This is a genomic window from Streptomyces sp. NPDC051738 (assembly GCF_044453205.1).
Lineage (GTDB): Bacteria > Actinomycetota > Actinomycetes > Streptomycetales > Streptomycetaceae > Streptomyces.
Map to the genome: position 1 here is coordinate 1 of NZ_JBITCM010000013.1, position 113115 is coordinate 113115.

The window sequence follows — 113115 nt, forward strand, 5'->3', positions numbered from 1 at the left end:
CTTTGTACTCACCCTCTCGGGCTTTCCTCCGGGCGCTTCCCTTCGGTCTTGCGTTTCCGACTCTATCAGATCCTTTTCCGATCCGATTTCCTCGGTGCTTTCCAGGTTCCCGCTCTCGCGTTTCCCTTTCCGGCGGTTCCGACTTTATCAGAAGTTCCGGGCCGAATTTACCGGCCACTCATTTCCGAATCATCGGGAGAGGCTTCTTGGGAATCGATAGTTCCACTGAAGCAGCTAGATACTCACTCGGCCCGACTGGACTGTGTCCACTTCCAGGCAACTGTTCGAATCTACCTCCCCACGCGCTCCGTGTCAACGGCTCTTGTGGGGCGAAGAGGAGACTAGCAGTTCAACAGGTGTGTCCGCACATCAGGCCGCCGTGGGAACGGCAGCACTGCGCTCGGCCGCCCCGACGTCGCCCGTCTCTCCGGCTCGCGCGGCACGACCGCCGAGGACATAGACGTATGCGAGGAAGGCCAGCTCAGCGACAACGCCGATGCTGATGCGCGCCCAAGTGGGCAGGCCCGACGGGGTGACGAAGCCTTCGATCGCGCCGGAGATGAAGAGGACCAGGGCGAGGCCTATCGCCATGCCTATGGCGGCTCGGCCTTCCTCGGCGAGAGCTGAGCGGCGGGTGCGACGGCCGGGGTCGATGAGAGTCCACCCGAGGCGCAGGCCTGTGCCGGCGGCGACGAAGACCGCGGTCAGTTCGAGGAGACCGTGCGGCAGGACAAGGCCGAGAAAGGTGTCCAGGCGTCCTGCCGAGGACATCAGACCGATGCCGACACCGAGGTTGAGCATGTTCTGGAAGAGGATCCAGAGCACCGGGAGGCCGAGGAAGACACCCAAGATCAGACAGAGGGCCGCGGCCCAGGCGTTGTTCGTCCAGACCTGGGCTGCGAAGGAGGCCGCGGGGTGGCTGGAGTAGTACGTCTCGTACTGGCCTCCGGGGCGGGTGAGCTCGCGCAGTTCGCTGGGGGCCGCGATCGTTGCCTGTACTTCTGGGTGGGTGCCGATCCACCAGCCCAGGAGGGCCGCGACGAGGGTGGACAGGAGCGCCGTGGGCACCCACCAGTGGCGTGATCGGTAGACCGCGGCTGGGAACCCGTGCGCGAGGAAGCGGGTGACATCGCGCCAGGAGGCGCGTCGAGTGCCTGTCACCGCACTACGCGCGCGTGCCACCAGCTGGCTGAGCCGGCCCGTCAACTGGGGGTCGGGAGCGCTGGACTGGATCAGGGAGAGGTGGGTGGCGGTGCGCTGGTAGAGAGCGACGAGTTCGTCTGCCTCGGCGCCGTTGAGGCGACGCTGGCGGCCGAGCAGGGCTTCGAGGCGGTCCCACTCGGCTCGGTGGGCGGTGACGAAGACGTCGAGGTCCATCTGCTTTCCTGCTCCCCGGCTGTTCTCGGCGACTCGTCGTTGGTGTCAGCTTGTCGTACTGCGGCACGATGCGCCCTCAGCTTGGCAGACTGGCCATTCAAGGGGCAGGTCAGGGGAAGGGCGGATGGCGTGAGTGAGCTGGTGACGGGCGAGGCGGTGGCGCTGGAGTTGCGCCCCGCGAAGCTGCCCAGCAGGGCGTTGGCCGTCCTCGTCGATCTGGCCGTGGCTGTGATCGCCTATGTCGTCGTGACCATTGGCGTAGTGGCTGCCACGGCTTCTCTGGATGAGGCGGCGCAGACCGCGCTGTCGATCGCGACGTTCGTTCTGTTGCTGGTCGGCGGTCCGATCGCGGTGGAGACGCTCAGTCATGGGCGATCGCTCGGGAAGTTGGCGTGCGGGCTGCGCGTGGTGCGTGATGACGGTGGACCGATCCGGTTCCGGCACGCGCTGGTGCGGGGTCTCATCGGTGTGATCGAGATTCTGATGACGCTCGGCGTCGTCGCCGTCATCGCTTCGCTGGTGTCCGCGCGCGGGCGGCGGCTCGGTGACGTGTTCGCCGGGACTCTTGTCGTACGGGAGCGGGTGCCCCTCGCGCGGACGGGCTTCGTACCGCCGCCGCCACCGTGGTTGGCCGGGCGGTTCTCGGGTCTCGACCTCTCGGCCGTTCCTGATGGCCTGTGGCTCGCCATCCGCCAGTACCTGACGCGGATGCAACAACTCGACCCCAAGGTCGGGTGGCACATGGCGGAACAGCTCGCGACAGACCTCGCGGCGCGCACGGGTACCCCTGCACCGCAGGGCGTGCCGCCGGCCGCGTATCTGGCGGCTGTTCTACAGGAACGACAGGCGCGAGAGGCGCGGCGCGCATTCGGGCACGGGCCGGTGGCGAGCGGGGCGGGGCCTGCGGCTGGTGCACCGGGCCCGTACGGCCCGCCGGGCGGGTACGGCGTGGAGGTGACTGCGGTCGGCGGGCGGCCCGGAGTGGGAACGGAAGCGGATCGTTCCCCCGTACCGCAGGACGCAGTGCGGCAGACATCGGCGCCGCAGGGCGCGTCATCGGCCGACCGGCCCGCCACCGGCTTCGTACCACCGGCGTAGCCCTTCCCTCTCCCTGTCCTCGCTCAAGCGAACGTGGACGGCGGCATGTCCAGGTCCTCCAGTTCGATGCCGGGGGCCGCGAGGACCACGTCGCCCGCGATGTGTACGGCGTGCTGCTCGCCCGTGTCCAGGGCTGTGACCTGGTATTCGTCCACGGTCAGGGGGGCGTTGTCAGTGGCGTGTGTTTCTCTGTTCACCAAGGCCCAGGACTGGTCCACGGTGCGCGGGGCGAGGACCGGGTCCGTGAAGGCCACGAGGCGTACGCGAGTTGCTGAGGCGGAAGGGGTGAGGCTCAGGAGGCGAGTGGTGGCGATGAGGAACGCGGGGGATGTTCCGGTGAAGGCATGGGCGCGCACATTGCCTTCTGTGGCGTGAGCCCCGGTGGGGTCGGTACGGACCCAGGTGACGCCGTCGAGGGCGGCGCCGCGTACCTGCCAGCCGCCGGCATGGAGTTCCAGACGGATGGGGCGGCCGAGTTCGTCCAGGGCGAGGTCGACGGAGCCGCTGTGATCGCCTGCGGGGGTGGTCAGTTGGGATACGTAGCGCCAGCCGGAAGGGCCGGGGGCGCAGTGGAAGTGTTCTTCTGCGAGGGGGGTGTGATCGTGCGGATCGTGGAGCGAATAACGGCCGCGGGGCATCGGGGTCCTGGGTCTTGACGGGCTGGTCCGGCAACACGGGCTAAACGGCCACATGAGCCAAAGGGGCAGGCCCCCGGCACGGGGGTGCGGGGGCCTGCCTCTGAGGAACTGCTGCTGAGGGGCGCGTCAGTGCACGGGCGCGCTCACCGGGGGCGGCGGCAGTTCGGCTCAGTAGCGGTAGTGGTCGGGCTTGTACGGGCCCTCGACCTCGACGCCGATGTAGGCGGCCTGCTCGGGGCGGAGCTGGGTCAGCTTCACGCCGAGCGCGTCCAGGTGGAGACGGGCGACCTTCTCGTCGAGGTGCTTGGGCAGCGTGTACACGCCAATCGGGTACTCGGACTGCTTGGTGAACAGCTCGATCTGGGCCAGCGTCTGGTCCGCGAACGAGTTGGACATCACGAACGACGGGTGACCGGTGGCGTTGCCCAGGTTCAGCAGGCGGCCCTCGGAGAGGACGATGAGGACCTTGCCGTCGGGGAACTTCCAGGTGTGGACCTGCGGCTTGACCTCGTCCTTGACGATGCCGGGGATCTTGGCGAGGCCGGCCATGTCGATCTCGTTGTCGAAGTGGCCGATGTTGCCGACGATCGCCTGGTGCTTCATCTTGGCCATGTCCGAGGCCATGATGATGTCCTTGTTGCCGGTCGTGGTGATGAAGATGTCGGCCTTGTCGATGACCTCGTCGAGGGTCGTGACCTGGTAGCCGTCCATCGCCGCCTGGAGCGCGCAGATCGGGTCGATCTCGGTGACGATCACGCGGGCGCCCTGTCCGCGCAGGGACTCCGCGCAGCCCTTGCCCACGTCGCCGTAGCCACAGACCACCGCGGTCTTGCCACCGATCAGGACGTCGGTGGCGCGGTTGATGCCGTCGATCAGGGAGTGGCGGCAGCCGTACTTGTTGTCGAACTTCGACTTCGTCACGGCGTCGTTCACGTTGATCGCCGGGAACAGGAGGTCGCCGTCGCGCTGCATCTCGTACAGGCGGTGAACGCCGGTCGTGGTCTCCTCGGTCACGCCGCGGATCTCGGAGGCCAGCTGGGTCCACTTCTGCGAGCCGTCCGTGATGGTGCGGTGCAGGAGCTCGAGGATGACGCGGTGCTCGTCGGACTCGGCGGTGTCGACCGAGGGGACCTTGCCGTCCTTCTCGTACTCGACGCCCTTGTGGACGAGGAGGGTGGCGTCACCGCCGTCGTCCAGGATCATGTTCGGGCCGCCGGTGGGGGTGTTCGGCCAGGTCAGCGCCTGCTCCGTGCACCACCAGTACTCCTCCAGGGTCTCGCCCTTCCAGGCGAAGACCGGGACGCCCTGCGGGTTGTCCACCGTGCCGTTCGGGCCGACGGCGATGGCGGCGGCCGCGTGGTCCTGGGTGGAGAAGATGTTGCAGGACGCCCAGCGGACCTCGGCGCCCAGGGCGACCAGGGTCTCGATGAGGACGGCGGTCTGCACGGTCATGTGCAGGGAGCCGGTGACGCGGGCGCCGGCCAGCGGCTGCGTCTCGGCGTATTCCTTGCGGATCGCCATCAGGCCGGGCATCTCGTGCTCGGCGAGGGTGATCTCCTTGCGGCCGAACTCGGCCAGGGAGAGGTCGGCGACCTTGAAGTCCTGTCGGTTCTCGACAGTCGTCATTGCGAGCTGCTCCTCGGGGTTGGGTCGAGGGTGGGTACGGCTGGTCTGCGCGGCGGCGGACACCGGGGTGCCCGAAGAGGACACAGGCATGCCCGCGTACGCGCAGCGCAGTCCGTCGGAGGCCCTCTCTCCCTCGGTCGGTCCGTGTCGGGACCGCCCGACCGCCATCAGCAGCGACGTCTGGCTCTGTCCCAAGCTACACCGGGAGGTCCGGCCGCCCCCAGTCCGCCTGCGAACAGATCGCGCCATCGATGCGCCATCAACGCGCCACCTAGGGGCTCGGGGCGGGTGGGGCGAGGGTCGGAGGGTCGGCCATAGGCGCGTGGCGGGTGGCGGGTGGCGGGTGAGGGGACGGGGGGGAGGACGGAGAGGGAGGACAGGTGGGAGGACGGGGGTGTGGGGGCGATGGGCAGGAGCGATAACAGGACACCAACGAAGGACCGACAGGAGGCAGTGAACCGGGATGATTGGGGATCTTTGCGCCTTTGAGTCTGCGGCGAGGTGGTGCAGGATGCCCGGGAGATCTGAACAACTGATCGATCTTGCGGGGCGTCCGGGACGGCGATTCCGCATGACAAAGGCGTTAGGAGATCGATGTGACCAGTCCGGCCGGCCCTCCCCCCACGGGCGGCGACAGTGGCGAGCAGAAGCGGTTGAAGCTGCTCGCGGTGACCGCGTGCCCGACCGGCATCGCGCACACGTACATGGCGGCGGAGAAGCTCGCGCAGGCCGCCGAGAGCCGCGGTGTCGACATGAAGGTGGAGACCCAGGGATCCATCGGGGCTGAAAACGTCCTCGATGACAACGATGTCAGCACCGCGGACGGCGTCATCATCGCCGCGGACAAGGACGTGGACCTGAGCCGTTTCGCGGGCAAGCGGGTCCTCACGGTGGGGGTGGCCGAGGGCATTCGGCACCCCGAGCAGCTGATCGAGCGGGTGCTGTCGGCGCCCGTGCACACGGCAGGGGGCACACCCACGGCTCCGTCGGCGGGTGGCAAGGAGCGGAGCGTCGGGTACAAGGCGCTGATGAACGGGGTCAGTTACATGATCCCGTTCGTCGTGGTCGGCGGGCTGCTGATCGCGATCTCGCTCTCGCTCGGCGGGCACACGGACCCGTCGGGCGGTCTGGTCATTCCGAAGGACTCCTTCTGGATGGACGTGAACAACATCGGCGTCATCGGCTTCACGCTGATGGTGCCGATTCTGTCCGGTTACATCGCGTATGCGATCGGGGATCGGCCCGCGCTCGTGCCGGGCATGATCGGTGGCTGGATCGCCAACACCGGTGAGCTGTACGACTCCAAGGCCGGGGCGGGCTTCATCGGGGCGATCGTGACCGGGTTCCTCGCCGGGTATCTGGTGTTGTGGATCAAGAAGGTCAAGGTCCCGAAGTTCGTGCAGCCGATCATGCCGATCATCGTGATCCCGATCGTGGCGACCACGGCGCTCGGGCTGTTCTTCGTCTACGTCATCGGCAAGCCGATCTCCTGGGTGTTCGAGCACCTGACCAGCTGGCTCAGCGGGATGACCGGCACGAGCGCGATCCTGCTCGGGGCGATTCTCGGGCTGATGATCGCGTTCGACATGGGCGGGCCGGTCAACAAGACGGCGTTCCTGTTCGGCGCCGGGCTCATCGCGACCGGCAACCAGACGGTCATGGGCATGTGCGCGGCCGCGATTCCGGTCATGCCGTTGGGGCAGGGTGTCGCCACGCTGATACGGAAGCGGCTGTACACCGAGCAGGAACGGGAGACCGGGCTCGCCTCGCTGTTCATGGGCTGCTTCGGCATCTCCGAGGGCGCGATCCCGTTCGCGGCGGCGCGGCCCGCGCAGGTCATCCCGGCCAACATGCTGGGTGGCGCGGTCGCCGGTGCGATCGCCGGAGTCGCCGGCGTCGAAGACGCGGTGCCGCACGGCGGGCCGATCGTGGCCGTGCTGGGTGCGGTGAGCGGCGTGCCGATGTTCTTCGTGGCCGTGGTGATCGGCTCGGTCGTCACCGCGCTGACCACGGTTGCCCTGGTCGACCTGAGTGAGCGCAGACGGCGCGGGGAGGCGGTCGCCGGTGCGGGTACGGCCGGGCTCGCGCCCACGCCCACGCCCGCGCCCGCGTTGGTCGGGGCGGGTGTCGGAGCGTCGGGGGCGGGTGTCGGAGCGTCGGGGGCGGGTGTCGGAGCGTCGGCGGCTGATGCCGTCGGCACTGTGGCGCCTGCTGGTGCTGTCGGCGAAACGCCGGCTGCTGGTGCCGTTGGCGAAACGCCTGGCGCCGGATCCGTCGGTGAGAGGCGTGGTGCCGGGGCCGTCGGTGAAACGCCGGATGCCGGGGCCGTCGTAGCGCAGCGGGGTGTGCCTGAGGTGGAGGCGGTCGAGGCGGGAGATGCCGGTGAGGGCGCGGACGAGGTGCTCTCCGGCTATCTCACCGAGCAGACCGTGAAGGTCGAACTCGGCGCCGCCGACAAGGAGTCCGCGATCCGGGAGATGGCCGGGCTGCTGGCGCGTACCGGCAAGGTCGCGGACGTGGACGAGCTCGTGGCGACCGCGCTTCGGCGGGAGGCGCAGGGGACGACCGGGCTCGGTGAGGAGATCGCGATTCCGCATGCCAAGACGGATGCGGTGACCGCGCCGGTCGTCGGTTTCGCGCGGTCCACGGAGGGCGTCGAGTGGGGCTCGCTGGACGGTACGAAGGCGAGGCTGGTGTTCATGATCGCCGTACCCGAGGCCGCCGCCGGTGACGAGCATCTGCGCATTCTGGCGCTGCTGTCGCGGAAGTTGATGGACGCGGGGTTCCGGGAACGGCTGCTGGCGGCCGGGGACGAGTCCGCGGTGCTCGGTGTGTTGGGCGAGATCCGGTAGCCGGGGTGAGGAGCGTCGAGGAGCGGTAGCCGAGTGCGGGTCCGCGGCCATCGGGCCGTGGGCCCGCACCGTCGGTTCACTGATCGCCGCTAACCTCTGCCGCCGCGGACGTTCCGCCTGGGAGTCCGCCTGGGAATCCGACTGGGGAGGGACTGCTGATGGAGAAGGCGCGAAGATTCGCGGTCACGGCGTGGGTGATGGGCGCGTTGGGGTTGGCGCTCGTGATCGCGTCCGTGCTGTGGCTGCGGACGGGGTATGTGTTGTCCAGCGTGTCAGGCGAGAGCATGCGGCCCACGTACGACATCGGCGACCGGATCGTCGCCCAGCGCGTCGGCGGGGATGAGGTGGAGCGGGGCGACTTGGTGCTGTTCACGGCGCCGGAGCGCTACGGCGAGCCGGCCGTCATGCAGCGCGTCATCGGCGTCGGCGGTGATCGTGTCGTCTGCTGCGAGGGTACGGACACCGCGCGGGAGCGGATCACCGTCAACGGGAAGCCGCTCAGCGAGCCGTACGTGAAGGACGGCATCGTCGACGGGATGGACCGCCCGTACGACGTGACGGTGCCGGAAGGGCGGCTGTTTCTGCTCGGCGACTACCGGCAGAACTCGCGCGACTCCCGTTTCTTCGAGGAGGACCACGCCGGGACGGTGCCCGTCGGTGCGGTCATGGGCCGGGTGACCGACAGCTATGTGATGCCGCGGCTGCTTGGCGTGGCCGCGCTGCTCGGGCTCCTTCTCGCGCTCGTCGGGCTCGTGTTCGGGATCACGGCACGGAGCATTCGGCGGCGGTCGGTGGCACAGATTGCCCCGTGGGCCCAGCACTCGTGACGGACCCGCTGCGGATGGATACGACGACGGGGCCCGCCGATCGACTCGGCGGGCCCCGTCGTCGTACGGACAACTGCCCTACGGATAGCTGTCGTACGGGGAGTTGTCGTACGCGAAGTTGTCGTGCTGAGAGCTGTCGTACAGGACTCTGTCGTACGGCAATCCGTCGTACGGGATGTCAGTGCTCGGCGTCATGTGACGCCGGTCCCCCAGGCGTCGCCTCGCGGTCGGCGCCCTTGGCTGCCTCGGCCTCGCTGTAGATGTCGGGCTCGAGGTAGATGGCGCGGGCGATCGGGACGGCCTCGCGGATGCGGGACTCGGCGGCGTCGATGGCGGAGGCGACCTCGGCGGCCGTGGCGTCGCGCCGGACTGCGATCTTGGCGGCGACCAGGAGTTCCTCGGGGCCGAGGTGCAGCGTGCGCATGTGGATGATGCGGGTGACCGCGTCGCCGTCGACGACGGCGGCCTCGATCTTCTGGACCTCCTCGACGCCCGCGGACTCGCCGAGCAGCAGCGACTTGGTCTCGATGGCCAGGACGACCGCGATCAGGACGAGCAGGACGCCGATGCAGATGGTGCCGATGCCGTCCCAGACGCCGTCGCCGGTGAGCAGGGCCAGGCCGACGCCGCCCAGGGCGAGGATCAGACCCACCAGCGCGCCGAGGTCCTCCAGGAGGACGACGGGCAGCTCGGGGGCCTTGGCGTGGCGGACGAACTCCTTCCACGACTTCTTGCCCCGCAGGACGTTGGACTCCTTGATGGCCGTGCGGAAGGAGAAGGTCTCCGCGATGATCGCGAAGACGAGGACGCCCACCGGCCAGTACCAGTGCTCGATCTCGTGCGGGTGCTTGATCTTCTCGTAGCCCTCGTAGAGGGCGAACATGCCGCCGACGGAGAACAGGATGATCGAGACGAGGAAGGCGTAGATGTAGCGCTCGCGGCCGTAGCCGAAGGGGTGTTGCGGGGTCGCCTCGCGCTTGGCCTTCTTGCCGCCGACCAGCAGCAGGGCCTGGTTGCCGGAGTCGGCGAGCGAGTGCACGCCTTCGGCGAGCATCGACGACGAGCCGCTGAACGCGAACGCGACGAACTTCGCTGCCGCGATCGCGAGGTTGGCGGCGAGTGCCGCCACGATCGCCTTGGTACCGCCTGACGCGCTCATGTGTCGCGTTGTCCCTTCACCTTCGGAGCCTTCTTGGTCTTCGTGGTCTTCGTGGCCCTCGGAGCCTTCATGGCCTCCGTGACCTTCGTGACCTCGTGACCTTCGTACGTACGCCGTCCCGGGCGTCGCTGAGGGGGCGTGCGGCCCCCGTTCGGCTTTGCCCGTCCTTTGCCGGTGGGCCATTGTTGCAGCCCGGTCCGACAACGGCGTGCCGGGTCGTCGAATGCCCTCGGTCAGGCGACGACCGTGGCCCGGAAGACCGTACCGGCCCCGGACACTTCGGCCTTTTCGCCCGCCGGTACGAAGACGGACCGACCCGGCGTCAGCTCGTGCTCCCCGGCGCGGACGGAGCCCGCCGTGCAGAGCAGGATCTGCGGGGTGGCGCGGGTGAGGTCGTGGGCTGTGGCGCCCTCCGGGAGGACGTACCGGGACAACCGGAACTCGTCGATCGGGGTCTCGTAGACCTCCTCGCCGTCCGGGGCTGCTTCGGGGCGCAGCACGCCCGCGTCTCCCGCCTCGAAGCGGACGACGCGCAGGAGTTCGGGGACGTCGACGTGCTTGGGGGTCAGTCCGCAGCGCAGGACGTTGTCGGAGTTGGCCATGATCTCGACGCCGAGACCGCTGAGGTAGGCGTGCGGGATGCCGGCGCCGAGGAACAGGGCCTCGCCGGGCTGGAGGCGGACGTGGTTGAGGAGCATGGCGGCGATGACGCCGGGGTCGCCGGGGTAGTGGTGGGCGAGGTCGGCGTACGGGGCGTAGTCGCCGCCGAGGCGGGCGCAGGCGGCCGTGGTGTCGGCGACCGTGCGGGCCATCTCGTCCGGGTCGGCGGTGAGGATCGCGGTGAGCACCTCGCGCAGGGCCGCGCCCTCGGGGTGGGCGTGCAGCAGGTCGACGTACGGCTTGAGGGAGTCGACGCCGAGGCCGTCCAGCGCGTCGGCCGCCTCGATGGGGTCGCGGAAGCCGCACAGGCCGTCGAACTCGGTGAGCGCGCAGATCAGTTCGGGCTTGTGGTTGGCGTCCTTGTAGTTGCGGTGGCCGGCGTCCACGGGGATGGCGCGGCGCTCCTCGTCCTCGTAACCCTCCTTCGCCTGCGCCAGGTTGGGGTGCACCTGGAGGGAGAGCGGGGCGCCTGCGGCGAGGATCTTGAGCAGGAAGGGCAGGCGGGGGCCGAACTTCGCCACGGCCGCGGCGCCCAGCTCGCGCTCCGGGTCCGCCTCGATGACCTCGACGAGCGTGCCGCGTTCGGTGCGCGAGGGTGCGCCCGGGTGCGCGCCCATCCACATCTCCGCCTGCGGTTCGCCGGTCGGTTCGGCTCCGAGGAGCTTCGGGATGGCGGTGGTGGAACCCCAGGCGTAGGGGCGGACGGTGTTGTCGAGGCGGTCCATGCGGGTGTCTGCCTGTTCTCTGTGCGTGGGGTGGGTGGGTGCGCTCTGCCGGGTCTGCTGTGCGGGAGGCGGGTGGGTGCTCTGCCGGTTCTGCCGTGTGGGACGCGGGTTGGTCCTGCGTACGACTGCCGTTCGTACGACGGTTTCTCGTGCGTACGGCTGTCAGGGCGCCCTCGGATAGATCAGGCGCCCGAGGCGAGCGCCAGGTAAACGGCGGCGAAATCCGTGATGGCGATCAGTTCCGCGAGGGTCTCCAGTTCGCCGCCGGCCTCCGGCTCCAGTTCGCTGATCGGCGTGTCATGGCTCAGGGCCAGGTCGCGGGCGGCGGGCGCGGCCGTGATGCCACCGATCGGACGGTCCCGCAGCAACACCATGCGCGCGTGCAGGGCGGGGGTCTCCTCCACGCGGTCGCGGAAGAAGTCGTCCGGGTTGGCGCCCTCCGCGAGCCGGCCGGCGAGCAGGGCGTTGTGCGCGGCGAGCGCCTCGGGCAGTTCGGCGACCAGGGAGGGGTGGCCGGAGAGCTCGGCGAGCGCGGCGGCGAAACGACGGCCGGCCGGGCCGGCGGAGACGCCCTCGGTCCAGATCAGCGGGAGCGTGTCGGCGAGTTCGGCGGCCAGGGTCTTGGCGGGGTTGCTGTAGGTCGCGATGGCGGGGCCGCAGCGTTCGGCGATGTGGTCGAGGCGGTCGGCGATCTTCTCGATGGCCTCGGGCGGGGCGGTGAGCATGCCGGTGCGGTCGAGGAGCGCCAGGAGCGGGGTGAGCAGCGCCCACAGGACACTGGGGGCGGAGGCGGCGAGGGGGGCGTCCTGTTCGTACGGGGCCGTCGCCATCGGCACGAACAGGCCGTGGTTGTTGTGCACCGCTTCGGTGAGGGGGGTGCGGGCGGGGGCCACGGCGACGACCGTGCAGCCGCGGCGGTAGGCCTGCTCGGCGAGCAGGGACAGGCCCGGCTCGGTGCCATCGGGCGTGGCGATGAGCAGCAGGTCCACGGAGCCGGCCCAGCCGGGCAGTTCCCAGCGCAGGGCGCCCGCGGCGGGGGCGACGCCGGAGGGGGCCAGTCGGGTGACGGGGCTGGTGGCGCCGGCGAGCGTGCCGAGGAGGTCGGCGACACAGATGGCGGCGGCGCCGGGGCCCGCGATGAGGATGGCGCGGGGGCGGCCGTCGGGTTTGAGGTCGTGGACGCCTGCCTCGACGGCGTGCCGGGCGGCGGTGCGGACACGGGCGCCTGCTTCGGCCGCGCCGCGGAGCAGGGCGCGGTGGTCCGCCTCGGCGAGTGCCTCCGGCGTGTCGAGGAGCGATTCGTCGAGCATGGGCGACAGCCTCCGATCGCCGGGGTGGGTGGGGGCGGGGCGCGTGTCTTGATGGGGTGTTCTGTGGCGGGTCAGTGGCGCTTTTACGGTGGTGACCGTGGCGTTGGGCACCGTGGCTTGGGGCATGGCCAGGGGCGTGTTCACGCCGACGGCCGGGGCGCCTCTACGAGGGGCCTTGGCGTCCTTACGCCGGTGGCCGTGGCGTCGCTACGCCGGTGGCCGTGGCGCCTCGCCTCGATGGCCGTGGTCTCGCGTCACGCGGGGCGGCGGGCCTCGTCGACGAGCAGGACCGGGATGCCGTCGCGGACGGGGTACGCCAGGCCGCAGTCCTGGCCGGTGCAGATCAGCTCGGCGTCCTGCTCCTTGAGAGGGGCGTGGCAGGCCGGGCAGGCGAGGATCTCCAGGAGGCCGGCTTCCAGCGGCATGAGGGGTCCCTTCTGGGGCGGGTGGGTGCGGGATGTGCGGGTGGGCGGATGTGCCTGGTCAGCGTACCGCCGGTGGGGGCGGGGTGCCGGGGTTGGGCGGGAGGAGGTGGGGTGAGGGGCGGGTGGGGGTGCGCGTCGAGCGGGATTCGCCCCCGCCGCCCCTACCCGTCCCATCCACCAGGGGCGCTGCCCCTTCGACCCCGGCCCGCTTCTGGGGGCTGCCGCCCCCAGACCCCCGCTTCGGCCCCGAAAGGGCCTCGTCCTCAAACGCCGGACGGGCTGGAAGTGCTGGCCCGCGTCGAGAGCTCGCCGTCAGTCGTCTCAGCCCTTGATGATCCCCAGCACCTCGTCCCGTACCTTCGCCATCGTCGCCTCGTCCCTTGCCTCCGCGTTCAGGCGCAGCAGGGGCTCCGTGTTGGACGGGCGGACGTTGAACCACCAGTCGGCGGCCGTGACGGTCAGGCCGTCGAGTTCGTCCAGTCCTACGCCCTCCCGGCCCTCGTACGTGGCCTTGATGGCTGCCAGGCGGCCTGCCTGGTCGGCGACTGTGGAGTTGATCTCGCCGGAGCCGGTGTAGCGGTCGTACTGGGCGACCAGGGCGGAGAGGGGGCCGTCCTGGCCGCCCAGCGCCGCCAGGACGTGGAGGGCGGCCAGCATGCCCGTGTCGGCGTTCCAGAAGTCCTTGAAGTAGTAGTGGGCGGAGTGCTCGCCGCCGAAGATGGCGCCGTTCTTGGCCATCTCGGCCTTGATGAAGGAGTGGCCTACGCGGGTGCGGACCGGGGTTCCGCCGTTCTCCTTGACGACCTCCGGGACCGACCAGGACGTGATCAGGTTGTGGATGATCGTGCCCTTGCCGCCGTGCTTGGCAAGTTCGCGGGAGGCGACCAGGGCGGTGATGGCGGAGGGGGAGACCGGGTCGCCGTGCTCGTCGACGACGAAGCAGCGGTCGGCGTCGCCGTCGAAGGCGATGCCGAGGTCGGCGGACTCCTCACGGACCCGCTTCTGGAGGTCGACGATGTTCGCCGGGTCCAGCGGGTTCGCCTCGTGGTTCGGGAAGGTGCCGTCCAGTTCGAAGTACATCGGGACGACGGTGAGGGGCAGGCCGGCGAGGACCGTCGGGACCGTGTGGCCGCCCATGCCGTTGCCCGCGTCGACGACGACCTTCAGGGGGCGGATGGAGGTCAGGTCGACCAGGGAGCGGAGGTGGGCCGCGTAGTCCTCCAACGTGTCCCGCTGGGTGATGGTTCCCTGCGTTGCCGCCGGCTCCGGGGCGCCCGAGTCCGTCCAGCCCTCGGCCAGTTCGCGGATCTGCGCGAGGCCGGTGTCCTGTCCGACGGGGGCGGCGCCCGCGCGGCACATCTTGATGCCGTTGTACTGGGCCGGGTTGTGCGAGGCCGTGAACATCGCGCCCGGGAGGTGCAGCGCACCCGAGGCGTAGTACAGCTGGTCGGTGGAGCACAGGCCGATCTCGGTGACGTCGACGCCCTGGGCTACGGCTCCGCGTGCGAAGGCGCGGGACAGGCCGGGGGACGAGGGGCGCATGTCGTGCCCGATCACGATCGCGCTCGCGCCGGTCACCTGCACGAAGGCAGCCCCGAAGAGTTCGGCCAGCGGCTCGTCCCACTGGTCGGGGACCACTCCGCGCACGTCGTACGCCTTCACGAGCTGTGACAGATCAGCGGTCACGGCCAACCCTCCTGAAAGTCCTGTCGGTCACCCCAAACTACCCGCCCGTGCTGACAGTGCGCTGTGTGCCCGCTGAGTGGACCCCCAGCCGTAACCTCAAGGTCAGCGCGGACGTCAGGGCAGCATCCAGCCCAGCACCGGTGAACTCTGTCCGACCACGATCAGGCACATCACCAGCAGCAGGCCCAGACTCCACGGCAGCACCCGCCGCAGCAGGTCCCCCTCCCGCCCCGCGAGCCCGACGGCCGCGCACGCGATCGTGAGGTTCTGCGGCGAGATCATCTTGCCGAGCACACCACCTGAACTGTTGGCGGCGGCCAGGAGTTCCGGCGACAGCCCCGATTCCCGCGCCGCCGTCACCTGCAATGCCCCGAACAGGGCGTTGGCGGACGTGTCCGAGCCGGAGACGGCCACCCCGAACCAGCCCAGCACCGGCGACAGGAAGGCCAGCCCGGCGCCGGCTGCCGCCACGAAGTAGCCGATGGTGGCGGCCTGCCCGGAGAGGTTCATGACGTACGCGAGCGCCAGCACGGACGTCACGGTGAGGATGGCGAACCTCAACTCGTGTACGGTCGCGGCCCATTCCTTGACGGCCACGCGCGCGTGCACCCCGAGGACGACCGCCGTGCACACCCCGGCGAGCAGCACGAGCGTGCCGCCGGTGGACACGATCGGCCAGGTGAAGACATTGCCGCTGACCGGCTCCCCGTCGGGGTTCGCGACGTTCAGGAAGGGCCAGTCGTACGTCTGGGTCGCCTTGGCCAGCCAGTCCTTGACCACCGGAATCTGCGCCACGGAGAAGATCAACACAATCAGTGCGTACGGTGCGTAAGCGCGCACAACCTCCCGCGGCGGATCGACCTCGTCCAAGTCCTCGCTGCGTGCTCCGGTCAGCACGGACGCGCGTACGGCCTCGTTGGCGGGCACGCGCGCGTGCGGTACGGCGACCAGGGCGCCCGCACCGGCCAAGGCGGCGCCGATGTCGGCGAGTTGCGCGGAGACGTAGTTGGAGGCGGCGAACTGGGCGACGGCGAAGGCGACTCCGCAGACCACGGCGGGCACCCAGGTCTCCCGCAGCCCGCGCCGCCCGTCCACGAGCCCGACGAGCACGAGCGGCACCACAAGGGCGAGCAAGGGCGTCTGACGCCCCACCACGGAGGCCACGTCGTCCAGCGGCAGCCCGGTGACCTGAGCCAGCGTCACCACCGGCGTGCCCATCGCCCCGAAGGCCACGGGCGCGGTGTTGGCGACCAGCGCGACGACCGCCGCCCGCACCGGCTCGAACCCGAGCGCCACCAGCATGACCGAACAGATCGCGACGGGCGCCCCGAACCCGGCGAGGGCCTCCAGCAGGGCCCCGAAGCAGAAGGCGACGACGAGCGCCTGGATGCGCGGATCGTCGGACAGCCGCCCGAACGACCGCCGCAGGATGTCGAAATGGCGCGTCCGGACGGTCATCCGGTACACCCACAGGGCGTTGACGACGATCCAGAGGATGGGGAAGAGCCCGAAGAGGGCCCCTTGGGCGGCGCTGGAGAGCGTCTGGTCCAGCGGCATGCCGTACGCGAGCCAGGCGACCGAAACGGCCGCCAGAAGCCCTGTGAGCCCCGCCAAGTGCGCCTTCATCCGGACCCCGCCCAGCAGGACGAGGACGATCACCAGCGGCAGCGCGGCCACGAGTGCGGACAGGCCGAGCGAATCGGCGACGGGTTCCAGTTCCTGGACGTACACGGGCGCCTCCCCGGATTCCGCCATGCGGAAAGCGATTTCTCGTTCCGGCATACGGAATGGTCGTGTCCGCGCCAACTACGCGTCAATGCCTGTGCATCACTCAGCGAAACGCACACAGAAGAAACGCCCGCACAAGCGGAGGAAACCGACCGTCAGTTGTCGGGCGACCGCAGGACGCGCAGGTGCCCCCGCCGCGCGACCTCCATCGGATCGGCGCCACGCCCCCCGCCTCCGCCGGCCTGGGCCGCGCGCTCCTGCGGACGGGCCGCCTCGCGCACGGCGTTGGCAAGCGCTTCCAGATCGTCGCCGCTGGGGCGGGCCGGAGCCGAACCGTCCAGCAGCCGCACGACCTCCCACCCCCGAGGGGCGGTGAGGCGCTCGGAGTGCTCGGCGCACAGGTCGTAGCAGTGGGGTTCGGCGTAGGTGGCGAGCGGACCGAGGACCGCGGTCGAGTCGGCGTAGACGTACGTCAGCGTCGCTACGGCCGGACGGCCGCAAGCGGTGCGCGAACAGCGACGTACAGGGCTCACGACGTTGGACGGTACCGCACTCTTGAGCGGGCCGCGACGACTCTCCCCCAGGTCACTCCACCGTGTCGTGCTGTGAAACACCCCACACGTCCCTTCCGCCCCAATCCGCTGACCTGCACGGAAGCCTGCAGCCGAGATCCCGAACGCATCCGAAATCGGTCATCACCCGTTACAAACCACACCAATTACCTCGATCTCGTCGGTCTCGGAGAGATACGGAATCGAGCCCAACCTTGGCTGGAATGGTCATCTGCCGACATGCCGTACCGACGGACGGCAACCGCTCCCACGGCCACACGCCGCACGGACAGGGACCCGTCGCGAGGACTACCCTTCACCAGTGATGGACACCCCCGTACCGCCCCGTGCCGTTGGCCCCGGGCCCCGCCGCCGTGATCGCCACGGGCGGGGCATGCGCGGCCCGATCGCACCACCCCAGGTTCCCCTCGCCGCAAGCCGCGCGGACGCCTTCGCCGACCTGGTGCAGGACTCCGTGGAACGCCTCGAACGCCGCTGGCCCCAGCTCGCCGACATCGATTTCCTGGTCCTCGAAGTACCTCGCCTGGACGGCCCCGGCCGCACCTGGAACGACGAGGCGGTCCCCCTCGGCGGCACGATCCCCGCGCGCGAGGGCCGTCCGGCGCGGGTGGTCATCTATCGCCGCCCGGTGGAGATCCGCACGAAGGGGCGGGAGGAGCGGGCAGCCCTGGTCCACGAGGTGGTCGTGGAGCAGGTGGCCGAGCTGCTGGGTCTTACGCCGGAGACGGTGGATCCACGCTACGGCGAGGACTGACGCCGCCGCCCGGCTGCGCGCCGCGACTGGGGTACGGGCACTGCTGGGGGCCTGCGGCCCCCAGACCCCCGCATCGGCCCTGAAGGGGCCTCGTCCTCAAACGCCGGACGGGCTGAGATACGCGGGCCGACGCCGAGAAGTGGCTGTACCAGGTGCTACCTGCAGCCAAACCACGGCCTACTTCTGCAGCACCGACAGATCCTCGTCCGCCTCCGGCACAGCCACCATCCCCCGATCATCCGGCAGCGTCTGCACCGTGAAGCCCGGCACGCCCTCCGCCGTCACCGCCAGCGTCCGCCCGCCGTACACCGGCCCACCCGACACCGTCTCCACGGTCAGCGCGTACGTGCCCTTCAACCCGCTCGGCACCGGCACCTCCACGTCCTGTGTCGTCCCGGACTTGATCGTGTACGTCTTCGACACCGCCGTACCGCCGTCGCTCCCCGCGGACGCCGTGACCTTGACCTCGGCGGAGCGGAACGGCGCCGTGAGGGACAGCGTCGTGCCCTTCGCCTTGTTGTCCGCCACCGTCGCGCGCGTGCCGACCGGTCGGCTCGCCGGGATGAACGCCGTCTCCTGCTTGGCGCCCTCCCCACGAACCACCCGCACCGCGGCGACCACCGGCACGGCCCGATCCGTAGGCGTCAGCACCAGCGACCCCGCCTCGCCCCGCATGACGTCCCCGAGATCCACCGCACTCGTCATACCGGCCTTGACATGCAACGTCTCGTTCCCGGCAGGCGTGATCTCCCCGGACGGCGAGGCGAGCCGCACCTTCAGATCCGCATCCGCGTCCCCCGGCGTGAAGGCGACCAGCCGCACGGCCTTGGCGTCCTTCGGAATGCCGGGCACAACCAGGCTCCCCGCGGGATCCGCGGACGCCGCCAGCCAGTCCCCACCGAGCTTGTCGTCCAGGGCCTGCACCGAGGCGCCCACCCGGCCACTGCGCACATTCACGTGCACAGTCACGTTCTCCTGCTTCTCACTGGTGAGCGTCGACAGCAGGATCGGCTCCCCGGAGTGCGGCTGAACCGTGATCCCCTCCCCCACCGCGGTCTCCAGGGCACCGTCCTTGCCGTACAGCTCGATGTCGACGACGGCGGCGGAGTCGTCGGGGTTGGTCAGATGGACGTAGTCCGTGCGGTCGACCGCCGTACTGGCGCCCGGGAACCAGAACTCGGTGTCCGGCGCGGTGCAGTTGACGCCCTGCAGCCCACGCCCCGTGCCCGCCACGACCTCGGTGGTCTCCTGCACGGTCCAGCCGGGCGCGAACTTCCCGTCGGCGGTCCCGATGAGCGCCGGCGAGTCCGACCCGGACACGTCCTCGGTGACCGGCGTACCGGGCTCCTTGCCCGTCAGGACGGCCTTCTCGGCCTTGTCGGTCTTGTTCGCGGCATCGGCCTTCTTGCCCTTGGCGTCCGCCTCGCCGGCCGACTCCTGTGCCCCCGACCTCAGTTCCGCCTTCCCGTCGCTCCCCGTCCCCTTCGTGACGGGCGTGAACGACGTGTACGTCGTCTCCGCGAGGTCCGAGGTGCTCGGCGCCGGGCACACCAGGCTCGAACGCTCCACAGGCAGTTCGGCGGCCGCCTTGGCGGTGTTCGTCCCGGACGCGTCCGGCGTCGTGAGCGCCGCGACCCCGGTTATGGCCGCGAGGGCCGTGACACCGGCGATCAGGGACAGGGTCGTGCGGTTCACTGCTGGCTCCCGTCGGAACGCTCACTGCCGTGCGGATGCGGCTGCGCCGGGTCGTACGTGGCGTCGTAACCCTGCTGGTACGTCTGGTCGTACGAGGCGTCGTACGACGTGTCGTACGCCCCTGCCTGGTTCTGCCCGCCGTACGCGTACGGGTCGTACTGGCCGCCCTGATACGGATCCGCCTGATACGCCTGGTCGTAGGCGCCGCCCGCCGGGTACTGCTGGCCACCCGGGTACTGCTCGCCGCCGTAGCCGCCGTACTCGGCGCCCGCGTAGCTGGGCGTGTCCCACTCTCCGGAGGACTGCTGCTGCGGAATCGCCGCGGAGGTCTCCTCCTTCGGAGGAGACGGGAACTCCCCTCCCTGACCGGCCTCCTCGGCCTCGGCCTGGGCACGGAGCCGACGGGCCCGCCGCCCCTCGCCGGCCACTGCCTCGGCCGGGACGACCTCCTCCTCGGGCAGGTCGTCGTCGACATCACGGCGACGCCCCGGAAGGGCCATCACGACGAGGACGAGGGCCAGGAAGCCCTGGGTCCACAACCAGGCGGTGTGGCCGATCGGGTCGTCGTAGGTGACGTCCAGCCTGCCGCCGCTGGAAGGGAGTTCGAAGCCCTGGGCCCAGCCGTCGACCGTGGTCGCGGTGAGGGGCCTGCCGTCCAGGGTGGCCGTCCAGCCGTCGCCGGCACTGTCGGCGAGGCGCAGGACACGCCCTTCGGCGCCACTCGGAATCGTGGTGTGGATCTCGACGGGCCCGGCGGCGACGGGCTGGGTCTCAATCGAGCCGGACGCCGCCCCGGAGCCAGAATCAGAACCAGAAGCTGAACCCGAGCCGGAGTCGGAGTCGGAATCTGATCCCGGGACGATGGCCGCACGCGACACCTGCCGGTCGACCCGCCACAGCGCGCTGCCGTTCTGCTCACTCAGCCGCTGCAGTCCCGGCGTGGCGTCCAGCACGCGCGTGACGTCGCGGGGCGCGCCCTTGTGGACGAGGACGTAACGCACCGCGAACGCGCCCAGCTGGTCGGCCTGGTCGGCGCCGGAGCCGGCGACGAGGTTGGCGACGATCTTGTCGAGCTTGGCGTTCTCCCCGTCGGCGGCGGCGAGTTCGGCGTCGCCGAGGCGGGCGCCGGAGCCGCGGACGAGCATGTAGCCGACCTGGGTCGTGGACTCGCTGTCGAGGACGAGGGTGCGGGCCTGGTCGCGGTTGTTGCTGTCCTCGGCGACGAACGCGGGCACCTGCACGGGGTCGCGCCGCTCCAGCGGTCCGTCGGCGCCACGGATCATCCAGCCGGCGGCGACGAGCAGCGGGCCCGCGGCCGCGGCGAAGGCGATCAGCGCGGCGACCGGCTGGCGCCAGCCGAAGCTCTGCTCGGCCACACGCGAGCGTGCCCCGTCGGCGCCGAGCAGCGCGGCGGCCAGGAGGGCGATGCCGTAGACGAGGGTCGCGGGGCCGGCCCAGGTGAAGCTGTTGGAGAGGGCCGCGAAGACGAGGCCCACGAGGGCGATCGCCCAGGCCGTCCAGATGCCGAACTGGCGCTCGGAGCGCATCAGGGCGGCCAGCGCGGCCAGCACCACGCCGATGAGCATGAGTCCGCTGACGGTGCCGGGCCCGCCGGGGCTGGCGCCGAGCAGATCCAGGGCGGACGCGGACGAGGAGCCGTACCCCAGACCGGCCTCGCGGAAGAAGCCGAACGGGAGCAGCGACAGCGACCAGGGCGCGAGAACCAGCAGGGGCACGCCGAGCTGGGCCAGGAAGCGCAGGCCGTACGCGGTGATGTCGGTGCGGCGCACGGCCAGCAGCCCGAGCCCGAGGACCAGCGCGATCGGCCAGATGATCGGCGTGAAGGCCGTGGTGATCGTCAGCAGCAGGGCGTACGCCCAGGTCGCGCGCCAACTGCCACGCGCACCGGAGCTGTTCGCCAGGCCGCTCGCCGCGATGCCCGCGCGCGCGATGAGCGGCAGCATGACGGCGAGTACGGCGGTGCCGATACGGCCGCCGGCGAGGGCGCCGGTCGCGGCGGGCAGGAAGGCGTAGGCGATGGCCGCCCACGCGCGCAGGAGGCGGGACTCGACGAGCGGGCGGGAGGCGAAGTAGGCCGTGAACCCGGCCAGCGGCACCGAGCAGACGAGGAGGATCGTGACCGCGAGCCCGGTCGAGCCCAGCAGGGTGGAGGCGAGCATCGCCACGATCGCGAGGTACGGCGGCGCGGACGGGGTGCCACCGGCGCCAACGGGCTGCCAGGCGTCCAGGTAACGGGACCACAGCTCGCCGGAGTCGGCCGGGGCGGGCAGCAACGCGCCACCCGCGAGGGCGCCGCCGCCGAGGAGCTCACGGCAGGCGAGCAGCGAGAAGAACAGCAGCGCCAGGAAGAGCACCGGGCCGGGCTTGCGGGCGATGCGCTTCAGGCGGGCGAACTGCTCTATCTCCAGGAAGTCCGCGTCGTCGCCGCCGGGTCCGGACTCGACCGCGCTGCCGTGCCGGCCCGCACCGGCGGCCGCCTCCGGGTCGGAGCGGCCCACGAGGTTGCTCGCGACCTGCTCGACGGTGGCCCGCACGGTCGCGCCGGGCGGCGGGAACAGCGCCCGCAGCTCGCCCTTGTCGATGGCGGGGCTCCCACGCCTGCGCCGCCCGGCGATGATCCGCTCGGGGCGCAGCAGCGTGCCCATGAGGCCACGGATCTCGTCGAGGGCCTGTCCTGGGACCTTGCCCACGAGGTAGGCCAGGGTCCGAAGGACCGTGCCGAGCAGGAGGCGCAGCAGCACCCAGGGCAGCACGGCCGTGCGCGTGTTGACCAGGAGGGTGTAGACGGCTCCCGCCTTGTCGACCTTGTGCGGAGAGGCGGCGGTGCGGCCCACGCAGTCGACGGCGCGGCGCTCGCGGGAGGCCGCTTCGGCGTGTCGTACGACTGCCTCGGGGGCGATGAGGACGCGGTGGCCGGCGGCGGTCGCGCGCCAGCACAGGTCGACGTCGTCGCGCATCAGGGGCAGCCGACGGTCGAAGCCGCCGAGTTGTTCGAAGATGTCGCGCCGGACCAGCATGCCGGCGGTGGACACGGACAGCACGGACCGGACGTGGTCGTGCTGGCCCTGGTCCTGTTCGCGGCGGTCGAGGCCGGTCCAGCGGCGGCCGGAGTTGGCGATGGTGACGCCGACCTCCAGGAGCTGCCGGCGGTCGTACCAGCCGCGCAGCTTGGGGCCCACTACGGCGACGTCGTCGCGGCCCAGCTCGTACTCGTTCTCCACGACGCGCAGCAGCTGGGCCAGGGCGTCGGGTTCGGGGGCGCAGTCGTCGTGCAGGAGCCACAGCCACTGCACCGGCTCCCCGTGGGGGAGTTCGGGCATGTCGTAGGCGTCGTCGCGCCACGTGCGCGTGACGGGGTCCCAGCCGCTCGGCCGCTTCAGATAGGTCAGCTCGTCCGGGGTGAGGACGGGGGCGGTGCGGTTGGCCTCCTCGACGGCCTGGCCGAAGCCGGTGCGCCGGGCGAGGTGCAGTACGCGGTCGGCGCCGAGGGCGTCGGTGACGAGCTGCGCGGAGTGGTCCGCGCTGCCGGTGTCGGCGGCCACGGCGAACTGGACGGGGCGCTCCTGGCCGAACAGCCCGGCGAGCGCCTCGGGCAGCCAGCGGGCGCCGTCGTGGGCGACCAGCACGGCGGTCACCACATGACGCGGAAACTCGGGCGCGCGGGCCGGGTCAAACGCTGCTGCGGCAGCTGAGTCGTGATGGGCTGCCGGGTGGCTGTGCACGGACATCGAGGTACGGGCCCCGGTTCGATGGACTGCGGTGGACGCTTGTGCCCCGAGGGGACAGCGGTGCGTCTCGGACGAGCGACCACACTATCGGCTGGGCATGAGAGTGGCCCGCCGCCTGTGGATAACCCACCTGCGACGGGCCGTACGTGACGTATGTACGTGCGGTTGTGGAGCCGTTCGGTCAGACAGCGGACCGCTTCAGACACCGGCTTCAGACAGCGGCCTTCTTCAGTCGGCGGCGCTCCCGCTCGGACAGGCCGCCCCAGATTCCGAACCGCTCGTCGTTGGCGAGGGCGTACTCGAGGCACTCGGAGCGGACCTCACAGGCCAGGCAGACCTTCTTGGCCTCGCGGGTGGAGCCGCCCTTCTCGGGGAAGAAGGACTCGGGGTCGGTCTGGGCGCACAGCGCGCGCTCCTGCCAGCCGAGTTCCTCGTCCGCGTCGTCGACCAGCAGTTGCTGCACCAGCTCGGTCATGTGCGCCCCTCGTCTGTCTTTCGCGTCCCCGTGATGTTGCCGTTACCGATTTCGGCTGAACGACACGAGTGAAATTACAAGTGTGCTGCTCCGGGCGAGTCAAGCCGAGATCTGCTATTGAGCCCCTTATTCACTCTGCGGAACCAAGGCCTAGCGGAAAGTGTTCAAATCGGCATAAACCTTGACAAGCAGACGGGACCCAGGAGGGCCCCCGGCCCTCCGCAGAGCCTGTACGGAAAAGGACGCCCAGAAGTTCGATCTCGTTGCACGCGTGCGTAGAAGCGAACCGGATCACAGTCGGATCACAGGATCACAACGACGCCCGTGCGCCCGGTTGTGCGCCATGTGTCCCGGCTGCTCCAAGAACAAACCTTTCATCACCCAGATGGACCGGATGAGGTGAAACATGTGCCACATTCGTGGGCGTCGAGTTGACACTGGTGGCATGAACCGATGTCCTTGTGGGCATGCTCGCGCACTCGGCACTCACCTCGACCCGCACCACCGGGTCCCACGGTGCTGCCCGCGCTCGCTGTAGCTGTTGCTGTCCCAGCTGTTGAGCCACACCCTGCTCCAGCTGTAGGCCCGGGTCACCCGCGACTCGGCTCTCGTTCCCTCTGACCTTCTTTCACTGAGGAACCACGACACCCCCATGAACAGCGACAGCGACCTCCAGATCGCCGGCGACATCCTCGAAGTCCCGCACCTCCTCCAGGCACCGCGCGAGCACCCGGCCACCGTCGCCGACTTCGTCGGCCTGGCCCGCTCCATCGCCGCCGACCGGTCCCAGTGGGAGCACCTCGTCCAGTACGACGCGACCACGCGCTGGTACCACCGCCTGCGCACGGGCCCCGGCTACGAGGTCTGGCTGCTGTCCTGGGTCCCCGGACAGGGCAGCGGACTGCACGACCACGGCCGGTCCTCCGGCGTTCTGACGGTCCTGGACGGCACGCTGACCGAGCACACGGAGCGCGGCACGCGCGTGCTGGAGGCGGGGGCGCAGCGGGTGTTCGCGCCGGGTTACATGCACGAGGTGGCGAACGACGCGCTGGAGCCGGCGGTCAGCCTGCACGTCTACTACCCCGGCCTGACCGAGATGCCGATGCACACGACCCGGGCCTGCGAGGCCGCCGCCGAGCCGCGTCCGGTGACCGCCTGACGGGTTGCACGGTCCAGTGACGGCCTGACGCGTTGCATCGTCCTGTGACTGCCCTGACGGCGTCGTCCCGTCCGATGACTGCCTGCTGACGCGTTGTCGTACCCGCCTGCAAGACTGGCTCCCATGCGCATTGTGGTTCTGGCAGGCGGCATCGGTGGTGCCCGGTTCCTGCGTGGTCTGAAGCGGGCCGCGCCGGACGCGGACATCACGGTCATCGGCAACACCGGAGACGACATCCACCTCTTCGGCCTGAAGGTCTGCCCGGACCTCGACACGGTGATGTACACGCTGGGCGGCGGCATCAACGAGGAGCAGGGCTGGGGCAGGGCCGACGAGACCTTCCATCTCAAGGAGGAGCTCGCGGCGTACGGCGTCGGCCCGGAGTGGTTCGGGCTCGGCGACCGGGACTTCGCCACGCACATCGTGCGGACGCAGATGATCGGCGCCGGATACCCGCTGAGCGCGGTGACGGAGGCGCTGTGCGACCGCTGGAAGCCGGGCGTCCGTCTGATCCCCATGACCGACGACCGCGTCGAGACCCATGTCGCGGTCGAGGTGGACGGCGAACGCAGGGCCGTCCACTTCCAGGAGTACTGGGTACGGCTGCGGGCCCAGGTGCCGGCCGAGGCGATCGTGCCGGTCGGGGCCGAGCAGGCCAAGCCGGCGCCGGGCGTCCTGGAGGCCATCGCCGAGGCGGACGTCATCCTCTTCCCGCCGTCCAACCCGGTCGTCTCGGTCGGCACGATCCTCGCCGTGCCCGGTATCCGTGAGGCGATCGCCGACGCCGGGGTGCCGGTGGTGGGCCTGTCCCCCATCGTCGGGGACGCGCCCGTGCGCGGGATGGCCGACAAGGTGCTCGCGGCGGTGGGAGTGGAGTCGACGGCCACGGCGGTCGCCGAGCACTACGGTTCGGGGCTCCTCGACGGCTGGCTGGTCGACACCGTGGACGCGGGCTCCGTGGAGCGGGTCGAGACGGCCGGGATCCGCTGCCGGGCCGTTCCGCTGATGATGACCGACCTCGACGCCACCGCGCAGATGGCCCGCGAGGCGCTGACGCTGGCGGAGGAGGTGCGAGGGGCTTGAGCGAGGTCTCTGCCGACGGCTACCGCGTCTGGGCCGTCTCCGGAATCCCCGAGGTCCAGCAGGGCGACGACCTCGCGAAACTGATCGCCACCGCCGAACCCGGGCTGGTCGACGGGGACGTGCTGCTCGTCACGTCGAAGATCGTGTCCAAGGCGGAGGGGCGGATCGTCGAGGCGGCCGACCGGGAGTCCGCGATCGACGCGGAGACCGTACGGGTCGTGGCGCGGCGCGGGGCGCTGCGGATCGTCGAGAACCGGCAGGGGCTCGTGATGGCCGCCGCCGGGGTCGACGCCTCCAACACCCCCGCCGGGACCGTGCTGTTGCTGCCCGAGGACCCGGACGCGTCCGCGCGGGCGATCCGGGACGGCCTGCGCGACGTCCTGGGCGTCGACGTCGGCGTCGTCGTCACCGACACCTTCGGGCGTCCCTGGCGCGCCGGGCTCACCGACGTCGCGATCGGCGCCGCCGGCATCCACGTACTCGATGATCTGCGCGGGGGCAGGGACTCGTACGGCAATCCGCTCAGCGCGACCGTCGTGGCGACGGGCGACGAACTCGCCGCCGCCGGTGACCTGGTCAAGGGCAAGGCCGCCGGCCTGCCCGTCGCCGTCGTGCGCGGGCTGGCGCACACGGTGGCCGAGGGGCACGGGGAGGGGGCGCGGGCCCTGGTGCGCGGGGCGCGTGACGACATGTTCCGGCTGGGGACGTCGGAGGCGGTACGGGAGGCGGTGACCCAGCGGCGTACGGTACGGGCCTTCACGGACGAGCCCGTGGACCCCGGGGCCGTGCGACGGGCCGTCGAGGCGGCGGTCACGGCGCCGGCGCCGCATCACACGACGCCGTGGCGCTTCGTGCTGCTGGAGTCGGAGGAGTCGCGGACGCGGCTGCTCGACGCGATGCGTGACGCGTGGGTCGCGGATCTGCGGCGGGACGGCAAGAGCGAGGAGTCCATCGCCAAGCGGGTCCGGCGGGGGGATGTGCTGCGGAATGCGCCGTATCTCGTCGTGCCGTGTCTGGTGATGGACGGTTCGCACACCTACGGCGACGCGCGGCGGGACGGGGCCGAGCGGGAGATGTTCGTCGTCGCCGTCGGTGCCGGGGTGCAGAACTTCCTGGTCGCGCTGGCCGGGGAGCGGCTGGGGTCGGCGTGGGTGTCGTCGACGATGTTCTGCCGGGACGTGGTGCGGGGGGTGCTGGGGCTGCCGGAGGAGTGGGATCCGATGGGGGCGGTGGCGGTCGGGCATCCGGCGGAGGAGCCGAGGGCTCGGGCGGAGCGGGATGTGGGGGCCTTCATCGAGGTGCGCTGACACGGGACGGTCAGCGCCTACGCTCGTAGGACCCCGACAGCGACGTAGGGAATGTAGGGGATGTAGAGGGCGTAAGGGATTTAAGCCCCTTCGAAACCGACATCCGTAGGACACCGGTACCTCGAGGACCTCGCCTGTGGCAGGACGTTTCGCTCCGCGACCCACGCGTACGACCGTGCGCGGTGGGCATGTCGCCGTGCCCTCGGGGATACCGCGGCAGGCTTCGGCACCCGCGCGGGTACGTGTCTGGGTGCCCGACGGGCCGCTCGATCTCGGGCTGGTGCTGGGGCCCCTGCGGCGTGGGCCGGGGGATCCGACGTTCCGGGCGCTGCCGGACGGGTCCGTGTGGCGGGCCTGTCGTACGCCGGTCGGGCCCGGGACGTTGCGGGTCGGCGTGCGGGGTGCCGAGGTGCGGGGGGAGGCGTGGGGGCCGGGTGCCGAGTGGCTGCTGGAGCAGATGCCGGAGTTGCTCGGGGGCGCCGATGATCCGTCCGCCTTCGTGCCGCGGCATCGGGTGGTGGCGGTTGCCCGGCATCGGCGGCCGGGGTTGCGGCTGACGCGGACCGGGCTGGTGATGGAGTCGTTGATTCCGTCGGTTCTGGAGCAGAAGGTCACGACCGATGAGGCGTATCGGGCGTGGCGGTTGCTGGTGCGGAAGTACGGGGAGCCGGCGCCGGGGCCCGTGCCCGGGCGGATGTGTGTGATGCCGGATGCGGGGACCTGGAGGTTGATTCCGTCCTGGGAGTGGCATCGGGCCGGGGTCGACAACAAGCGGGCGTCCACGATTCTGCGGGCCGTGCGGGTTGCTGCGCGGCTGGAGGAGGCGGTGGGTATGGCTCCGGCTCAGGCGCAGGCTCGGTTGGAGGTCGTGCCGGGGATCGGGCCGTGGACGTCGGCGGAGGTTGTGCAGCGCAGTCATGGGGCGGCGGATGCGGTGACCGTGGGGGATCTGCATCTGCCGGGGATTGTGGGGTGGGCGCTTGCGGGGGATCGGGACGCGGATGACTCCGTGATGCTGGAGTTGCTGGAGCCTTATGCGGGGCAGCGGCATCGGGCGGCTCGGTTGATTCTGCTGAGTGGGCGGGTGCCGGCGCGGCGGGCTCCGCGGATGCCGCGGGGGGATATTGGGCGGTTGTGACGGGGGTGGGCTGCGTTGTGGTTGCCGCCGACGGGTTTCGCCCCCGCCGCCCCTACCCGTCCCGTCCTCCAGGGGCTCCGCCCCTTCGACCCCTGGTCCCTTCTGGGGGCTCCGCCCCCAGACCCCCGTATCGGCCCCGAAAGGGCCTCGTCCTCAAACGCCGGACGGGCTGAAAGTGCCTGGGCCGGCGCCGAGACATCGCCCCTCGCTTCACCACGACGCCCCCTGCGGGTGGGTGGGGGATCGGGACCGTACGACACCCGCACCCAACCCCCCGAACCCGGCTACAAATCCGGCGAGAACCGCACCGCCCCCGCCGGGATGCGAGCGTCGCACCACACCCGTACGCCCTCCCTCAGCTCGTTGTCGGCGCCGATCACCGCGCCGTCGCCGATGACCGTGCCGGTGAGGACGGAGCGTTCGCCTACGCGGGCGCGGGTGCCGATGAGGGAGTCGGTGATGATCGCGCCGGGTTCGATGACGGCGCCCGGGAGGATGGTGCTGCCGAAGACTCGGGCGCCCTCGGCCACGAAGGCGCCCTCGCCCACCACCGTGCCGCCGGTCAGCTTGGCGTCGGGGGCCACCGTGGCCGTGGGGAGGATCAGGCGGTCGCCGCAGCGGCCGGGGACGGCGGGGGAAGGGGCGCGGCCGAGGACCAGGTCCGCCGAGCCGCGGACGAAGGCCGCGGGGGTGCCGAGGTCCAGCCAGTAGGTCGAGTCGACCATGCCCTGGAGGTGGGCTCCGGCCGACAGGAGGTTCGGGAACGTCTCGCGTTCCACCGACACCGGGCGGCCCGCCGGGATCGTGTCGATGACCGAGCGGCGGAAGACGTACGCACCCGCGTTGATCTGGTCGGTGACGATCTCCTCGGGGGTCTGCGGCTTCTCCAGGAACGCCGTCACCCGGCCCGTGTCGTCCGTGGGGACCAGGCCGTACGCCCTCGGGTCGGTCACCTTGGTGAGGTGGAGCGAGACGTCCGCGCCCGTCGTCTCGTGCGTGTGGACCAGGGCCCTGATGTCCAGGCCCGTCAGGATGTCCCCGTTGAAGATCAGGACCGGGTCGTCGGGCGCGGAGTGGAGCCGGGAGGCCACGTTCCGGATGGCGCCGCCCGTGCCGAGGGGCTCCTCCTCCGTCACGTACTCCAGGTGGAGACCGAGGGCCGAGCCGTCGCCGAAGTACGGCTCGAAGACCTCGGCCAGGTAGGAGGTCGCCAGGACTATGTGGTCCACGCCCGCCGCTCTCGCTCTCGCCAACTGGTGCGTGAGGAACGGGACCCCTGCTGCCGGGACCATGGGTTTCGGCGTGTGCACGGTGAGCGGACGCAGCCGAGTGCCCTTGCCGCCGACCAGGAGGATCGCTTCTGTCACCTGTCGTCTCTGCTTCCTGCCGGGACCGGCCGAACTGTCTTTCGGCCGGCCAGTGTATGCAGACCGGTGTGCGGCACCCTCGACGGCAGGGCGGCAGTGCGGCAGGCCGTGCGGCCGGCAGGCCGTCCACCTCTCGTCCTCCGACGGCGGTGCATGCGACCTTCGCACTCCATACCTCGTACCCCGTACCCCCGTACGCCCCCCACATGGCCCCCAATTGCCCCCGTACGCCCACCAGCATGCCTTCCGCAGGGCCCGGCATGTCAGTGGATTCCTGTATTCATCCCTACATTGATCCCCACCTCGATCCGTGCATTGATCCGTGCATTGATCCGTGCATCGCTGTTTGCGTTGCTCCCTGCTTTCCTGTGAGCCGCGCCCCCGCTCAGCGTCCCTGGTAGCGGGCCGCCGCTGTGCGGGCCGTGCCGAGTTTGCGGTAGAGCTGCAAGCCGGGGCACTCCGTGGAGTAGCCGTCCCGATGCCCGGAGATCGTGTTCAGGCGCACGTTCTTGCCCTTTTTGTAGAGGTTGCCGCCGCCGGACTTCAGGTACGTCTTGCTGCGCGGATTGACGCCGAACAGGCCCAGCTTCCAGGCCGTGAGCCGGGCGATGGCCCGCACCGCGGCAGCGGTCGGCTTGGCAGAGCCGTAGCTGCCGAGGACGGCGATCCCCATGCTGTTGCTGTTGAAACCGCGCGTGTGGGCACCCAGGACCGACTTCGCCACTCCCCCGGCGCGCCCCTCGTAGATGTTTCCGCACTTGTCGATGAGGAAGTTGTAGCCGACGTCGCGCCAGCCCATGCTCTTGACGTGGTAGCGGTAGATACCGCGAACGAGCGAGGGAACCTGCTTGCACGTGTACTTGGCACCGGTCGCGGTGTGGTGCACGAAGGCCGCCTTCACCTTCTTCGTGTAGACGAACTTCTTCTCCCGCCAGCTCTCGTTCGCACCCCAGCCGCGCCGGGTGACGATGCGCGGCCTCGGACCGATGTACGGCTTCGCCCGCTGCTCCTGCGTCAACTCGCTGCCACGCAGGGCCAACAGTTCCTTCTCGGTCTCGGCCTTGCCGAGCTCGGGGATCTCGGTGGCGTTCAGCGGCGCGAGTTCGGCGTTGACGGCGGAGGCGGCGGTGTCGGCGGAGGCGGAGCCGAGGGCCTCGGCGGTCTCGCCGGTCTCGGTCGTGAGGGATCCGGGGCGGATGGCGCCGTCGGGGTCGTCCGGCGCGGGGGCGGGATCGCCGGGGTCGACGAGTTCGAGGCGGAGGCCGGCGGGAAGCGCGGAGACGACTTCTGTTTCGGTGCCGGCTGTCGGGGTCGGGTCACCGGCTCCCGGGACCGTGTGCTCGGACCGCTCCCCGACCACCTCCGGCGTGACCCGCACCTCCACCCCGTCCGACTCCCCGACCCACAACGGCGCCGTGGAGCCGCGCACCCGGGACGAGGTGCCTTCGGCGGTGTCGGGGTCGGCGCCGTGATCGGCGTTGTGCGTCTCGATGTCCTGCCAGTCGGACCAGGTGCCGGTGCCGACCGCGCGGGTGCGGACCTGGACGCGGCCGTGCAGTTCGACGTCCGGGTCGTCCCAGATGACGCCGACGAGGGAGAAGTGCCGTACGTCCCGTCGGGGCAGGCCCTGTTCGGTGGGCGGGTCGGCGACGCGGTCATGGTCGAGGGGGACGAGGGGCAGCGACTGGGTGCTACCGGGGACGGACGGTTCGGCGTCCGTACGGCGCACCGCAGACCCGCCCACCGTGGCCACCACCTGCGCGCTCGTGGCCACTTCCGTGCCGAGCGCCGGTCTCGCGGTCGCCGCGACGGCGGGTGGGGTGAGTGGGAGGGCGAGAGCCGCCGCACACGTGACACCGATCGAGGAAGCAAGGAATCCACGCATACTCCCGATGGTGGACATAGGCATACAAACCTGTCCATCTGAGGATTGACGGAGCGTCTGTCAACGGTTCGCCCGAACCGGTGGCGGCGGGGTGCCGCCAACCGGCGGTGCGCGGGGGCGGGTCCGCGTACCCTTGCGCGGATGAACGCCACCGATCGCACCCCTGCCGACCTGCTGCGTTCCGCGCTCGCCGCGGATCCCGGACGACCCCTGGTGACCTTCTACGACGACGCCACCGGGGAGCGCGTCGAATTGTCCGTGGCCACCCTCGGCAATTGGGTGGCAAAGACAGCGAATCTTCTCCAGGGCGATCTCGGGGCCGGGCCGGGCGACCGGGTCACGCTGCTGCTGCCCGCGCACTGGCAGACGGCGGTGTGGCTGCTGGCGTGTTCGTCGGTGGGCACGATCGCGGACGTCGGCGGGGATCCGGCGGCGGCGGACGTGGTCGTGAGCGGGCCGGACTCCCTTGAGGCCGCGCGGGCGTGCCGGGGTGAGCGGGTCGCGTTGGCGCTACGGCCGTTGGGGGGACGTTTCCCGCAGGCGCCGGCCGGGTTCGCCGACTATGCGGTGGAGGTGCCGAGTCAGGGGGACCGTTTCACGTCGTATGCCCCGGTCGATCCCGAGGATCCCGCGCTGATCGTCGCCGGGCGGGAGTTCAGCGGGGCCGAGGTCGTCGAGCGTGCTCGGGACGAGGCGACGGGGCTGGGACTTACGGGGCCGGGCTCACGGATCCTGTCCGCCTTGCCGTACGACACCTGGGAGGGACTCAACGCCGGGCTGTACGCGGCGCTGGCGACCGGCGGGTCGGTGGTGCTGTGCCGGCATGTGGAGTCGCTGGGCGAGGAGGCGCTGGCGAAGCGGATCGAGAGTGAGCGGGTGACGGCTACGGCGCGGTGACGCTGGGCGCCTGCGTTTCGCGGAGTGGCTTGCGTGACATCGGGGCGGACGGGCGTGCCGCCCTGGCCCTTGTTTTCCTCGCCCCCGCCGCCCCTACCCGTCCCATCCTCCAGGGGCTCCGCCCCTTCGACCCCGGGGCCCTTCTGGGGGCTCCGCCCCCAGACCCCCGGTTCGGCCCTTAAGGGGCCTCGTCCTCAAACGTCGGACGGGCTGAAATGCCTGCGCCGAGACGTCGCCCCTCGCATCACCAAGACGCCCCTGCGGGTGGGTGGGGGAAAGCACGGCCCCGTCACCCATTCAGCCCACCACCACCCACCCCTCACCCCCCACCCAAGCCATGGTCGTAACAACAGCCCACACCAGACGCAGCACGCAGCACGCGACACGCAGCACGCCCTGAGGAGTGGAGCCAGACGTGACCGGCATATCGCGCTCACGCCCCGGACTTTCCGGCGTTGTCGGGGGCGGACCGTCCGGCGGTAGGCGAGGGCGGCGGCGGGGGTGGCGGTGGGTGCGGCGAGGGGCGCTGGGGGTGGGGCTGGTGCTCGTGGGCGCCGGTGGGGCCGGGTGGGCCGTCTACGCCAAGCTCGACTCCAACATCACCACCGACGAGGCCGCCGCCGCGGAGCTGGAACGGTACGAGAACGAGCGCCCCACCTCGCTGGTGCGCGACGCGCGGAACATCCTGCTCATCGGGTCCGATTCCAGGGCGGGCAGCGGAAACCGCCGCTACGGACGCGACTCCGGCACCGAACGCTCCGACACCACCATCCTCCTGCACCTGTCCGCCGGCCGCGGCAGCGCCACCGCCGTCTCGATACCCCGCGACCTGATGGTGGACGTCCCCGGGTGCCGAAGTGACGACGGCAGCCGCAGCGACCCCATGTTCGCGATGTTCAACCACGCCTTCCAGGTGGGCGGTTCGGCCTGCACCATCCGCACCGTCGAGCGGCTCACCGACATCCGTATCGACCACCACATGGTCATCGACTTCCACGGCTTCAAGGAGATGATCGACGCCCTCGACGGCGTGGAGATCTGCCTCACCAAGCCCATCGACGACAAGGCCGCCAAGCTGCGCCTCCCAGCCGGCAAGGTGACCCTCAACGGCGAACAGGCCCTCGGCTACGTCCGCGCCCGCAAGACCCTCGGCGACGGCAGCGACACCGACCGCATGGACCGCCAGCAGCGATTCCTCGCCGCGCTCGTGCACAAGGTGCAGAGCAACGACGTCCTGCTGAACCCGGTGCGGCTCTACCCCGTCCTCGACGCCGCCACGTCCTCCCTCACCACCGACCCCGCCCTGGCCGGCTTGCGAGGTTTGTACGAACTCGTCCGCGGCGTGCGCGACATCCCCACTGAACGCGTGCAATTCCTCACCGTTCCCCGGGAGTCGTACATCCACAACTCCAATCGCGACCAACTCATGGAGCCCGCCGCCGAGCGGCTCTTCGAGCGGCTGCGCACCGACACCCCGGTGGAAGTCGTGGATTCGTCCGGAATGCACCAGGGGCCGTCACGGGATTCCTCGCACAGGAGTTCCCATGGGCGGGGTGGGAAGTCGGACGCCAAGCCGTACGACGACTCCACAGAACCCACTCCCCCGCCCCCCACCTTCCGCGGCAACACAGCCGCCGAGAACCCTTGCGGGTAAAGCGCTCACCAAGTCCGCGAACCCCAATTCAAAGAAATGGGGCGGATTGCCCAGTTGTAGGGACGTGGAATTTGTCACCGTCGTCGCTTGACGCTGAACTGGGCGGATAGTGTGAGCGATCCGGTGCTCCCAGCCGTAGTTAGGCTTGCGCACTGTTTGACCGAGACCCGAGCGCCTTGGAGGGGTAGGCGCCGCGTGGCCCCGACGGAGGATTCAGGCAACCGTGGACGCGCAAGGCCGTGGGCGGGCGGACGACATCGACCCCGCAGACCAGTGGGTACTCAATCCGAACACCGGTGAATACGAACTGCGACTGAGCCCTTCCGCTCCGCAGTCGTCGGTTCCCGGACCTCGCAGATCCGCTTCCCGTGCCGGCGCCGCCGCACGGGCCACCGGCACGAGCGCCCAGGGCGCGGGCGGCCAGGGCGCGGGCGGCCCGGCCGGTGGCGCGGTACGCAACCGGAGCGCGGCGCCGGGGCGCGACACGCGGACGGCGCCGGGCCGTGAGGTACCGCCGCAGCGTCGGCGCCGGGGCGCGCCCGAGGATCCGTTGCCGGGGCGGCGTGGTCGCCGGCCGGTGAAGAAAAAGAGCAAGGCGAAGAAGGCCGTGCTCTGGACCGGCGGAATAATGGCGTTCGTGGTCGTCGCCGCCGCTGCCGGTGCGTATCTCTACATCGAGCACCTCAACGACAACATCCAGTCCGTCTCCGACGACGGCGCGAGCACCGGTGGCTTCGAGAAGGACAAGGCCATCAACATCCTGCTCATCGGCACGGACAAGCGCACGGGCGCGGGCAACGACAAGTACGGCGACTCGGGCAGCGCCGGGCACGCCGACACCACGATCCTGCTGCACGTCTCCAAGGACCGTTCGAACGCGACCGCGCTCAGCATCCCGCGCGACCTGATCGTCGACATCCCGGACTGCCCGACGACGCAGGAGGACGGCTCGCAGGAGGTCATCAGGGGCGAGACCGGCGTCCGCTTCAACACCAGCCTCGGCCAGGAGGGCCGTACGCCCAGCTGCACCATGCGCACGGTCACCGAGCTGACCGGGATCAAGCCGGACAACTTCATGGTGGCCGACTTCAACGCGGTGAAGACACTGACGACGGCGGTCGGCGGTGTCGAGGTGTGTCTGGCCAAGGACATCAACGACCCGGACTCCAAGCTCAACCTCCCCAAGGGCGAGCATGTGATCGAGGGCGAGCAGGCGCTGGCCTTCGTCCGCACCCGGCATGCCGTCGGCTTCGGCGGTGACCTGAGCCGGATCGGGCTGCAGCAGCAGTTCCTCAGCGCGCTGATGCGGAAGCTGAAGTCGAACGACACGCTCACCAGCCCCACGAAGATGATCAAGCTGGCCGAGGCGGGCACGAAGGCGCTGACCGTCGACTCCCAGCTGGACACCATCGACAAGCTGAAGGACCTGGGTCTGGAGCTGGGCAAGCTCAACACCAAGAACCTGACCTTCACCACCATTCCGGTGATAGACAACCCGGCCGAGAAGGTGAAGGCGACCGTCGTGCTCAACGAGACGACGGCGCCCCAGGTCTTCGAAGCGATCCAGAACGACGTCTCCTTCACCGAGGTCAAGCAGCAGAAGAAGAAGGAAGCCGCCGCGGTGGCCGCCCGGCTGAAGGGCACCAAGTCCGACGCCTCCGAGGTGCGGGTGCGGATCCTCAACGGCGGTGCTGTCGCCGGCAGCGCTTCGTCGATGCTCACGTACCTGCAGACCGAGGAGGGCGTGACCAAGTCCGAGAACGCGGGCAACGCCTCGGCGACGCTGGCGAAGACGACGCTCGAATACGCCCCGGACCAGGCGGACCAGGCACGTCGGCTCGCCGAAATCATGGGGCTCTCCGGGTCCGCGATGAAACCCGGCAAGAGCGTGACCAACTCCCAGGGCCTGCCCACGATGACGCTGACGCTGGGCAAGGACTTCAAGGGTGCGGGCACGTCCCTCACCGCTCCGACCAAGGCGCCCGACGTGGAGAAGTCCACCGCCGACAAGGTCGAGTGCGCGAAGTAGAACAGGCCCAACGGGCCCGCCCCTCGGCCGAGTTGAGCCGGAGGACGGGCCCGTTGGCGGTAGTCGGTGGTCGGCAGTCGGTACGGAAGTTCCCGCGGCGAAACTCCGGCCGGGAACGCAACTGTGCCGCGGGCTCGTTGGTCTGACACAGGACGTGCGTGGATTTTGCCGACACGTGGCCAACCCGGTTCGGGCCCACAGTGGTCTGACAGGTAGCGAACCGGTGTCGGACAGGGTGGTCTGACAGGGTGCGCTGCGCACCGGACAGGGAGGTCCGGCGGGCAGCGGTGCCGTGTCGGGCCAAGGGTGGGGAAGGGCAGACAGTTGGCGCAGAGCAGTGTGCGAGGGGAGGCCCCCGCGGTGGACGACACCATGTCGCTCACCCCGCAGGCCGACCAGGACACGCCGGCCGACCAGGGCGGCCGGCACAGCGGCGGGGGACGCAGGGGCGGACGGGGCGCCGACAGCAGGCGCCGCAGACGGCGTGCGCTGCGCTGGTCGGCGACGGTTCTGGCGGTGGTGATACTGGGCACCGCGGGTGCCGGATATCTCTACTACCAGCACCTCAACGGCAATCTGAAGAAGGACGACCTCTACCTCGGCGACGACAAGGACCGCGCCGCCCGGACCGAGGCGAACGCGGCCGGTCAGACGCCGCTGAACATCCTGCTGATCGGCTCGGACGCCCGGGACAGCAAGGAGAACCAGAAGCTCGGCGGCGCCAAGGAGACGTTCGGCGCCACCCCGCTCGCCGACGTCCAGATGCTGCTGCACGTCTCCGCCGACCGCACCAACATGTCGGTCGTGAGCATGCCGCGCGACACGCTGGTCGACATGCCCAAGTGCACGGACCCGGACAGTGGCGACGTGTACGAAGCCCGCGAGCGTCTGATGACGAACCGCTCGCTCGGCCGCGGCGGCCCGGGGTGCACGGTGGCGACGTGGGAGAAGCTGACCGACATCCACATCGACCACTTCATGATGATCGACTTCTCGGGTGTGGTGTCGATGGCGGACGCGATCGGCGGCGTCCCGGTCTGCGTGAACGCCAACATCCGTTCCAAGGACAGCCAGGGCCACGGCTCCGGGCTGGAGTTGGAGAAGGGCGAGACGTACGTCAAGGGCGAGCAGGCGCTTCAGTGGCTGCGCACCCGGTACGGCTTCGAGGACGGCAGCGACCTGGCCCGCGCCAAGGCGCAGCACATGTACATGAACTCGATGGTCCGCGAGCTGCGCAAGAACGCGAAGTTGAGCAACCCGGGCAAGCTGCGCTCGCTCGCCGAGGCGGCCACCAAGGCGCTCACCGTCGACCCGGGCCTGGGCACGGTCGCGAAGCTCTACGACCTGGCGGGCGAGCTCAAGCAGGTGCCGACCTCGCGCATCACCATGACGACGATGCCGAACGAGTACGACACGATCCAGACCGGCCGGGTGGTGCCGACCGACGACGCGACCAAGCTGTTCCGGCTGGTGCGTGAGGACATCGCGCTCGACGGCAAGGACAAGAAGAAGTCCACCACGGAGAAGGCCTCCACCGACCCTGCCGCGGCGGACGGCGAGATCGCCGTCCAGGTGCAGAACGGCACCCGTACCGAGGTCCTCGCCCCGGCCCAGGGCCGCGCGAGAACGGTCGCCGGGCTGCTCGTCGGCAAGGGCTTCACCCAGGCTCTGGCGGACGCATCGACCACGCCGACCGCGGACACGACGCTCGTCCGCTACCCGTCCACCGACCTGGAGGGCGACGCCCAGCGGGTCGCCAAGGCGCTCGGTATCCCGACCAGTGCCGTGGAGAAGTCCACGGACGTCTCCGGCGTCACGCTCGTCGTCGGCGCCGACTGGCGGGAGGGTACGGCGTACAAGGCCCCGAAGAAGGACGACAAGACGCCGGACACGGCCGAGGCGCTGAACGCCTCCGACACGAAGGCCTGCATGAAGGTGGACCCGGACTTCACCTGGTGACGGCACCCCGCCCCGGCGGGCTCAGTCGACGCTGAGCACCGCCGGGCGGCGGGAGGCGATGACCTTCCGCGCCAGGGACCGCGGGCTGGTGAGGAAGCCGTAGCCCCAGGACATGTGCATGGTCGCGAGGGCGACGGGGATCTGCAGGCGTGCCTTCAGCGGCAGGCCCTTGCCGGCCGGGACCGAGCCCGCGACGATCGCCGCGAGATAGCCGCCGGGGATCACCAGGGCCCACGGGGTGACCAGGGCGCCCAGCACGAGGCCCGCCGCGATCGCGCACACCGCCGTCGGCGGGGCGAGGTAGCGCAGGTTGATGGAGCCGGCGTGGTAGCGGGCGACGACATGGCGCCAGCGGCCGTAGTCCTTGTACTGCTTGGCCAGGGCCTTCACCGACGGCCTCGGGCGGTACGACACCTTCAGCTCGGGCGAGAACCAGATCAGCCCGCCCGCTTCCCTGATCCGGAAGTTCAGCTCCCAGTCCTGGGCCCGGATGAACTCCTCGTTGTAGCCGCCCTGTTGCTCCAGCGCCTCGCGCCGGAAGACGCCGAGGTAGACGGTCTCGGCCTGCTGGGCCGCGCCGCCCGTGTGGAAGGCGGCGTTGCCGACGCCGATCTTCGAGGTCATCGCGGCGGCGACGGCGTGCTCCCAGTCGTTCTCGCCCTCGGCGTGCATGATGCCGCCGACGTTCTGTGCGCCGGTCTCCTCCAAGAGCCGTACGGCGGTGGCGATGTAGTTGGGCGAGAGGATGCCGTGGCCGTCGACGCGGACGACGATCGGGTGGCGGGAGGCCTTGATCGCGGCGTTGAGGGCGGCGGGCGTACGGCCGGTGGGGTTCGGGACGGTGTGAACGCGCGGGTCGTCGGCCACGAGCTCGGCGGCGATCTCGTCCGTGCGGTCCGTGGAGGGACCGAGGGCGATCACGACCTCCATCTCGCCGGCGTACTCCTGCGCGAGGATCGCTTGGACGGCTCCGCGCAGATGCCGCTCCTCGTTCAGGACGGGCATGATGACGGACACGGCGGGGAGCTGCACGTGGGGATTGGCGTTCATAGGAGGCTCACGTTACCGCGAACGGGGGACAGCCTTGCGCGCCGCCGGGGTCGCTGCACCGGGCAGCAGATCGTATGGGCCTACGGTGCTCACGGATCCCACGTACGGCCCCCAGGGCAAGCGACAGCGGAGGTATCTCCCCCATGCCCACGCCGCCCCGCCAGTCCCCCTCCCCCGCGCAGCGCCGTCCGCAGCCGTCCCGCCGCGGCGCGCGGCCGGTCGCGCCGGTACGGCGGAAGCGGCCGCGGTGGGCCATGCGGGCGGTGACCACCCTGTCCGTCGTGGTCCTCGCCTCGGCGGGGATCGGGCACGCGGTGGTCACCAGCCTGGACGCGAAGATCGAGCGCGTGGACCCGTTCAAGGACATGAAGAACCGGCCGCAGGCCGGGACCGGGATGAACGTCCTGCTGGTCGGCACAGACGGCCGCGACCGCATCAGCGAGGAGGAGCGGCGCAAGTACCGGCTCGGCGGGGCGCCCTGTCACTGCACCGACACGATCATGATCGTGCACATCTCGGGGGACCGGGAGCGGGCGAGCGTGGTGAGCCTGCCACGCGACTCGTACGCCGAGGTGCCTGCCGGTGAGGGGCGCGAGGCGCATCCCATCAAGATCAACGCCGCGTACGCGGAGGGCGGCCCGAACCTCACCGTGCGCACGGTCGAGCACATGACCCACGTCAAGATCGACCACTATCTGGAGGTCGACTTCACCAGCTTCATGAAGACGGTGGACGTGGTCGGCGGCGTGCAGATCTGCACGGCGAAGCCGCTGAAGGACTCGTACACCGGGCTCGACCTGCCGGCCGGCACCCACCGGCTGATGGGCGGCGAGGCGCTGCAGTACGTGCGCGCGCGGCACATCGACGGCGGCTCCGACCTGGGCCGGATGCAGCGGCAGCAGCGGTTCATGGCGGGGCTGATCTCGCGGGCGACGTCGTCGGGGATCCTGCTGAACCCGATGCGGTTCCGGGACGTGACGCGGGCGGTGCTGGGCTCGGTGCGGGCCGACAAGGGCTTCGGGACGGGCGAGCTGCTGGACCTCGGGCGGGCGATGCGGAACTTCTCGCCGTCGTCGTCGGAGTTCACGACCGTGCCCATCCGGCAGATGTCGTACACCGTGAAGGGCCTCGGTTCCACGGTGAAGTGGGACACCGCGAAGGCCGATCGCCTCTTCCGGGCCCTGCGCGAGGACCAGCCGCTGGCCGCACAGCGGGCGCGGACCAAGGCGGTCCCGGTGGAGGTCGCCCCGCAGGAGATCCGCGTCCAGGTGGAGAACGGCACGCAGACGGAGGGCCTCGGCAAACGCGTCGACGCGGCGCTGGCGGCGACCGGGTTCCGGACGACCGGGCGGCCGGTGGACGCGACGGGCCGCACCGTGCCGCGCACGGTCGTCGCCCACGACCCTCGCTGGGACCGCTCGGCGAAGTCCCTCGCGGCAGCGCTGCCCGGAAGCGAGCTGCGGCCGGTGAAGGGGCTGGGTCCGACGCTGAAGGTGATCGTCGGGGCGGACTTCAAGCGGGTCCTGAAGGTGCGGTCCGAGGACCCGACGCAGGGTGAGTCGATCGTGGTGCGGGGGGACGAGGCGGTGTGCTCGTAGGGCTGTGAGGTCCGGTCCGGGGCCGTGTGCAAGTGCTCGGCTCCGGGCCGGCCGTCCGCACGTCGTGACTCCTGGTCATTACTCCAATGGGGTCGATCACGCTGCGTCACGCCTTCGTGCGGAAGAGGGGGACCGCACATTGCACGGCATCTGGTGGGAATTGTTCCCGTCCGCCCGATGGCGCCCCGTGTCCGGCGGGCGTAGGACGGAAGGGCACGGGGCCCGCCCGGGCTCCCGCACCCCCCAGGAGGAGCCATGACCCAGCCCGGAACCATGTCCGCGATGAGCAAGGAGATGCAGGCCTGCGTCGACGCGTGCATGTCCTGCCATGTCGTCTGCGAGGAGACGATGAGCTCCTGCATGCAGATGGGCGGCCAGCCGCAGATGCAGATCATGCGGGCGCTCATGGACTGCGCCGAGACGACCCGCATGTGCGCGGACATGATGATGCGCCGCTCGCCCATGTCGGCCGAGATGTGCGCGATGTGCGCCAAAGCCTGTGAGATGTGCGCCGAGGCGTGTATGTCCATGCCGGACGATCCCCAGATGATGCGCTGCGCCGAGGCCTGTCGCCGCTGTGCCGAGTCCTGTCGATCGATGGCGGGCGCCACGATGTGACGGTCACCGTGTGAGAACCGTCGGACAGACAGACGTCGGGGGCACCCCCAAGGGTGCCCCCGACGTCTGTCGTCCGCGCCGTGCGCGCCGCTCAGTTGCTGGAGACGGTCACCGTCTCGTCGTTCTTCAGCTGCTCCACCAGTTGCTTCACCTTCGCGGTGTCCCACTGGAGGTTGCCGTTCGCGGAGTTGCCCGAGATCGGCATGTTCATGGACTTGCCCTCGCCGCCGCTGACGCCCTTCATCGCCCAGAACATGGACGCCAGGTCGTACAGGCCCATGTCCTTGTCGACGATCAGGGAGTCCAGGCCGGCACCCATGGTCGGGTACAGCTTGAACGGGTTGAGGATCGTGCCCGGCGTCGCCACCTGGTTGGCCAGCGCGGAGAGGAACTTCTGCTGGTTCTTCGTACGGTCCAGGTCGGAGCCGGCCAGCGCGTACCGGGTGCGGACGAAGGCGAGCGCCTCCTCGCCGTTCAGGGTCTGCGTGCCCTTCTTGAAGTCCGCGCCGGACTTGGAGTCCTTGATGTCCTGCGGGATGTCGATCTCGACGCCGCCGACCGAGTCCACGATGTTCGCGAAGCCGGCGAAGCCGATCTCGACGTAGTGGTCGATGTGCAGACCGGTGTTGGCCTCGACGGTACGGACCAGCAGTTCGGGGCCGTCCTCCGCGTAGGCCGCGTTCAGCTTCACCTGACGGCCGGTGCCCTGGTAGAGCTTGCCGGAGTCCGAGCCCTTGAAGGACGGGATCGTGACGTTCGAGTCACGGGGCAGCGAGATCAGCGTCGGGGCGCCACTGCCGGTGTGCAGGATCATCATCGAGTCCGTGCGCTTGCCCTCGGCGGACCCGGTGTGCAGCTTCTTCTTCTCCTCGGCCGACATGCCCGCGCGGCTGTCGGAGCCGACTATCAGGTAGTTGGTGCCCTCGCCTGCCTCCGGCCGCTCGATGACCTTGGAGAGGTCGACCTCGCGGTTGAGCTTGGAGTCGGCCCAGAAGTAGGTGGCGACGCTCGTCACGAGCAGCAGGGTCACCAGCGTGATCGTGGTCAGCTTGATACGGCGCCGCCAGTTCGGCGCGGGGCGCGGCTCGCGCGTCCCCATGCCGTCACCACCGCGACCGCCACCGCCGCCGTAGACCTGGCCGGTGTTGTAGCCGTCGTCGTCGTAGCCGCCGTGGCCCTGGCCGTTGACGTACGACGGCTGCTGCGGCACCCCGCCGTAGCCCTGGCCGGGCGGTGCCGCCGGGCCGCGGCGGACCTGCCGCATCACGCGCGCGCCCTCGGGCTGTGCGCTCGCGCTGCCGCGTCCGTAACGGTTGCCGCGGTTGTCGTCGGACCATCGCTCGGGCCAGTCATTCATGCGCCCCAGTGTGCAGGGCATGGCCAGGTCTCTTACAAGGTTCGGGGGAAAATAGGGGCACGGCTGTTGCGAACCCAACACAAAGTCCGCGAATGTCGGGGCCGCATAAAGTGGAGCCCATGACAGACCAGGTCACCGCAGCGGAATCGGGCACTCCGGAAATCCCGGGCAAGCTGATATCCGCGTCCCGCACCACCCTCAGCCACATCATGACCCACAACGACACCAATCTTCTGGGGACGGTGCATGGCGGTGTGATCATGAAGCTCGTCGACGATGCCGCGGGCGCGGTGGCCGGCCGGCACAGCGGTGGCCCCGCCGTCACCGCGTCCATGGACGAGATGGCCTTCCTGGAGCCGGTACGCGTCGGTGACCTCGTCCATGTGAAGGCCCAGGTCAACTGGACCGGCCGGACCTCGATGGAGGTCGGCGTACGGGTCCTGGCCGAGCGCTGGAACGAGTCGGCGCCGCCCACCCAGGTCGGTTCGGCCTACCTCGTCTTCGCGGCGGTGGACGCCGACGGCAAGCCACGCCGGGTCCCGCCGGTGATACCGGAGACCGAACGCGACAGGCGCCGTTACCAGGAGGCCCAGATCCGCCGGACGCACCGGCTGGCCCGACGGCGCGCGATCAAGGAACTGCGGGAGAAGCGGGCGGCGGAGGGGTTCGAGGACTGAGGCCGTTACAAAAGAACCGCAGGGCACCCGGCACCCGGGCGCCCTGCGTTCTCTGGTCGACCCACCCGCTCGTTACGGCAGGTTGCGCGCCATGACGATGCGCTGGACCTGGTTGGTGCCCTCGTAGATCTGCGTGATCTTGGCGTCGCGCATCATGCGCTCGACCGGGTAGTCACGGGTGTAGCCGTAGCCGCCGAGGAGCTGGACGGCGTCCGTGGTGACCTCCATCGCCACGTCCGAGGCGAAGCACTTGGCGGCGGCGCCCAGGTAGGTGAGGTCGGCGTCGACGCGCTGCGAGGCGGCGGCGGCCTGGTAGGTCAGGGCGCGGGCGGCCGAGATCTTCATGGACATGTCGGCGAGCATGAACTGGATGCCCTGGAAGTCGGCGATCGGCTTGCCGAACTGCTTGCGCTCCTGGACGTAGCCCTTGGCGTAGTCGAGGGCGCCCTGCGCGATGCCGAGGGCCTGGGCGGCGATCGTGATGCGGGTGTGGTCCAGCGTCTTCATCGCCGTGGCGAAGCCGGTGCCCTCCTCGCCGATCATGCGGTCCGCGGGGATGCGAACGTTGTCCAGGTAGACCTCGCGGGTCGGGGAGCCCTTGATGCCGAGCTTCTTCTCCGGGGCACCGAAGGAGACGCCCTCGTCGGACTTCTCGACGACGAAGGCCGAAATGCCCTTCGAGCGCTTCGTGGGGTCGGTCACGGCCATCACCGTGTAGTACTCGGACTCGCCCGCGTTGGTGATCCAGCGCTTCACGCCGTTCAGGACGTAGTGGTCGCCGTCGCGGACCGCCTTCGTCTTCATGCCGGCCGCGTCCGAACCCGCGTCGGGCTCGGAGAGGCAGTACGAGAACATGCCGTCGCCCTTGGCGAGCGGGGTCATGTACCGCTTCTTGAGGTCCTCGGAGCCGGAGAGGATCACGGGGAGGGAGCCGAGCTTGTTCACGGCCGGGATGAGGGAGGAGCTCGCGCAGACGCGGGCCACCTCCTCGATCACGATCACCGTGGCGAGCGCGTCGGCGCCCGCGCCGCCGTACTCCTCGGGTACGTGCACCGCGTGCAGGTCGTTGGCCACCAGCGCGTCCAGCGCCTCCCGCGGGAAGCGCGCCTCCTCGTCCACCGCGGCGGCGTGCGGCGCGATCTTCGCCTCGGCCAGCGAGCGGATGACGTCCCGGAGCATGTCGTGCTCCTCGGACGGGCGGTACAGGTCGAAGTCAGCCGATCCGGCCAAGGTCTCTCACGCTCCAAGGACGCTGGTGGTAAATGCGCTGGTGGTGCTAATTACCGTTAAGTAACTCAAATTTTAGGGGGCGGCCCACGGGAGTGATACGTGAGCTTGGCGACAGGGGGGAAGTTGCCCGTCAGACCCGCCGACTATGCTCGGGCCCGCATGTCCCCGCACCTCTTCTGGAGTCCCTCATGGCCCTCAAGATCACCGTGATCGGCACCGGTTACCTCGGCGCGACGCACGCCGCGGCCATGGCCGAGCTCGGCTTCGAGGTGCTGGGGCTCGATGTCGTGCCCGAGAAGATCGAGATGCTGCGGCGCGGCGAGGTCCCGATGTACGAGCCGGGACTGGAGGAGCTGCTGCGCAAGCACGTGGCCGGTATCGAGGGATCCACCGGGCGGCTGCGGTTCACCATGGACTGGGCCGAGGTCGGGGAGTTCGGCGATGTGCACTTCGTGTGCGTGAACACGCCTCAGCGCCATGGCGAGTACGCCTGCGACATGTCGTACGTCGACCGGGCCTTCGAGTCCCTCGCCCCGCACCTCACCGCCCCCGCTCTCGTCGTCGGCAAGTCCACCGTCCCCGTCGGCTCCGCCGACCGCCTCGCCACCTACCTCGCCGAGCACGCGCCGGCCGGTGCGGACGCCGAGCTGGCCTGGAACCCGGAGTTCCTGCGCGAGGGCTTCGCCGTCGAGGACACGCTGCACCCGGACCGGGTCGTGGTCGGCGTGCGCAGCGAGCGGGCCGAGAAGCTGCTGCGCGAGGTGTACGCGACCCCGATCGCCGACGGCTCCCCCTTCGTCGTCACCGACTTCCCCACCGCCGAGCTGGTGAAGACCTCCGCCAACTCCTTCCTCGCCACCAAGATCTCCTTCATCAACGCGATGGCGGAGGTGTGCGAGGCGGCCGACGGCGATGTCGCCAAGCTCGCGGAGGCCATCGGGTACGACGACCGGATCGGACGGAAGTTCCTGCGGGCCGGGATCGGCTTCGGCGGCGGGTGTCTGCCCAAGGACATCCGCGCCTTCATGGCCCGCGCCGGCGAGCTGGGCGCCGACCAGGCGCTGACCTTCCTGCGCGAGATCGACTCCATCAACATGCGCCAGCGCGGGCAGATGGTGGAGCTGGCGCGCGAGGCACTGGGCGGCGGGTCCTTCCTGGGCAAGCGGGTCGCGGTGCTCGGCGCCACGTTCAAGCCCGACTCCGACGACGTACGGGATTCGCCCGCGCTCAACGTCGCCGGCCAGATCCACCTCCAGGGCGGCCAGGTCACGGTCTACGACCCCAAGGGCATGGAGAACGCCCGCCGCCTCTTCCCCACCCTCGGCTATGCCGACAGCGCGACCGAGGCCGTACGGGGCGCCGATGTCGTACTGCATCTGACGGAATGGCGGGAATTCCGCGAGCTGGATCCGGCGGAACTCGGTGAGGTCGCGGCGGCCCGGCTCGTTCTGGACGGGCGTAATGCGCTCGATCCGGCGGTGTGGCGGAAGGCCGGCTGGACCTATCGGGCGATGGGGCGGCCGACGGCCTGAGAAAAGGCGGGTATTGTTTCCGGCAGGAAAATTGTGCTCGCGAGGCCCGTCCCCCAAGGGGCGGGCCGTCTGCTGCCCGCCCCTTGGGCCCACAGCAGGACCGCGCAAAGGCATATGCCGTTCTCCTTGAAATCCCCACGCGTCTCCGAATTCTATTCGAGTAGCGTGAAGGAAAAGAAATGACCGCACGCTAATTCTCCACAGCTGCAATTGCACGGAATAGCGGCGGTCTCACCCGGTCTCACAGCGGGGACCCCCTCGAAAGAGAGGCACCGCAACAACCGCTTAACTGACGCGTAGCCGCGCGGAATTCGCGCGCCACTCCACTGGTCGGCGTTCACCCGATTGAACAGACCATGCCAGGAGTGACCATGCCTCTGTTCCGCCGAGCTCTGTGGCCGCACGACCACCGCGACGAACTGGTCGCGGGCGCGCTTGTCGGCGCCGTGGTGGTCGTGCTCGGCTACGCGTCCGGGATCGGCGCCCCGTCGGCCTCCTCCGCCCCGAGCGCCGCCCCACCGCCCGCGGCCACCTCCCCCTCGTCCCCGGGCGAGACCGCCGCACCGCCGGACACCCCGGGCGACGCCTCGGGCGGAGCCGCGGGAGGCTCGGCAGGGACCGGCGCGCTCCCGGTCACCGGCGTCTACTACCCCGGCGGTACGGGCGGCACGGACCACACCGGCCACATCGGCACCTCCGGTGGCACGGGCCACACGGGCCACGGCGGCTCCCCGACGCCGTCCGACCCCACCTCCCCGGACCCCGACCCGTCCGCGCCGGGCACCACCCCGCCCACCGACTCCGACGCCACCTGCGAGGACGGCGAGGTCCGCCTCGCGCAACCCCTCCTCACCGGCCTCGCCGAGCCCGTCTTCGGCCTCCTCAACCCCACAGCCGAGGACCCCACCGCCGACGCATCCCCGACCCCGACCCCCACCTCGGAGCCCTCCCCCTGCATCGGCCTCGCCCCGCTCCCCTCCCTCCTCGGCGGCGCCCTCGGCCCCACCCCGGAGGCGACGCCATGACCCTCCGCCGCGCCCTCACCCTCCTCGTCCTCACCCCGCTCCTCTACGTCCTCCTCGGCACCCCGTCCGCCTCCGCCCACACCGAGCTGGTCACCTCCAGCCCTGCGAACGGCGCCGAGCTGAAGAAGGCCCCCGACCACCTCACCCTCACCTTCGACGAGGCCGTCGACCTCGCCGAGGTACGCGTGATGACGCTGGACGGCGACCGGCTCCCGGTGACCCTCGCGCCGGGCCGCAAGGGCGAGGTCGTACGGGCCGCCCTCGGGCACCCGGCGGACGGTGACTTCGCCGTCGTCTGGTCGGTCGTCGACGAGGAGGACGGACACGCGTCCTCCGGCAGGCTCGACTTCGGCATCGGCACCGGGACCGCCGCGTCCGCCACCCAGGACCGCGGCGACGAGGCCGCGCCCGCACCGTCCCCCCTGGTGCGGAAGGGCCTCGTCGCCGCCCGCTGGACCGGCTATCTGTCGCTGGCGCTGTTCATCGGCGGCCTCGCCTTCGTCACGCTGCTGTGGCCGCGCGGCGCGCACGAGCCGCGGGCCCGGGCGCTGCTGGGGCTGGCCTGGACGTGCGGGCTGCTGGCGGCGGTCGCGACGATCGGCCTCCAGGGCGCGTACGGCGCACTCGGCGGCCTGCGCGACGCCCTGCGCGCCGAGACGTACGTGGACGTCCTGACCACGGGGCCCGGCGTCGTGCTCGCCGCCCGCGTCCTGCTGTGGGTGCTCGCGGCGGTGGTGCTGAGCGCGCTGCTGCAGGGCGGCCCCCGCACCTCCCGCTCCCCCGGCTGGCGGGTCGGCGCGCTCGCCGTCTGCCTCGGGCTGCTGCGGGCGACCGGCATGGCCGGCCACAACTCCGAGGGCAGTGAGCCCACTTGGGGCGCGCTCGCCGACCTGGTGCATCTGCTCGGCGTCTCGCTGTGGATCGGCGGTCTTGCCATGCTCGCGCTGGCGGTGCTGCCGCGGCGCCGGGCCGGGGAGCTGGCGCAGGTGGTGCCGGGCTACTCGCGGCTGGCCGCGGTGAGCGTGACGGGCATCGTCGCAGCCGGGCTGGTGCTGGCGTGGCAGGTCGTGGGGTCGTACGACGCCCTGCTGCACACCTCGTACGGGCATCTCCTGCTGCTCAAGACGGGCGTCCTCGGCGTCGTCCTGCTGGCCGCCCTCGCCAGCCGTCAGTGGGTGCGCACCCGCCTCGATCTCGCCGTGCTGCTGCGCGGCGACGCCGCCACCGTGCGGCCTTTCGGATACTCGGTCGCGGCCGAGACGGGGCTCGTCCTCGTCGTGCTGGCCGTGACGAGTCTGCTGGTCACGACCAACCCTGGCCAGTGAACTCCCATGAAAATCAAAGGAGTTGCGTTGAAACGACGTAATGAGAGCGACGCGGCACCGCGCCGCCGGGCGCCCTCGGGCAACCGGGGTCTGCTGGTCGCCGGACTCGGCGCGGCGCTGACCGCGGTGCTCAGCCTGGGGCTGCTCCAGGCAGCCGCGGGCAGCTCGGCCTCCGGGGCGTCCTCCACGGCGGACGCGGGCGCGGCTCAGGCGCCCGCGGCCGCCGCGGCGGCGGCCCAGCCGGCGGCCGAGGCGGCGCCGGACTATCAGGTCGACATCATGAACAACAAGTTCGGCGACGGGAAACAGCTCGTCGTCGAGGTCGGCGAGACGGTCCGCTGGACCAACCACGACAGCGTGCCGCACACGGTCACCACGACCAAGGGCCCGAAGAAGTTCGACTCGGGCACGTTGGAGCAGGGCGACTCGTGGTCGTACACCTTCACAACGGCCGGGACGTACGAGTACTACTGCGCGGTGCACCCGGACATGGTGGCATCGGTGAAGGTCGTCGCCGCGGATGACGGCGGTTCGACCGGCGGGTCGACCGGCGGGTCCTCGGGCGGCAGCACCGGCGGCAGCACGGGCGGGTCGTCCGGTGGCACCTCCGGCGGTTCGATCGGCGGCACCTCGGGCGGTACGTCCGGTGGCAGCACGGGCGGTTCGACCGGCGGCAGCACCGGCGGTACGTCCGGCGGTGGTTCCGGTGGTGGCGACGACGAGCAGTGCGCCAGCGTCCAGAACGTGCTGCTGCCGATCCTCCAGCACCTCAAGGCGGCCCACCTGGAGCGGTCCCCGGGCCAGCAGGTGCAGGACGCGCTGGCGCTGGACTCGTACATCAAGCTGCACACGGTGTGGGTCGAGAGCATCCTGACGCCCGCCCTCGAAGACGGCGGCACGGTCGTCGACGACACGCTCAGCGTGCTGCTGAACCACATCAACAAGGCGCACCTGGAGGAGTCGCCCGGGCAGCAGGTCACCGATCTGCTGAACGTCGACAGCTACGTGCAGATGCACACGGTCTGGGCCGAGCACCTGCTCGCGCCCACCGAGGGATACCTCACCAGCAGCTGCTGACACCGCCCGCGCGGTAGACGGACGCCGGTCCGGCCGAGGCTCAGTCGGCCGGACCGGCGCTCCCCCATTGTTCCCGTCACCGCCGCCCTTCCGGAACCGCTTTCCAAGGAGACCGGGATGACAACCGTCACCCTCCCCATCGAACCGACCCCGCCCGGGGCCCCCGGTCCGGCCGCCCCCTGGCTGCCGCTGCCGGGCCGCTACACGGTGGCCCAGGGCCGCTCGCTGGTCGAACTCACAGCGCTCTACGGCCTGTTGCCGGTACGCCGCCGTCGCCTCGCCCTCGCCGAGGCCACGCTCACGGTGCCCGACGCCGACGAACACCCCACCTTCCGCTTCGAGTTCGACGACGCCCACCTCAAGGCCGTCCTCACCCTCGACCACGCCCAGGAGACCGCCGGCACCGCCCAGCTGACCGGCGATCTCCGCATCGACGACACCGACTTCCCCGTGCTGCTGCGGCTGCGGGTCGTGGAGCGGGCCGACGACCGGCTGCTCGGCGTGGGTGCGGCCCGGCTGCCGTACCGGCTGCTGCGGCGCGCCACCGGCTTCCGGTTCGGCCGGCTGCGTCCGGCCACCCGGCTGCGGCTGCTGATCGCCGGGGAGTTCGCGTGAGGGCGGCCCGGCGAGCGGTCCAGGGGGCCGTGCTCGCGCTGTCCGCGCTGCTCGGGATGGTGTTCGTGGTGCCGGGCGGTCAGGCGTCGGCGGCGACGTACCGGGTGGCCATGAGCGGGTACGCGTTCAGCCCCGCGACCCTGACGATCCCGGCCGGCTCCACGGTGACCTGGACCAACCAGGACACCGCCCCGCACGACGTGAAGACGACGTCCGCTCCGGTAGCCATTCACTCCCCCATGCTGAACAAGGGCGGCACCTGGAGCTTCAGGTTCACGACGCCGGGGACGTACGCCTACTACTGCACCGTCCACCCGAACATGACGGCCCGGATCGTGGTCCAGGCGGCGGCACCGGCGACCTCGGCGGCCGCGCCGACGCACGATCACTCGCAGGCGGGGGCCTCGTCGGGCCAACACTCGTCCGGCCATCACGCGACGACCCCGACCCGGGCGGCGACAACACCCTCACCGACCTCCTCCCCGGCACGCTCCACCCCACCCGCGTCGTCCAAGGCCACCGCACAGTCGACACCCCCGTCCCCCACACCGACGACCACCACATCCCCGGCACCACAGACCCAGGTCGTCGCCTCGACAACCCGCCCACTGGACCCGTTGCTGGTCCTGACCGGGATAGTCGCGGGGGTGGCGGTGATGTGCCTGCTGTTGGTGGGTTCACGGGCGGCGCGGGCAAGGGAAGAGGAAACCTGACGGCAACGCCCTCATAGGGGCGCGGGGAACTGCGCGACCAGCCCCCACGGCGCCGCAGCCGCAAGAAGACAAAAACCCGGCACCCCCGTAGGCGTCACTTCGCCCGATACCGCCGCATCTTCGCCCGCGCCCCACACACCTGCATGGAGCACCACCGCCCCCGCCCCGCCGGACTCCGGTCGTAGTACGCCCAGTGACAGTCGACCGCCTCACACGCCTTCAGCCGCATCCAGGTCCCCTCCACCAGCGCCTGCGCTATCCCCGCCGCAACCCGCGAAACCAGCGGAGCACCGTCGGCCACCCCCAGCACGGCGGAGCCCCCCGCGTCGACCCTGACGAGCAACGGAGCCGCCGCCAGCAGGTCACCCAGCGGCGCCACCACCCGGTGCGCGGGATGCCCAGCGTGCGCGAGCAACGCCACCCGCAGCGACTCCCGCAGTTCCCGCGCCCCCGGAAGGTCCTCCTCGGCCACCCCGAACCGCGCCCGCCCCTCGGCCGTGTCCAGCGAGTCGGCCCCCGACTCGACGTCCAGCGTGTTGACCAGGGACTGGACGAACTCCAGGCCTCCGGGGGCGGCCGATCTCTCACTCATGGCTGCACGCTACCTCCCGACCCTTGCGACGTTACCCCCAATGCGGGAACATGGGGTAACGCGGTTACCTGTTGAGGAGTTGTACAGGTAACCAAGACTTCAAGGAGGAAGCCATGGTGGCCATCGCCGAACTGGGCGCCGTCGTCCTGGACTGTCCCGACCCCCGCGCCCTCGCCGACTTCTACGCACGCGTGCTCGGCGGCAGCGTCGAGGGCGAGGGAGACTGGGTGAACCTGAAGGCGCCCGGCGGGCAGGCACTGGCGTTCCAGGCCGCCCCCGGTTTCGTAGCGCCGAAGTGGCCCGCGCCGGATCACTCGCAGCAGTTCCATCTGGACCTCACCGTCGAGGACCTGGACACGGCCGAGAAGGAGGTCCTGGCGCTGGGAGCGAAGCCGCTGGACGTCGAGGACCGCTCGCGGACGTTCCGGGTTTACGCGGATCCGGCGGGGCACCCGTTCTGCCTCTGCGCCTGCTGATCACGCCTCGACCGCCGGGAGGATCCATGGCCATGACCCCCGTGGCACGCTTGCGCTCCGTCGCCGTCGACTGCCCCGACCCGCGCGCCCTCGCCCGCTTCTACGCCGGTTTCCTCGGCGGTACGCCCGAGGACGACGACCCCGACTGGGTCGTACTCCAGATTCCGGGAGGGCATCGGCTCGCCTTCCAGTCGGCGCCCGGGTACAGCCCGCCGGAGTGGCCGCGGGCGGACCGCAACTCGCAGCAGTTCCACCTCGACTTCGACGCCGGGTCCACCTGGGACGAGGTCGAGGCGGCCGAGGAGAAGGTGCTCGGGCTGGGCGCGCGGTTGCTGCAGGCGGAGGACAAGGAGGGCTGGCGGGTGTACGCCGACCCCGCGGGCCACCCCTTCTGCCTCTGCCGGATCGAGCATCCCTGATCAGCCGTCGAAGATCAGCCGTCGAAGGACGGCGCGGCGGTCAGCGTTCCCGGGCCGCCTCGATGACCTCGTCCAGGGTGTCCCGGGAGCGGACGAGGTCGGCGATCACGCGCTCGATGCGGCCGGTACCGCTAACCGCTCAGCCGTCCAGTTCCTCGATGGTCGCGTTGGACGGGCCTCGCGTCGTCTGAAGCTCCCCCGCCACGTCCTCCGCCGCGCCCAGCACCCGCACCGCGTTCTGCCAGGTCAGCTTGGCCAGGTCAGGCTTCGACCAGCCGCGGTCCAGCAGTTCGGCGAGCAGGTTGGGGTAGCCGGAGACGTCGTTCAGACCGTCCGGGGTGAAGGCGGTGCCGTCGTAGTCGCCGCCGATGCCGAGGTGGTCGACGCCGACGACCTCGCGCATGTGGTCCAGGTGGTCGGCGACCGTGGACACCGTGGCGATCGGGCGCGGGGTGGATTCCTCGAAGGCGCGGTGCACCTTCATCGCCTCGGCGGTCGTGTCGAGGTGGTGGAAGCCGTGCGCGCGCATGTTCTCGTCGGCCGCGACCGTCCAGTCGACCGCCGCCTGGAGCACGAACTTCGGTACGAACGTCACCATCGCGACGCCGCCGTTGCCGGGGAGGCGTTCCAGGACGTCGTCAGGGATGTTGCGCGGGTGGTCGCAGACCGCGCGGGAGGAGGAGTGGGAGAAGATCACCGGGGCGGTGGAGGCGTCGAGCGCGTCGCGCATCGTCGAGGGCGCCACGTGCGAGAGGTCGACGAGCATGCCCTCGCGGTTCATCTCCCGGACGACCTCGCGGCCGAAGGCGGACAGTCCGCCCACGCCCGGCTCGTCCGTCGCCGAGTCGGCCCACGCGATGTTGTCGTTGTGGGTGAGCGTCATGTAGCGGACGCCGAGCGCGTACAGCGCCCGCAGCGTGGCGAGGGAGTTGGCGATGGAGTGGCCGCCCTCCGCGCCCATGAGGGAGGCGATACGGCCCTCGGCGCGCGCCGCCTCCATGTCCGCCGCCGTCAGCGCCGGGCGCAGGTCGTTCGGATACCGCGCCAGCAACTGCCGTACGCAGTCGATCTGTTCGAGGGTCGCGCTGACCGCCTTGTCGCCGGCGTAGTCCGAGCGGACGTACACCGACCAGAACTGCGCGCCCACGCCGCCCTCGCGCAGGCGGGGGATGTCGGTGTGCAGATGGGCGCCCTGGTGGGCGGCGATGTCGCGGGCGTCGAGGTCGTAGCGGACCTGTTCGCGCAGGGCCCACGGCAGGTCGTTGTGGCCGTCGACGACCGGGAACTCGCCCAGGAGTTCCCGGGCTGCCTCCAGCGAGGCGGAGGTCATCGCCGTCACTTCCCCGAGCCGAAGCCGAAGCCGTTCGCGCCCTCTACCTTGGCGCGCAGGCGCTTGCCCTTCTCGGTGGCCTGGTCGTTCAGCTCCTGCTGGAACTCGCGCATCCGCTGGAGCAGGTCCTCGTCGTGGGCGGCGAGGATGCGGGCGGCGAGCAGACCGGCGTTGCGCGCGCCGGCGACCGAGACGGTGGCCACGGGCACGCCGGCCGGCATCTGCACGATGGAGAGCAGGGAGTCCATGCCGTCGAGGTACTTCAGCGGAACCGGGACGCCGATGACGGGCAGCGGCGTGACCGAGGCGAGCATGCCGGGCAGGTGGGCGGCGCCGCCGGCCCCGGCGATGATCACCTTCAGGCCGCGCTCGGCCGCCTGCTCGCCGTACGTGACCATCTCGCGCGGCATGCGGTGCGCGGAGACGACGTCGACCTCGTACTCGATCTCGAACTCGTCGAGGGCCTGCGCGGCGGCCTCCATGACGGGCCAGTCGGAGTCCGAACCCATGACGATGCCCACGACGGGGCCGGCAGCGGTGCTCATTCGGTGATCGTGCCCTTCAGGTAGCCGGCTGCGTGACGTGCGCGCTCCAGAACGTCGTCCAGGTCGTCGCCGTAGGTGTTGACGTGACCGACCTTGCGGCCGGGCTTCACGTCCTTGCCGTACATGTGGATCTTGAGCTGGGGGTCGCGGGCCATGCAGTGCAGGTACGCGGAGTACATGTCCGGGTAGTCGCCGCCGAGGACGTTGACCATCACGGTCCACTTGGCGCGCGGGCGCGGGTCGCCGAGAGGGAGGTCGAGGACGGCGCGGACGTGGTTGGCGAACTGGGAGGTGATGGCCCCGTCCTGGGTCCAGTGGCCCGAGTTGTGCGGGCGCATCGCCAGTTCGTTGACGAGGATGCGGCCGTCGCGGGTCTGGAACAGCTCGACGGCGAGGTGGCCGACGACGTCCAGTTCCTTCGCGATCGTCAGGGCGAGCTGTTCGGCCTTGAGCGCGAGGGTCTCGTCCAGGTCGGGGGCGGGCGCGATGACCGTGTCGCAGACGCCGCCCACCTGCTGGGACTCCACCACGGGATACGCGACCGCCTGGCCGTGCGGGGAGCGGACGACGTTCGCCGCGAGCTCGCGGACGTAGTCGACCTTCTCCTCGGCGAGGACCGGGACGCCGGCGCGGAAGGGGTCCGCGGCCTCCTCGGGCGAGTCGACGACCCAGACGCCCTTGCCGTCGTAGCCGCCGCGGACGGTCTTGAGGACGACGGGGAAGCCGTCGCCCTCGGCCGCGAAGGCGACCACGTCCTGCGGGTCGCTCACGATGCGGTGCCGGGGGCAGGGCACCCCGATGGCATCGAGCCTCGCGCGCATCACGCCCTTGTCCTGGGCGTGCACGAGCGCGTCGGGGCCCGGGCGGACGGGGATGCCGTCCGCCTCCAGAGCCCTGAGGTGCTCGGTGGGTACGTGTTCGTGATCGAAAGTGATCACATCGCAGCCCCTCGCGAAGTCGCGCAGCGTGTCGAGGTCGCGATAGTCGCCGATGACGACATCGCTGACGACCTGCGCCGCGGAATCCTGAGGGGTGTCACTGAGAAGCTTGAACCTGATGCCCAGCGGGATGCCTGACTCGTGTGTCATACGAGCGAGCTGGCCCCCGCCGACCATGCCGACTACCGGGAACGTCACGCCCCTAGGGTATCGGCCGTCCCGGGGCGCCCTTCTTACCGGAGTTTTCCGGGTCTCTTGTCGACCTATGAGCTTGCGCACAGGCAATCGTCGAGGGGGGTGGTTAGCATGGCTGGGTTGACGAAACCGTCCGACAAATCGACCGACAGGAGCCTTCACGACCATGGGACGTGGTTCCTCGGGGCTTCATGCGGCACCTCCGGTACCTCGCAGTGCCGTTCGGCAGCGGTTCGACCGGCTGGTGCGTGAGGTCGCCAAGTTCGGGGCGGTGGGGGGAGCGGGGCTCCTGGTCAATCTCCTCGTGTTCAACCTGGTGCGGCATGTGACCGACCTCCAGGTGGTGCGGGCGAGTGTCATCGCCACGGTCGTCGCGATCGTCTTCAACTACGTCGGCTTCCGGTACTTCACGTACCGCGACCGCGACAAGAGCCGCCGTACGAAGGAACTGGGACTGTTCCTGCTGTTCAGCGTGGTCGGTCTGGTGATCGAGAACGGCGTGCTGTACGCGGCGACGTACGGCTTCGGCTGGGACAGCCCGCTGCAGAGCAACATCTTCAAGTTCCTCGGCATCGGGATCGCGACGTTGTTCCGGTTCTGGTCGTATCGGACGTGGGTGTTCCGGGCGCTGCCTGCGGATGCGGACGCGGAGTCGGACGAGGAGCCTGCGGCTGCTGCGCCGGGCGCGGAATCGTTCCTGGAGGCGCCGCGGCGGGCGGAGCCGGAGCCGGAGAATCCGCCGCGGGTTCGGCAGCGGGTGGGCTGAGACGACGGGATTTCGCCCCCGCCGCCCCTACCCGTCCCGTCCCTGGGGGCTCCGCCCCCAGACCCCCGCATCGGCCCTGAAGGGGCCTCGTCCTCAAACGCCGGACGGGCTGGAATGCCTGGACCGGCGTTGAGAGGTAGCGGCCTCAAAATCCCGCCCGCCCAAATCCAGCCCCTCCCGCGTTCGAGGAGCGGGCGCGCGAAATCAGCCCCTCCCGCGTTCGAGGAGCGGGCGCGCGAAATCAGCCCCTCCGGCGTTCGAGGAGCGGGCGCGCGAAATCAGCCCCTCCGGCGTTTGAGGAGCGGGGGTCCAGGGGGCGGAGCCCCCTGGCGGGGTTGAAGGGGCGGAGCCCCTGGAGGACGGGAAGGGTAGGGGCGGCGGGGGCGAAGAACGAATCGGCGCTGGACCGTCAGCCGTCCGAACCCCTACCTCACCGTCGTCCCCGACTCCTGTGCCTGCTTCTTCTCCGGAGGCGTGCGGGACAGGAACAGGGCGATGACCGGGGGGTTCGTCTGGAGCATTTCCAGGCGGCCGCCGTCCGCTTCGGCCAGGTCGCGGGCCACCGCAAGGCCGATGCCGGTCGAATTGCGGCCGCTGATCGCGCGCTCGAAGATGCGGGCGCCGAGGTCAGCGGGGATACCGGGCCCCTCGTCGGTGACCTCGATGACCGCCTGGTTGCCGGTGACGCGCGTGCGCAGCGCCACCGTGCCTCCACCGTGCATGAGGGAGTTCTCGATCAGCGCGGCGAGGACCTGCGCGACCGCGCCCGGCGTGCCCACCGCCTCCAGATGCCGCTTGCCCGAGGTGACGATCGCCCGCCCCGCGCTGCGATACGCCGGCCGCCACTCCGCCAGCTGCTGCTGGATGACCTCGTCGAGATCGAAGGTGACGGCGGAGCCGTTGCGCGGATCGCGGGAGTTGGTGAGGAGCCGTTCGACGACGTCCGTGAGGCGTTCCACCTGCGTCAGCGCGATCGTCGCCTCCTCCTTCACCGTGTCGGGATCGTCGGTGAGGGTGATCTCCTCAAGGCGCATGGAGAGCGCGGTGAGCGGAGTGCGGAGCTGGTGGGAGGCGTCCGCGGCCAGGCGACGCTCCGCCGTGAGCATGCGCCCGATGCGCTCGGCGGAGGAGTCCAGTACGTCCGCCACCCGGTCCAGCTCATGGACGCCGTACCGCTTGTGACGGGGGCGGGGATCGCCCGAGCCGAGGCGTTCCGCGGTCTCCGCCAGGTCGGTGAGCGGTGAGGCGAGACGGTTCGCCTGGCGGACGGCGAGCAGGACCGCCGCGATCACCGCGAGCAGCGCCACCGCGCCGATGATCAGCAGCGTACGGCCGACCTCCCGCGTCACCGACGACCGCGGCTCCTGCACGATGACCGTCTCGCCCTCCTCGCCCGTCTCGCGGGCGCTGATGACGTCACCGGTGGGTCGGTCACCCACCTCGATCAGCGGCTTCCCGGGGATCCGGATCTCGGCGTAACGATCCCCCTGGATCTGTTCCCGCAGCACCGAGGCGTCCACGGTCTCGTCCCCGAGCAGCCGGCTGTCGACGATGCTGACCAGCCGGACGGCCTCGGTGTCCACCCGCTCCTGTGCGGTGCTGGTGATCGTCCGTGTCTCGACGATGACGAGCGACACACCGAAGACGGCGATCACGACGAGAACCACGGCAAGGGTGGACTGGATCAGTCGGCGGCGCATGTCCTGTTACTCACGTGTCTGGGCTGGGTTGACGTGTACGGCCGTGAGGGCTCAGCTCTTCTCGAACCGGAAACCCACACCCCGCACCGTGGCGATGTAGCGAGGGTTCGCCGCGTCGTCGCCGAGCTTCTTGCGCAGCCAGGAGATGTGCATGTCGAGCGTCTTGGTCGACGACCACCAGGTCGTGTCCCAGACCTCCCGCATCAGCTGGTCCCGGGTGACCACCCGCCCGGCGTCCCGCACCAGCACCCGCAGCAGGTCGAACTCCTTCGCCGTGAGCTGGAGCTCCTCGTCGCCCATCCACGCCCGGTGCGACTCGACGTCGATCCGCACCCCGTGCGTGGCCGGCGGCTGCTGCGGCTCGGCCGCGCCGCGCCGGAGCAGGGCCCGCACCCGGGCGAGCAGTTCGGCGAGCCGGAACGGCTTGGTGACGTAGTCGTCGGCGCCCGCGTCCAGGCCGACGACGGTGTCCACCTCGTCGGCGCGCGCGGTCAGGATGAGGATCGGCACGGCGGTGTGGCCCTCGGCGCGCAGCCGGCGAGCCACCTCCAGGCCGTCCATACCGGGCAGGCCGAGGTCCAGCACGACCAGGTCGATGCCGCCCTGATTTCCGGCGTCGAGCGCGGAGGGGCCGTCCTCACGCACCTCGACCTCGTACCCTTCCCGGCGCAGTGCGCGGGCCAGCGGCTCCGAAATGGACGCGTCGTCCTCGGCGAGCAGTACACGGGTCATGAGCTGATGGTAGTCCGCCCATGACAAGAGCTGGGGTGTGATCGGACCTCTTGATTCTTACTGGCCTTTGACCCGTCTCTTACCTTCGGCCGCTGTGGTACAGACCTATGCCTATGAAGTGCGATCCTGGAAAGGACCTTGGAAAGGGTGCCTGCGGTTCCCCCGACACCTGTGATCCCTGTCTCAAGTCCTTCCATTTCCGGCAGTGTCCTGACGTATGGTGACTCGGTGAATCTACGCCCGTAGCACTGCGGGGGCCTTCGGCGCACTTGACGCCGAGGGTCTCTTTTGTGTGCGGATCAGCGTGCGGATCAAGGATCCAAGGAATGACCTGTGGCCGGGCGGCCGAACCCGCCGGAGCCGGCCGCCCCCCACCGGGCGCGTGACCCCCACGTCGATGCGCGTCCCGACCAGCAAGGATCGACCATGGCGTCCAGCCTGACGAAGGACTCGGCCTCCCCGGGCACCCCCGGTTCCGAGAAGACCTTCTTCGGCCACCCCCGCGGTATGGCCACGCTCTTCATGACGGAGATGTGGGAGCGCTTTTCCTGGTACGGGATGCGCGGCATCCTCGTCCTCTACTTGATCGCGGGCGTCCTCGACGGCCCCCTGGCGGGCCGGGAAGCCCTGGCCGCCTCGATCTACGGTGTGTACAACGCGGTCGTGTACATGGCCGCCATGCCCGGCGGCTGGGTCGCGGACCGCCTCTGGGGCGCCCGCAAGGCCGTGCTCGTCGGCGGCATCGTCATCGCCGCCGGCCACTTCACGCTGGCGATCCCCGCGGACATCGCCTTCTTCTGCGGTCTCGGCCTGATCGCGATCGGCACCGGCTTGCTGAAGCCGAACATCTCCGCGATGGTCGGCGGCCTCTACGAGGGCCAGCCCAGCGCCCGCCGCGACGCCGGCTTCACGCTCTTCTACATGGCGATCAACATCGGCGGCATGGCCGCCCCGCTGGTCGTCGGCTACCTCGGCGAGAACGTCAACTGGCACCTCGGCTTCGGTGTCGCCGGTGTCGGTATGACCCTCGCCGTCATCCAGTACGTCCTCGGCGGCCGCCACCTCGGCGACATCGGCAAGGAGCCCGGCACCCCGGCCTCCCCCGAGGAGAAGCGCACCGCGCTGCGCAAGGTCGCGCTGTGGGGCGGCATCGCCGTCGTCGCGCTGGTCGCGGACATCGCGCTGGGTACGTACGACATAGAGCACATCGTCAACGTGCTCGCGGTCCTCGGCATCGTGGTCCCGATCGTCTACTTCGTAACGATGTACCGCAGCCCGGCCCTGGCCACCGAGGACAAGCCCAAGATCCAGGCCTTCGCCTGGTTCTTCGCCACCGCCGTGCTGTTCTGGATGATCTACGACCAGTCCGGTTCGCTGCTGACGATCTTCGCGGACACCAAGACCGACCGCATGATCGGCGGCTGGGAGTTCCCGGCGTCCTGGTACCAGTCGGTGAACCCGGCCATGGTCATCGTGCTCGCTCCGGTCTTCGCCGCCCTGTGGGTGAAGCTGGCGAAGCGCAACCGTGAGCCCAGCACGCCCATGAAGTTCGCCCTGGCGATGCTCCTCATCGGTGGCTCGTTCGGCATCATGGGCCTGGCCGGCGCCGCCGCCGCGAACAGCGACACGGGCAAGGTCACCGTCTTCTGGCTGCTGAGCGTCTACCTGGTGCAGACCCTCGGCGAGATGTGCCTGTCGCCGGTGGGCCTGTCCCTGTCGACGAAGCTGGCGCCGAAGCAGTTCGTGGGCCAGATCATGGGCCTGTGGTTCCTGGCCGTCGCGACGGGCAACGCCCTCAACGGCTGGACCACCAAGCTCAACGCGCCGCTGGGCGACGCGGTCTACTACACGCTGTGGGCCGTCATCGCCGTCGCCGCCGGTCTGGCCTTCATGACGGCCGGCCGCAAGATCCGCGCGCTGATGGGCAACGTGCGGTAGCGCCTGCGGCTGGGCTGAACCGACGGAGGCCGTCGCACCGAGCATGGTGCGGCGGCCTCCGGCTTTTGCGGGTCAGGTCAGTTCGGCAGCTCGTCGCGTCGTACGGCCGTGACGAAGGTGGCCCAGGCGGCCGCGGGGAGGATCAGGGCGGGGCCGTGGGGGTTCTTGGAGTCGCGGACGGGGACGAGGGGGGTGGGGAGGTTGTCGGCGACTTCGACGCAGTTTCCGCCGTCGGGGTTGCTGTAGCTGCTCTTGCGCCACGTCACGGCCGTCAGGTCGATGGATCGCACTGTGCTTCCTCCAACATCTGCCCGATGAACTTCAGCGACTCGGCCGGGGACAACGCCAGGTCACGCATCGAATCGTACGCACGTTGCAGCCGGTCAACGTCCCTGCTTTCTTGGACAAGTTCACCGTGATAGGCGGTCTCGGTGTAGGCCACGGTCCGACCGTCGTGCAGCTTCAGGAACATCACGTCAGTCCCGACCAAGCCATGCAGACCGGAACTCTGCGGTAACACCTGGAGCGTGATGTTCGGGCGTTCGGCCGCCTCCACAAGATACTCAAGCTGCTCGCGCCAAACCCCGGCATCCCGCGACGGTGTGCGCAGCGTCGCCTCAGCCAGGATGGCGCGGAACGGCGGCCCGTCCTCACCCACCAACAGCTCGCGACGACTCAGCCGTGCGTCCACCTGTTTGGTCAGTTCCTCGCCCTTGATCCCGCCCGTTGCGAGGACCTCCCGCGCGTACCCGTCCGTCTGAAGCAGACCCGGCAGGACACTCACGGAGAACTGCCACAAGCTCACCGCCTCGGCCTCCAGCAGCATGTACCTCCGGTACTGCTCCTTGAACTGCGTCGGATCCCCCACCGCCAGCTCCCACAACGCCAGCAACAACCCCGGCGTTCCGTAGTACTCGTCCAGCGCCTGCGCTACCTCAGGGCTCCCCAGCGTCTGCCCCCGCTCCAGCTTCCCCAGGGTCGACCAGTCCCAGCCCAGCTGGTCGGCAAGCTCCCGCAGGGTGAGCCCTCTCCCCTCGCGCAGCCGCCGCACCTCCTCCGCATACCTCAATCGCGGCTCATGACTGCGGCTCGTCACCGTCCGTCGCTGCGGCACCCTTTCCTCCCCGTCCGCCCGGCTGTGGAATTTGTGGAATTTGGCGTACCGAGCGTGGAACTAGCGCGTCCCAACAGCCATTTCGCGCTCCGTTCACGGCATGCTCGTATCGGCACCTGAACACGCACCGTAATCCAGCGGATGCGTTCAGCACAGGCGTTCCCCTGAATCGCCCCCTCAAGGAGTGAGCCATGATCACCCCCACGACTCTCCCCCGCCTCCCGCGCCGCACGCGCCCGCACGGCCCGCACCGCGCCCCGTCCCCCGCCGCCTGGACGCCGCGCGGCGGCTGGGCGCGGCCGACGCCCACCGTGCTGCGGGCGATGGAGTCGGCGCTCGCGCGGTGGTCCGCGTGACCACGCGCCCGGCATGGACGGCAGCGCCCCCGCCGCCGCCCACGTGTGACGTGTGCGGGGCGTTAACGGCCCAGCGGGACGCGGCGCGAGAGGCGGGCCGGACCGCGGAGGTCAGTGCCTGCGAACGGGAGTTGCGGGAGCACTGGAGCGTCGGACGGGGGTGTACGCGGTGACCGAGCCGCCGCCCCGGGCGAGGCCCTCGTTCGACGTGAGCCGCTCACCCGTCCCCGTGACCGGCTGCGAGGCATGCCGCGCACTCGCGGCACGGCGGGCCGCCGCACGCACCGCGTTCGACTACAGCGCGGTGGCCGACGCGAACGTGATGATGCGCTCGCACCTACGCCTCGACCACTGATCAACTGCCGGCAACGGCAACGCCCTAAGGGGCGCGGGGAACTGCGCGACCAGCCACAACGGCCCCGCAGACACCCGACGCCCCTTCCCGGCACTACCACCCGGCACCACCAGCGGAGCGCTACCGCAGACGCCGCCCAGGCATGAAAGTGAACACCGCGCCACCCAACAGCAACGCCGTACCCGCCACCAGCCCCAGCGCCTTCAGCGAGCCCTGGTCCTCCGCGCCCGTCGCGGCCAGGCCACCGTCGGTAGACGAACCACCCGCAGAACCACCCGCAGAACCGCCCGCCGAACCGCCGGAGGCCCCACTCGCCTGCTCAGTCGTGTCCAGCGTCAACGACACCTCCGACTTCGCCGGCGTACACGTCGTCGTCGTACCGAGGGCCTCGATCGTCAGGACACCCGGCGACAACGTCGACTCCCCGCTCGCCCCCGGCTTGTACGTGCCCGTGAGGTCCGGGATCTCGATCGGGTCGCCCGACTTGATGTCCTCGGAGTTGGTCGGCCCCTCCACATGGACCGTGCCCTTGTCGACGCCGCCCAGGACGACCTCCATCGACGGCTTGACGGAGTCCTTGGGGATGTCGGCGGGGCTGTCCATCACCGACTTCTTGAACTGGATCGTCAGATCGAAACTCCCGCCGTTCTTCTTGGCGTTGATCTGGACCGGCGAGGTCGCCTCCTTGTCGCCGATGGGCGTCTTGCACTCGTACGGGACCTGGACCTCCTTGCCGGTGAAGTCGGTCTGCCCGCTGTCGCCGCCCCCGCCACCGGTGCTGGAACCACCGGCGTCCCCGCCCGTCTCGCTCTCACTGGGCGACGGAGTCGGGCTCGACGAGCCCGTCGGCAGGCCCGTCGGCAGATCGGTCGGCACACCCGTCGGCAGCGTCGGAACGACCGTCGGCAGCCCGCCCGTCGTACCGCCCGGGCCCCCGCCCCCGTCCGTCACCTTGATCGTCGCCGCCTTCTGCACCGTCTCCTTCGGCGTGCACTTGGTGTCCGTGGAGATCGGCTTGTTGACATTGATGTTGTACGCGTCCGGCGTCAGGGTCACCTCGCCCGGCGCCGTCAGCTTCAGCTTGCCCTTCATGTCGGACAGCTTCATGTCGGTGTTCTTGGGGATCGGCGGGTTCTCGCGCGGCCCCTGCATCGCGATGTCCGCCGTCTGCGCACCGGCCGCCTTCACGGTGCCCGTCGGCTGGACCGTGTTCTGCTCCAGGTCGAGGATGTTCGGGTTCTTGGACGCCGCCTGGACGAACTTCCAGACGACCTCCACCTCGTCACCGACCTTCGCCTCGGCGGGCGCGGTGATCTCCACCTTGGTCGTGCCCTGGACCGGCGGCAGTCCGGAGATGGCGGGCGGTATGCACTCGGTCGCGTACGACACCTCGGCCGCCTGCGCGGGCGCTGCGGCCACGCCGAGCAGCACACCCGCGCCGCCGAGCATGAGGGCGGCGCCCGCCGCACTCGCTCTCCGCGGACGCCGCAGGCCGACCGGTGTGACTCTCCTTCGCTTGCTCACGTGGATCCCTTCCTGGTCGGAGTCGTAGGACCCGTCGGATCCGTGGGACTCGTCGGGCTGTCGTCGTGCGGTGCGGAGAGCCGACCGGCCGTGCCCGGGTCGTTGTCCGGGGTGAACCACGGCAGGGTCGTGGGAGCGGAGGCAGCGTGCTTCGCCTCCTCCCGGGGCCTCAACCCCGGGATGCGCAGGGCCACTTCGGGCATCCGGAGACCACGGCGACGCGACGGGCCCGTACGCCGCGGCCGTACCCGGTCCACCACCGCCATCCCGACGCGGAACAGAGCCGCCGGTACGACCAGGCAGACCAGCACCCAGAACAGCGTCACGCCCCAGGGCCGGCCCACGCCCCAGGGCTGCTCCGCCATCACCTTGCCGCCGTACTTCAGGGAGACCGTGTAGTCACCGTGCGCCCCGGCGGCGAGCTCCACCGGCAGCTCGATCCGTGCCTTCCTGCCCGGCTGGATCGTGCCGCGCCACTGCTGTTCCTCCCACTTAGGGGCGAACACGCCGTGGGAGGTGCCGACCTGGAAGACCGGGTTCTTGACGGGCGACGTACCGACATTGCCGACCGTGAACACCAGCGTCCGTGCGGGCGGTGCTCCGAACCAGGTCAGCAGCGAGCCGGAGCCGTCGAGCCGGGTGTCCGTGAGGACCGACAGGCGTCCGCCCGCCGGCTCCGCGGGCAGCGGCTCGACCGCGTGCCCGGCCACCTGGAAGATCGCGTCCGCCTCGGCCTTCGCCCCGGTCACCGTCGCCACGTGCACCACGCACGGGCACGGCACGGGCGGCTCGGCCACCGGCAGCTTCCGGCTGAAACGCCCTTCGGCGTCGGTCGTCACGGCCCTGCCGTCCGCGTTGGCACAGGAGTTGGTGCCACCGGTCACGCCGGTCGACGGCACGGACTGGCCGCAGATCAGGATCATCAGCAGCGCCTTCGACCGCCAGCCGCTGCCGGTGACGGTGATCGACCCGCCCGTACCCGCCTGCGACTTGGAGAGCTTCACGGCGGGCGGATCGGCGGCCGCGGCAGCGGTCGGCGCCAGCAGCAGCGCCAGCACCGCCAGCACGGCCGGCAACACAGCCCTTCGCACCCTGCCGTTCACGTCCCCGCTCCCGTCAACTCGGCTTGCCTGTCCGGCCGTTCGGCCTCGGCGACCTCGGTGTCGTATGACCTACGGCGCCTTCGATGTCGTACGACCAACCAGGCGCCCAGCGCCGCACCCGCGCACCCCGCGACCCCGGTCACCGCACCCCACGGCACGAACCGCGCCGACGCCACCGCCGTGTCGCGCACGCCGCCCGCCGCCGTCACCGTCAGCCGCACGTCGACCGCGTCGAGCGCCGGCCGGTCGGGCCAGGGCTCGGTGAGCTTCGTCCGGCTGCCCGGGGGCAGGTCGACGGGGAGGGTGCGCGGGGCCCGGTCGAGGACCCGGCCGAAGACGCCGTCGGCCTGGACGGCCAGCCTCGGGGTGAGGGGCGTCGTACCGCGGTTGACCAGCTCGTACGCGATACGGTCGCCCACCACCCGCACCTGCTCGACGGTCAGAGCCGACAGCTCCGGGACGGTGACCCGGAGTTGGATCCGCACCCGCCGTTCGTCCCCGTCCGTGTCGCGGGCCACGATCTCGACGGCGCGGTCGGCGGTCGGGACGGTCACCGTGAAGGGAACGTCGGCGCGGGTGCGGGCAGGGACGCGTACCGTGCCGTCCTCGAAGGTGACCCCGGTGCCGTGCAGCCGGACCGTGACCGGCGCGCCGCTCGGGTTGGCCACGGACACCGTGTCCTCAAGGACCGTCCCCGCCGGGCCCTCGCCGTAGAAGGACGGTCGTCCACCGCCCGCGGGCGCGAGGGACCACCGCTCGGCGGCCGACGCGGCAGGCGGCACCGCGAGCAGAAGCAGCAGGGACAGGAACAGGACACGGGCGGCTGACGACATCGGCGGCTCCAACGGTCGTGCGACACACGATCAGCGGCGTACGGTCTGCCCCCTGCGCGTCAGCCACAGCGCGCCCGCCGCGCCCGCGAGCAGGACCGTGCCGCCGAGGGTGCCCAGCGCGATCGCCGAGTCCTCGGGGCCGGTCTGCGGGAGCTCGTCGCCGGAGTCGGAGCCGCTCGGGGTTCCGCCGCCTCCACCGCCCGCGGCCGTCACGTCGAGGGTCAGCGACGGTCCGGGGCTGTTGGTGGGCGTGCAGGTGGTCGTCGTACCGAGGGCCTTGATGGTGAGCACGGCCGCCGTGAAGGTGACCTTGCCGGTCTTCTTCGGGGTGTACGTGCCCGTCAAGTCATTGATCTTGATGGGGGTGTTGGCGGGAATCGCCTCCTGGTTGGCCGGGCCGGTCACGCTGATGGTGCCGCTGTCGGCGCCGCCCAGCTTGATGGTGGCACTCGGCTTCATCGCGCCCTTGCCGAGCTCGACCGGGCTGGACGAGACGCCCTTCTGCCACGACATGGTGATCTTGTAGCCGCTGCCGCTCTTGACGCCCTTGATGTCGATGGGCGAGACGGCGCTCTTGTCGCCGATCGGCGTCTTGCAGGCGTAGTTGACGTCGACGACCTCGGCCCTCGCCGCGGGGGCGGCCATCAGCACCGCCGACCCGGCCAGGGCCGCGGCGGTCGCGAGCGCGGCGGTTCGCTTCTGCTTCGACACGGTCCCCTCATTCCTGACGGCATATCAGATCGGCCGTCAAGGTACGCCCGGGGACTTGAGGAAGGAAGACACAGCGCACGCCGGAGTTGTGACGATCCGGCGCGCGCCGAGTGGAGGGGGTGACCCTCGGTAACACAGGGGGGTCAGGTCCTGGCGTCAGCGCATTGCAGGGAGCGCAAAGCCGCACGTCAGCGACACGGAACCGATTCTTCGGTACGGCCGTGGAGGCACCCTAGGCCGGAGCTCCCAGCTCCGCCCACACCGTCTTGCCCGCGACCCCCGGCGTCCGTACGACGCCCCAGTCCAGGCACAGCCGCTGCACGATGAACATGCCGTGGCCGCCGGGCCGGCCCGAGCGATGCGGGGTGCGGGGCGCCGGCTGGCCCGTGCCCTTGTCGGAGACCTCGACCCGGATCACCTTGTTGTCGCAGGCGATCCACATCTCGGCCGGCCCTTCGGCGTGCAGGCAGGCGTTGGTGACCAGCTCGGAGACGACGAGCAGCACGTCCTCGGCGGCGGCCCGCTGGTCGGCGGTGGAGGCCGGCAGCCAGCCCCACGCGTACAACGCCTGGCGGGCGAAGTCCCGGGCGAGCGGGACGACCCCGCTCTGGCCCTCGAAGTCCAGCCGCCGGACCTGGCCGCCCACCGCCGGCTCGTCGGACGACCCGGTCCCCCCGGACGCCCCGGAGGGCCGCTCGGACGCTCCGGAAGCGCCGCTGGGCTCGGGGCCGCGGTCGCCCGGCGAGAAAGGCCGGGTGGTGCTCATCAGCGCTTCACCTCACCGATTCACCGTTCAACATTCACATGATTCAAGAGTCAGTACGCAGAGTCGGTACGTCAGTACACGATCCTTGCCTGATAGGTCGGTCACAGTCCCCCACCCCCCGGTGGCCGACATCACAGCCGACGGTTTCAGGGTGTCTCCTGCCCGACCGGGCCGAGGGAACACCCCCGTATTCGGCACAAATGATGTGACGTCCGATGCAGGGGCGAACGCGAGGGGTCAGCCCGACCCGTCGGCCTCGTCGACCAGGGCGTCACCGAGCGAGTCATGGACCGTGAAGACCGCCGAGGCCCCCGTGATCTCGAACACGCGCGCAACGGCGGGCAGCATGCCCGCGAGATGCACCCCGCCGCCGGCGGCCTCCGCCTTCAGGCGCGCGCCGAGCAGCACGTTCAGCCCCGTGGAGTCACAGAACTCAAGCCGTGAGCAGTCGACGACCAGTCGGCTGAAGCCCTTGTCGAGGCAGTCCTCAAGTGGCTCACGCAACAAATCGGCGGTGTGGTGATCCAACTCACCCGCCGGGGTCACGACGGCGCTGGAGCCCTCTTCCCGCACCTCGACCAGAAGTCGGCCAGACTGTGCGCTGCCGACCGTCCCGCGGTCCATGCCGTGTCTCACTCCCGACGTCGTGACTGCTGACTCACGCTCTCGAACACTACGCCTTCCCTACGCCCCCCAACACCCGAACATCCTCGCAGAATCGGACATTTCGGAACAGAGCGCACTTGCGGTGAGCTCACGAAAGCGGGTAGGGCTAGTAGAGACACGTAACCGACTCGGCCGGCTTTGGAGGCGCCGCACACCGCAGTGCACCCACAGGCTTCCGGCAGCCATATGCCGAGAACGATGGAGGACATCATGTCACCCCGGCTCGACGCATCGCATACCCAGAACGCGACGTCGGCACCCCGACCGGAACATCTGGATCCCATCGAGCAGGACGACGTACTCGCCGGGCTCCCGGACATCCCCCCTTATGACGAGGTGGGGCCGGTGGACGCGCGGGCCCTTTCCAAGACCCTCTTCGAGCGGCTGGAGTCGCTGGAGGAAGGGACCCACGAATACTCGTACGTCCGCAACACGCTCGTCGAACTCAACCTCGCGCTGGTCAAGTTCGCCGCCTCCCGCTTCCGCTCGCGCAGCGAGCCGATGGAGGACATCATCCAGGTCGGCACCATCGGCCTGATCAAGGCGATCGACCGCTTCGAGCTCAGCCGCGGCGTGGAGTTCCCCACCTTCGCGATGCCGACCATCGTCGGCGAGATCAAGCGCTTCTTCCGCGACACGTCGTGGTCGGTACGGGTTCCGCGCCGACTGCAGGAACTCCGGCTCGACCTGGCCAAGGCCGGCGACGAGCTGGCCCAGAAGCTGGACCGCGCGCCGACGGTGGCGGAACTGGCGGAGCGCCTCGGTCTGACCAACGACGAGGTCGTCGAGGGCATGGCGGCGTCGAACGCGTACACCGCCTCGTCGCTGGACGCCCAGCCCGAGGAGGACGACGCCGAGGGCGCGCTGGCCGACCGGATCGGCTACGAGGACCACGGCATCGAAGGCATCGAGTACGTCGAGTCGTTGAAGCCGCTCATCGCCGAACTCCCGTCCCGGGACCGGAAGATCCTCTCGCTCAGGTTCGTCGCGGGCATGACCCAGTCGGAGATCGGCGAAGAACTCGGCATCTCGCAGATGCATGTGTCGCGACTGCTGTCACGCACACTGATCCGGCTCCGAAAAGGGCTGACGGTCGAGGAATGACCGGCCGAGGAGCCATGGCCGCTCCTCCGCACCGTACGCACTGTGCCCGGTGCCCCGCCGAATAGGTCGGCCGGGCACCGGGCACAGCGCGTTCAGGGGTTACCCACAGAAACCCTTTCCCCAGAGCCTCCCTTCCTCCACTATGAGCCGTCATACCCGCCGGTAGGTCAGAACTCCGGACGGGTCGCACGGGGCAAGGAGGCAGGCGGATGGCTCGGGCCGACGACGGCAGGGACGCTGGCCCAGGGGTGCATGCGGGCGCGTCCGACGCACGGCTCACCGAACTGCTGCGCGCCGACACGGCCACCGCGTACACGGCGCTCCACGAACTGCGCGCCCGCCATCACGCCCCCGTCCTCGCCTACGCCCGCCTGTGCACCCCGAACCTGTCCATGGCACGGCAGTTGGCGGCCCAGGCGTTCACGCTGGCGGCCCGTCAGACGGCGCGCGGCGTCGACCCGGGCCTGCCCTGGCGGCACCGGCTCCTGCTGCTGACCGCCCGGTCGGCCGGGACCTGGGCCATGGACGAGCGGGCCGCCGGGCTCGACGCGGGCCTGCTGCTCGTCCTGAGCTCGACGGGTCCGTCCGGCCCGGTCCCGCCCATGCTCACGGCGTTCCAGACCCTGTCGTCCCGCACTCAGGGCCTGATCTGGTACGGCGTGGTGGAGCGGGAGCCGGTGGAACGGACGGCCGGTCTCCTCGGCCTCACCCGCGAGGACGTCACGTACGGCACCGACCCGGCGCTCCAGCAGCTGGCCCGCGCCTGTCTGCGCACCCGCCTCGCCGCCTCCGACGACCCCGCCTGCCCCGACTTCGGCCGCCTCATCGAGGAGTCGGTACGGCCGGACAGCCCGCGCGACAGCACCGACCTGCACGCCCACATGACGCACTGCCCGCACTGCACGACGGCGTACGAGGAACTGTCGGCCCTGCGGGACGCACCGCGCACGGCGCTGGCGGAGGGGCTGCTGCCGTGGGGCGGCACGGCGTACGCGGCGGACGCCACGGGAGAGCGGGAGAGCGGCGGCGGGGGCGGGGTCGTCGGCCGCGCCGTGAAGGGGAGGTGGCCGGAGGGCGGTTGGCCGCGGGATCGCCGCCGGGCCGTGCTGGTGTCGGCGGCGCTCGGGGTGGCGTTGCTGCCGCTGGTGCTGTTCCTGGTGGCGCAGGGCGGTTCGTCGTCGGCGCAGGATCCGGCGGGGGCGGTCGGCACGCCGGTGAGTGTGCCGCCGGTTGCTGTGACGGTGACGACGACCGTGTCGGCCACGCCGTCGCCCTCTTCGCCGTCACCTTCACCGTCGCCGTCACCGTCGCGGAGTTCCAAGTCACCGTCCCCGACGAGGAGTTCGCAGCCCACGAAGACCGCCCGCCCGAAGCCGACTACCTCCCCGGACCACCCGCCGAACGGCACCTACGCCCAGGTCGTGAACGTCGCCTCGGGCCTGTGCCTGGACGTCGACGGCGCCCCGGAGAACGGCACGGACGTCACCACGGCCACCTGCACGTCCTCACGCGACCAACGCTGGCGGGTCGACTCCGAACGCGGCGTGCTGCAGTCGTACGCCCACCCCGACTACTGCCTGGACAGCCGGGGTTCGACGGACCGGGGCGTCGGGATCTGGACGTGCGACTCGGTCCACGGGTCCAACGGGCAGAACCTGCAGTTCGTGGTGGACGGCGACGGGGTGATCCGGCCGGCCATCGCCGTGGAGAGGGCGGTGACGCCGGACGGCGGGGCCGGGGACGGGCTGTCACTGGAGACGGTGAGCGGGGGTGCGGGGCAGCGGTGGAAGGCGGGGGCGGCCTGATCAGACTTCGCGTACGCCGCGCCGCCACACCTCGCTGACCAGCGGCACCCCCGGCCGGTACGCCAGGTGCACATGGCTCGGTGCGTCGAGGAGGAGCAGGTCCGCTCGGGCGCCCGGGGTGAGGCGGCCGATGTCGTCGCGGCGCAGGGCCGCGGCGCCGCCCGCCGTGGCGGACCAGAGCGCCTCGTCCGGGGTCATCCCCATGTCCCGTACCGCGAGCGCGACGCAGAACGGGACGGAGGAGGTGAAGGACGAGCCCGGGTTGCAGTCGGTGGACAGGGCGACGGTGGCGCCCGCGTCGAGGAGGCGGCGGGCGTTCGGCCACTCGGCGCGGGTGGAGAACTCGGCGCCGGGCAGGAGGGTGGCGACCGTGTTGCCGTTCGCGAGGGCGTCGACGTCCGCGTCCGTGAGGTGGGTGCAGTGGTCGGCGCTGGCGGCGTCGAGTTCGACGGCGAGCTGGACGCCTGGGCCGTAGGAGAGCTGGTTGGCGTGGACGCGGGGGTGCAGGCCCTTGGCCTTGCCCGCGGTGAGGATCGTGCGGGCCTGGTCGCCGTCGAAGGCGCCCTTCTCGCAGAAGACGTCGATCCAACGGGCGTACGGGGCGCAGGCGTCGAGCATCTCGCCGGTGACGAGGGCGACGTACGACGCCGGGTCCTGCGCGTAGTCCGGGGACACGATGTGGGCGCCGAGGTAGGTGACCTCGTCGGTGTGGGCGGCGGCGATGCGCAGGGCGCGGGCCTCGTCCTCGACCGTCAGGCCGTAGCCCGACTTGGTCTCGAAGGTGGTGGTGCCCTGGCGCAGGGCCTCGTGGAGGTAACGGGTGAGGTTGGCTTCGAGTTCCTCGTCGCTCGCCGCCCGGGTGGCCGCGACGGTGGTGCGGATGCCGCCCGCGCTGTACGGCCGCCCCGACATCCGGGCGTTGAACTCCTGCGTCCGGTCGCCCGCGAAGACGAGGTGCGAGTGGGAGTCGACGAAGCCCGGGATGACAGCCCTGCCACCTGCGTCGACCCGATTGTCAGTGGCGGGTGCTTTGCTTTGATCACCGGTCCACGCGACGCGGTCGCCTTCGATGACGACGGCCGCGTCCTGGATCAGTCCGAGGGGGGAATTGTCACCGAGGGAGGGGTCGTTGGTGACCAGGGCGGCGATGTTGGTGATGAGCGTGCTTGCGGTGCTCGCGGAGTGGGCGGGGCTGACGGTCGTCGCGTTGCTCATGGCGTCCTTGGTGGCCTGGTCGGCGGTGGGGTCGGGTCCGGGGGCCCGGACGGAGGCGGGCCGGGGTGCGGGCCGCGCCGGCGGCCGGCCCGCGGTCGTCATCCGCGCAGGGCTGCGACGGCGTCCGCGAGGGCTTTCGGCACATCCGGTACGAGGGTGTGGGCCCCGTCCCGCACCACGTGCCGACCTCCCACGACCGTATGCGACACGTCTGCTGCCGACGCGGCGAATACGGCCGTCTCGGCCCCGAGCCGCGGAAGCGGCCCTGCCGTCCTGACCGAGTCGAGCGCGATCGTCGCGAAGTCGGCGCGTGCGCCCGGCTCCAGGGTGCCCACGTCGTCCCAGCCAAGGGCCGCGTGGCCGTCGGCCGAGGCCGCCCGCAGGAGGGCCGCCGCCGTCCAGTGACCGCGCGTCCGGGTGCGCAGCCGCTCGTTGAGCTCCATCGCGCGCGCCTCTTCGAGCAGGTCGATGACGGCGTGGCTGTCGGAGCCGAGGGAGAGCGGGGAGCCCTCGTTCTGCAGGGCGACGGCCGGTCCGATGCCGTCGGCGAGGTCCCGCTCGGTGGTCGGGCACATGCAGGTGCCGGTGCCGCTGCCGCCGATCAGGGAGATGTCCTCGGCGGTGAGGTGGGTGTTGTGGACGCCGGTGGTGCGCGGTCCGAGGACGCCGTGCAGGGCGAGGAGCTGGGTCGGGGTGCAGCCGTGGGCCTCCAGGCACGCCTCGTTCTCGGCGGTCTGCTCGGACAGGTGCACATGGAGCGGGGCCCGCCGCTCCTCGGCCCACCGCGCCACGGTCTCCAACTGGTCGGCGGGCACGGCCCGTACGGAGTGGATGGCCGCTCCGATCCGCGCGTGATCCTGTTCCTTGAGAACTGAACAGCGTTCGGCCCAGGCTTCGGCGTTCCCGTCGGAGAAGCGGAGCTGGTGGGTGGTGGGCGGCTGTCCGAAGCCGGAGGAGAGATAGACGGTGTCGAGGAGGGTGATCCGGATACCGGCTTCGGCGGCGGCCGCGACGAGGGCCTCGCCCATCGCGTTGGGGTCGGCGTACGGGGTGCCGCCCGGCGCGTGGTGGAGGTAGTGGAACTCGCCGACCGCGGTGATCCCCGCCAGCGCCATCTCGGCGTACACGGCCCGGGCGAGGGCGTGGTAGGTGTCCGGGGTGAGCCGGCCGGCCGTGGCGTACATGACCTCGCGCCAGGTCCAGAAGGTGCCCGAGCCGACCTGGACGGTGCCGCGCAGGGCGCGGTGGAAGGCGTGCGAGTGGGCGTTGGCCAGTCCGGGGAGGGTGAGCCCGCGGAGGATCTCGGCGCCGGGTGGCGGGGTGGGGACGTCGGTCCGGACGGCGGTGATGCGGCCGTCATCAGTGTCCAGGGCGACGCCCGGCTCGACGTGGGTGTCGAGCCAGGCGTGCTCCAGCCAGTAGGTCTTCGATGTCACCTGCAGGCCAGCCCTTCCAGTACGTCGGCGAGTGCGAGCACCCCGGCCACGCAGTCGTCCTCGGCGGCGAACTCGGCCGGGGAGTGCGAGACGCCCGTGGGGTTGCGTACGAACAGCATGGCGGTCGGGATGCTCTCGGCCAGGATTCCGGCGTCGTGTCCGGCGCCGGTGCCCAGGACGGGGACGGTGAGGTCGGTGTCCTTGCCCAGGATGCGGCCCAGTTCGTCACGCAGGGCGTGGTCGAACTCGACGACGGGCGTGAAGGACTCGCGGACGACGTCGATGTCGATGCCGTGCGCCTCCGCGTGCTCCCGCGCCGCCCTCTCGATGCCGCCGAGGACGCGGTCGAGGCTCGCCTGGTCCTCGGCACGGGAGTCGAGCCAGCCGCGCACCAGGGAGGGGATGGCGTTGACGCCGTTCGGCTCGACGGAGATCTTGCCGAAGGTGGCGACGGCACCGGCGAGTTCGGCCTCCCGGCGGGCGGCGAGCACGGCCTCGGCGTACGTCAGCATGGGGTCGCGCCGGTCCACCAGCCGCGTCGTCCCCGCGTGGTTGGCCTCGCCCCGGAAGTCGAACCGCCACCGGCCGTGCGGCCAGATCGCGCTGGCGATGCCGACCCGGTCGCCGGACAGGTCCAGGGCCCGCCCCTGCTCGACATGCAGCTCGACGAAGGCACCGATGCGCGCGAGCCGCTCGGGGTCGGCGCCGAGGGCGTCGGGGTCGTATCCGGCGGACTCCATGGCCCGGGGCAGGCTGACCCCGTCCCCGTCGGTCAGCTTGTGCGCGGCCTCGATGGTGATGTGCCCGGCGGCGAGCCGCGACCCGACACAGGCGAGCCCGAACCGGGCGCCCTCCTCATCGCCGAAGTTGACGATGGCGAGGGGCTTGGTGAATCCGACACCCCGGCCGCGCAGCTCGTCGAGGGCGGCGAAGGAGGAGACGACACCGAGGGGCCCGTCGAAGGCACCTCCGTCCGGCACGGAGTCGAGATGGGACCCGGTGACGACGGTGTCCCCGGCGGCGGGGTCCCCGAGCCAGGCCCACTGGTTCCCGTTCCGGTCGACCTCGTAGGTGAGCCCGCGTGCCTCGGCCTGGTCCTTGAACCAGGCGCGGCAGTCGAGATCGGCACCGGTCCAGGCGAAACGGCGGTAGCCGTGGGAGTCGGGGTGGCGGCCGAGGGGGAGGAGGTCGCGCCACATCTCGTGGAAGGACCCGCCGACCGAACCCGCACCCGGCGCCGAGACCTCAGCCCCCACCGAAGAGTTGCCGTGCCCGGCCAAATGCTGAGTCACGCGTCGTCACCTTCGCGCATAGGAACCCGCACACCCCGATCGCCGGCGACCGACTCCGCGATGTCGTACCCCGCATCCACGTGCCGGATGACACCCATACCGGGGTCGTTCGTCAGCACCCGGCGAATCTTCTCCCCGGCGAGCTTCGTGCCGTCGGCCACCGTCACCTGCCCGGCGTGAATGGACCGCCCCATCCCCACGCCACCACCGTGGTGGAGGGACACCCACGACGCACCGGACGCCACGTTCACCATGGCGTTCAGCAGCGGCCAGTCGGCGATCGCGTCGGACCCGTCGAGCATGGCCTCGGTCTCGCGGTAGGGAGAGGCGACGGAACCGCAGTCGAGGTGGTCGCGCCCGATGGCCAGCGGCGCGGCGAGCTCACCGGAAGCCACCATGTCGTTGAAGCGCTCACCGGCCTTGTCCCGCTCGCCGTAGCCGAGCCAGCAGATACGCGCGGGCAGCCCCTGGAAGTGCACCCGCTCGCCGGCCATCTTGATCCAGCGGGCGAGGGACTCGTTCTCCGGGAAGAGGTCCAGGATCGCCTTGTCGGTCTTGGCGATGTCGGCCGGGTCACCGGAGAGGGCCGCCCAGCGGAAGGGGCCCTTGCCCTCGCAGAACAGCGGTCGGATGTAGGCCGGAACGAACCCGGGGAAGGCGAACGCCCGGTCGTATCCGGCGAGTTGGGCCTCGCCACGGATCGAGTTGCCGTAGTCGAAGACCTCGGCACCGGCGTCCATGAAGCCGACCATGGCCTCGACGTGCTTGGCCATGGACTCGCGGGCCCGGGTGGTGAAGCCGGCCGGGTCCTTGGCGGCCGCGTCGGCCATGTCGTCGAAGTCGACGCCCAGCGGCAGGTAGGCCAGCGGGTCGTGGGCCGAGGTCTGGTCGGTGACGATGTCGATGGGGGCGCCCTCGGCGAGCATGCGGGGCAGCAGCTCGGCGGCGTTGCCCAGCAGGCCGATGGAGAGCGGGCGGCGGGCGTCGCGGGCCTCGGTGGCCAGCTGCAGCGCGTGCTCCAGGCTGTCGGCCTTCACGTCCAGGTAGCGGTGCTCGATACGGCGCTCGATGGCGCGCGGGTCGCAGTCGATGCAGATGGCGACGCCGTCGTTCATGGTCACCGCAAGGGGCTGGGCGCCGCCCATGCCGCCGAGGCCGGCGGTGAGGGTGATCGTCCCGGCGAGGGTGCCGTTGAACTTCTTCGCGGCGACGGCGGCGAAGGTCTCGTAGGTGCCCTGGAGGATGCCCTGGGTGCCGATGTAGATCCAGGAGCCGGCCGTCATCTGGCCGTACATGGTCAGGCCGAGGGCCTCCAGACGGCGGAACTCCTCCCAGTTGGCCCAGTCGCCGACGAGGTTGGAGTTGGCGATGAGGACGCGCGGGGCCCACTCGTGGGTCTGCATGACGCCGACGGGGCGGCCGGACTGGACGAGCATCGTCTCGTCCTGCTTCAGGCCCTTCAGCGTGCGCACCATGGCGTCGAAGGAGCGCCAGTCGCGGGCGGCCTTGCCGGTGCCGCCGTAGACGACGAGCTTGTCCGGGTGCTCGGCGACCTCGGGGTCGAGGTTGTTCTGCAGCATCCGCAGGGCGGCTTCCTGCTGCCATCCCAGGGCACTCAGTTCCGTACCGCGCGGCGCTCGGACGGGGCGGGGTCCTGACATGGTCTGCCTCCCAGCGGACTGTGACTGCGAACTGTTGAGGTGGATATTCACATCCTGGCTCCATGAATAGAACTAGTCAATACATTCGTGCGCCAGCGCCGGCGCCTCCCGGGTGTTTGGCTGGATGCATGGGCTCGTACAACGACATGACGGGGGATGTTGTGGGCAACGGAAGCGAGATTCCGGCGTGGGACGTCGACCGGGCCGCCCGGCGCGACGATGCGGTGCGGGCCGCCGTGGAGCAAGGGCTGCTCGGGCCCGCCGCCCCCATCGTCGGGCTGCTCGACGTGACCGGCATCCGGGAGTCGGCGGCGGCGCTGCGGTCGGCGTTCGACGCGGTGGTGGCGCCGGGCACGCCGGTGCTGCACGCCTTCGCGGTGAAGGCGACCCCGCTGGTGCCGGTGCTGCGGCTGCTGCGCGAGGAGGGCATCGGCGCTGAGGTGGCCAGCCCGGGTGAGCTGGCGCTGGCGCGGGCGGCGGGGCTGCGTCCGGAGGCGACGGTGCTGGACTCGCCCGCCAAGACGCCGGCCGAGCTGCGCGAGGCGCTGGCGCTGGGCATCGCGGTCAACGCGGACAACCCGCAGGAGCTGGACCGGATCGACGGTCTCATGAGGTCGGCCGGCAGCCGCTCCCCGCTCGGGATCCGGGTGAATCCGCAGGTCGGAGGGGGTTCCATCGAGGCGACCTCCACAGCCACGGCGACATCGAAGTTCGGGGTGGCGCTGCTCGACGAGGGGGCGCGGGAGTGGGTCGTACGGGCGTATCAGGACCGGCCGTGGCTGACCCGGCTGCACGCGCACACCGGCTCGCAGGGCATCCCGCTGTCGCTCCTGACGCAGGGGGTGGCTCAGACGTACGCGCTGGCCGAGGAGATCAACCGGCGGATCGGGCGGCGGCAGATCGACACGCTCGACATCGGCGGCGGACTGCCGGTGAACTTCGCGTCGGACGCGACCACGCCGACGTATGCGCAGTACGCGCGGCTGCTGAGCGAGGCGGTGCCGGGACTGTTCGACGGGCGGTACGGGCTGGTCACGGAGTTCGGGCGGTCGCTGCTGGCCAAGCACGGGACGGTCGTGGCGCGGGTCGAGTACGCGAAGAGCGCGGGCGGACGGCCGGTGGCGGTGACGCACGCGGGCGTGCAGGTGGCGACGCGGACGGTGTACGCACCGGGGAGCTGGCCGCTGCGGATCGCCGCGTACGACGGCAAGGGGCGCGCGAAGGAGGGTCCGGCCGTGGTGCAGGACGTGGCCGGGCCGGCCTGCTTCTCGGGCGATCTGCTGGCCGAGGGGGCCGCGCTGCCGCTGCTGGAGCAGGGGGACTACGCGGCGGCGCTGGACACGGGGGCGTATTACTTCGCGCACCACTACGCGTACAACTCCCTTGCCCGGCCCGGCGTTTACGGCTTCGCGCCGGACGGTGCCGGGGGCGTCGCCTTCGCGACCGTGCGGGAGCCGCAGTCGCTCGACGAGATCGTGGCCGAATCGGGAGGGGCGCACGCGGCCTCGCTCACCACCCTGCTCGCACCGAAGCGCCGTTGACGTAGGCCAAAGCGCAGCCGTACGCCATACGCGATCAAGTCACGCGAAAACAGGCCCAGTTGACCCACCCTAGCCACTCGGCGCATGTTCCACTGGAAAATGCCCGAACGCTCACTCGCCGCACACACGTTGCGTAGTTTGGCCGTCACTCAGCCGAACCCCAGGCGGGAGGGGAGCGACGGTGCCCGGAATCGACGAGTGCTTGCTGGAGACGATGCGGCTGCCCGGTGCGCGAGGCGCCGCGCTGGTCGACTGGACCAGCGGACTGGCCCTGGGCACCGTGGGCGATCCTCCGGGCGGCGATCACGAGACGGCGGCGGCCGAGGCTGCGGAGCTGGCACGGCTGGCCGCCGAGCAGCACGCGTTCGGGCCCGGCGACGGCTCCGACGGCTCCGACGACGCGGATCCGCCCGTCGAGGACGTGATCCTCAGCAACCGGGACAGCTATCACGTGCTCCGGTTCGTGCCGACGTCCTTCGACAGCAGCGTGTTCCTGTACCTGTGGCTGTCCAGGGCGGACGGCAATCTCGCGCTGGCCCGCATCCGGCTCGGTGAGATGGCCGAACGGCTGGTGCTGGGATGACCGTGGTCGACACCACCCCGCCCCCGCGGCTGCCGGTCCGGGACCGGCAGGCGGCTCTCCAGCAGGCCGGGGGCGGCGTCTCCCCGATGCTGACCCGGCTCGCGGACGAGCGGGCCACCGGAGTCCTGGACCGCGAGCACGGCACGCTCCACCTCGCCGAGGGCCGGGTCGTGCACGCCGAGAGCCCGCTCGCGCCCAGCCTCGGCCTGCTCCTCACGGCTCACGGCGCACTCGACGCCGCGAGCTGGCAGGACGCCGAGGACAGCGCCGACGAGGGGCGGCTCCTGCGGCACGGTGTCACGCCGGGTGCGCTGGAGCTGGCCCAGGTGAGCGCGCTGTACGACGCCGCGTACTTCGCCCTCGCCCCCAGCAGCACCCCCGGCCGCTTCCGCTACGGCACCGCGCACTGGCTCGCCGCCGTGCATCCCGTGCCGGTCGCCGACCTGGAGCGCGAGACGCTGCGCCGCCGTGCCCTGCTGCGCCGCATCTGGCCCGATCCGGCGACCGACGTCGCGCCCCTGATCCGGGCCGATCCGGTCGCGGCGCCCGCGGTGCCGCCCCGGCAGGCCGCCGTACTGGCCCAGGTGGACGGCGTGCGCAGGGCCGCGGACATCGCACGGGAGCTGGGCAGACCGGCGTTCCACACGCTGGTGCACCTGAGGCGGCTGGCCGCGGCGGGGCTCGTGTCCTCGCAGCCACCGCCCGTCCCGGATCCCCCGCCCGACGCTGCCGCCGATCCCTATGTCGCGCTGCTGAAGAGGGTCAGGGATGCGCTGGAGGCCCTTTGACCGCAAACCCTTCGAGGACCGTGAGCCGGCCGGGGTGCCTCGCCCACCGCAGCGGTCCCGCGCCGAGAGGAGAAACCTGATGGCGGCCGAGGCCCCGATACTCGACGAGTTCCGTCGGCTCAGAGCCCGCGTTCCCCAGCTGACCGGAGCGCTCGCGGCCGGCGTGGACGGCCTCGTCCTCGCCCACGACACCCCCGGCGTCGAACCGGACGGCCTCGCCGCCCTGACCGCCGCCGCGCTCGGGGTCGCGGTGCGGGTGGCGGACGCGACCGGGCGGGGCGACTTCCGCGAGCTGCTGGTGCGCGGGGCGGACGGCTATGTGGCGACGTACGCGGCGGGCCGTACCGCCGTGCTGACGCTGCTCGCCAAGGACGGCGTCAACGTCGGCCGACTGCACCTGGAGGGCCGTCGCGCCGGTGCCCGCATCGGAGAGCTCGTCGACGCCCAGGCGGCGCCTGTCCGCAGGAGCCCGGCCAAGGGCTCCGCCAAGGATCCCGCCAAAGAGCCGGCCAAACCGATGCCCACCCGGACGAGAAACGCGCGTGCCGCACGCACCACCGCCAACGCGCGTACCACTACCGAGAGTTGAGAGGAACAACGTCATGGCCAACACCGAGACCGCGCTGAAGGAATGCCTCGCCTCGATCGAGGGCGCGACCGGGGTCGCGCTCGTCGACTACACCAGCGGGATGGCGCTCGGCACGCTCGGCGGCAGCAAGAGCTTCGACCTCAATGTCGCCGCCGCCGGAAACACGGACGTCGTCCGCGCCAAGATGCGCACGATGGAACACCTCGGCCTCAAGGGCGGCATCGAGGACATCCTGATCACCCTCACCGACCAGTACCACCTGATCCGGCTCATCGCCGGACGCGGGGGCAACGGGCTCTTCCTGTACCTGGTGCTCGACGCCAAGCGGGCGAATCTGGCCATGGCCAGGCACCAGTTGAAGAAGATCGAGGAGGACCTGGAGGTCTGATCCCGAGCGTCCGCGAGGACTGAGGAGGACTGAGCTAGACCAGCGCCGCGGTGCGGCGGCGGGCCCCACCCGGGGCCGCGTCGCCCGCCGCGATGCCCGTACTGCGGTAGGCCTTCACGGCCTTGCCCGCGGGCCGGCCACCCTGTCCATCCAGCCAGTCGACCCGCACCCACAGCAGGGCGTTCCCGTCCCGCTCCCGACGCCCGAGCCATGCCGCCTTGAGCCGGAGCCCCGCCCCGCACCCCGCGAGCAGCATCCCGCCCGCCGCAGGCACGGCGAACGCGCTGCCCAGCGCGGCGAGGAACGCGAGCAGCAGCCACCAGCGGTGACCCCGGCGCCAGTTGCGCACGGCCACCGCACGGTCCTGGAGCACGTCGTGTTTGCCGGCGCGGGCGGCCGAGCGGGCCAGAGCGGTGTAGCGCCCCCGGCGGACGTACGCCATCACGGCCGTCGCGACGATGAAGAGCGCCGCCCCGGCCAGCACCCCGATCCGGCGCCCCGTCAGTCCCGGCACCAGCACCCCGATGCCCGCCGCGAACACCCCGAGCCACCACATCGGCGCCGACCCGGCCCGTACGACGACGGCCACCCGGGCCAGCCCCTGCCCTCCTGCGCGCACCACGTCCGGCCTCCCGTCCCATGTCTGTCCAGAAGCTGTGCGCGCACGGTAGCCAGCCAACGTGAGACGAGCCTTAAGAACTAACTCGGACGTCATGAGGTCATTCGGCTGAGGTCACTCGACTGAAGTCATTCGACGAACAACCCTCGCGCCGCCGCCCGAGCATCGAACTCCTCAAGCCGCGCCTGCGCGTCCGGCAGGTCGTCACACATCGCCTCCAGCAGGACCCGGCCCAGCAGCATCGGCGCGCAGGCCGTGTCGAAGGCGAGGCCCGTGCCGACGGCGGCGGGCAGCAGCAGGTCGGAGACCTTGGCGACCGGCGCGAAGGCGGAGTCGGCCACCGTCACCACGGTCAGCCCGGCCTTCTTGGCGTACGCCAGGGTGTCCACGACCTCGCGCGGATGCCGGGGCAGCGCGAAGCAGAGCAGGGCCGTCGCGCCGGCCCGGACGGCGGCGTCGATCCGGTCGTGGATCATCGTGCCGCCCTCGTGCAGCAGCCGTACGTCCGGGTGGACCTTGGCGGCGAAGTACGCGAAGCCGTACGCCTGGGAGGCGGCGGCGCGCAGGCCGAGCACCGGCAGGGGGCGCGAGGCCGAGAGCAGGCGCCCCGCCTTCTGTACCGGGCGCGGGTCGGCCAGCACCTCGGCCAGGTGCTTGAGGTTCTCGATCTCGGCCTCGACGGCCTGCTGGTACTCGTTGTAGGAGCCGACGTCGACCGCCGACTCCACGGGCGCGACCTCGCGCAGGTGCTTGCGCAGCGCCGGGTAGCCGTCGAAGCCGAGGGCGACGGCGAAGCGGGTCACCGACGGCTGGCTGACCCCGGCGAGTTCGGCCAGCTCCACGCTGGACAGGAACGGCACGTCGGCCGCCCGGCGCACCATGCTGTGCGCGATGCGCCGCTGGGTCGGCGTGAGCCGGTGCCCCTCGAAGAGCGCCTGAAGTCGCGCGGCGGGGCTGTCCGCCCCGTTCATGGTCCTGTCCGCGCTCATCCCGCGCTCCCCCTCCAGATCTCCGTGAACCGGTCCAGCAGTGCGGCCGCCGCCGTCACGTCGTCGGTGAGCGGACGGTCGGCCGGGTCGTCGTCGAGCACCGACTCGGCCAGCTCCATCGCCCGCCCCGCCGGTAGCTCAGGGTCGGGCCTGAGGCCGCGCTGACGCAACGCCCGTACGGCGGCGACGAGTTCGCAGCCGACGACGAGACGGTACGCGCCGCACGCGCGCAGTGTCTGCCGCGCGGCGAGCGAGGCGAAGCTGGCCTGCTCCTCCACGCCCCGGGAGAGTACAGCGTGGCCGAGTGAGGCGGGGGCGGAGAAGGCCCGCAGGTCACCGAGGGCGGCCGCGGCGGCGTACTCCAGGATCATCACGCCGGACGAGGCGGCCTCGTTGTCGGCGAGGAAGGGCTTCAGACGGGTGTAGGCGGGCTCGTTCAGGGTGGACAGACGGGAGGTCGACAGACGGGCCACCTGGGTGAGCGCCAGCCTGAAGTGGTCCAGGGAGAGGGCGAGTTGGGCCTGGTAGAAGCCGCCGTGGTGGTAGGCGGCCATGTCCTCGGGGGAGATGAGGGGGTTCTCGGCGGCCGCGTTGATCTCGACCGCGAGCACCTCCTCCAGGGCGTCGGCGGCGTCGTGCGCGGGGCCGTGGATCTGGGGCAGACAGCGGAAGCCGTACGGGTCCTGGATGCGGCCCAGCGGCGGGGTGGGCCGGTCCTCGGCGCCGATCAGCTCCCGCATGCGGCGGGCGACCTCGGTGCTGCCCCGGTGCGGTCGGGCGGTGTGCACGGGGGCGGCGTACGCCTCGTGGGAGCCGTCCACGGCGAGCAGGGACAGGGCGGCGACGACCTGGGTGGCGGCGACGAGCCCGCGCAGTTCGTGCAGGGCGAGGGCCGCCTGGCCGAGGGTGAGGGCGTTGCTGCTGATGAACGCGAGGGCGTCGTTGTTGTCGAGCGGCTGCGGTTCGGGGGCGCCGGAGCCGCGCCAGGGATGCTCGCCGGCCAGCGCCAGGCCGGTCTGGGCGAGCGCCGCGAGGTCGCCGGTGCCGACCGAGCCGAACTCGTTGACGACCGGGTGGGCGCCGCTCTCCAGCGCCTCGCACATCGCGGTGATGACGGTGGGGCGCAGGCCCGCACCTCCCGCCAGCAGCTGATTGGCGCGCACGGCGAGCATGGCCCGCACCTGCCGGGCGGGCAGTTCCTCGCCGATGGCGCCGGCATGGCTGCGCAGCAGGCGCAGGCCGTGTTCGGCGGCGGCCTCGGTGGGCACGTCCTCGTTCCGGTTGGCGCCCACGCCGGTGGAGCGGCCGTAGACGCGTCCGGTCGCGGCGATGAGGCGGGCCGCGTCCCAGGACTCCTCGGCCCGCTTCATCGCGTCGGTCGCGGCGACCGGGCGGGCGGCTCCTTCGGCGAGGCGGACGACATCCTCGACGTCGAGCCCGATCCCGTCGAGGACGACAAGGCCGGTGTGCCCAGAAGACACGACACCCGGCATGTCCACGATCCGAGACGACATAAGGCTCAAACTCCCCTCAATCCGGACATTCGATCTTGCTCTTCGGTCATCCGTTACTTCGGATTTACACCAAACCGTTGACAAGCTATTCAGCTACCAAGAACTCTGCATGACGTTATACAGCCGGGCAAGGGACATCTCATGATCCAGTTCGACGCGGTCCACAAGCGCTTCCCCAACGGCACGACAGCAGTCCACGATCTCTCCCTGGAGATGCCGGAAGGCGGCGTGACCGTCCTGGTCGGATCCTCCGGTTGCGGCAAGACCACGACCCTGCGGATGATCAACCGGATGGTCGAGCCGACCTCCGGCACGATCCGGGTCGGCGGCAAGGACGTCACCCGGCAGGACGCCGCCGAGCTGCGCCGCTCCATCGGGTACGTCATCCAGCAGGCGGGCCTGTTCCCGCACCGCACGGTGCTCGACAACATCGCCACGGTGCCGCTGCTGCTCGGCTGGAGCCGCCGCAAGGCGCGCACCCGGGCGGCGGAGCTGCTGGAGACGGTCGGCCTCGCGGCCGACGCCGGCAAGCGTTACCCGCACCAGCTCTCAGGCGGCCAGCAGCAGCGCGTCGGCGTGGCCCGCGCGCTCGCCGCCGACCCGCCCGTCCTGCTGATGGACGAGCCGTTCGGCGCGGTCGACCCCGTCGTGCGCACCCAACTCCAGGACGAACTGCTCCGACTCCAGAAGGAGTTGAGCAAGACCATCGTCTTCGTCACGCACGACGTCGACGAGGCCGTACGGCTCGGCGACCAGATCGCGATCTTCCGCACCGGCGGCCACCTCGTCCAGTGCGCCTCCCCCACCGAGCTCCTCGCCCGTCCCGCCGACGACTTCGTGGCCGACTTCCTCGGCGCCGAGCGCGGCCTGAAGCTGCTGAGCCTGCGGACCCTCGCGGCCGTCCCGCAGGGCCCGGCGCCGGAGGGCGGCACCTGGAGCCTGGTCCTCGACGAGGCGAACAAGCCCCTGCACTGGGCCTCGAAGGACGCCGAACTCCCCGTACGGCCGCTCAAGGACGAGGACTCCCTCCTCTCGGCCCTCAACGAGTCCATCGCCTCCCCCACCGGCCTGATCGCCCGCGTGGACGCGGACGGCGTCCTCACCGGCGTCTCCTCCCGCGACGACATCCACGAGCACGCGGGCCAGGCGCACTCGGAAGCCCGGGTGGCGGCATGACGATCGACTGGTCGTGGATCGGTGACCACACCGACGACCTCACCACCCTGACGATCTCCCACCTCCAGGCCGCGCTCACCGCCGTCTTCCTCGGCGTCCTGATCTCCCTCCCCCTCGCGGTGATCGCCCACCGGGTCCGGCCCCTGCGCGGCTTCCTGCTCGGCCTCTCGAACGTGCTGTTCACGATCCCGTCGATCGCGATCTTCGTGCTGCTGCTGCCGGTCTCCGGCCTCACCCGCACCACGACGGTGATCGGCCTGACGGTCTACACCCTGGTCGTCCTGCTCCGGAACACGGTCGAGGGCCTCGACTCGGTCCCCGTGAAGGTGAAGGAGGCCGCGAAGGCGATGGGCACGCGCCCCCTGCGCACGCTCCTCACCGTCGAGTTCCCGCTCGCGCTCCCCGTGATCATGGCCGGCGTCCGGATCGCGACCGTCATGTCCATCTCCCTGGTCTCGGTCGCGACCTACATCGGCGACGGCGGCCTCGGCCAGCTCTTCACCGACGGCTTCCAGCGCAACTTCCCGACCCCGGTGATCGTCGGAGTGGTCCTCACCCTGCTCCTGGCGGTGGTCGCGGACGCGCTGCTGGTCGCCCTGCAATACGTACTCACCCCCTGGCGGAGGCGGCGAGCCTGACATGTACGAACTCTTCAAGAACCTCGGCGCATGGCTGGTCAGCGGCGAGCAGTGGGCCGGCCCCGACGGCATCGGGCACCGCCTCGCCGAGCACCTCCAGTACTCGCTCCTCGCCACGCTCATCGCGGCGGCGATCGGCCTCCCCCTCGGCCTGCTGATCGGCCACACCGGCAAGGGCGCCTTCCTCGCGATCAACCTCGCGTCCTTCGGCCGCGCCCTGCCGACCGTCGGCCTGGTCGTGCTGGTCTTCCTGGCCAGCGGGCTGTCCATGACGCCGGTCTACGTCGCCCTGGTCGCCCTCGCGGTCCCGGCGATCGTCACCAACACCTACGCGGGGATGACGGCCGTCGACCCGGACGTGAAGGACGCGGCGCGCGGGCAGGGGATGCGCGGCCACCAGGTCCTGTTCCAGGTGGAGTTCCCCCTCGCGCTCCCCCTGATCATGACGGGCCTGCGCCTGGCACTGATCCAGGTCGTGGCCACGGCGACCATCGCCGCCTACGTCTCCTTCGGCGGCCTGGGCCGCTACGTCTTCGACGGCCTCGCCCAGCGCGACCTCGTGCAGGTGCTCGGCGGTGCGGTGCTGGTCGCCGTGATCGCCGTAGCCCTCGACCTGGCCCTGTCCGGCCTCCAGCGCTTCCTCTTCCGCCACCGCACCGCTTAGGACCCCTCGATGAACCGACGTACTCTCCTCGGCGGCCTCTTCGCAGCGGCCTCCGTCCCCGCCCTCGCCGCCTGCTCCAGCGGCATCACCTCCCTCGAAGGCGGGGGCGGCGCCGGCTCCGGCGGCGGCTCCAGCAAGGGCGGCATCACCATCGGCACCGCCAACTTCACCGAGAACCAGGTGCTCGGGTACCTGTACGCCGCCGTGCTCCAGGAGGCCGGCGTGAAGGTGACGGTCCGCCCCAACCTCGGCACCCGCGAGATCCTGATCCCGGCCCTCAAGGGCGGCGACATCGACCTGCTCCCCGAGTACCAGGGCGCGCTGCTGCACTACGTCGCCCCCAAGGCGACGGCGACGGAGGAGGGCGAGATGCAGAACGCCCTCACCATCGCCCTCCCCAGCGGCCTCCAGGTGCTGCCGTACGGCATGGCCGAGGACTCCGACGCCTTCGTCGTCACCCGTGAGACGGCCGACAAGTACGGTCTGACGTCCCTCGCCGACCTGAGGAAGCAGAACGGCAAGCTGGTCATCGGCGCGGCGCCCGAGGTGAAGAAGCGGGAGGTCGGCGCGGTGGGCCTCAAGGAGGTCTACGGGGTGGAGTTCAAGGAGTTCAAGTCCCTCGACTCCTCAGGGCCGCTGGTCAAGGGCGCCCTGAAGAAGGGCGACGTGGACGTGGCGAACCTCTTCACCACCGACACCGATATCCAGGCCAACGACTGGGTGGTGCTGACCGACCCCAAGAACCTCATCCCCGGCCAGCACGTCGTCCCGCTCATCGCCGACCGCAAGGCCGACTCCACCGTCCGCAAGGCCCTCGCGCGCCTCGGCAACACCCTGACCACCGCCCAGCTCACCGAGCTGAACCGGCAGGTCGACAAGGACAAGAAGGACCCGGAGGACGCGGCGAACGCGTACGCGAAGGAGCACGGGCTGGTGAAGTGAGAGGGGACCGCGGTACATCCGCGTACACCCCGTACACCCCCACGTGAACAGGGGGGCTAGCCCCAGTGCGACCCGCACCCGCGCTGCCTACCGTGAAGCGTATGACCGGAATGGAAGCTCGGGACACCGAGCTCAAGAAGGAACTCAACGCCACCCTGCAGGCCCGCAGGGAACTGGGCGAGGAGTACGAGTCCGCGCTGGTCGACTCGTTCCTGGAGAAGGTCGACCAGCGTATCGACGGGGTGGTCGAGCGCGGGATGCGGCGCCGGCTGGCCGAGCAGCAGATGGTGGCGGCCCGTGGCGCGCGGTCGCCGAAACCGACGGACTCCTTCGGTGAGCGCTTCGGCTTCGGCATCGTCACGCTGGTCGTGGCGATTCCGCTGTCCGGCATAGGCGGCGGCGTCGCGGGCCTCTCCGGTCTGCTGGTCACCTGGGTCGGCATCGTCGGCGTGAACGTCGTCCAGGCGGCCCGCACCCACCCCGGCCTCTTCCGGGGCTGGCGCCGCGGGTCGGGCAAGGACGGGGACGGCTGGGAGGACTGAGCCTCCCGACGGTCCTGGGGTTGTCGGTGTGCAGCCGCAGCTCCGCTCCGGGGAGTTGGGCCACCGCAGGGGCGTGAGCCGCGCCGGAAGAGATGTGCGCGGGGACCGCCGCACCCCCGTTGCCGGGGGGCGGGACGACGGCGGTCCCCGCGAAGGACGCGAGCCGGGTCAGGGCCGGGCTTGCGCGTCCGTGGCGTCCATGGAGGTCCGGGAGCCGCTCCGGAGGTCCTTGGACGTTCGGCGTCGGCCGGGGCGGGGAGCCGCTCCCGCCCTGCCGACACCCACTAATGTGCCGGACCCGTGTTAAGCGGGTGCTGCGTGGACGTGACGCGCTCGTACCAGTTCCGCGACGGCCCGAGCGGCCCCGGTCACCGCAAGTTCGCCGCGGACGGGCCCCGTTCACCGCAGGTTCGCCGTTACTTTCCGCCCTTGGCGAGGAAGGCCAGCAGGTCCTGCCGGCTGACCACGCCGGTCGGCTTGCCCTCGACCAGCACGATCGCCGCGTCCGCCGCGCCCAGCACCGACATCAGGTCCCCGACCGGCTCACCGGAGCCGACCTGCGGCAGCGGCGACGACATGTGCTTCTCCAGCGGGTCGTCGAGGGAGGCCCGCTTGGTGAACAGGGCGTCCAGCAGCTCCCGTTCGACGACCGACCCGACGACCTCGGCCGCCATGACGTCCGGGTGACCGGCGCCCGGCTTCACGATCGGCATCTGCGAGACGCCGTACTCGCGCAGCACCTCGATGGCCTGACCGACCGTCTCGTCCGGGTGCATGTGGACGAGGGACGGGATGGCGCCGTGCTCCTTGTCGTTGAGGACGTCGGCGACGCGCGCGCTCGGGCCCTCGTCCTCCAGGAAGCCGTAGTCGGCCATCCACTCGTCGTTGAAGATCTTGCTGAGGTAGCCACGCCCGCTGTCGGGGAGGAGCACGACCACCACGTCGTCCGGGCCGAGCCGCTCGGCGACCCGCAGCGCCCCCACGACGGCCATGCCGCACGAACCACCGACCAGCAGCCCCTCCTCGCGGGCGAGGCGCCGGGTCATCTGGAAGGAGTCCTTGTCGGACACGGCGACGATCTCGTCGGCGACGGTGCGGTCGTACGCGGTCGGCCAGAAGTCCTCACCGACGCCCTCGACGAGATACGGCCGCCCGGATCCGCCGGAGTAGACGGAGCCCTCGGGGTCGGCGCCGATGACCTGCACCTTGCCGTCGCTGACGTCCTTCAGGTAGCGGCCCGTGCCGGAGATGGTCCCTCCCGTGCCGACGCCCGCCACGAAGTGGGTGATCTTCCCCTCCGTCTGCTCCCACAGCTCGGGGCCGGTGGAGTGGTAGTGGGAGAGGGGGTTGTTGGGGTTGGAGTACTGGTCCGGCTTCCAGGCGCCCGGGGTCTCGCGGACCAGCCGGTCGGAGACGTTGTAGTAGGAGTCCGGGTGCTCAGGGTCGACGGCGGTGGGGCATACGACCACCTCAGCCCCGTACGCCCGCAGCACATTGATCTTGTCGGTGCTGACCTTGTCAGGGCAGACGAAGATGCACTTGTACCCCTTCTGCTGCGCCACGATGGCGAGGCCGACACCGGTGTTCCCGCTGGTCGGCTCGACGATGGTGCCCCCGGGCTTCAGCGCCCCGCTCTCCTCCGCCGCCTCGATCATGCGCAGCGCGATGCGGTCCTTCACGGAGCCGCCCGGGTTGAAGTACTCGACCTTGGCCAGGACGGTGGCCTGGATGCCCTTGGTCACGTTGTTGAGCCTCACCAGCGGGGTGTCGCCGACGAGACTGATCATCGAATCGTGGAAATGCACCGTTGTCTCCGGATGCTGCAAAAGGGGTGGTCGTAGTGGTTCCGCCAGCCTAAGGCCCGGTGGCCCGCAGGGGTCGGTGAAGGTCGTTCACTCGCCGTTGGGATTGGGCCACGGTCCGTGCGGGGCAAGCAGTGGATGTACGGCTATGAGGAGGTGGCGGCGACGCATGACGAGCATGTCGAGGGCGAGGGTGGCCCGGCGGATCGCGGCCGGCGCCGCGTACGGCGGAGGCGGGATCGGCCTGGTCGGTGCGGCTGGTGTCGGTCTGCTGCTCGCCGAGGTGCGGCTGGCCAGGCGCCATGTGGGCAACGGCACCGACAACCACGTACCCAACGCCGACGGCCGCTACGGCCACATGTACGACTCCACCGACTCCTCCGGGGAACCGCCGCTGCGTCTGACGATCCTGGGTGACTCGACGGCCGCGGGCCAGGGTGTGCACCGGGCGGGGCAGACGCCGGGGGCGCTGGTGGCGTCGGGGCTGGCGGCGGTGGCGGAACGCCCGGTGATCCTGCGCAACGTGGCCCTGCCGGGCGCCCGTTCGGACGACCTGGACCGCCAGGTGGCCCTGGTACTCGCCGACCCCGCTCTGACGCCCGACGTCTGCGTGATCATGATCGGCGCGAACGACGTCACGAACCGGATGCCGCCGACGCGCTCGGTGCGTCACCTCTCCTCGGCGGTACGGCGTCTGCGCACGGCCGGTGCGGAGGTGGTGGTCGGCACCTGCCCCGACCTCGGCACGATCGAACCGGTCCAGCAGCCCCTGCGCTGGCTGGCGCGACGGGCCTCCCGCCAGCTGGCGGCCGCCCAGACGATCGGCGTCGTCGAGCAGGGCGGCCGCACCGTGTCGCTGGGCGATCTGCTGGGCCCGGAGTTCGCGGCGAACCCGCGGGAGCTCTTCGGCCCCGACAACTACCACCCCTCGGCGGAGGGGTACGCGACAGCGGCGATGGCGGTCCTGCCGACGGTCTGCGCGACCCTTGGCCTCTGGCCGGCGGAGGAGGAGCGCCCCGACGTCACCCGTCGCGAGGGCTTCCTCCCGGTGGCCCGGGCGGCGGCCGAGGCCGCGTCGGAGGCGGGCACGGAGGTCACGGCCGCGATGCCGACGGGGCCGAAGGGGCCGTGGGCCCTGCTGAAGCGCCGCCGGCGGCGTCGGGTGCCCGAGCCGGACCGGGCTCCGGTGACGCCGTCGTCGTGAGCGGCCGGGAGGGTTTCGCCCCCGCCGCCCCTACCCGTCCCATCCTTCTGGGGCTCCGCCCCAGACCCCGCTCCTCAAACGCCGGAGGGCTGAGTAGTCCAGCCCGTCCGGCGTTTGAGGACAAGGCCCCTTCAGGGCCGAAGCGGGGGTCTGGGGGCGGCAGCCCCCAGAGGTGGTGCCCCACCCACCCGCACCGTTCCCGGCTCAACCGCCGGAGGCCCAAGCAAGCGCTTAGAAAATTGCGGCCAGGGTCACACCGCCACGCCCGTGACCTCACCCATACGTACGGGTAACTTCCCTCACAGCCCTGCCCGACCCCCGGTATGCCACTGGAGCCGTGATGCCCGAAGCCGTGATCGTCTCGACCGCCCGCTCCCCCATCGGCCGCGCCTTCAAGGGCTCCCTGAAAGACCTGCGCCCCGACGACCTCGCCGCCACGATCATCCAGGCCGCCCTCGCCAAAGTCCCCGAGCTGGACCCGCGCGACATCGACGACCTGATGCTCGGCTGCGGCCTCCCCGGCGGCGAGCAGGGCAACAACCTCGGCCGCATCGTCGCCGTACAGATGGGCATGGACCACCTCCCGGGCTGCACCATCACCCGCTACTGCTCCTCGTCCCTCCAGACCTCCCGCATGGCCCTGCACGCCATCAAGGCCGGCGAGGGCGACGTCTTCATCTCGGCCGGCGTGGAGGTCGTCTCCAGCTTCGCCAAGGGCAACTCCGACAGCATCCCCGACACGCACAACCCCCTCTTCGCCGAGGCCGAGGCCCGCACCGCCGAGGTCGCCCAGCAGGAGGGCACGACCTGGCACGACCCGCGCGAGGACGGGCTCATCCCCGACCCGTACATCGCCATGGGCCAGACCGCCGAGAACCTCGCCCGCGCGAAGGGCATCACCCGCCAGGAACTGGACGAGTTCGGCGTCCGCTCGCAGAACCTCGCCGAGGAAGCCATCAAGAACGGCTTCTGGGAGCGCGAGATCACCCCGGTCACGACCCCCGACGGCACGGTCGTCAGCAAGGACGACGGCCCCCGCCCCGGCGTTACCTTGGAGGGCGTGGCAGGCCTCAAGCCGGTCTTCCGCCCCGACGGCCTCGTCACCGCCGGCAACTGCTGCCCCCTGAACGACGGCGCGGCGGCCCTCGTCATCATGTCCGACACCAAGGCCCGCGAGCTCGGCCTCACCCCGCTCGCCCGCATCGTCTCCACCGGCGTCTCCGGCCTCTCCCCCGAGATCATGGGCCTCGGCCCGGTCGAGGCGAGCCGGCAGGCCCTGGGCCGCGCCGGCCTCACCATCGACGACATCGACCTGGTCGAGATCAACGAGGCGTTCGCCGCCCAGGTGATCCCCTCCTACCGCGACCTGGGCATCGACATCGACAAGCTGAACGTCAACGGCGGCGCCATCGCCGTCGGCCACCCCTTCGGCATGACCGGCGCCCGCATCACCACCACGCTCATCAACTCCCTCCAGCACCACGACAAGCAGTTCGGTCTGGAGACGATGTGCGTCGGCGGCGGCCAGGGCATGGCGATGGTCATCGAGCGCCTCAGCTGACGCCCCTGAAGCCCTCCACGCCAAGCCCCTGAGTAGTCAACTCACGACCCATCGTGAGCCTTCGGCCCAGAACCTGGGAAACACCAAGGTTCTGGGCCGATTTGTGATCCAATCTCCCCCAGGATGTGACCTATCTCCCTCTGCGGAGGGATTTACGCAGCTCAGAGCCGTTGCAGCACCAAACCCCAGGCCCAAAGTCCTGTCCGTTTCGTGACGTTACGCACTGACAGCTGGATAGTCCGCCCTTCAAGCTGATGTAGGAAGTCGGGGGTCGACTTTGAACCGGGAGTACGTCAGTGAGCGCCATGCCGATCGCCTTGCTGGTCACCACGGCCGCCACCGGCGCCGTGGGCGTCGCCGTCCTGCGCACCCTCATGGTGCTGCGCCGACAGGTCGCGGCCCTGCACACCGAGCTGGCACAGAGCAACCAGAACAACGCCGACAGGACCCGCGGCCTCGTCCCACCGGCCCGCCTCTCCGCCGACGCCGATGAGATACGCGCCGCGGTGTCCGAGGCACTCGCCGAGGAACGCGAGCGGGAGCTGGCCGAGGCACGCGCCTTCTGGGCCGCCCAGGAGGCCCGTGACGCCTCCGACGCACCCACGCTGCTGGGCCTGTCCGACAGCGAGCTGTTCCTGCCCCGTCAGGCCGATTTCGCGGGCCTGGAGCACCTGGAGCCGGTGTCCGAGCCGACCGCCGACGCCGACGAGTTCGCCGGGGAGTCCCCGGAACTGGCCGCGGCCCGCCGCCGTCACCCCTCCCACCCGGACTTCGTCCCGGTCTCCTCACCGACCGTGAACGATCACGAGCGCACGGTGGCCACCCTTGAGGACCTGGCCGCCTCCGCCACCGAACTGACCGACGTCCGCCCCGGCCCCCTCGGCACCCTCGACGTCTACGTCTTCGCCGACGGCACCACCCTCTGCATGACCCCGGGCCACCGCGAAACGGCAGAACGCCTGGCAACATCCCTGCGCGCAGGCGAGACACCGGTACTGCTGGGCGGCTCCGGAGTGTCAGGCGCGTACACCCTGACGTTCGCGTGCGGCGAGGAGAACGTCTACATCCTGGCGGACAGGGTCATAGCAAGCCTTTAGTGCCTGGGGCACTTCTTGGGCGCCGAGGAGCTCGGAGCACTTCTTGGGCGCCGAGAAACTGCAGCGCCGCCAGGGGCGCGGGGCTGTATCGATTTGCGGCTCCGCCGCGTGGGCGCGACCAGCCACACACCACCCGCACCCGCACCCGCACCCGCCGAACGAACCTCAGACCCCCGCCCGCTTCTGCGCATCCGCAACCAACCGCACCGCCTCAGCGACCTGATCCTCACTCTCAAGAACCACCGCCAAGTCATGCACGGCAACGGTGACTTGATCAGCCGCGGCAAACATCCCCGCGTCAGGCATCTCCCGAGGCTCAACCCCGGGCGCCTCCAGAACCTGCGCCCACCGGGCGAACTCCCGGGCCAACCCCAGCGCCTCCCCGGCGGCGCCCCTCTGCAGCCGACTCTGAGGCGCAGCCCTCAAACGGTCGGCGAAGTGATCAACGGCACGAGTCAAGGGCGTCGTATCAACCACGCCACAAACCTACGCGTCCCACCACGACTGTTGCCAACGGGCGAACGCTCAGGCACGGTGACCTGAAGGACCGGCTTACATCCCCTTTGCGTCCGGAGGCGCCGATGTCCCACGTCCTCTCCGAGGAGACCCACCGCAACATGCTCGCCCGCATCCCCCACTGCACCGGTCGTGAAGTCTCCGACTGGCTCCGCACCGTAGAAGAAGGCCCGGCCCTCGTCCGCTTCGAGGAGAAGGTCAGCTGGCTTCGCCACGAATACGACCTCGCGTACGGCCACGCGAAGGCGATCATCCACGAGTACGACCTGAGGAGGGCGGCGCGCAAATTCCTCTAGGCGCGCACAGACGCCGAAGGGCCCCGGGGACGAACCCGGGGCCCTTCGTTGCACGACCGTCGGAGACTAGTCGCTGCTGTTGAGGATCGAGATGAGCCTCAGGAACTCCATGTAGATCCACACCAGCGTCATGGTGAGACCGAAGGCCGCGAGCCAGGCCTCCTCGCGCGGCGCGCCGTAGGCGATGCCGTCCTCGACCTGCTTGAAGTCCAGGGCGAGGAAGCAGGCGCCGAGCAGGATGCCGACGACGCCGAAGACGATGCCGAGCGGGCCGCTGCGGAAGCCGAGGCCGTCACCGCCGCCGAAGACGGCGAACAGCAGGTTGACCGCCATCAGCAGGATGAAGCCGAGCGCGGCCGCCATCACGAAGCCGACGAAGCGGCGGTTGACGCGGATCCAGCCGGCCTTGTAGGCGACCAGCACGGAGGCGAAGACCGCCATCGTGCCGAGCACCGCCTGCATGGCCGCACCGCTGGCGATGTGCTCGTCGACGACGCTGGAGACGACGCCGAGGAAGACACCCTCGAGCGCGGCGTACGACAGGATCAGCGCGGGCGAGGCCTTGCGCTTGAAGGACTGCACGAGCGCCAGCACCATGCCGACCAGACCGGCGCCGATGGCGATGCCGTAGGACCGGTTGATGTTCGCGGCGTCGACCGGCAGCAGGAACCACGCGAGCGCGGCCGTGACGATCAGCGTGCCGAGCGTGGTGCCGGTGCGCAGGATGACGTCGTCGATGGTCATCCGGCCGGTGGTGGCCGGGGCCTGCGGCGGCGCGCCGTACTGGAGGTCCTGCTGGGCGTAGGGGTTCTGCGCGTACGGGTTGCCGGCCTGCGGCTGGGCGTACGGGTTGCCCTGCGTGCCGACAGCGGTGCCCCCGGCCTGCGGCGCGGTGTTGAAGCCCGCGTGGCCGTTGTCGCGGCTGAACCCCCGTCGCGAGAAGACCGGGTTGCTGCTCCTCATTTCACTCCTCCATGGCCACCGTGCGCGGCCTTGGCGTCAAGAGTAATAGGTAGGCAAAGGATTGACCCTAGTGCTTGGGGAGGATCTTTCCCTCGTCGTGTCGCGCAACACGCTACGCGGCCGGGTGATTCCCGGCCACGGAGGGTCTCATTCATGACGAACCTGGTACGTGGCCGGAACCGATCGGAGATCACTCCCTCGGCCCGCGCGTGCGGTCACCCGAACGGGAACCCGGTGTACCCCTCGGCGAGGTCCGTCTCGGCCGCCCGCGCCCCCGCGATCCGCTCCAGTCGCGCCAGCTGGAGCCGGTCCTCGAAGGGCGTGGCGTCGGGGGCGCGGTGCAGCAGTGTCGTCATGTCGTACGAGAACCGCTCGGCCTGCCAGACCCGGCGCAGACAGGTCTCGGAGTAGGCGTCGAGGAGCTCGGTCGAACCCGTCTCCTTCTCGTGCGTCAGCGCACGCGCGAAGGTGACGACGTCGCCGACGGCGAGATTCAGCCCCTTGGCGCCCGTCGGCGGCACGATGTGCGCCGCGTCGCCGGCCAGGAAGAGGCGGCCGTACCGCATGGGTTCGTGGACGTAGGACCGCATGGGCGTGACCGACTTCTGGGTGATGGGGCCGCGTTCCAGCCGCCAGTCGTCGGCCGTTTCGAAGCGGCGCTCCAGTTCCGCCCAGATCTCGTCGTCGCTCCACTCCTCGGGGTCCGTGCCCTCGGGCACCTGGAGGTAGAGGCGGGAGACGGACGGGGAGCGCATGGAGAGGAGGGCGAAGCCGCGGTCGTGGCGGGCGTAGACCAGCTCGTCGTGCGAGGGGGCGACGTCGGCGAGGATGCCGAGCCAGCCGAAGGGGTACGTCCGCTCGAAGACCCGGGTCAGCTCCGTCGGGATCGCCTTGCGGGCCACGCCCCAGAAGCCGTCGCAGCCGACGACGTAGTCGCATTCGAGAACGTCCTCGCCGCCCTGGTGCCGGAACCGGACGCGCGGGCCGCCGGTGTCCGCGCCCTCGACCGCCAGGGCCTCCGCCTCGAACAGCAGCGGGCCGCCCTCCTTGAGTTGGAGGGCGATGAGGTCCTTGCAGACCTCGGTCTGGGCGTAGACCATCACGGACCGGCCGCCGGTGAGGGCGGGGAAGTCGACGCGGTGGCGTTTGCGGTCGTACCGCAGCTCTATGCCGTCGTGTCCGAGGCCCTCGCGGTCCATCCGCTCCCCGGCGCCGGCCGCGCGCAGCACGTCCACCGTGCCCTGCTCCAGGATTCCGGCGCGCTGACGGTGCTCGACGTAGGCGCGGTCGCGGCTCTCCAGGACGACCGAGTCGATGCCTGCGTTGTGGAGCAGCCTGGCGAGGAGGAGGCCGGCGGGGCCCGCTCCGATGATGCCGACGGTGGTGCGCATCGCCGAACCTCTCTGTTCGCGTTGTTCGTCTGGTGAAATTTCATTCACCAAGTTCCGAACAGGAGTGTGCTCCCCTCGTCACGAGGTGTCAATGAATGCTGCAGCGATCGACGAACGTCGGAAGTGCCCAGAGCCGGACTTGAACCGGCACGCCCGCGAAGGGGCAGCGAGGTTTAAGCTCGCCGTGTCTGCATTCCACCATCTGGGCAGGCCATGGGCTCCGCATCGAGGTTCCGAGCCTATCGGGATACATCCCCCGAACAGCGGACGGGCGGACCGATGTTGTCTTATTTTATTGACGTCTGAGGGTGCATCAGCCCACGGAACGCGCCATCCGCACTTGCCAATAGCCTTACGTGCGACGGTCGACGGCGCATACGGAATGACGGAATTTCACCGTCCAAACGAGGACGCTCCACCTGTTCTCGATCCGAACACCTGTCAGGGGTCCTCGTCATCCTCAGGTATGACACAGCCGGGTCCGGTCCATCCGCAGTCTGTCTTCGGAACCAGAACAGCGACTGACTACACGGCGCCTCTCGGCCAGGACGATGGATGACGTCCATCGAACACATCGTCGTCCCCCAGGAGCGTTCCTCTCGTGACCACCGCATCCATCGCCGGCCGGGCCACCGCCGTGGCCGCGCGTGCCACGGATCTGTCGAAGATCTACGGACAGGGCGAGACCCAGGTGGTCGCCCTGGACCGGGTCTCCGTCGACTTCCGGCAGGCCGAGTTCACCGCGATCATGGGCCCCTCCGGCTCCGGCAAGTCCACGCTGATGCACTGCGTCGCCGGTCTGGACACCTTCTCCTCCGGTTCGGTGCGCATCGGCGACACCGAGCTCGGCTCCCTCAAGGACAAGCAGCTGACCAAGTTGCGCCGGGACAAGATCGGCTTCATCTTCCAGGCGTTCAACCTGCTGCCGACGTTGACGGCCCTGGAGAACATCACCCTCCCGATGGACATCGCGGGCCGCAAGGCTGACAAGCAGTGGCTGGATTCGGTCATCCGGATGGTGGGCCTGGCCGATCGCCTCAGCCACCGCCCCACCCAGCTCTCCGGCGGCCAGCAGCAGCGCGTCGCCGTCGCCCGCGCGCTGGCCTCCAAGCCCGAGATCATCTTCGGCGACGAGCCGACCGGAAACCTCGACTCGCGCTCCGGCGCCGAGGTGCTGGGCTTCCTGCGCAACTCCGTACGGGAGTTGGGGCAGACGGTGGTGATGGTGACCCACGACCCGGTGGCCGCGGCGTACGCGGACCGGGTGGTGTTCCTCGCCGACGGACGGATCGTCGACGAGATGTACCGGCCGACCGCGGACAACGTGCTCGACTTCATGAAGCAGTTCGACGCGAAGGGCCGCACCAGCTGATGTTCCGCACCGCCCTGCGCAACGTATTCGCGCACAAGGCCCGGCTGCTGATGACCGTGCTCGCCGTGATGCTCGGCGTCGCGTTCGTCTCCGGCACCCTGGTCTTCGCCGACACCCTCTCCAACGCCTTCCGCAACCAGTCGGCGAAGAGCTACGACAACGTCGCCGTCGCCATCACCTCGTACGCCAACCCGGACGACGCCGAGGAAGAGCCCGGGATCTCCCGGCAGACCCTCGACAAGATCTCCGCGGTGGACGGCGTCGACGCCGCCTACGGCCGGGTCGAAGGCTTCGCCGGGGTGGCCGACCCCGACGGGAAGCTGATCGGCGTCGGCTGGTCCAACAAGGGCTCCAACTTCGCCGCCGGCAAGGACGGCAAGGACTCCGCCTACACCTTCACCGACGGCTCCGGCCCGGTGAAGGACGATCAGATCGCCCTGGACAAGGAGTCCGCGACCAAGGGCGAGTACCAGGTCGGCGACCGGGTCCGGGTCGCCACGAACGGGCCGGTGAAGGAGTACACCCTCAGCGGCGTGTTCACCACCGAGGACGGCGCCGTGAACGCCGGCGGCAGCCTCGTCCTCTTCGACACCGCGGTCGCCCAGAAGCAGTACCTCAAGCCGGGCTACTTCGAGGGCGTCACCGTCACCGCCGCCCCCGGCGCGGACGACAAGAGGATCCTGGACGCGGTCAAGCCGCTGCTGCCGGACAGCGCCGAGGCCAAGACCGGCCAGGCGCTCGCCGACGAACAGGCCGAGCAGATCGAACAGGGTCTGGGCTCGCTCAAGCAGGTCCTGCTCGGCTTCGCGGGCATCGCGCTCTTCGTCGGGATCTTCCTGATCTCCAACACCTTCACGATGCTGGTCGCCCAGCGCACGAAGGAGATCGCGCTGATGCGCGCCGTCGGTGCGTCGCGCAAGCAGATCACCCGCTCGGTGCTCGCCGAGGCCGCGGTGGTGGGCCTGGTCGCCTCGGTGATCGGCTTCGTCCTCGGCATCGGCCTCGCGGTCGGACTGCGGTCCGGGATGGCCGCGTTCGACATGAAGATCCCGGACGGCCCGCTGATCCTGTCCGCCACGCCGGTGATCGCCGCGATCAGCGTCGGTGTGCTGATCACGATGCTCGCCGCCTGGCTGCCCGGCCGCCGGGCCGCGAAGATCCCGCCGGTTGCGGCCATGAACAGCGTCCACGCGGTGGCCACCACCAAGTCGCTGGTGGTGCGCAACTCCATCGGTGCGGCCATTACCGCCCTCGGCGCCGCCGCGATCGTGGCGGGTGCCTCGACCGGCGGCGACGACGGCCGGATGTACATCGGGGCGGGCGCGTTCTTCGCGCTGATCGGTGTGATCATCCTGATCCCGCTGCTGTCCCGGCCCGTGATCGCGCTCGTCCGTCCGCTGCTCGTCGGCCCCTTCGGGGTGGCCGGCAAGCTGGCCGGCCAGAACGCCGTCCGCAACCCGCGCCGTACCGGCGCCACCGCCTCGGCGCTGGCGATCGGACTGACGCTGGTGACCGGCCTGTCGGTGCTCGGTGTCACGGTCGGCAAGGCCATCGACAAGATGACCACGGACAACATCAAGGCCGACTACATGGTCTCGATGGCGAACGGCGGGGACCTCGACCAGTCCGCGCTGACGGCGCTGGAGAAGGCCAAGGGCGTCTCGGCGGTCTCGCCGCAGCAGAGCACCTACTTCCAGCTCGGCGGCGAGGACTTCGTGTCCGCTTCGGCGGTCACGCCGGGCGACATCGAGCAGGTCCTGAACGTCGACGTCGTCAGCGGCAACATCGGCTCGCTCGCCGAAGGTCAGATCGCGGTCGCCGAGAAGACGGCCAAGAACAAGGGCTGGAAGCCCGGCGACAGCATCCCGGTCACCTTCAACGACGAGAAGAAGGGCACGCTCAAGGTCGGTGCCGTCTTCAAGGACAGCGAGTTCCTCTCCCCCGTCCTCGTCGACACGAAGGTCGTGAACCCGCACGAGGTGCAACCCAGCATCCAGCAGATCTTCGTGAAGGTGGACGGCGGCCAGTCCTCGGCGAACGAGAAGGTCCTCGTCGACGCGCTGGGCGACAACCCCGCGATGACGATCATGGACCAGCAGGACATCCGCAACGAGTTCGGCGGCGTCATCAACACGATGCTGAACATCATGTACGGCCTGCTGGCGATGGCCCTGATCATCGCCGTGCTGGGTGTCGTCAACACCCTCGCGATGTCGGTCTTCGAACGGCAGCAGGAGATCGGCATGCTGCGCGCGATCGGTCTGGACCGGCGCCGGGTGAAGCGGATGGTCCGGCTGGAGGCCGTGGTCATCTCGGTGTTCGGCGCGGTGGTCGGCATCGGCCTCGGCTCGTTCCTCGGCTGGGCGATCGGCGAGACCATCGCGGACCAGATCCCGGGCTACACGCTGGTCCTGCCCTGGGACCGGATCGGGATCTTCCTGGTGCTGGCCGCTCTGGTGGGCGTCCTGGCCGCGCTGTGGCCGGCCCGCAACGCCGCGCGGCTGAACATGCTGAACGCGATCAAGGCGGAGTGACCACGTCCCGCCCCACCGAAGGGCCGGGCTTCCCCGTGACGGGGGAGCCCGGCCCTTTCCTTGCGGTCGCCTGCGGTTGCCCGCGTCCGGTCAACGCCGCCCGGGCGCACCCCACTCACGGGCCCGCAACGGCATCCCGGAGTCACCGGAGTCGGGCGTCCTGATCGCCAGGACCTGGTTGACGCCGATGCGGTTGCGCTCGAAGGCCAGTGCGCAGGCGGCCATGTACAGCTGCCAGACGCGGGCCCGCCCCGGGCCGGTGAGCTTGACCGCCCGCGCCCAGTCGGCCTCCAGGCGGTCGACCCAGCGGCGCAGGGTCAGGGCGTAGTGCTCCCGGATCGACTCGACGTCGCGCACCTCGAAGCCGGCCCGCTCGAGCTGGGTGACGGTGACGCCTATGGGCTGGAGCTCACCGTCGGGGAACACGTAGGAGTCGATGAACTCGTCGACCTGGTACGAGGATTCGTCGCGCTGCGGCCGCCGCCCGATCTGGTGGTTGAGCAGCCGCCCGCCGGGCTTCAGGAGCCGGTACAGCACATCGGCGTACTCCAGGTACCGCTCGGCGCCGACGTGTTCGGCCATGCCGACGGAGGAGACGGCGTCGTACGGCCCGTCGTCGACGTCCCGGTAGTCCTGTACGCGGATCTCCACCTTGTCGGTGAGTCCCTCGCCGGCGATGCGCTTACGGGCGTAGGCCGCCTGCTCATGGGAGAGGGTGACACCGACGACGCTCACGCCGTACTCGCGGGCCGCGTGCATGGCCATGGAGCCCCAGCCGCAGCCGACGTCGAGCAACCGCAGGCCGGGCCCGAGGGCGAGCTTGCGGCAGACGAGGTCGAGTTTGTCGTGCTGGGCGGCTTCGAGAGTGCCGTCCGGGGGCGGGGCCGACCAGTAGGCGCAGGAGTACACCATGGACGGCCCGAGGACGATTTCGTAGAAGTCGTTGCCGACGTCGTAGTGGTGGCTGATGGCGCGTCTGTCGGTGCGCTTGGTGTGCAGATGGCCGCGGGCCCGGCGCACCTCCTCGGGGGGCGGCGCGGGCGGCAGCGGAAGTCCGCCGAGCCGGACGAGCCCGCGGACGGCGGCCCGCACCTCGGGGTCCCGCAGCGCCTGAGCCAGGCTCCTGGCGTCCTCCCCCCGCTCCCACACGAGTCCCGCGAGCAGATCGAGGGCGGCGTAGAGGTCCCCTTCGATGTCGATGTCCCCGGCCACCCAGGCCCGGGCCAGGCCCAGTTCACCCGGCTTGAACAGCAGCCGCCGTACGGCACGGCGATTGCGTACGACGAGTGTCGGCGCGCCCGGCGGCCCCGCCTGCGAACCGTCCCAGGTGCGGATGCGCACCGGGAGGGGAACTCCCAGCAACTGTTCGAGAAGGTCCTTCAGCCGCACCGCGGCGTCTGGCATGGCGCACACCTCCGTGACGAGGAATCCCGGAATGTCCAACAACGTAAACACCAGAACGCCCGCGACGCTGTCCCGCCACGGTGTCACGTTTGGGCAAATTGTCAGAGCATCCGGGCGTCGCTGTCCAGGACGCCGACGGCATCGCGGCCGGTGTCAAGTCCCGAGTTGTCCTGTCACGAAAGGCCGTGGCATGACGGGCCCCGGGCAGCGGGCCCTAATGGACGTATCCGCTTTCCCTGCTTCCTACGGATGTGAACGGCCATGACTCGACTTTCCCGCTTCCAGCGCCTCGCCCTACTGACCGCTTCGACCACGGTGATCACCGGAGGTGCCCTCCTGCCGGGCACCGCGTTCGCCGCCCCGGCGCCGCACGCCCCGAGCGTCACCGCGGCTGATGCCCGCTGGGTGGAGACCAAGGATGCTCACAGCGGCATCACCGCCGAGCTTCCCGCGAAACCCAAGGTCGAGAATCTGCCTGGCGGTCGTACGTACCTAGCGGAGACCGACTCCATGATCGCCCAGTTCTCGGTCGTCGAATCGTCCGGTGCTGGTCAGAACGATCTCGACTCCGCCCTCGAGGGCTACGTGTCCGGCTACAACGAGCCCGCGCAGTCCGCCGAGGAGAAGATCGAAAGTACCAACGTCAGTACGGGCACCACGGCTGACGGCCATCCCACGCTCCATGCGGACATCGCTGCCCCTGATGGCACCGCCGGCCGTGTCGGCTTCATCTACACGGGCGATTACGTGGTCCAGATCGCGGCGGTCGGCGTCAGCACGGAGCCGGACACCGTGCAAGCGGACTACAAGCAGCTCCTCGACAGCGTCCAGCTGCCCGCCGGCGGCCAGCCCGGCCGGGCTCTCTGACCGCCCGAAGCCCTCGGGAGCGCAATGCCGAAGGGACCGCCCGCACCACGGATGGCGGGCGGCCCCTTCGGGGTGGTGACGAGAGGTCCGAGAGTCAGGAGGCCTTGGCCTTCTCGCCCTTGCTCGCGGCAGCGACCGGGGCCGGCTTGGCGGCCTCGTAGAACTCCTCGCGCGGGTGCTCCATCGCGCCGAGGGAGACGACCTCGCGCTTGAGGAACATACCGAGGGTCCAGTCGGCGAAGACGCGGACCTTGCGGTTCCAGGTCGGCATCGCCAGACCGTGGTAGCCACGGTGCATGTACCAGGCGAGACGGCCCTTGAGCTTGATCTTCATCTTGCCCATGACGATCATCGCGACGCCCTTGTGCAGGCCGAGACCGGCCACCGCACCCTTGTTGGCGTGCTCGTAGTCCTTCTGCGGGAAGCCCCGCATACCGGAGATCACGTTGTCACCGAGGACGCGCGCCTGACGCAGCGCGTGCTGGGCGTTCGGCGGGCACCAGGCGTTCTCGTTGCCCGCCTTGCGGCCGACGAGGTCCGGGACCTGGGCGTTGTCGCCGGCGGCCCAGATGTAGTCGGTGCCCTTGACCTGGAGCGTGGTCTCGCAGTCGACGTGGCCACGGGGGCCGAGGGGCAGACCGAAGCGGCCGAGGGCGGGGTTCGGCTTGACGCCGGCCGTCCAGACGATGGTGTTGGAGTCGACCTCAAGGCCGTTCTTCAGCACGACGTGGCCGTCGACGCAGGAGTCCATGGAGGTGGAGAGGTAGACCTCGACCCCGCGGGCTTCCAGGTGCTGCTTGCCGTACTGGCCGAGCTTCGGGCCGACCTCGGGCAGGATCTTGTCGGCGGCGTCGACGAGGACGAACCGCATGTCCTCACGGGACACGCTGGTGTAGTACTTCGCCGCGTCGCGGGCCATGTCCTCGACCTCGCCGATGGTCTCCGCACCCGCGAAGCCACCGCCGACAAAGACGAAGGTGAGCGCCTTGCGGCGGATTTCCTCGTCAGTCGTGGAGTCGGCCTTGTCCAGCTGCTCGAGGACGTGGTTGCGCAGGCCGATGGCCTCCTCGATGCCCTTCATACCGATGCCCTGCTCGGCGAGGCCGGGGATCGGGAAGGTGCGGGAGACCGCGCCCATCGCGATGACCAGGTAGTCGAAGGGCAGCTCGTACGCCTCGCCGACCAGCGGGGCGATCGAGGCGACCTTGCGGTCCTGGTCGATGGTGGTGACCCGACCGGTGAGGACCTCCGCCTTGGGCAGCACGCGTCGCAGCGGGACGACGACGTGGCGCGGGGAGATGCTGCCGGCGGCGGCTTCGGGGAGGAAGGGCTGGTAGGTCATGTACGACCGGGGGTCGACGACCGTGACGGTCGCCTCGCCGTAGCGCATCTTCTTGAGGATGCGCCGAGCTGCGTACAGGCCTACGTACCCACCGCCTACTACGAGGATCCTGGGACGCTCCGTGGTGCTCATGCCATCGAGTATCCACCCGCCTCAGGGGGGTCGCTCGTGCGCCCCTTCACAAGCTCTTGCATGCCCTGTGCTACACTCCCCGGCCCGCGTGACCCAGGTCATGGTCGCGATCGGGAACCCGGTTGCGCTACGACCCGTTGTCAATGCCGCGTGAGCTGCCTCTCTGCGTTATCGGGCCCCCTGTGAGCGGCCCGAAACGCCCTTCCGCGCCAGCCTCCCGCGACCTCCTTACACCGCCCATCTGAACATGTTCAAGGCCCTGTTCACCCCTCGGAAGGGTCAACCGGCGCCCGTCCGTGCTTCGACAGGGCCGAATTCCTTGTGAAGAACTTCACGAAGTTTCTTCGGCGGGCCCTCGTAGCGGGTGGCGAAGGGGGCCGCAAGGCGCCTCTCGGAGGCGCTCATACGCTAGCCGACCTGCTCAGCCGACGACTACCGCCCAGTAACAAACGAGACGCGAACCACCCTCCGGCAGCGATCTGGATCACCGTTCACCCGTCAGCGGCACTCCGCGCGCGCTTGGACAGAAGTGTGCATAGCGTGCAGCCATGATCACCTCACAGAAGGCCCTCAAGCGGGCCACCGCTCGAATAGTCACGGTCAGCGCTGCCCTGGGCATCGCTCTCGCAGCAGGGGCAGCGACGGCTGCATCCGCCGCCGCCTCACCCGTCGCCACGAAGGCCACGGCTGCCTACGACGGCCACGGTCACGGTCACGGCCATCACCACGACCACGACGGCGACGGAGGGAGTTGCAGCGGTCTGCTAGTGCTCCTCTGCAATTGACGGACAGCCCGCACGGGCTGACACGACGGCCCCGGTTCCTCCCACGAGGTACCGGGGCCGTTCCGCGTCACAGCAGGTCAGTCGCCGCGCTTGCCCACCTCGGCGTCCTCCGCCACCTTGAAGGCGATGCCGTCGAGAATGTCGTGCTCACTGACCACGACCTCCTCCGCACCGATCCGCTCCATGATCGCCAGCAGTACGAGGGCACCCGCCGCGATGACGTCAACTCGCCCCGGATGCATGGACGGTACGGCCGCGCGCTCCGCGTGCGTGGAGTGCAGGAGCCAGTCGGTGATCTCCCGCACCCGGTCGTGGCCGATCCGGGAGTGGTGGATGCGGGTCGAGTCGTACTCGGGCAGGTCCTGGGCGATCGCCGACACCGTGGTGACCGAGCCGGCGAGCCCGACCAGGGTCCTGGCCTCGCGCAGCGGCACCGTCTCCTCGGCGAGGTCGAGAGCGGCCTCGATATCGGCCCGCATCGCCGCGATCTGTTCCTCGGAGGGCGGGTCGGAGACGACGCCCTCGCGGACCAGGTGACGCTCGGTCATCCGCACACAGCCGACGTCCACGGAGCGCGCCGCGCGGACGTGCTCCTCGCCGACGACGAACTCGGTCGACCCGCCGCCGATGTCCACGACGAGGTAGGGCCGGTGCACGTCCTCCCGCCCCGTCAGTTCCTTCGTCGCGCCCGTGAAGGAGAACTCGGCCTCCTGGTCGCCGGTGACGACCTCGGGCTCGACCCCCAGGATGTCCATGACCCCGCGCACGAATTCGTCCCGGTTCTCGGCGTCCCGGGACGCGGAGGTGGCGACGAAGCGAAGCCGCTCGGCGCCGTGCTCCTTGATGACCTCCGCGTAGTCACGACAGGCGGCGAAGGTCCGCTCCAGCGCCTCGGGGGCGAGCCGGCCCGTACGGTCGACGCCCTGGCCGAGCCGCACGATGGTCATACGGCGGTCCAGGTCGACGAGTTCGCCGGTGGCGGGGTCGACGTCGGCGACGAGGAGCCGGATGGAGTTCGTGCCGCAGTCGATGGCGGCGACGCGGGTCACTTGTCGTCCTCCTCGCCCAGCGGGGTCGCTTCGAAGAAGCCGCCGCCGTTCGCACCGAGCTTCTTGATGTCCTCCTGCGTCGCCAACGGAGACACACAGGGGCCCTTGGCCCACCACTCCGGCAGCATGGCGATCGCCTCGTCGCCGAGGGGGTTGACCCCGGGACCGGCCGCCAGGGAGTGGCCGACCAGGACGTGCAGGCACTTCACCCGGTCCGGCATGCCGCCCGCGCTCGGGAAGCCCTTCAGCTCCTCGATCTCGTCACGGCGCCGGATGTAGTCCTCGTGCGCGGAGCGATACGCGGCGGCCAGCTCCGGGTCGGTCTCCAGCCGCGCCGTCATCTCCTTCATCACGCCGTTCGCCTCCAGCGTGCCGATCGCCGACGCCGCCTTGGGGCACGTCAGGTAGTACAGCGTCGGGAAGGGCGTGCCGTCGGGCAACCGCGGGGCCGTCTCGACCACGTCCGGCTGCCCGCACGGACACCGGTGCGCGATCGCGCGCAGCCCGCGCGGCGGACGCCCGAGCTGCTGCTTGAAGGCCTCGACGTCCGCGTCGGTGGGCTCGGTACGCGGGGTGGGCGGCGGGGGCGTTTCCATGCCTGTCTTTCTATCGGTGTTCACGGGCCGGGTTGATTGGCGGGGGTGGGTTGGCGGGGGGGGCGGGTTGGCAGGGGTGGAGTGGCCGGGGTCGTTGGTCAGGTTCACCGACCAGTTCGCCAGCCGCATTCACCAGCCGACTCGTTGGCCGGACTCGCCCACCGAGGTCCAGTGGCCGGATCCACCGGCTGGGGTCATCGGTCGGGTTCACCGACCAGTTCCCCGGCCGCATTCACCAGCCGACTCGTTGGCCGGACTCGCCGACCAGGGTCCAGTGGCCGGATCCACCGACCAGGTCGAGTGGCCAGGTTCACGGCGAGTGGCCGCTCACCGACCAGGGCGGGTGGCCGTTCAGTGGCCGGAGGCATCCGCGTCGGCCTTGTCGATGCCGTCCCAGATGTTCGCGTACCAGGGGCGGTCGGCCGCGGCCACGTCGGCCCGTGACTGCTTGGCCGCGTCAGGATCGATCACGATGTAGCCGGTCTCCCCGGGCATCACGTAGTGCAGCCGTTGCCGGATCTGCTGCTCGGCGTACGCGTCGTCCTGCCAGCGTGCCTTGGTGTCGCGCAGCTCCTCGACCCGCCGGGCGGCCTCTTCCTTCTGCCGCTGCGTGTCGGCGATCTCGGCGCGCTGCGAGACGTACTGCCTTATCGGGTAGGCCAGCGCCACGATCATGGAGCAGAGGACCAGCGCGAGCAGTGCGGCGCGTCCGGTGAGCCGGGAACGCCGGGCCTGCCGCTTGGTCTGGGAGCGGTAGACGCGGGCCGCCGTCTGCTCGCCGAGCAACCGGATCCTGGTCGCGGTGGAGAACCGGTCCCGGTCCTTCACGGCCATGTTCCCCGCCTCCCGTTTCACACGCGTACGTCCCCGCACACGGTACGGGACCGAGTACGGGGACGTACGTATGACTGGCTAAGCCTTACCCAGGTGGGGTCAGCGGGTCAGCGGGTCAGCCCTTGAAGCGCGGGAAGGCCGAGCGGCCGGCGTACACCGCCGCGTCGTCGAGGATCTCCTCGATGCGCAGGAGCTGGTTGTACTTGGCGACGCGGTCCGAGCGGGCCGGGGCGCCGGTCTTGATCTGGCCGCAGTTCACCGCGACGGCGAGGTCGGCGATGGTGACGTCCTCGGTCTCGCCGGAGCGGTGGGACATCATGCACTTGAAGCCGTTGCGCTGGGCCATCTCGACGGCGTCCAGGGTCTCGGTCAGCGAACCGATCTGGTTGACCTTGACGAGCAGGGCGTTGGCGGAGCCCTCCTCGATGCCGCGGGCCAGGCGCTCCGGGTTGGTGACGAACAGGTCGTCGCCGACGATCTGGACCTTGTCGCCCAGCTTGTCGGTGATGACCTTCCAGCCGGCCCAGTCGTCCTCGAACAGCGGGTCCTCGATGGAGACGAGCGGGTAGGCCGCCACGAGCTCCTCGTAGTACTCGGTCATCTCGGCGGCCGAGCGGGACTTGCCCTCGAACTCGTACGAGCCGTCCTTGTAGAACTCGGACGCGGCGACGTCGAGCGCGAGCGCGATCTGCTCGCCGGGGACGTAACCGGCCTGCTTGATGGCCTCGATGATGAGGTCGAGCGCGGCGCGGTTGGACTCCAGGTTCGGGGCGAAGCCGCCCTCGTCGCCGAGGCCGGTGGACAGGCCCTTGGTCTTCAGCACCTTCTTGAGGGTGTGGTAGACCTCGGCGCCCCAGCGCAGCGCCTCGGAGAAGGACTCCGCGCCGATCGGGGCGATCATGAACTCCTGGATGTCCACGTTGGAGTCGGCGTGCGAGCCGCCGTTCAGGATGTTCATCATCGGCACCGGCAGCAGGTGCGCGTTCGGGCCGCCCAGGTAGCGGAAGAGGGGGAGGTCGGACGCCTCGGAGGCGGCGTGGGCGACGGCCAGGGAGACGCCGAGGATGGCGTTGGCGCCGAGCGAGCCCTTGTTGTCGGTGGCGTCCAGGTCGAACATCGCCTGGTCGATCAGGCGCTGCTCGGTGGCGTCGTAGCCGACGAGCTCCGGGCCGATCTGCTCGATGACGGCGAGGACGGCCTTCTCGACACCCTTGCCCAGGTAGCGGTTGGGGTCACCGTCGCGGAGCTCGATGGCCTCGAAGGCGCCCGTCGAGGCGCCGGACGGAACGGCGGCACGACCCGTGCTGCCGTCGTCGAGGCCGACCTCGACCTCGACCGTGGGGTTGCCTCGGGAGTCCAGGATTTCCCGGGCTACGACGACGTCGATGGACGGCACGAGCATCTCCTTCTTGGGATGTGACGTGGGTACGCAGACCCCGGAGGGTGCTGCGAGATGAGCCTAACCGGCTCCGGGCGATCGGCCAGCGGTCGACCGCTCCGTGAACAGAACCGATGGCAAATTGTTTCCGAACGGAACAAAAACCCGGGGTGCCGAGTCCGGGGCGCCGAGTCCGGGGTGCCGAGTCGGGGCACTCGACCCGGGCGCACAAAAAACCCCGCCCCGGTGCGTACGGGGGAACACGCACCGGAGCGGGGAACCCGTGGGGGACGGGGGTGACCCTCACGAGGTCTTCACTATGAGGTCCACGGATGTGAGGGCCCTGTGGTTCAGCTACCGACCCGCTGTTACTTCAGGTGCAGCTGCTGGCCCGGGTAGATCAGGTCGGCGTCCTCGACGATGTCCTTGTTCAGCTTGAACAGCTTCTCCCAGCCGCCCTTGACGTCGTGCTCAGCCGCGATCGTGCTGAGGGTGTCACCCTTGACGACCTTGTACTCGCCGTCACCCTTCTTGACCTTCTCGCCGGTCGGGGTGGTGACGGTCTTGGTCGACTTCTTCTCGGCGGCCGGACGCTCGGCGGAGCGGGAGGCCGACTGCTGCTCGGTGGAGCGCGTGGTGGTCTCGCTGCTCTGCGAGGAGCCGCTCGACGAGCCGTTGTACGCGGCGCTCGACAGGCCGGTGCCGCAGTTCGGCCAGGCACCCTTGCCCTGGCCCGCGAGGACCTTCTCGGCTATCTCGATCTGCTGGGCCTTGGTGGCCTGGTCGGCGGTGGAGGCGTACGCGGTGCCGCCGTACGCGGCCCAGGTGGAGGCGGAGAACTGCAGACCGCCGTAGTAGCCGTTGCCGGTGTTGATCGACCAGTTGCCGCCGGCCTCGCACTGGGCGACGGCGTCCCACTCGGAGGCGGTGGCGGCGGAGGCACTGCCGGCCGCCATCAGCGGAGCGGCGACGGCGGCGGCACCGGTGACGCCGACGACGGCGATGGCACGAGCGGCCTTGGACGGACGACGGTGCTTGCCCTTGCTGGAAAACAGCATGGAAGGATCCCCTCACCGACGCCTGCGAGGTGAGCTGTCGGGTTCGGGCCGGTTGAGTTGCCCGGCCGCGTACCGCTGGTGCTGGCACGCGACTTCACCCCAAGCCGACTCCGGCCGTGCGGCCCCGAAGGGCCTCAACTGCCGGACCCGGCACAAACCTTGGGTCCCCCGCTCCTGCCTACGGCGCTTGACGCGACGACTGTTCCCGTACGGCCGCTGGCAGGATTCGGCGTTGCGGCAGCCGGGGCTCGTGGTGACGAGCGATCACGACCGTAGACGCGCAATTCGCGGAATGACAAAGACGATCAGGGCTTCTGAGATCTATCTCTCACTGCTATCAAAACGGACATTCAGGTGCGAAGCGGGGCGCGAACTCCCGCTGCTTTTCACCCTATTCGGCAGGTACTTCCAGGGTCTGACCGGGGAAGATGTGATTCGCGTCAGCACCGATGTCCTGCTGGTTCGCCTGATACAGCGCACGCCACCCGCCGTCGAGGTCAAGGGAGTCGGCGATGGAGGCGAGAGTGTCGCCTGCGCGGACGGTGTACGAGGCGTGGCGGCCGGACGACTTGGCGGTGCCCTCGGCGGCCTCGCTCTCGTCGGCAGTGGCACCGCGATGGCGCCCCGACCCGGTCGCGGCGTCGGCGGTGTCGACAGCGCCGGTGTCGACGAGGCCCCAGGAGCCCGCCGCCGACTCCGAGTTGTCCTGATTGTCGCTTTCGGGTGTGCCCGCAGGGGAGCCGTCGGGCGACTGCGAGGCCTCTGCGTCGGATGACGTATCGGACTCGGCGGAACTGTCGCCCTTAGTGGAAGAAGAGGGCGAAGATGAAGAATCCCGGGAGGATTCGGACGAATCATCGGCGGAGCCGCTCGACGAGCCGGGGGAATTCGAAGCATTGGAGGAGTCGCCGGACGACCCATTGGACTGCGACGAGCCCGACGAATTGGACGAACCGGATGAATCAAGCAATCCGGAGGATCCCGATACCGCGGACGGCGAGTCCTCGTCGACACCGGTGTCGACGTCGGCCGAGCCGGACTCCTTCGTGAGCCCACTGAGCAGTCCGCAGGTGCGCCAGGCGCCGACACCCTGGTCCGCGAGGATCTTCTGGGCCACGGCGATCTGCTGGGAGCGGCTCGCCAGGTTGGGGCTCGACGCGTAGTCGAGGCCGCCGTACTCGTCCCAGTCCTCCTGGGTCAACTGCAGTCCGCCGTAGCGCCCGTCGCCGTCGTCGGCGGCGCTCCAGGAGCCGCCGCTCTCGCATTCGGCCACCTTGTCCCAGACGTTGCCCTCGGCGGCGCTCGCGCCCGTGGCGGCGAGGAGCGGGATGACGACGGCGGAGCCGGTCACTCCGGCCGCGACGAGAAGAGCCGGAGCCTGACGGGGGCGTCGGTGGCGACCGTTCCCGGAGAGCATGCGGGGACCTTTCGCGAGACAACGGTGACCGCGGCGCGCGAAACCTGGGCGCCGTCGTTGATCCGTGAACGTATAGGCAGACGATCACTTGTCACAAGTTAATGCCGCGTAGATCACGTGAAGATCACAGACTTGAGTGCGTGTCACGTTTGCGGTGGTGGACGAACTCACCTAACAGGGGTGAACTCCACCGGAAGCGTACGCAGTCCGCGCATGATGAGACCGCCGCGCCAGCGCAACTCGGCCGGGTCCACGGCGAGTTGCAGATCCGGGAGGCGGGTGAGGAGGGTGGCCAGGGCGGTCTGGCCCTCCAGACGGGCGAGCGGGGCGCCGAGGCAGTAGTGGATGCCGTGGCCGTAGCCGAGGTGCTGGTTGTCGCGGCGGCCCAGGTCGAGGACGTCAGGGTCGGCGAACCGCTCCGGGTCCCGGTCGGCGGCGGCCAGGACGACGAGGACCGGGTCGCCGGGGGCGATGAGCTGCCCACCAATGCTGAGCGGTTCGGTGGCGAAGCGCCAGGTGGCGAGTTCCACGGGGCCGTCGTAGCGGAGGAGTTCCTCCACACCGGTTTCGAGGAGGGCCGTGTCGTGGGCGGCGAGGGAGGTCTGGAGGCGGGCGCGCTGCTCGGGGTGGGTGAGCAGGGCGTAGGTGCCGTTGCCGATGAGGTTGACCGTCGTCTCGAAGCCGGCGAACAGCAGGATGAAGGCCATCGCGGCGGCCTCGTTCTCGGTGAGGTGCTCACCGTGGTCGGAGGCGCGGATGAGGCCGGAGATGAGGTCCTCGCCGGGGGTGGGGGTGTCGGGGAGTGCCTCGCGCTTGCGGTGGATGAGGTCGGCGAGATAGCCGCGCATCTTCTTCACCGACCGCGCGACACCCCCTCTGGGGCCGCCCTGGTGGCGGATCATCATGCCCGCCCAGTCCCGGAAGTCGTCCTGGTCCTCGCGGGGGACGCCGAGCAGGTCGCAGATGGCGTAGATGGGGAGCGGGAACGCGAACTCGTGGATGAGATCGGCGCTCCCCTCGGCGGCGAACCCGTCGATCAGCTGATCGGTGAGCTCCCGCACCCGCGGGGCGAACTCGGCGACCCTGCGGGGCGTGAAGGCCTTGGAGACGAGGCGGCGCAGCCGCGTGTGGTCCGGCGGGTCGATGTTGAGCAGATGCGTCATCAACTCGGCCTTGCGCTCACCGGGGATACCGGTCTTGCCCTTGGCGTGCGCGGGCTCGTCGTGGTGGGCCGGGTTCTTGGACAGACGACCGTCGGCGAGGGCCTGCTTGGCGTCGACGTAGCGGGTGACCAGCCAGGCCTCCACGCCGCTGGGGAGGCGGGTCCTGTGGACGGGGGCGTGTTCGCGGAGCCAGGCGTAGGCGGGGTAGGGGTCCGTCGCGAACTCCCAGGTGAAGAGTTCGGGGGCCTCGGGGGTGGCGCTGGTGGGGGTGGGCTGGTCGGTCACTCCTTGACGGTATCCGGAGGTGTCGTCGTGCTGTGGCCCGGTGGTGGGGGGCGCTTCGGGGAGCCCGGGTGGCACCGTACTGACGGGGAGCCGGGCGGCACCGTACTGACGGGGAGACCAGGCCGCACCGTACTAACAGGGAGACCGGGCGGCACCGTACTAAGAGGACACCCCCTCAGCAGCCCGTACGGCATCCCTGTAGGCCCGCGCGGCAACCCGCAACGCCGCCTCCGGATCCACCCCCGCCGCCTCCGCCCGCACCGCCATCGCAAGCAGCTCGTACCCGACGCCCTCGCCCGACGGCAGCGGCACCTCCAGTCCCGCCGTGCGTACCCGCGATGCCAGCTTCGCCGCGAGGGCGAGGCCCGGCTGGCCCAGGGGTATGCCCTCCGTCACCGACGCCCGCTGCTTCTCGACGGCCTTCGTGCGCAGCCAGTGCTCCTTGACCTCCTCGGGGGTCGTCGCCGTCTCGTCGCCGAAGACGTGCGGGTGGCGGTGGATGAGCTTGCTGACGATGCCGCCGGCCACGTCGTCGATGGAGAAGGGAGACTCCCCGTCCTCGGCACGGCCTTCCTCGGCGATCCGTGCGTGGAAGACGACCTGCAGCAGGACGTCGCCCAGTTCCTCGCGCAGCTCGTCGCGGTCGCCGTCCTCGATCGCCTCGACGAGTTCGTACGCCTCCTCGATGCCGTACTTCGCCAGGCCCTTGTGGGTCTGCTGGGAGGACCACGGGCACTCGGCGCGGATGCGGTCCATGACCTGGACGAGGTCGAGGAGGCGGGCGCCGGGCAGGTCGTAGGAGGCGGGGAGCAGCTCCAGGTCCGGCATCCGCAGGCGGCCCGTGCCCGCGAGGCGGGCGAGGCCGTCGGTGAG

General features: G+C 70.4%; 100 protein-coding genes, 1 tRNA gene and 1 riboswitch (1 of these 102 only partly in view). Of the genes, 47 read left to right on the plus strand and 54 right to left on the minus strand.

Annotation, left to right across the window (positions count from 1 at the left end):
• Positions 1-369: 369 nt before the first annotated feature.
• The gene (locus tag ACIA8X_RS28140) at positions 370-1377 is read right to left on the minus strand and encodes a stage II sporulation protein M (RefSeq protein ID WP_393455536.1); all 1008 of its coding nucleotides are present in this window, start codon (positions 1375-1377) and stop codon (positions 370-372) included.
• A 129-nt stretch (positions 1378-1506) separates the two neighbouring features.
• On the opposite strand from ACIA8X_RS28140, the gene ACIA8X_RS28145 reads away from it, so the two are divergent.
• A complete protein-coding gene (locus ACIA8X_RS28145; protein ID WP_393455533.1) occupies positions 1507-2475 on the plus strand; it encodes an RDD family protein in 969 nt (322 codons plus the stop codon).
• Between the two features lie 23 nt (positions 2476-2498).
• Here the strand turns inward: ACIA8X_RS28145 and ACIA8X_RS28150 are convergent, their stop codons facing one another.
• Both ACIA8X_RS28150 and ahcY read right to left on the minus strand, forming a co-directional pair.
• On the minus strand, positions 2499-3113 hold the full coding sequence (locus tag ACIA8X_RS28150) for a hypothetical protein (RefSeq protein ID WP_393455530.1): 615 nt from the start codon (positions 3111-3113) through the stop codon (positions 2499-2501).
• A 168-nt stretch (positions 3114-3281) separates the two neighbouring features.
• Positions 3282-4739, minus strand: coding sequence for an adenosylhomocysteinase (gene ahcY / locus ACIA8X_RS28155; RefSeq protein ID WP_393455527.1), 1458 nt, complete (start codon positions 4737-4739; stop codon positions 3282-3284).
• Between the two features lie 596 nt (positions 4740-5335).
• On the opposite strand from ahcY, the gene ACIA8X_RS28160 reads away from it, so the two are divergent.
• A complete protein-coding gene (locus ACIA8X_RS28160) occupies positions 5336-7591 on the plus strand; it encodes a fructose-specific PTS transporter subunit EIIC (RefSeq protein ID WP_399459402.1) in 2256 nt (751 codons plus the stop codon).
• A 158-nt stretch (positions 7592-7749) separates the two neighbouring features.
• A complete protein-coding gene (gene lepB, locus ACIA8X_RS28165; protein WP_399459403.1) occupies positions 7750-8418 on the plus strand; it encodes a signal peptidase I in 669 nt (222 codons plus the stop codon).
• A gap of 178 nt (positions 8419-8596) precedes the next feature.
• Here lepB and ACIA8X_RS28170 read toward each other — a convergent pair whose 3' ends face one another.
• The 7 genes from ACIA8X_RS28170 to ACIA8X_RS28200 all read right to left on the minus strand — a co-directional run bounded on the left by ACIA8X_RS28170 (position 8597) and on the right by ACIA8X_RS28200 (position 16644).
• Positions 8597-9577, minus strand: a complete 981-nt coding sequence (locus tag ACIA8X_RS28170; RefSeq protein WP_393455518.1) for a cation diffusion facilitator family transporter — start codon at positions 9575-9577, stop codon at positions 8597-8599.
• Positions 9578-9810: 233 nt separating this feature from the next.
• Complete coding sequence (manA, locus tag ACIA8X_RS28175) at positions 9811-10962, minus strand: mannose-6-phosphate isomerase, class I (protein ID WP_393455515.1); 1152 nt, start codon at positions 10960-10962, stop codon at positions 9811-9813.
• 182 nt (positions 10963-11144) lie between these two features.
• Positions 11145-12272, minus strand: a complete 1128-nt coding sequence (locus ACIA8X_RS28180; protein WP_393455512.1) for an SIS domain-containing protein — start codon at positions 12270-12272, stop codon at positions 11145-11147.
• Between the two features lie 254 nt (positions 12273-12526).
• A complete protein-coding gene (locus ACIA8X_RS28185) occupies positions 12527-12697 on the minus strand; it encodes a Trm112 family protein (protein WP_020940431.1) in 171 nt (56 codons plus the stop codon).
• 321 nt (positions 12698-13018) lie between these two features.
• Positions 13019-14383: a phosphomannomutase/phosphoglucomutase gene (locus ACIA8X_RS28190; protein WP_393455508.1), complete on the minus strand. Its 1365-nt coding sequence runs from the start codon at positions 14381-14383 to the stop codon at positions 13019-13021.
• Positions 14384-14497: 114 nt separating this feature from the next.
• The gene (locus ACIA8X_RS28195; protein ID WP_393455595.1) at positions 14498-16114 is read right to left on the minus strand and encodes an L-lactate permease; all 1617 of its coding nucleotides are present in this window, start codon (positions 16112-16114) and stop codon (positions 14498-14500) included.
• Between the two features lie 152 nt (positions 16115-16266).
• The gene (locus ACIA8X_RS28200; RefSeq protein ID WP_030053098.1) at positions 16267-16644 is read right to left on the minus strand and encodes a DUF3499 domain-containing protein; all 378 of its coding nucleotides are present in this window, start codon (positions 16642-16644) and stop codon (positions 16267-16269) included.
• 343 nt (positions 16645-16987) lie between these two features.
• On the opposite strand from ACIA8X_RS28200, the gene ACIA8X_RS28205 reads away from it, so the two are divergent.
• Positions 16988-17437 carry a metallopeptidase family protein gene (locus ACIA8X_RS28205; protein WP_093904853.1) on the plus strand — a complete coding sequence of 150 codons (450 nt, stop codon included), beginning with the start codon at positions 16988-16990 and terminating at the stop codon, positions 17435-17437.
• 177 nt (positions 17438-17614) lie between these two features.
• On the opposite strand, the gene ACIA8X_RS28210 is transcribed toward ACIA8X_RS28205, so the two are convergent.
• The 3 genes from ACIA8X_RS28210 to ACIA8X_RS28220 form a co-directional block, all read right to left on the minus strand.
• Entirely contained in the window at positions 17615-19132 is a 1518-nt protein-coding gene (locus ACIA8X_RS28210) for a DUF5719 family protein (protein WP_399459404.1), read from the minus strand.
• Positions 19129-22881, minus strand: a complete 3753-nt coding sequence (locus ACIA8X_RS28215) for a glycosyltransferase (RefSeq protein ID WP_393455502.1) — start codon at positions 22879-22881, stop codon at positions 19129-19131. The genes ACIA8X_RS28210 and ACIA8X_RS28215 overlap by 4 nt, the downstream gene beginning before the upstream one ends.
• 211 nt (positions 22882-23092) lie before the next feature.
• The gene (locus tag ACIA8X_RS28220) at positions 23093-23356 is read right to left on the minus strand and encodes a WhiB family transcriptional regulator (protein WP_003975777.1); all 264 of its coding nucleotides are present in this window, start codon (positions 23354-23356) and stop codon (positions 23093-23095) included.
• Between the two features lie 652 nt (positions 23357-24008).
• Between ACIA8X_RS28220 and ACIA8X_RS28225 the strand changes: the two genes are divergently transcribed.
• From ACIA8X_RS28225 to ACIA8X_RS28240, 4 genes are all read left to right on the plus strand, one after another.
• The gene (locus ACIA8X_RS28225; protein ID WP_393455499.1) at positions 24009-24515 is read left to right on the plus strand and encodes a cysteine dioxygenase; all 507 of its coding nucleotides are present in this window, start codon (positions 24009-24011) and stop codon (positions 24513-24515) included.
• A gap of 123 nt (positions 24516-24638) precedes the next feature.
• Positions 24639-25598 carry a 2-phospho-L-lactate transferase gene (cofD, locus tag ACIA8X_RS28230; protein ID WP_393455496.1) on the plus strand — a complete coding sequence of 320 codons (960 nt, stop codon included), beginning with the start codon at positions 24639-24641 and terminating at the stop codon, positions 25596-25598.
• Entirely contained in the window at positions 25595-26905 is a 1311-nt protein-coding gene (locus ACIA8X_RS28235; RefSeq protein WP_393455493.1) for a coenzyme F420-0:L-glutamate ligase, read from the plus strand. The genes cofD and ACIA8X_RS28235 overlap by 4 nt, the downstream gene beginning before the upstream one ends.
• 136 nt (positions 26906-27041) lie before the next feature.
• Positions 27042-28043, plus strand: coding sequence for a DNA-3-methyladenine glycosylase family protein (locus ACIA8X_RS28240; RefSeq protein WP_393455490.1), 1002 nt, complete (start codon positions 27042-27044; stop codon positions 28041-28043).
• A 284-nt stretch (positions 28044-28327) separates the two neighbouring features.
• Here ACIA8X_RS28240 and ACIA8X_RS28245 read toward each other — a convergent pair whose 3' ends face one another.
• Both ACIA8X_RS28245 and ACIA8X_RS28250 read right to left on the minus strand, forming a co-directional pair.
• Complete coding sequence (locus tag ACIA8X_RS28245) at positions 28328-29410, minus strand: sugar phosphate nucleotidyltransferase (protein WP_393455487.1); 1083 nt, start codon at positions 29408-29410, stop codon at positions 28328-28330.
• Between the two features lie 385 nt (positions 29411-29795).
• On the minus strand, positions 29796-31295 hold the full coding sequence (locus tag ACIA8X_RS28250) for a peptidoglycan recognition protein (protein ID WP_393455484.1): 1500 nt from the start codon (positions 31293-31295) through the stop codon (positions 29796-29798).
• Positions 31296-31436: 141 nt separating this feature from the next.
• Between ACIA8X_RS28250 and ACIA8X_RS28255 the strand changes: the two genes are divergently transcribed.
• The 4 genes from ACIA8X_RS28255 (at position 31437) to ACIA8X_RS28270 (ending at position 37834) form a co-directional block, all read left to right on the plus strand.
• The gene (locus ACIA8X_RS28255; RefSeq protein WP_393455481.1) at positions 31437-32192 is read left to right on the plus strand and encodes a TIGR03089 family protein; all 756 of its coding nucleotides are present in this window, start codon (positions 31437-31439) and stop codon (positions 32190-32192) included.
• A gap of 424 nt (positions 32193-32616) precedes the next feature.
• Positions 32617-33846 carry an LCP family protein gene (locus tag ACIA8X_RS28260; RefSeq protein WP_393455592.1) on the plus strand — a complete coding sequence of 410 codons (1230 nt, stop codon included), beginning with the start codon at positions 32617-32619 and terminating at the stop codon, positions 33844-33846.
• Between the two features lie 223 nt (positions 33847-34069).
• Positions 34070-35875 carry an LCP family protein gene (locus ACIA8X_RS28265; protein WP_393455478.1) on the plus strand — a complete coding sequence of 602 codons (1806 nt, stop codon included), beginning with the start codon at positions 34070-34072 and terminating at the stop codon, positions 35873-35875.
• Positions 35876-36247: 372 nt separating this feature from the next.
• The gene (locus ACIA8X_RS28270) at positions 36248-37834 is read left to right on the plus strand and encodes an LCP family protein (protein WP_393455589.1); all 1587 of its coding nucleotides are present in this window, start codon (positions 36248-36250) and stop codon (positions 37832-37834) included.
• Positions 37835-37855: 21 nt separating this feature from the next.
• Here ACIA8X_RS28270 and ACIA8X_RS28275 read toward each other — a convergent pair whose 3' ends face one another.
• Positions 37856-38884, minus strand: coding sequence for a glycosyltransferase family 2 protein (locus ACIA8X_RS28275; protein ID WP_393455475.1), 1029 nt, complete (start codon positions 38882-38884; stop codon positions 37856-37858).
• 143 nt (positions 38885-39027) lie between these two features.
• Between ACIA8X_RS28275 and ACIA8X_RS28280 the strand changes: the two genes are divergently transcribed.
• Entirely contained in the window at positions 39028-40482 is a 1455-nt protein-coding gene (locus tag ACIA8X_RS28280; protein ID WP_399459407.1) for an LCP family protein, read from the plus strand.
• A gap of 255 nt (positions 40483-40737) precedes the next feature.
• Positions 40738-41100, plus strand: coding sequence for a four-helix bundle copper-binding protein (locus tag ACIA8X_RS28285; RefSeq protein WP_399459408.1), 363 nt, complete (start codon positions 40738-40740; stop codon positions 41098-41100).
• A 91-nt stretch (positions 41101-41191) separates the two neighbouring features.
• Here the strand turns inward: ACIA8X_RS28285 and ACIA8X_RS28290 are convergent, their stop codons facing one another.
• Positions 41192-42457, minus strand: coding sequence for an LCP family protein (locus ACIA8X_RS28290; RefSeq protein WP_393455466.1), 1266 nt, complete (start codon positions 42455-42457; stop codon positions 41192-41194).
• Between the two features lie 119 nt (positions 42458-42576).
• On the opposite strand from ACIA8X_RS28290, the gene ACIA8X_RS28295 reads away from it, so the two are divergent.
• Positions 42577-43134 carry an acyl-CoA thioesterase gene (locus tag ACIA8X_RS28295; RefSeq protein WP_177000912.1) on the plus strand — a complete coding sequence of 186 codons (558 nt, stop codon included), beginning with the start codon at positions 42577-42579 and terminating at the stop codon, positions 43132-43134.
• Between the two features lie 72 nt (positions 43135-43206).
• On the opposite strand, the gene ACIA8X_RS28300 is transcribed toward ACIA8X_RS28295, so the two are convergent.
• On the minus strand, positions 43207-44364 hold the full coding sequence (locus ACIA8X_RS28300; RefSeq protein ID WP_393455462.1) for an acyl-CoA dehydrogenase: 1158 nt from the start codon (positions 44362-44364) through the stop codon (positions 43207-43209).
• Positions 44365-44552: 188 nt separating this feature from the next.
• On the opposite strand from ACIA8X_RS28300, the gene ACIA8X_RS28305 reads away from it, so the two are divergent.
• The 6 genes from ACIA8X_RS28305 to ACIA8X_RS28330 all read left to right on the plus strand — a co-directional run bounded on the left by ACIA8X_RS28305 (position 44553) and on the right by ACIA8X_RS28330 (position 50651).
• Positions 44553-45896: a UDP-glucose dehydrogenase family protein gene (locus tag ACIA8X_RS28305; RefSeq protein WP_399459409.1), complete on the plus strand. Its 1344-nt coding sequence runs from the start codon at positions 44553-44555 to the stop codon at positions 45894-45896.
• Positions 45897-46267: 371 nt separating this feature from the next.
• Complete coding sequence (locus tag ACIA8X_RS28310; RefSeq protein WP_399459410.1) at positions 46268-46921, plus strand: hypothetical protein; 654 nt, start codon at positions 46268-46270, stop codon at positions 46919-46921.
• Complete coding sequence (locus tag ACIA8X_RS28315; protein ID WP_399459411.1) at positions 46918-48246, plus strand: copper resistance protein CopC; 1329 nt, start codon at positions 46918-46920, stop codon at positions 48244-48246. Before ACIA8X_RS28310 ends, ACIA8X_RS28315 begins: the two co-directional genes overlap by 4 nt.
• A gap of 27 nt (positions 48247-48273) precedes the next feature.
• The gene (locus ACIA8X_RS28320; protein WP_399459412.1) at positions 48274-49323 is read left to right on the plus strand and encodes a plastocyanin/azurin family copper-binding protein; all 1050 of its coding nucleotides are present in this window, start codon (positions 48274-48276) and stop codon (positions 49321-49323) included.
• A 117-nt stretch (positions 49324-49440) separates the two neighbouring features.
• The gene (locus tag ACIA8X_RS28325; RefSeq protein WP_399459413.1) at positions 49441-49938 is read left to right on the plus strand and encodes a hypothetical protein; all 498 of its coding nucleotides are present in this window, start codon (positions 49441-49443) and stop codon (positions 49936-49938) included.
• The gene (locus ACIA8X_RS28330) at positions 49935-50651 is read left to right on the plus strand and encodes a cupredoxin family copper-binding protein (protein ID WP_399459414.1); all 717 of its coding nucleotides are present in this window, start codon (positions 49935-49937) and stop codon (positions 50649-50651) included. Before ACIA8X_RS28325 ends, ACIA8X_RS28330 begins: the two co-directional genes overlap by 4 nt.
• 94 nt (positions 50652-50745) lie before the next feature.
• Here the strand turns inward: ACIA8X_RS28330 and ACIA8X_RS28335 are convergent, their stop codons facing one another.
• Complete coding sequence (locus ACIA8X_RS28335) at positions 50746-51243, minus strand: CGNR zinc finger domain-containing protein (RefSeq protein ID WP_399459415.1); 498 nt, start codon at positions 51241-51243, stop codon at positions 50746-50748.
• Between the two features lie 116 nt (positions 51244-51359).
• Here ACIA8X_RS28335 and ACIA8X_RS28340 point away from each other — a divergent pair, with 116 nt between their 5' ends.
• On the plus strand, positions 51360-51719 hold the full coding sequence (locus ACIA8X_RS28340) for a VOC family protein (RefSeq protein ID WP_393455586.1): 360 nt from the start codon (positions 51360-51362) through the stop codon (positions 51717-51719).
• Positions 51720-51751: 32 nt separating this feature from the next.
• On the plus strand, positions 51752-52138 hold the full coding sequence (locus tag ACIA8X_RS28345) for a VOC family protein (RefSeq protein ID WP_399459528.1): 387 nt from the start codon (positions 51752-51754) through the stop codon (positions 52136-52138).
• A gap of 139 nt (positions 52139-52277) precedes the next feature.
• Here the strand turns inward: ACIA8X_RS28345 and ACIA8X_RS28350 are convergent, their stop codons facing one another.
• Genes ACIA8X_RS28350 through ACIA8X_RS28360 form a run of 3 tightly spaced genes read right to left on the minus strand, consistent with a single transcriptional unit; the run spans position 52278 to position 55149 of the window.
• Positions 52278-53468 carry a dipeptidase gene (locus tag ACIA8X_RS28350; protein WP_399459416.1) on the minus strand — a complete coding sequence of 397 codons (1191 nt, stop codon included), beginning with the start codon at positions 53466-53468 and terminating at the stop codon, positions 52278-52280.
• Positions 53469-53473: 5 nt separating this feature from the next.
• Complete coding sequence (gene purE / locus ACIA8X_RS28355; protein ID WP_393455435.1) at positions 53474-54013, minus strand: 5-(carboxyamino)imidazole ribonucleotide mutase; 540 nt, start codon at positions 54011-54013, stop codon at positions 53474-53476.
• The gene (locus ACIA8X_RS28360) at positions 54010-55149 is read right to left on the minus strand and encodes a 5-(carboxyamino)imidazole ribonucleotide synthase (RefSeq protein ID WP_393455432.1); all 1140 of its coding nucleotides are present in this window, start codon (positions 55147-55149) and stop codon (positions 54010-54012) included. Before ACIA8X_RS28360 ends, purE begins: the two co-directional genes overlap by 4 nt.
• 163 nt (positions 55150-55312) lie before the next feature.
• Here ACIA8X_RS28360 and ACIA8X_RS28365 point away from each other — a divergent pair, with 163 nt between their 5' ends.
• Positions 55313-55912 (plus strand): GtrA family protein, encoded by a 600-nt coding sequence (locus ACIA8X_RS28365; RefSeq protein ID WP_399459418.1) that lies wholly within the window; start codon positions 55313-55315, stop codon positions 55910-55912.
• A 425-nt stretch (positions 55913-56337) separates the two neighbouring features.
• Here the strand turns inward: ACIA8X_RS28365 and ACIA8X_RS28370 are convergent, their stop codons facing one another.
• On the minus strand, positions 56338-57612 hold the full coding sequence (locus ACIA8X_RS28370; protein WP_393455426.1) for an ATP-binding protein: 1275 nt from the start codon (positions 57610-57612) through the stop codon (positions 56338-56340).
• Positions 57613-57663: 51 nt separating this feature from the next.
• A complete protein-coding gene (locus ACIA8X_RS28375) occupies positions 57664-58344 on the minus strand; it encodes a response regulator transcription factor (RefSeq protein ID WP_062722436.1) in 681 nt (226 codons plus the stop codon).
• A 426-nt stretch (positions 58345-58770) separates the two neighbouring features.
• Between ACIA8X_RS28375 and ACIA8X_RS28380 the strand changes: the two genes are divergently transcribed.
• Positions 58771-60282, plus strand: coding sequence for a peptide MFS transporter (locus tag ACIA8X_RS28380; protein ID WP_399459420.1), 1512 nt, complete (start codon positions 58771-58773; stop codon positions 60280-60282).
• A 77-nt stretch (positions 60283-60359) separates the two neighbouring features.
• Here the strand turns inward: ACIA8X_RS28380 and ACIA8X_RS28385 are convergent, their stop codons facing one another.
• Both ACIA8X_RS28385 and ACIA8X_RS28390 read right to left on the minus strand, forming a co-directional pair.
• On the minus strand, positions 60360-60572 hold the full coding sequence (locus tag ACIA8X_RS28385; protein ID WP_399459421.1) for a DUF397 domain-containing protein: 213 nt from the start codon (positions 60570-60572) through the stop codon (positions 60360-60362).
• The gene (locus tag ACIA8X_RS28390) at positions 60554-61396 is read right to left on the minus strand and encodes a helix-turn-helix domain-containing protein (protein WP_399459422.1); all 843 of its coding nucleotides are present in this window, start codon (positions 61394-61396) and stop codon (positions 60554-60556) included. The genes ACIA8X_RS28385 and ACIA8X_RS28390 overlap by 19 nt, the downstream gene beginning before the upstream one ends.
• A 191-nt stretch (positions 61397-61587) precedes the next feature.
• Here ACIA8X_RS28390 and ACIA8X_RS28395 point away from each other — a divergent pair, with 191 nt between their 5' ends.
• Together ACIA8X_RS28395 and ACIA8X_RS28400 are read left to right on the plus strand one after the other, a co-directional pair.
• Positions 61588-61752 carry a hypothetical protein gene (locus ACIA8X_RS28395; protein WP_393455413.1) on the plus strand — a complete coding sequence of 55 codons (165 nt, stop codon included), beginning with the start codon at positions 61588-61590 and terminating at the stop codon, positions 61750-61752.
• Positions 61753-61960: 208 nt separating this feature from the next.
• Positions 61961-62107, plus strand: coding sequence for a hypothetical protein (locus ACIA8X_RS28400; RefSeq protein WP_399459423.1), 147 nt, complete (start codon positions 61961-61963; stop codon positions 62105-62107).
• Positions 62108-62227: 120 nt separating this feature from the next.
• Here the strand turns inward: ACIA8X_RS28400 and ACIA8X_RS28405 are convergent, their stop codons facing one another.
• The 6 genes from ACIA8X_RS28405 to ACIA8X_RS28430 all read right to left on the minus strand — a co-directional run bounded on the left by ACIA8X_RS28405 (position 62228) and on the right by ACIA8X_RS28430 (position 67668).
• Positions 62228-63556 (minus strand): hypothetical protein, encoded by a 1329-nt coding sequence (locus ACIA8X_RS28405; protein ID WP_399459529.1) that lies wholly within the window; start codon positions 63554-63556, stop codon positions 62228-62230.
• Positions 63557-63627: 71 nt separating this feature from the next.
• Positions 63628-64734, minus strand: coding sequence for a hypothetical protein (locus ACIA8X_RS28410; RefSeq protein ID WP_399459424.1), 1107 nt, complete (start codon positions 64732-64734; stop codon positions 63628-63630).
• Entirely contained in the window at positions 64731-65567 is an 837-nt protein-coding gene (locus ACIA8X_RS28415) for a hypothetical protein (RefSeq protein WP_399459425.1), read from the minus strand. The genes ACIA8X_RS28410 and ACIA8X_RS28415 overlap by 4 nt, the downstream gene beginning before the upstream one ends.
• A gap of 30 nt (positions 65568-65597) precedes the next feature.
• Positions 65598-66278, minus strand: a complete 681-nt coding sequence (locus tag ACIA8X_RS28420; RefSeq protein ID WP_399459426.1) for an LPXTG cell wall anchor domain-containing protein — start codon at positions 66276-66278, stop codon at positions 65598-65600.
• Between the two features lie 232 nt (positions 66279-66510).
• A complete protein-coding gene (locus tag ACIA8X_RS28425) occupies positions 66511-67044 on the minus strand; it encodes an ATP-binding protein (protein WP_393455400.1) in 534 nt (177 codons plus the stop codon).
• Between the two features lie 237 nt (positions 67045-67281).
• Positions 67282-67668, minus strand: coding sequence for an STAS domain-containing protein (locus tag ACIA8X_RS28430; RefSeq protein ID WP_393455397.1), 387 nt, complete (start codon positions 67666-67668; stop codon positions 67282-67284).
• A 240-nt stretch (positions 67669-67908) separates the two neighbouring features.
• Here ACIA8X_RS28430 and ACIA8X_RS28435 point away from each other — a divergent pair, with 240 nt between their 5' ends.
• Together ACIA8X_RS28435 and ACIA8X_RS28440 are read left to right on the plus strand one after the other, a co-directional pair.
• Complete coding sequence (locus tag ACIA8X_RS28435; protein ID WP_399459427.1) at positions 67909-68814, plus strand: RNA polymerase sigma factor SigF; 906 nt, start codon at positions 67909-67911, stop codon at positions 68812-68814.
• Between the two features lie 209 nt (positions 68815-69023).
• Positions 69024-70619 (plus strand): ricin-type beta-trefoil lectin domain protein, encoded by a 1596-nt coding sequence (locus ACIA8X_RS28440; RefSeq protein ID WP_399459428.1) that lies wholly within the window; start codon positions 69024-69026, stop codon positions 70617-70619.
• On the opposite strand, the gene hutI is transcribed toward ACIA8X_RS28440, so the two are convergent.
• The 4 genes from hutI to hutU all read right to left on the minus strand — a co-directional run bounded on the left by hutI (position 70620) and on the right by hutU (position 76223).
• Positions 70620-71936, minus strand: a complete 1317-nt coding sequence (gene hutI, locus ACIA8X_RS28445; RefSeq protein ID WP_399459429.1) for an imidazolonepropionase — start codon at positions 71934-71936, stop codon at positions 70620-70622. It abuts the gene before it with no gap.
• On the minus strand, positions 71933-73270 hold the full coding sequence (locus ACIA8X_RS28450; RefSeq protein WP_399459430.1) for a formimidoylglutamate deiminase: 1338 nt from the start codon (positions 73268-73270) through the stop codon (positions 71933-71935). Before ACIA8X_RS28450 ends, hutI begins: the two co-directional genes overlap by 4 nt.
• Positions 73267-74469 carry an allantoate amidohydrolase gene (locus ACIA8X_RS28455; RefSeq protein WP_393455578.1) on the minus strand — a complete coding sequence of 401 codons (1203 nt, stop codon included), beginning with the start codon at positions 74467-74469 and terminating at the stop codon, positions 73267-73269. Before ACIA8X_RS28455 ends, ACIA8X_RS28450 begins: the two co-directional genes overlap by 4 nt.
• Positions 74470-74558: 89 nt before the next feature.
• Complete coding sequence (hutU, locus tag ACIA8X_RS28460) at positions 74559-76223, minus strand: urocanate hydratase (RefSeq protein WP_399459431.1); 1665 nt, start codon at positions 76221-76223, stop codon at positions 74559-74561.
• 146 nt (positions 76224-76369) lie between these two features.
• Between hutU and ACIA8X_RS28465 the strand changes: the two genes are divergently transcribed.
• The 5 genes from ACIA8X_RS28465 to ACIA8X_RS28485 all read left to right on the plus strand — a co-directional run bounded on the left by ACIA8X_RS28465 (position 76370) and on the right by ACIA8X_RS28485 (position 80112).
• Positions 76370-77764, plus strand: a complete 1395-nt coding sequence (locus tag ACIA8X_RS28465; RefSeq protein WP_399459530.1) for a diaminopimelate decarboxylase — start codon at positions 76370-76372, stop codon at positions 77762-77764.
• A 181-nt stretch (positions 77765-77945) separates the two neighbouring features.
• The gene (locus ACIA8X_RS28470) at positions 77946-78347 is read left to right on the plus strand and encodes a hypothetical protein (protein ID WP_393455380.1); all 402 of its coding nucleotides are present in this window, start codon (positions 77946-77948) and stop codon (positions 78345-78347) included.
• Positions 78344-79135, plus strand: coding sequence for a transcriptional regulator (locus ACIA8X_RS28475; protein ID WP_393455377.1), 792 nt, complete (start codon positions 78344-78346; stop codon positions 79133-79135). The genes ACIA8X_RS28470 and ACIA8X_RS28475 overlap by 4 nt, the downstream gene beginning before the upstream one ends.
• Before the next feature lie 79 nt (positions 79136-79214).
• The gene (locus ACIA8X_RS28480) at positions 79215-79724 is read left to right on the plus strand and encodes a roadblock/LC7 domain-containing protein (protein ID WP_393455374.1); all 510 of its coding nucleotides are present in this window, start codon (positions 79215-79217) and stop codon (positions 79722-79724) included.
• Positions 79725-79737: 13 nt separating this feature from the next.
• Positions 79738-80112: a hypothetical protein gene (locus ACIA8X_RS28485; RefSeq protein WP_393455371.1), complete on the plus strand. Its 375-nt coding sequence runs from the start codon at positions 79738-79740 to the stop codon at positions 80110-80112.
• Positions 80113-80146: 34 nt separating this feature from the next.
• On the opposite strand, the gene ACIA8X_RS28490 is transcribed toward ACIA8X_RS28485, so the two are convergent.
• From ACIA8X_RS28490 to ACIA8X_RS28500, 3 genes are all read right to left on the minus strand, one after another.
• Complete coding sequence (locus ACIA8X_RS28490) at positions 80147-80668, minus strand: hypothetical protein (RefSeq protein ID WP_399459531.1); 522 nt, start codon at positions 80666-80668, stop codon at positions 80147-80149.
• A gap of 191 nt (positions 80669-80859) precedes the next feature.
• Positions 80860-81720 (minus strand): MurR/RpiR family transcriptional regulator, encoded by an 861-nt coding sequence (locus ACIA8X_RS28495; protein WP_399459432.1) that lies wholly within the window; start codon positions 81718-81720, stop codon positions 80860-80862.
• A complete protein-coding gene (locus tag ACIA8X_RS28500; RefSeq protein WP_399459433.1) occupies positions 81717-83234 on the minus strand; it encodes an aromatic amino acid ammonia-lyase in 1518 nt (505 codons plus the stop codon). The genes ACIA8X_RS28495 and ACIA8X_RS28500 overlap by 4 nt, the downstream gene beginning before the upstream one ends.
• 141 nt (positions 83235-83375) lie before the next feature.
• Here ACIA8X_RS28500 and ACIA8X_RS28505 point away from each other — a divergent pair, with 141 nt between their 5' ends.
• The 5 genes from ACIA8X_RS28505 to ACIA8X_RS28525 all read left to right on the plus strand — a co-directional run bounded on the left by ACIA8X_RS28505 (position 83376) and on the right by ACIA8X_RS28525 (position 87196).
• A complete protein-coding gene (locus tag ACIA8X_RS28505) occupies positions 83376-84410 on the plus strand; it encodes an ABC transporter ATP-binding protein (RefSeq protein ID WP_393455362.1) in 1035 nt (344 codons plus the stop codon).
• The gene (locus ACIA8X_RS28510) at positions 84407-85048 is read left to right on the plus strand and encodes an ABC transporter permease (RefSeq protein WP_093904801.1); all 642 of its coding nucleotides are present in this window, start codon (positions 84407-84409) and stop codon (positions 85046-85048) included. The genes ACIA8X_RS28505 and ACIA8X_RS28510 overlap by 4 nt, the downstream gene beginning before the upstream one ends.
• A 1-nt stretch (position 85049) precedes the next feature.
• Entirely contained in the window at positions 85050-85712 is a 663-nt protein-coding gene (locus ACIA8X_RS28515) for an ABC transporter permease (RefSeq protein WP_393455357.1), read from the plus strand.
• Between the two features lie 9 nt (positions 85713-85721).
• Entirely contained in the window at positions 85722-86654 is a 933-nt protein-coding gene (locus tag ACIA8X_RS28520; protein ID WP_393455354.1) for an ABC transporter substrate-binding protein, read from the plus strand.
• A gap of 101 nt (positions 86655-86755) precedes the next feature.
• The gene (locus tag ACIA8X_RS28525) at positions 86756-87196 is read left to right on the plus strand and encodes a hypothetical protein (protein ID WP_393455351.1); all 441 of its coding nucleotides are present in this window, start codon (positions 86756-86758) and stop codon (positions 87194-87196) included.
• 416 nt (positions 87197-87612) lie between these two features.
• On the opposite strand, the gene ACIA8X_RS28530 is transcribed toward ACIA8X_RS28525, so the two are convergent.
• Positions 87613-89001, minus strand: a complete 1389-nt coding sequence (locus tag ACIA8X_RS28530; RefSeq protein ID WP_393455348.1) for a cystathionine beta-synthase — start codon at positions 88999-89001, stop codon at positions 87613-87615.
• A gap of 166 nt (positions 89002-89167) precedes the next feature.
• On the opposite strand from ACIA8X_RS28530, the gene ACIA8X_RS28535 reads away from it, so the two are divergent.
• The 3 genes from ACIA8X_RS28535 to ACIA8X_RS28545 all read left to right on the plus strand — a co-directional run bounded on the left by ACIA8X_RS28535 (position 89168) and on the right by ACIA8X_RS28545 (position 92860).
• Positions 89168-90202 carry an SGNH/GDSL hydrolase family protein gene (locus ACIA8X_RS28535; RefSeq protein ID WP_399459434.1) on the plus strand — a complete coding sequence of 345 codons (1035 nt, stop codon included), beginning with the start codon at positions 89168-89170 and terminating at the stop codon, positions 90200-90202.
• A gap of 340 nt (positions 90203-90542) precedes the next feature.
• Positions 90543-91763 carry an acetyl-CoA C-acetyltransferase gene (locus ACIA8X_RS28540; RefSeq protein ID WP_399459435.1) on the plus strand — a complete coding sequence of 407 codons (1221 nt, stop codon included), beginning with the start codon at positions 90543-90545 and terminating at the stop codon, positions 91761-91763.
• Positions 91764-92068: 305 nt separating this feature from the next.
• Positions 92069-92860, plus strand: a complete 792-nt coding sequence (locus tag ACIA8X_RS28545; RefSeq protein WP_393455569.1) for a hypothetical protein — start codon at positions 92069-92071, stop codon at positions 92858-92860.
• 165 nt (positions 92861-93025) lie between these two features.
• On the opposite strand, the gene ACIA8X_RS28550 is transcribed toward ACIA8X_RS28545, so the two are convergent.
• Positions 93026-93337 carry a hypothetical protein gene (locus tag ACIA8X_RS28550; protein WP_393455339.1) on the minus strand — a complete coding sequence of 104 codons (312 nt, stop codon included), beginning with the start codon at positions 93335-93337 and terminating at the stop codon, positions 93026-93028.
• A gap of 104 nt (positions 93338-93441) precedes the next feature.
• On the opposite strand from ACIA8X_RS28550, the gene ACIA8X_RS28555 reads away from it, so the two are divergent.
• A complete protein-coding gene (locus ACIA8X_RS28555; RefSeq protein WP_093904792.1) occupies positions 93442-93672 on the plus strand; it encodes a DUF4287 domain-containing protein in 231 nt (76 codons plus the stop codon).
• Between the two features lie 66 nt (positions 93673-93738).
• Here ACIA8X_RS28555 and ACIA8X_RS28560 read toward each other — a convergent pair whose 3' ends face one another.
• From ACIA8X_RS28560 to ACIA8X_RS28570, 3 genes are all read right to left on the minus strand, one after another.
• Entirely contained in the window at positions 93739-94635 is an 897-nt protein-coding gene (locus tag ACIA8X_RS28560) for a Bax inhibitor-1/YccA family protein (protein WP_393455336.1), read from the minus strand.
• A 215-nt stretch (positions 94636-94850) separates the two neighbouring features.
• Positions 94851-96026 carry a 4-hydroxybenzoate 3-monooxygenase gene (locus ACIA8X_RS28565; protein ID WP_393455333.1) on the minus strand — a complete coding sequence of 392 codons (1176 nt, stop codon included), beginning with the start codon at positions 96024-96026 and terminating at the stop codon, positions 94851-94853.
• Between the two features lie 124 nt (positions 96027-96150).
• Positions 96151-96234 (minus strand) — tRNA-Leu (locus tag ACIA8X_RS28570).
• Positions 96235-96627: 393 nt separating this feature from the next.
• Here ACIA8X_RS28570 and ACIA8X_RS28575 point away from each other — a divergent pair.
• Positions 96628-97398 (plus strand): ABC transporter ATP-binding protein, encoded by a 771-nt coding sequence (locus ACIA8X_RS28575; RefSeq protein WP_393455330.1) that lies wholly within the window; start codon positions 96628-96630, stop codon positions 97396-97398.
• On the plus strand, positions 97398-99932 hold the full coding sequence (locus ACIA8X_RS28580; RefSeq protein ID WP_399459436.1) for an ABC transporter permease: 2535 nt from the start codon (positions 97398-97400) through the stop codon (positions 99930-99932). Before ACIA8X_RS28575 ends, ACIA8X_RS28580 begins: the two co-directional genes overlap by 1 nt.
• A 90-nt stretch (positions 99933-100022) precedes the next feature.
• On the opposite strand, the gene ACIA8X_RS28585 is transcribed toward ACIA8X_RS28580, so the two are convergent.
• A complete protein-coding gene (locus tag ACIA8X_RS28585) occupies positions 100023-101336 on the minus strand; it encodes a class I SAM-dependent methyltransferase (protein WP_399459437.1) in 1314 nt (437 codons plus the stop codon).
• Between the two features lie 261 nt (positions 101337-101597).
• Here ACIA8X_RS28585 and ACIA8X_RS28590 point away from each other — a divergent pair, with 261 nt between their 5' ends.
• On the plus strand, positions 101598-102203 hold the full coding sequence (locus ACIA8X_RS28590; RefSeq protein ID WP_399459438.1) for a hypothetical protein: 606 nt from the start codon (positions 101598-101600) through the stop codon (positions 102201-102203).
• A 94-nt stretch (positions 102204-102297) separates the two neighbouring features.
• Here the strand turns inward: ACIA8X_RS28590 and ACIA8X_RS28595 are convergent, their stop codons facing one another.
• On the minus strand, positions 102298-103677 hold the full coding sequence (locus ACIA8X_RS28595) for an NAD(P)/FAD-dependent oxidoreductase (RefSeq protein ID WP_393455317.1): 1380 nt from the start codon (positions 103675-103677) through the stop codon (positions 102298-102300).
• Between the two features lie 548 nt (positions 103678-104225).
• Between ACIA8X_RS28595 and ACIA8X_RS28600 the strand changes: the two genes are divergently transcribed.
• Positions 104226-104462: a hypothetical protein gene (locus ACIA8X_RS28600; RefSeq protein WP_399459439.1), complete on the plus strand. Its 237-nt coding sequence runs from the start codon at positions 104226-104228 to the stop codon at positions 104460-104462.
• Positions 104463-104539: 77 nt separating this feature from the next.
• Here the strand turns inward: ACIA8X_RS28600 and ACIA8X_RS28605 are convergent, their stop codons facing one another.
• The 8 genes from ACIA8X_RS28605 to ACIA8X_RS28640 form a co-directional block, all read right to left on the minus strand.
• The gene (locus tag ACIA8X_RS28605) at positions 104540-105511 is read right to left on the minus strand and encodes an exopolyphosphatase (RefSeq protein WP_399459440.1); all 972 of its coding nucleotides are present in this window, start codon (positions 105509-105511) and stop codon (positions 104540-104542) included.
• Positions 105508-106107 carry a DUF501 domain-containing protein gene (locus tag ACIA8X_RS28610; RefSeq protein ID WP_393455311.1) on the minus strand — a complete coding sequence of 200 codons (600 nt, stop codon included), beginning with the start codon at positions 106105-106107 and terminating at the stop codon, positions 105508-105510. The genes ACIA8X_RS28605 and ACIA8X_RS28610 overlap by 4 nt, the downstream gene beginning before the upstream one ends.
• A gap of 351 nt (positions 106108-106458) precedes the next feature.
• Complete coding sequence (locus ACIA8X_RS28615; RefSeq protein ID WP_393455308.1) at positions 106459-106941, minus strand: septum formation initiator family protein; 483 nt, start codon at positions 106939-106941, stop codon at positions 106459-106461.
• Between the two features lie 115 nt (positions 106942-107056).
• Positions 107057-108343 (minus strand): phosphopyruvate hydratase, encoded by a 1287-nt coding sequence (gene eno / locus ACIA8X_RS28620; protein WP_093904782.1) that lies wholly within the window; start codon positions 108341-108343, stop codon positions 107057-107059.
• Between the two features lie 344 nt (positions 108344-108687).
• Complete coding sequence (locus ACIA8X_RS28625) at positions 108688-109377, minus strand: transglycosylase family protein (protein ID WP_393455305.1); 690 nt, start codon at positions 109375-109377, stop codon at positions 108688-108690.
• A 4-nt stretch (positions 109378-109381) separates the two neighbouring features.
• Positions 109382-109573, minus strand: a riboswitch (cyclic di-AMP (ydaO/yuaA leader).
• A 195-nt stretch (positions 109574-109768) separates the two neighbouring features.
• Positions 109769-110794, minus strand: coding sequence for a transglycosylase family protein (locus ACIA8X_RS28630; RefSeq protein ID WP_393455302.1), 1026 nt, complete (start codon positions 110792-110794; stop codon positions 109769-109771).
• A 167-nt stretch (positions 110795-110961) separates the two neighbouring features.
• The gene (locus ACIA8X_RS28635) at positions 110962-112242 is read right to left on the minus strand and encodes a cytochrome P450 (protein ID WP_393455299.1); all 1281 of its coding nucleotides are present in this window, start codon (positions 112240-112242) and stop codon (positions 110962-110964) included.
• Between the two features lie 159 nt (positions 112243-112401).
• Positions 112402-113115, minus strand: partial view of a nucleoside triphosphate pyrophosphohydrolase gene (locus tag ACIA8X_RS28640; protein WP_399459441.1) — the 3' portion only. It continues 276 nt past the right edge of the window; 714 of the gene's 990 nt are visible here — the last part of the coding sequence; its start codon lies off the right edge, out of view — the gene reads right to left on this strand; the stop codon is at positions 112402-112404.

What these genes read in the sequence shown, in the direction of transcription:
- ACIA8X_RS28525 (WP_393455351.1), top strand. Translation starts at nt 86,756, where the DNA reads ATGACCGGAATGGAAGCTCGGGACACCGAGCTCAAGAAGGAACTCAAC.
- ACIA8X_RS28365 (WP_399459418.1), top strand. Translation starts at nt 55,313, where the DNA reads ATGGGACGTGGTTCCTCGGGGCTTCATGCGGCACCTCCGGTACCTCGC.
- ACIA8X_RS28505 (WP_393455362.1), top strand. Translation starts at nt 83,376, where the DNA reads ATGATCCAGTTCGACGCGGTCCACAAGCGCTTCCCCAACGGCACGACA.
- ACIA8X_RS28350 (WP_399459416.1), bottom strand. Translation starts at nt 53,468, where the DNA reads ATGACCTCCGCCTCGCTGGAGGCAGCCCGGGAACTCCTGGGCGAGTTC.
- ACIA8X_RS28555 (WP_093904792.1), top strand. Translation starts at nt 93,442, where the DNA reads ATGTCCCACGTCCTCTCCGAGGAGACCCACCGCAACATGCTCGCCCGC.
- ACIA8X_RS28465 (WP_399459530.1), top strand. Translation starts at nt 76,370, where the DNA reads ATGACGGGGGATGTTGTGGGCAACGGAAGCGAGATTCCGGCGTGGGAC.
- ACIA8X_RS28140 (WP_393455536.1), bottom strand. Translation starts at nt 1,377, where the DNA reads ATGGACCTCGACGTCTTCGTCACCGCCCACCGAGCCGAGTGGGACCGC.
- cofD (WP_393455496.1), top strand. Translation starts at nt 24,639, where the DNA reads ATGCGCATTGTGGTTCTGGCAGGCGGCATCGGTGGTGCCCGGTTCCTG.
- ACIA8X_RS28215 (WP_393455502.1), bottom strand. Translation starts at nt 22,881, where the DNA reads ATGTCCGTGCACAGCCACCCGGCAGCCCATCACGACTCAGCTGCCGCA.
- ACIA8X_RS28440 (WP_399459428.1), top strand. Translation starts at nt 69,024, where the DNA reads ATGGCTCGGGCCGACGACGGCAGGGACGCTGGCCCAGGGGTGCATGCG.
- ACIA8X_RS28180 (WP_393455512.1), bottom strand. Translation starts at nt 12,272, where the DNA reads ATGCTCGACGAATCGCTCCTCGACACGCCGGAGGCACTCGCCGAGGCG.
- lepB (WP_399459403.1), top strand. Translation starts at nt 7,750, where the DNA reads ATGGAGAAGGCGCGAAGATTCGCGGTCACGGCGTGGGTGATGGGCGCG.
- ACIA8X_RS28380 (WP_399459420.1), top strand. Translation starts at nt 58,771, where the DNA reads ATGGCGTCCAGCCTGACGAAGGACTCGGCCTCCCCGGGCACCCCCGGT.
- ACIA8X_RS28375 (WP_062722436.1), bottom strand. Translation starts at nt 58,344, where the DNA reads ATGACCCGTGTACTGCTCGCCGAGGACGACGCGTCCATTTCGGAGCCG.
- ACIA8X_RS28170 (WP_393455518.1), bottom strand. Translation starts at nt 9,577, where the DNA reads ATGAGCGCGTCAGGCGGTACCAAGGCGATCGTGGCGGCACTCGCCGCC.
- hutI (WP_399459429.1), bottom strand. Translation starts at nt 71,936, where the DNA reads ATGACGACCGCGGGCCGGCCGCCGGCGCGGCCCGCACCCCGGCCCGCC.
- ACIA8X_RS28370 (WP_393455426.1), bottom strand. Translation starts at nt 57,612, where the DNA reads ATGCGCCGCCGACTGATCCAGTCCACCCTTGCCGTGGTTCTCGTCGTG.
- ACIA8X_RS28310 (WP_399459410.1), top strand. Translation starts at nt 46,268, where the DNA reads ATGCCTCTGTTCCGCCGAGCTCTGTGGCCGCACGACCACCGCGACGAA.
- ACIA8X_RS28625 (WP_393455305.1), bottom strand. Translation starts at nt 109,377, where the DNA reads ATGCTGTTTTCCAGCAAGGGCAAGCACCGTCGTCCGTCCAAGGCCGCT.
- ACIA8X_RS28490 (WP_399459531.1), bottom strand. Translation starts at nt 80,668, where the DNA reads ATGTGGTGGCTCGGGGTGTTCGCGGCGGGCATCGGGGTGCTGGTGCCG.
- ACIA8X_RS28595 (WP_393455317.1), bottom strand. Translation starts at nt 103,677, where the DNA reads ATGAGCACCACGGAGCGTCCCAGGATCCTCGTAGTAGGCGGTGGGTAC.
- ACIA8X_RS28335 (WP_399459415.1), bottom strand. Translation starts at nt 51,243, where the DNA reads ATGAGTGAGAGATCGGCCGCCCCCGGAGGCCTGGAGTTCGTCCAGTCC.
- ACIA8X_RS28325 (WP_399459413.1), top strand. Translation starts at nt 49,441, where the DNA reads ATGACAACCGTCACCCTCCCCATCGAACCGACCCCGCCCGGGGCCCCC.
- ACIA8X_RS28395 (WP_393455413.1), top strand. Translation starts at nt 61,588, where the DNA reads ATGATCACCCCCACGACTCTCCCCCGCCTCCCGCGCCGCACGCGCCCG.
- ACIA8X_RS28435 (WP_399459427.1), top strand. Translation starts at nt 67,909, where the DNA reads ATGGAGGACATCATGTCACCCCGGCTCGACGCATCGCATACCCAGAAC.
- ACIA8X_RS28150 (WP_393455530.1), bottom strand. Translation starts at nt 3,113, where the DNA reads ATGCCCCGCGGCCGTTATTCGCTCCACGATCCGCACGATCACACCCCC.
- ACIA8X_RS28540 (WP_399459435.1), top strand. Translation starts at nt 90,543, where the DNA reads ATGCCCGAAGCCGTGATCGTCTCGACCGCCCGCTCCCCCATCGGCCGC.
- ACIA8X_RS28565 (WP_393455333.1), bottom strand. Translation starts at nt 96,026, where the DNA reads ATGCGCACCACCGTCGGCATCATCGGAGCGGGCCCCGCCGGCCTCCTC.
- hutU (WP_399459431.1), bottom strand. Translation starts at nt 76,223, where the DNA reads ATGTCAGGACCCCGCCCCGTCCGAGCGCCGCGCGGTACGGAACTGAGT.
- ACIA8X_RS28415 (WP_399459425.1), bottom strand. Translation starts at nt 65,567, where the DNA reads ATGTCGTCAGCCGCCCGTGTCCTGTTCCTGTCCCTGCTGCTTCTGCTC.
- ACIA8X_RS28590 (WP_399459438.1), top strand. Translation starts at nt 101,598, where the DNA reads ATGACTCGACTTTCCCGCTTCCAGCGCCTCGCCCTACTGACCGCTTCG.
- ACIA8X_RS28600 (WP_399459439.1), top strand. Translation starts at nt 104,226, where the DNA reads ATGATCACCTCACAGAAGGCCCTCAAGCGGGCCACCGCTCGAATAGTC.
- ACIA8X_RS28475 (WP_393455377.1), top strand. Translation starts at nt 78,344, where the DNA reads ATGACCGTGGTCGACACCACCCCGCCCCCGCGGCTGCCGGTCCGGGAC.
- ACIA8X_RS28580 (WP_399459436.1), top strand. Translation starts at nt 97,398, where the DNA reads ATGTTCCGCACCGCCCTGCGCAACGTATTCGCGCACAAGGCCCGGCTG.
- ACIA8X_RS28280 (WP_399459407.1), top strand. Translation starts at nt 39,028, where the DNA reads ATGCCCACGCCGCCCCGCCAGTCCCCCTCCCCCGCGCAGCGCCGTCCG.
- ACIA8X_RS28510 (WP_093904801.1), top strand. Translation starts at nt 84,407, where the DNA reads ATGACGATCGACTGGTCGTGGATCGGTGACCACACCGACGACCTCACC.
- ACIA8X_RS28520 (WP_393455354.1), top strand. Translation starts at nt 85,722, where the DNA reads ATGAACCGACGTACTCTCCTCGGCGGCCTCTTCGCAGCGGCCTCCGTC.
- ACIA8X_RS28630 (WP_393455302.1), bottom strand. Translation starts at nt 110,794, where the DNA reads ATGCTCTCCGGGAACGGTCGCCACCGACGCCCCCGTCAGGCTCCGGCT.
- manA (WP_393455515.1), bottom strand. Translation starts at nt 10,962, where the DNA reads ATGGACCGCCTCGACAACACCGTCCGCCCCTACGCCTGGGGTTCCACC.
- ACIA8X_RS28585 (WP_399459437.1), bottom strand. Translation starts at nt 101,336, where the DNA reads ATGCCAGACGCCGCGGTGCGGCTGAAGGACCTTCTCGAACAGTTGCTG.
- ACIA8X_RS28430 (WP_393455397.1), bottom strand. Translation starts at nt 67,668, where the DNA reads ATGGACCGCGGGACGGTCGGCAGCGCACAGTCTGGCCGACTTCTGGTC.
- ACIA8X_RS28485 (WP_393455371.1), top strand. Translation starts at nt 79,738, where the DNA reads ATGGCCAACACCGAGACCGCGCTGAAGGAATGCCTCGCCTCGATCGAG.
- ACIA8X_RS28425 (WP_393455400.1), bottom strand. Translation starts at nt 67,044, where the DNA reads ATGAGCACCACCCGGCCTTTCTCGCCGGGCGACCGCGGCCCCGAGCCC.
- ACIA8X_RS28205 (WP_093904853.1), top strand. Translation starts at nt 16,988, where the DNA reads ATGGACACCCCCGTACCGCCCCGTGCCGTTGGCCCCGGGCCCCGCCGC.
- ACIA8X_RS28495 (WP_399459432.1), bottom strand. Translation starts at nt 81,720, where the DNA reads ATGAGCGCGGACAGGACCATGAACGGGGCGGACAGCCCCGCCGCGCGA.
- ACIA8X_RS28545 (WP_393455569.1), top strand. Translation starts at nt 92,069, where the DNA reads ATGCCGATCGCCTTGCTGGTCACCACGGCCGCCACCGGCGCCGTGGGC.
- ACIA8X_RS28285 (WP_399459408.1), top strand. Translation starts at nt 40,738, where the DNA reads ATGACCCAGCCCGGAACCATGTCCGCGATGAGCAAGGAGATGCAGGCC.
- ACIA8X_RS28515 (WP_393455357.1), top strand. Translation starts at nt 85,050, where the DNA reads ATGTACGAACTCTTCAAGAACCTCGGCGCATGGCTGGTCAGCGGCGAG.
- ACIA8X_RS28220 (WP_003975777.1), bottom strand. Translation starts at nt 23,356, where the DNA reads ATGACCGAGCTGGTGCAGCAACTGCTGGTCGACGACGCGGACGAGGAA.
- ACIA8X_RS28405 (WP_399459529.1), bottom strand. Translation starts at nt 63,556, where the DNA reads ATGCTCGGCGGCGCGGGTGTGCTGCTCGGCGTGGCCGCAGCGCCCGCG.
- ACIA8X_RS28250 (WP_393455484.1), bottom strand. Translation starts at nt 31,295, where the DNA reads ATGCGTGGATTCCTTGCTTCCTCGATCGGTGTCACGTGTGCGGCGGCT.
- purE (WP_393455435.1), bottom strand. Translation starts at nt 54,013, where the DNA reads ATGAGCACCGCTGCCGGCCCCGTCGTGGGCATCGTCATGGGTTCGGAC.
- ACIA8X_RS28615 (WP_393455308.1), bottom strand. Translation starts at nt 106,941, where the DNA reads ATGGCCGTGAAGGACCGGGACCGGTTCTCCACCGCGACCAGGATCCGG.
- ACIA8X_RS28560 (WP_393455336.1), bottom strand. Translation starts at nt 94,635, where the DNA reads ATGAGGAGCAGCAACCCGGTCTTCTCGCGACGGGGGTTCAGCCGCGAC.
- ACIA8X_RS28270 (WP_393455589.1), top strand. Translation starts at nt 36,248, where the DNA reads ATGTCGCTCACCCCGCAGGCCGACCAGGACACGCCGGCCGACCAGGGC.
- eno (WP_093904782.1), bottom strand. Translation starts at nt 108,343, where the DNA reads ATGCTCGTGCCGTCCATCGACGTCGTCGTAGCCCGGGAAATCCTGGAC.
- ACIA8X_RS28275 (WP_393455475.1), bottom strand. Translation starts at nt 38,884, where the DNA reads ATGAACGCCAATCCCCACGTGCAGCTCCCCGCCGTGTCCGTCATCATG.
- ACIA8X_RS28305 (WP_399459409.1), top strand. Translation starts at nt 44,553, where the DNA reads ATGGCCCTCAAGATCACCGTGATCGGCACCGGTTACCTCGGCGCGACG.
- ACIA8X_RS28455 (WP_393455578.1), bottom strand. Translation starts at nt 74,469, where the DNA reads ATGTGGCGCGACCTCCTCCCCCTCGGCCGCCACCCCGACTCCCACGGC.
- ACIA8X_RS28535 (WP_399459434.1), top strand. Translation starts at nt 89,168, where the DNA reads ATGACGAGCATGTCGAGGGCGAGGGTGGCCCGGCGGATCGCGGCCGGC.
- ahcY (WP_393455527.1), bottom strand. Translation starts at nt 4,739, where the DNA reads ATGACGACTGTCGAGAACCGACAGGACTTCAAGGTCGCCGACCTCTCC.
- ACIA8X_RS28295 (WP_177000912.1), top strand. Translation starts at nt 42,577, where the DNA reads ATGACAGACCAGGTCACCGCAGCGGAATCGGGCACTCCGGAAATCCCG.
- ACIA8X_RS28225 (WP_393455499.1), top strand. Translation starts at nt 24,009, where the DNA reads ATGAACAGCGACAGCGACCTCCAGATCGCCGGCGACATCCTCGAAGTC.
- ACIA8X_RS28315 (WP_399459411.1), top strand. Translation starts at nt 46,918, where the DNA reads ATGACCCTCCGCCGCGCCCTCACCCTCCTCGTCCTCACCCCGCTCCTC.
- ACIA8X_RS28610 (WP_393455311.1), bottom strand. Translation starts at nt 106,107, where the DNA reads ATGGAAACGCCCCCGCCGCCCACCCCGCGTACCGAGCCCACCGACGCG.
- ACIA8X_RS28500 (WP_399459433.1), bottom strand. Translation starts at nt 83,234, where the DNA reads ATGTCGTCTCGGATCGTGGACATGCCGGGTGTCGTGTCTTCTGGGCAC.
- ACIA8X_RS28185 (WP_020940431.1), bottom strand. Translation starts at nt 12,697, where the DNA reads ATGCCGCTGGAAGCCGGCCTCCTGGAGATCCTCGCCTGCCCGGCCTGC.
- ACIA8X_RS28345 (WP_399459528.1), top strand. Translation starts at nt 51,752, where the DNA reads ATGACCCCCGTGGCACGCTTGCGCTCCGTCGCCGTCGACTGCCCCGAC.
- ACIA8X_RS28255 (WP_393455481.1), top strand. Translation starts at nt 31,437, where the DNA reads ATGAACGCCACCGATCGCACCCCTGCCGACCTGCTGCGTTCCGCGCTC.
- ACIA8X_RS28480 (WP_393455374.1), top strand. Translation starts at nt 79,215, where the DNA reads ATGGCGGCCGAGGCCCCGATACTCGACGAGTTCCGTCGGCTCAGAGCC.
- ACIA8X_RS28290 (WP_393455466.1), bottom strand. Translation starts at nt 42,457, where the DNA reads ATGAATGACTGGCCCGAGCGATGGTCCGACGACAACCGCGGCAACCGT.